This window comes from Rudaeicoccus suwonensis (genome assembly GCF_007829035.1).
GTDB classification, from domain to species: domain Bacteria; phylum Actinomycetota; class Actinomycetes; order Actinomycetales; family Dermatophilaceae; genus Rudaeicoccus; species Rudaeicoccus suwonensis.
Genome location: NZ_VIVQ01000001.1, coordinates 2,118,736 through 2,234,078 on the forward strand (window position 1 = coordinate 2,118,736; position 115,343 = coordinate 2,234,078).

Below are 115,343 nucleotides of genomic sequence, written 5' to 3' on the forward strand. Positions count from 1 at the left end.
GTACCCGTAGATCGCGGTCATGACGTGGTGCAGGCCGAACTCGGAGAACGGGTTGCCGAGCAGTCCGTGGCCGAGGTCGGGGCCGAAGGCCTCGCTGTAGCCCCACAACACCCACACGGTGCCGACCGTGCCCATGCTGATGAAGCTCATCATCATCATGTTGAGCACGGACTTGGTGCGCACCATGCCGCCGTAGAAGAAGGCGAGACCCGGGGTCATGAAGAGGACCAGGGCCGCTGCGGCGATGGTCCAGGCGGTGTTTCCGCTGTCGATGAACGGCACGTCGGCCGTTGCCAGTGAGTGAAGGCTCATGGGCGAATACTGTGGTGCTGCAGCGTTTCCGGTGGATGCGTCGTCGTGTTACGTCCATGTTGCGGCGGCCGCCGAGCGGTTACGAGTTCATTTCCTGGACGGTTTCATCCCATTGTGTGAGACGCGCATACTGGAGGTATGTCGCTCACCCCGTCGCTGCCCACGCCCTTGCGTGCCGTGCACGACAAGGTGCGACACCGGGCCGCGATCGAGTTGCGGCAACGGGTCGCCGGCGACGATGCCCGTCGTCGCGCCGACGGCATCTGGGGCAAGGAGGGCGAGCGCTGGTTCACCCCGCAGGACCCGATCTGGCGGGTGCACCTGGACGCGTCGATGTTCGTCGGCGGCATCCGCGCGCTGCTGTTGCAGTCACTGCACCCGTTGGCGATGGCCGGTGTCGACGAGCACTCCACCTACCGCGACGACCCGTGGGGCCGGCTGCAGCAGACCAGCAACTTCATCTCGACGACGACCTTCGGCACGATCCCGGACGCCGAGCGTCTGCTCGCCCGGATCCGCGGTATCCACCGGCGGGTCAACGGCACCTTCGAAGGCCGGCCCTACCGCGCCGACGACCCAGTGCTGCTGCGCTGGGTGCATCTGGCGGAGGCGGACAGCTTCCTTCGCTGTTTTCAGCAGTATGGCGGTGGGCGACTCACCCCCGCCGAGGCCGACACCTATGTCGCACAGATCGGTTCGGTGTCCAGCCGTCTCGGCTTCGAGGCGGCACCGACCACGGTCGCGGAGTTGGACGAGGCCCTGTCGGCATACCGACCGCAACTGCAGAGCACCCCGGCCGCCCGGGCGGCGCTGCGGTTCATCCTGCTGGACCCGCCGCTGGCCTGGACCGCCCGCCCGGGTTACCTCAGCCTGGTCGCGGGCGCGATCGGAACTCTTCCGGCATACGCGCGCTCGATGCTCGGGATCCGGCTGCCGCCCGGTGGCACGACGACCCTGCGCGCGGTCGGCTCGGTCGGTGCCGGTGGCGTGCGGTGGATGCTGAGCGACCCACAGGTGCAGGACGACCGCCGGGTGAATCAGGCGCTGGAGACGTTCCCGCCGCAGTGACGACCAATCGCGCCGGTCAGTCCAGGACAGCGTTGACGAAGGCGTTGGCGTCGAAGGGCGCGAGGTCGTCGGCACCCTCGCCGAGCCCCACCAGCTTCACCGGCACACCGAGTTCGCGCTGCACCAGCACCACGATGCCGCCCTTGGCTGTCCCGTCGAGCTTGGTGAGGACCACGCCGGTGACGTTGACGGCCTGGGCGAAGATCTCGGCCTGACGCATGCCGTTCTGACCGGTCGTCGCGTCGAGCACCAGGAGGCACTCGTCGATCGGGCTCTGCTTCTCGATGACACGTTTGACCTTGGACAGCTCGTCCATCAGGCCGACCTTGTTGTGCAGACGGCCGGCGGTGTCGACGAGCACGACGTCCGCCTCGCCATCGATACCCTGCTTGACCGCGTCGAAGGCGACGGCCGCCGGATCCGCGCCGTCCTTGTCCGAGCGCACTGTCGGCACCCCCACGCGAGCGCCCCACGTCTCGAGCTGGTCGGCGGCGGCGGCGCGGAAGGTGTCGGCCGCACCGAGCACGACGTTCTTGTGTTCGGCCACCAGCACACGAGCCAGCTTGCCGACGGTGGTCGTCTTGCCGGTGCCGTTGACGCCGACCACCATGACCACGGCGGGCCGGTCACCGATGCGGGAGGCCGCGATGCGGCGGTCCATCGTGGGGTCGACCTGGGCCAGGAGTTCTGCGTGCAGCCAGGATTCCAATTGCTCCGCCGACGGCGATCCGTCGACCTGCACACGACGCTTCAGCCCGTCCACGATCTCGGTGGTCGCTGCGACGCCAAGGTCGGCACCGAGCAGGGTGTCCTCGACTTCTTCCCAGACCGCGTCGTCGAGCTTGTCGCCGGACAGCACCGACAGCAGGCCCCTGCCCATGGCGTTGTTGGAGCCGGCAAGGCGCGAACGCAGCCGCGTCATACGTCCGCGGGCGGATTCGGGCTGCTCGATGTCCGGTGCTTCGGCGACCGCCTCGTCCGCCGGTCGCGCTTCGTCGCTCGTCAGCTCCGATGCCGGGGTCGCCTGGTCGGCAGGTGCGTCGGTGGGCGCGGGTGCCGAGGATTCGGCCACGGGTGCGTCCTGCGCCGGCGACGGCCGGCTGGGCTCGGCACCCTTGCTGGTGTCGATCGTGGCGGTGCTGCCCGCTTGGTAGGTGTTCGCCCCGCGTGTCTTGGCCTCACGCGCCGACGGAGCGGCGACGGGCGGAGCAGCCTTCTTGCGGCCGAGGCCGCCGCGCAGCAGGCCGAGCAGGAGCAATCCGCCCCCGACGACGACGAGAACAATCAGAGTCACGATTTCCCAGAGCACGTCGCTCATCATCGCAAACGTTCAGCCGAGCAGGCGCGTCCGCTCCACGTGCCGCGGACGTAGTGGGCCGGTGGGCCCGGTGTCAGCCGGCGGCGCGGTGCTCCTGCGCAGAGCGGGAGTCGCGGGGCTCCTGCGTCGTGGTCGGCGCTGCTGCCGGCGAGGCGACGCGCGCGCCGGTCGAAGCAGTGGGCTCGGCAGCAGTGGTCGCCGTCTCGGCCTCGTCCTCGCGGCGCTTCTTGGTGACGACCGCGGTGGCTTTCGTGGCGCCCTTGGCGACCTTCTCGGTGCCGGAGGCCACCGTGGACACGACGCGTTCGCCTCGGTCGGTCAGCACCTCACGACCCTCGCGGCGGGCGGGCACTGCGACGAGTCCGACCACAGCGGACGCTAGACCGACACAGATGACCAACGCGAGAATCAACCACAACATGGTGTCAATTGTGGACTGCCGCGGTGCGTTTCCCCAAAGCGAAACCCGGGTGCGCGCTGTGAATCTTTCGAATGTCCTCAGATGTTCACCGGCAGTGCCCGTCTGCGTCTGCCCCGGTGGCAGACTCCAGGTATGACGATGGCCGTTTCGAGCTCAGCCTCCCGTTTCTCCCCCGATCGTCTGGCCCGCATCGACGAGCATCTGCAGCGGTATGTCGACGACGACCGGCTGGCCGGCTGGCATCTGCGAATCACCCATCGTGGCGAGACCGCCTACGACCAGTTGCACGGGATGCGCGACCGCGAGGCGTCTGCGGCGGTCACGCCGGACACGCTCTACCGCATCTACTCCATGACCAAGCCGGTGACATCCGTCGCGACGATGATGCTGTACGAGCAGGCCGCGCTGGCGTTGAACGATCCGGTGTCGAAGTACATCCCGTCGTTCGCCGACCTGCGCGTCTACACCGGCGGCCCGGCCGCCAAGCCGGTGACCCGTCCCGCGACCGAACCGATGCGCATCAAGCACCTGCTGACCCACACCTCCGGGCTGACCTACGGCTTCCACCACGTCCACGTCACCGACGAGATCATGCGTGCGCACAGGCAGGAGTTCGGACCGCCGACCGGCATGGACCTCGCGGCCGCCTGCGACAGTTGGGCGGCCATGCCGCTGCGGTTCGACCCGGGGACCTGCTGGAACTACGGCGTCTCCACCGATGTCCTCGGCCGGGTCGTCGAGGTCGCCTCCGGCGAGTCACTCGACGACTTCTTCGCCGACCACATCCTGCGGCCGCTCGACATGACCGACACCGCCTTCCAGGCGACCGACACCGACCGGCTGGCCGCCTTGTACCTCCGCGCCGGTGAGACCACCTCACGGTTCGATGCCTTCGGAGACGCCGCCGCACACACGCCGGAGTTCCTCTCCGGTGGCGGCGGGCTCGTCTCGTCGATGAGCGACTACACCCGGTTCGCCGAGATGCTGCGTCGCGGCGGCGAGATCGACGGCACACGGCTGCTGTCGGATCGCACGACCCAGTTCATGACCCGCAACCATCTGCCGGGCGATGCCGATCTGGCGACCTTCGGCATCCCGCTGTATGCCGAAACTCCCTTCACCGGAGTCGGTTTCGGCCTGGGCTTCGCCGTGACCCAGGATCCGGCCGCAACCGGAGTGGCCAGCTCCGTGGGCGAGTACGGCTGGGGAGGGCTGGCATCGACATACTTCTGGGTCGACCCGGTCGAGGACCTGACCGTCGTCTTCATGACTCAGCTGATGCCCTCCAGCGCCTACCCGGTGCGCAGTGAGCTGAAACAACTCGTCTACGCGGCCCTGGCCGGATGAGCAACGAGGTCCGACAGCGCGCTGACCAGCTGTGCGACCTCGGCCGGTTCGACGCGGCCCTGCAGGCGCTGGGTCCGGCACTGGCCGTCGCGCCGCAGGACCCCGGCCTGCTGCTCGTCGCCGCGCGGGCACATCTGGGCGCCGAGAGGTTCGCCGCAGCCGAGGACGCCGCTGTCAGTGTGCTGACCCAGGACCCTGCCAACCAGACGGCGCTACTCGTGCACGGCTACGCCTCGCTGGGACGCCAGGACTGGCTGACCGCCGAATCGGTCGCGCGGCACGGGTTGAGCGTCAACGCCACCGACTGGCGCTTCCACGCGCTGTTCTCCCGCAGTGTCGCCACGCGTGACCGGCGCCTCGCGCAGGTCGCCGCCGAGCAGGCCGTAAGCCTGGCACCACTGGAACCTGCCACGCACAGGGCGGCCGCCTTTGCGTATTACCCGCCGTCCGGCCTGCTGCCGATGCGTGACGAGCTCGACGCTGCCGAAGCGGCCCTGCTGCGTGCGCTCGAGCTCGATCCCAGCAGCACCGAGACCCTCAACAACCTGGGTCGCGTCAAGCTCGCCAAGGGCGAACGCGCAGACGCCGCAAACCTGCTCGCGCGAGCCGTCGAATCCGACCCGTTCGACACGATCCCCCGCACCAACATGGACATCGTGCTGCGACGGGAACTCGTGATCACCCATTTCGTGGTCGCCGGGTCATGCCTGCTGGCGGGTGCCATCGGCATCCCGACCAACATCCGGATCGCGCTCGGCGTGGCCGCGGTCATCTCGCTTGCCTGGATCGCCTGGGTCGCGCATCGGCTGCGGCGTTCCGTGCAGCGCAACATCACGGCATACCTGCGCAATTTCGCGCGCGCCGACCGGCTCGGCGCAGCGTGGGCGATCGGGCTCGCGCTGTGCGTCGTGGCGATGGTGGTGGGTGCGGCGATCGGACCGGCCTACATCGCTTTGCACCTGGGCCAGGCGATGCTGATCGTCGGCGTGATCCTCAGCTGGGGAAGCCGCTTCAGCCGGCGCCGGCGAATCTAAGAGATTGCGCGGGTAGGTGCTGGGTGTGGCGCCCACCGTATCCGCCATCGCCCTCCGTACGTCGCCGAATCGGCGACGTACGGGTGCCCGGGCTGGCCCCGGCACAGCGAGTGCATGGTCGAGATGACGATTACTTCCCAGTATCGCGACCGCGACCGGAAGTAATCGTCTTTCCAACCACCCCAGCGTTACTGCCGTGGCGTATGTGGCGGGTGGGAGTCACCGCACCACGCGAGGGTCGTCGTCGTCGCCGGATCGGCGACTTATGTGTGATCAGTGGGGCTAGTGCGTTTCGTGGTGCCGGTGAGGCGGAAAGATCGACCGAGTCGGCGACTTATGTATGTCGCGGCGCCGTGCCGCAACAGCCGTTCTCGCCACATCGGCGACTTATGTGTGACCACTGGGACGAGTGAGACTAGTGGTGCCGGTGAGGCGTCAAGATCGACCGAATCGGCGACTTATGTAGGCCGCCTCGGTCCGCGCCACCCGTTCTCGCCACATCGGCGACTTATGTAGGCCGCCCCGCTCCGCGCCACCCGTTCTCGCCGAATCGGCGACTTATGCCAGCGCGCGGGTCGCCAGATCGGCGACGTAGAGATCGCGCGGGTAGGTCATGGTCGTCGGGCTGGTCGGGTGTCCCAGCGGTGGGTGGTCCAGGCGGTGCGGATGAGGGGTCGGGTGATGATGATCGTGTTGGCCAAGGCGATGAACGCGTTGATGACGCGTTGGCGTCGTTCGGTGCAGATCTGGAGTTTGCCGAAGCCGCGGGTGTGCCAGGAGTTGGTCCGTTCGATGACCCAGCGGGCGCCTGCCTGCAGCGGGAAGCCCCTTGGTACTGATCACGCCGGTGCATCCGAGTTCGGTCAGCAGGTCCCGTGTCTTGGCTGAGTCGTAGCCGGCATCCAGGTGCACGGTGATCGCCTCGGGAAGGCCGACACCCATGCCGTGGTCAAACCGTGCGAGTGTCTCCAGGGTCGGGCGTAGCAACGGCGAATCGTGCCGGTTCGCTGGGGCGATCACGCACCCGACCGGGATCCCGGACCCGTCGGTCATCAACGATCGTTTGGTGCCGAGTTTGCCTCTGTCGACAGGGGATCGGCCGGCGGCTTGGCCACCGCAGGGTGCTTTGACCAGGCACCCGTCCACGGTGACGTTGCTCAGGTCCAGGCCCACGATCTGGTCGTAGGCGTCCAAGCACAACTGCTCCAGTGCCCGGAAAACTCCGGCGGTGATCCATTCATCGCGGCGGGTGCGGATCGTGGTGGCTGAACAGGTGGTGTCAGCGATCTTGGCGTAGGAGACCCCGAACACCAGGACCTGGACCAGGTTGTCGAACACGATCCGGTCGGGGATGCGTGGGGTGTGGCACCGGAGCGGATGAGTGTCGATGATCGGCGGGATCAGCGCGGCGAACTGGTCCCAGATCGGGTCAATGAGCCAGGATGGGACCGCGGGCACGGTGCATCCTGATGATCAGCGTTTTTCTCACAAATCACACTGATAACAGACACCGTGCCCGCCCCACGGCAACGCCACGCCGAGCACCTACCCGCGCGATCTCTAAGCTGTCGACCGTGACCGATCCCCTCATCGAATCCCTGCTGCGAGCTGTGCAGGCCGCGCCGAACGACGTTCCGCTGCGGCTGCACCTGGCCGGGTTGCTCATCGAATCGGGGCGATCCGGCGAGGCAGTCGAGCACTGCGCCGCCGCCCTGCAGGCCGACCCGGGCGATGGTCAGGCGCGGGCGTTGATGGCACGGGCACTCGGAGGTCCGGCTGCTGCCCCACCTGGTGGCGGCGGTGAACCGACGGGTGGTCCGGTCCCTCACCCGAACCCCACCAAGCCCCGGTCGCCCTCTGATGCAAGCGAATTCGACTGGACGCGCGCCGAGGCCGACCTCGGCCCGGATTCACCGCAGCCGATGTTTCTCGACGACGACGAGGGCCCTGCCGTCTCGGCATACGACGTCGAACAGGCGGGCGTGACGCTGCGCGATGTCGGCGGCATGGCGGCGGTCAAGGAGCGTCTCGAGGCGTCCTTCCTCGCGCCGATGCGCAATCCGGAGCTGCGCAAGCTCTACGGCAAGAGCCTGCGCGGCGGACTGCTGCTCTATGGCCCGCCCGGTTGCGGAAAGACCTTCGTGGGGCGTGCGCTGGCCGGCGAGATGGGCGCGTCGTTCATCTCGGTGGGGATCAGCGACATCCTCGACATGTACATCGGTCAGTCCGAACGCAATCTGGCCGAGTTGTTCACCCTGGCCCGCGCCAAGGCGCCGACCGTGCTCTTCCTGGACGAAGTCGACGCGCTCGGGCAGCGTCGCTCGATGACCCGCAACTCCGGCACCCGCAACACCGTCAACCAGCTGCTGACCGAGCTCGACGGGGTGTCCGCGAGCAACGACGGCGTGTATGTCGTGGGCGCCACGAACCAGCCGTGGGATGTCGACCCGGCGCTGCGCAGGCCGGGCCGTTTCGATCGCACGCTGTTCGTCTCACCGCCGGATGAGTCGGCGCGTGCGGCGATCTTCCGCACCCACCTGGCCGGGCGGCCGGTCGAGGGCGTCGATCTGAAATGGTTGGCTGCGCACAGCCGCGGGTTCTCCGGCGCCGACATCGCGCACGCGTGCGAGACCGGCGCGGAGCGCGCGCTGCTGGACGGTGTGCGCACCGGCAACGCACGGCTCATCTCGATGACCGACCTCAAGGCCGCCGTGTCGGAGGTGCAGCCGTCGACCGGACCATGGTTCGAATCCGCCCGGATGGTGGTCGAATTCGCCAATGCCGACGGCGCGTATGACGAGTTGCGCTCCTGGCTCAAGGGCAAGCGTCGCTGAGCGCTGCGGCATACACGATCCGCGCTCTTGTCGGCGTGTTCCGTCCGAATGACCGCGCATCGGCTAGCGTCACACCACATGACGTCTTCGAAGGGACACGACACGCCATGAGCAACTACCCCAACGACCCGAACCAGTCGGGCAACTACGGATCCAGCGACGGATCCGAGGGCAACCAGAATTACGGCCAGCAGGGTGGGTACCCCAACCAGCAGCAGAACTACGGCCAGCAGCAGGGTGGGTACCCCAACCAGCAGCAGAACTACGGCCAGCAGCAGGGTGGGTACCCCAACCAGCAGCAGAACTACGGCCAGCAGCAGGGTGGGTACCCCAACCAACAGCAGAACTACGGCCAGCAGCAGAGTGCGTACCCCAACCAACAGCAGAACTACGGCCAGCAGGGCTACAACCAACCCATGGGAGGGCCGGTAGCAGCACCTGACCATCCACGAGCGACGCTGACGATGGTTCTCGGCATTTTGAGCTTGGTCTGCCTCGGCCTGCTGGCCGGCATCCCGGCCATCGTGCTGGGCTATAACTCGCTGAAGGAGGTCAATGCCTCCAACGGTGCCGTAGGCGGCAAGGGCAAAATCAAAGCAGGCTTGATCTGCGGCATCATCGGCACCGTCTGGAGCGCGTTCTGGCTGATCGTCCGGTTCAGCTGACCGGACCAGCGATCAGTTGTTGTAGAGCCAGGCACCCCAGGGGGTCCAGCGATAGACGGTGAAGACCGCCAGCGCGGCGATGCAGATCACGGCGAACGTCCGTGACTTCGGGAAGATCTCGGCGCTGGCATCGCCGCGCCATCGACGGGCGGTCCACCGGCCGAGCAGACCCGTGCCGAGAATCAGGATCACGACTGCCGCCGCGTTGCTGGTCAGCGCCGCCGACACGTGGCCGTGCGTGACGTCGTTCATCGCGCGCAGGCCGCCGCAGAACGGGCACGGTTTGCCGGTGAGCCACAGAAACGGGCAGTAGCCGTAGGACCCGGAGCGGTGCGGGTCATAGAAGTGCAGCAAGGTCATGGCCGCCGCACCGCCGACCACCAGCCCGAGCGGGCGCTTGGTCAGGTGGTATCGCGATCGCACGTCCAGCGGTGCGCGCAGCAGCGGATCCGTCGTCGTCACGCCATCCAGGGTAGGCGGCGTGACGACGACGGGACCATCAGCTGCCGGTGTGACCCTGCAGCAATCGCGCGAACGGGGTCACCTTCGCGTCGATCGTGACGCCGGAGGTGCGCTCCGGGCGTTCCGGCGTGGCCAGTGCGTCGGTGTTGTCGAGACCCTGGCCGGCGACGTGCGCCAGCTGGCCGGCGAGTTCGTTCGCCGCCCGGCCGATGCGCTCGGTCAGGTGGTGACCCTGCTCGCCGCTGCCGAAGTCGTCGGTCGCGGCGAAGATCCCGGTGCTCATCACGACCGCGCGCAAGTGGGTCAGCAACGGCCGCAGCGCGTGGTCGAGCACCATCGAGTGCCGCGCGGTGCCGGCCGTCGCGGCGATGATCACCGGCATGCCGTTGAGCGCGTCGGGGTCGAGTGCGTCGAAGAACATCTTGAAGACACCGCTGTAGCTCGCGGCGAACACCGGCGTCACGACGATCAGACCTGCCGCGTCGCTCACCAGCTCGCGGGCGCGATCGAGGCGAGCGGTCGGCATACCTGCCGTTGCCATCATGGTCGCGAGATCGACTGCCAGTTCACGCAATTCGATGACCTGTATGTCGATCGCCTCGCCGCGAGCGGTGAGTTCGGCCGCGACAGCACCGGAGATCCGGTCGGCGAGCAGCCGCGTCGTCGACGGCTGGCTCAGCCCTGCGGTGATGACCACCAGGGAGCGGTTCATGCGCGTGCCTCCTGTCCATGGGTTGTGGAGTCGGTGTCGGTCGCGGTGGCGTCGGTCGGCAGGTCGGCGTTGATGACCTGCAGGTGACGCGACTGCGGGCCTTCGGCGAGCAGTGATGTGTGGGTGGGCGGGTCGCTCGGGACGTGCGCGGGCCGACGGGCCTCGAACTCGCGCCGCAGCACCGGCACCACCTCGCGGCCGAGGATCTCCAGTTGCTCCAGCACCATCGGCAGCGGGAGGCCGGCGTGGTCCATGAGGAACAACTGCCGCTGATAGTCGCCGGCGTAGTCGGCCGACGCGAGGGTGCGTTCGATGACCATCTCGGGCGTGCCGACGGTCAGCGGCGTCTGCCGGGTGAACTCCTCCAGCGAGGGGCCGTGTCCGTAGACGGGGGCGTTGTCGAAGTAGGGCCGGAAGATGCGCTTCGCCTCGGCCTCGGTGCCGGCCATGAAGGCCTGACCGCCGAGCCCGACGATCGCCTGGTCGGCCGATCCGTGCCCGTAGTGTTCGAAGCGCTGGCGGTACAACTGCACCATCTGCGCGGTGTGTTCCTTGTTCCAGAAGATGTGATTGTGGAAGAAGCCATCACCGTAGAACGCGGCCTGCTCGGCGATCTCGGTACTGCGGATCGAGCCGTGCCACACGAACGGCGGCACACCGTCGAGCGGCGCCGGGGTCGAGGTGTAGCCGTGCAGCGGGGTGCGGAACTCGCCCTCCCAGTCGACGACCTTCTCGCGCCACAGACGACGCAGCAGGTGGTAGTTCTCGATGGCGAGCGGCACGCCCTTGCGGATGTCCTTGCCGAACCAGGGGTAGACCGGACCGGTGTTGCCACGCCCCATCATCAGGTCGACGCGACCTCCGGACAGGTGCTGCAGCATCGCGAAGTCCTCCGCGATCTTGACCGGGTCGCTCGTGGTGATCAGCGTGGTCGCCGTCGACAGCAGCAGCGAATCCGTCTGCGCCGCAATGTATCCCAGCATGGTCGTGGGCGACGAGGGCACGAAGGGCGGGTTGTGGTGCTCCCCCGTCGCGAAGACGTCGAGACCGACCTCGTCGGCCTTCTTCGCGATCGCGACCATCGCCTGGATGCGCTCCGCCTCGGTGGGCGTACGACCGGTCGTCGGGTCGGCGGTCACGTCGCCGACGCTGAAGATGCCGAACTGCATCTGCCTCACTCCTTCGATTTATTTCAAATTTTAACTACGTTGTCGGGAGTAACAGAGGTATGCCGTGAGCTATTCCCCCGCCGTGACGCGTTCCCCTCCGAAGCGCCACCGGGGCGGGCGCGGGCCGACACGCCGGTGAGCAGGGGCAACGGTGAGCAGGAACAACGGTGAGCAGGGGCAACGGTGAGCAGGGGCGACGGCTCAGCTCATCGATGACAACGCGGCGAGGCTGCCGTCGTCGTCGGTGGCACTGGCGAGGTCTTCGACCCGCGGCTCGGCGTCGGGACCCAGGTCCTTGATCCGCTGCGACACCACTGTCGTGACACCGTCGCCACGCATGCTCACGCCATACAGCGCGTCGGCGACCTCCATGGTGCGCTTCTGGTGGGTGATGACGATGAGCTGGCTCGATCCGCGCAGTTCTTCGAACAACGTGATGAGGCGGCCGAGGTTGGCGTCGTCGAGCGCCGCCTCGACCTCGTCCATGATGTAGAACGGGCTGGGGCGTGCCTTGAAGATCGCCACCAGGAGCGCCACGGCGACCAGCGAACGCTCGCCGCCGGACAGCAACGACAGGCGCTTGATCTTCTTGCCGGGCGGGCGGGCCTCGACCTCGATGCCGGTGGTGAGCATGTTGCCCGGTTCGGTGAGCGTGATACGACCCTCGCCACCGGGGAACAACCGGCTGAAGACGCCCTCGAACTCGCGCGCGGTGTCGTTGAACGCGTCGGTGAACGCCTGCTCGACCCGCTGGTCGACCTCGGCGACGATCGCGAGCAGATCCTCCCTGGACTTGCGCAGATCCTCCAGCTGCTCGGTGAGGAACTTGTGCCGCTCCTCCAGTGCCGCAAACTCTTCGAGCGCAAGGGGATTCACCCGGCCCAGTTGGCTGAGTTTGCGCTCGGCGGAGCGCAGCCGCTTCTCCTGCGCCTCGCGCACGAAGGGCGCCGGCTCGGGCAGATCGTCGGGGTCGTCGTCGGGCCCCGGAACATGCGGGATCAACTGGTGCGGGCCGAACTCCTCGACCAGCACCTCGGGGTCGATGCCGTGTTCTTCGACGGCCTTGGTCTGCAGGGTCTCGATCCGCAGCCGCTGCTGGGCGCGGGCGACCTCATCGCGATGGACCGTGTCGGTCAGCTCGCGCAGTTCGTCGGACACCGCGGTGACGCGGGCGCGTTCTTCCTTGAGCAGCCGGTCGACCTCGGCCTTGACCCTCTCGGCCTCGGCGCGTTGCTCGCCGGCGAAGGCCAGCAGCTCGGCGACGACCGATGACGTATGACGCGCACCCTGTCGCACCGCCTCGGCCACGCGAGCGTCACGCGCCCGTCTCTCTCGACGTGCCCGCGCCCGCTCGCGGGCCTGGATCTCCGAACGTGCTGCAGCTTCAAGCGAATTCGCGCGATCGGCCAACGACTTGGTGCGCTCCTCACGAGTGCGCAGGGTGAGACGCACCTCCGTCTCGGCGGTGCGCGCGGCGGCTGCTTCGGCGGCGAGCCGGTCGCGCTCGTCGGTGGTGGGCTCTTCGTCACCGGGCTGCTCGCGCGCGGCGGTCAACCGCTGTTCGAGTTCGGCCAGCTCATCACGCGTCGCGGTCAGTTTCTCCACCGCCGCCTCGCGGGATCGCTCGATGCGCTCGCTCTCGCCCTTGGCGCCGCGCAACACTTGGCCCAGCTGGCTCAGCTGCTCGGCGACCGCGGACATGTGCGCGTCGGACTCGGTCAGCTTCTCCAGCGCCGCGTCGACGTCGGCCGCGAGCGCGGTCATCGACGCCCGCGCCTGCTCGGCCGCAAACTGCGACTTCTCGCGCTCGGCGGCCACTCGCTGCAGGTGCTCCTGGGTTTCGTCATATGCGGACTGGATCTCCAGCAGACTCGGCGCCGCCGAGGAACCGCCGCGGACGAAGCCGCCTGCGAAGACGTCACCCTCGGCGGTGACTGCAGTGATCGAATCGTGTTGATGGACAAGCGTTTTCGCCTCATCTGCCGAGTCGACCAGCGCGACGTGATCCAGCAGCCGGTCGACAACCGCCCGCAGCTGATCGGGCACGGTCACGACGCTGCGCGCCCAGACGGCTCCGCCGGGCAGGTCGGCAGACTCGGTCGCGGGGCCACCCTGCGGCATACCGAACAACACACCTGCACGCCCGGCGTCGTCGCGTCGCAGCACCTGCAGCGCGTCGGCTGCGGCGTCGAGCGAATCGGCGACGACGGCGTCGGCGGCCCAGCCGAGCGCTGCGGCGATGGCAGCCTCGTGACCGGCCTGCACGGTGAGCAACTGGGACACCGACCCAGCGAGCCCGGCGTCCTGCGTTGCCAACAGGTGCGCGGCGCCGTCCTTGCGGCGCAGGCTCATCGACAGCGCCTCGAGTTTCGCCTGATAGCCGGTGCGTTCGCGCTCGGCGCTGCGCTCGGCGTCGCGGGCCCGCTCGAAGGCCTCCTTGGCGGAGGCGAGCTTGGCCTCGGCCGCCTCGTATGCGGCGTCGAGATCTTCTTCGCCGGCTTCGTCGTCGGCGATGGTGGCTTCGAGCGCTGCGAACTCACGCTCGGCCCGCGCGGAGCGTTCGGCGATTTCGGTGAGACTCGTTGTCAGCCGGTCCAATTCGGACTCGCCGGCCTCGATGCGGCTGCGGCGGGCAGCGACCTGGCCTTCGAGTTTGGCGAGGCCTTCGCGGCGGTCGGCGGCGGCGCGAGCCAGCGTGGTGAGCCGCTGCTGCTCGGCTTGATGCGCCTGTTCGAGATCGGCACGACGGGTCGTCGCCTGCTCGAGGGCGACCTTGGCGGAGGCGACCTCGGCCTGCAGCGCGTCGTGCTCGTCGCGCACCCGCCCGGCCTGCTCCTGCAGCTGTTCAGGGCTGCGGCCGGCGCCGGACTGCTCGGCCGAGTCATCCTCGTTCAGCAGTCGCACCCGCTCGGCCGCCAGGCTCGCCGTGGCCTCGACGCGCTCGCCCAACGAACTGAGCGTGAACCACTGCTCCTGCGCCTTGGTCAGCCGTGGCGCCGCATGAGCGGATTCGGCCTCGAGTGAGTCGAGTCGCTGCTTGGCTGCGGCCAGTTGCTGTTCGACCGACTTCTGCCGCTCCAGCAGCGCGGATTCGTCGGCGACCTCTTGCTCAAGGGTGCTGGTCAGCTGCGCCAGGTCGTCTGCGAGCAGGCGCAGTCGCGCGTCGCGCACATCGGCCTGGATGGTCGCGGCCTTGCGGGCCGTCTCGGCCTGTCGGCCCAGCGGGCCCAGCTGGCGACGGATCTCGGTCGTCAGGTCGGTGACGCGGTTGAGGTTGCCCTCCATCGCATCGAGCTTGCGCAGCGCTCGCTCCTTGCGCTTGCGGTGCTTGAGGACGCCGGCGGCTTCTTCGATGAACCCGCGCCGCTCCTCCGGCGTGGCTCGCAGCACCGCGTCGAGTTGGCCCTGACCGACGATGACGTGCATCTCGCGGCCGATGCCGGAGTCGCTCAGCAGCTCCTGCACGTCCAGCAGTCGGCAGTTGGTGCCGTTGATCGCGTAGTCCGATCCGCCGTTGCGGAACATCGTCCGGCTGATCGTGACCTCGGTGTAGTCGATCGGCAGTGCACCGTCGGAGTTGTCGATCGTCAGTGTGACCTCGGCGCGGCCCAGCGGCGGACGCCCCGGGGTGCCGGCGAAGATGACGTCTTCCATCTTGCCGCCGCGCAGGCTCTTGGCGCCCTGTTCGCCCATCACCCACGCGAGCGCGTCGACGACATTGGATTTGCCGGACCCGTTGGGGCCCACGATGCAGGTGATGCCCGGCTCGAGCTTCATCGAGGTCGCGGAGGCAAAGGACTTGAAGCCCTTGAGGGTCAGGCTCTTGACGTACACGAGCGGATGAACTCCTCGGCGACGGTCGACGGAACCTGGTCACTCTACCGGCGGCGCCCTCTCGACCCGGTCATGACGTATGCCGCAGGCCCGCCGCACGTATGCCGCAGACCCTTCCCCTCCCGAAATTCGACACCATGGCGGTAATAGCCGCCCTGGCGTCAAACATCCGCGAAGGTGTCCCGCGAATATTCGACCTGGTGGCGCCTATAACCGCCCTCACGTCGAACATGCACGGGTTGGCATCGCGGAAATTCGACACCGTGGCGCCTATAGGCGCCCCACCGTCAAATATGCACGGGTGGGCGCCGCCGAAATTCGACGCGGTGACGCCGAGACGGCGCGACAGGTCAGAGAATCAGCTTCATTCCCGCGTGGCTGTGCACGAAACCCAGCGACTCATAGAACCGGATGGCGTCACCTCGCTGGAGGTCGCTGGTCAGCTGCACCAGAGCGGCTCCGCGAAGACGAGCCTCGTCCAGCGCCCAACCGAAGAACGCGCGACCCACTCCGGACCCTCGAAGCGCCGAACTCACCCGGACAGACTCGATCTGCGCCCGCAACGCCCCGCCACGGGACAGTCCCGGGATGAAGCTGAGCTGCATGGTGCCGACAACGGCATCCGACTCGTCCAGCAGCACCGCCAGCAGGTGCGCCGGATCTGCGTCGATCGCCGCGAAGGCTTCGGCATACGCGCCCAAGGCCGTCACTTCACGATCGCGACCCAACGGATCGTCGGTGAGGAGTGCGACGATCTGCGGCAACTGCTCCCTCGTCGCGCGCTCGACGCGAAGGCCGGGCACATCGACGAGGCTGCTGTGCAGACCGGCGTGCGTCATACGTTCGCGCGGTCGGTCAGCACGATCGGCGCGCCGTCGGTGATGGCGATGGTGTGTTCGGAGTGAGCGCCGCGTGAGCCGTCGGCGGAGCGGAGCGTCCAGCCGTCCTTGTCGGTGTAGATCTCGTCGGTGGTCTCCAGCAGCCACGGCTCGATGGCGATGACTAGGCCCGGCCGCAGCTTGAGCCCGCGGCCGGCGCGCCCGTCGTTGGGCACGTGCGGATCACCGTGCATGGTCCGGCCGACGCCGTGGCCACCGAACTGCGTGTTCACCGAATAGCCCGCGTCGTGCGAGATCTGCGCGATCGCGGCGGAGATGTCGCCGAGCTTGTTGTCGGCCACGGCCAATTCGATGGCGGCCGCGAGCGCTTCCTCGGTGGTGCGGATGAGCCGCAGATCCTCTTCGCGGGCATCGCCCACGACGACCGACAGCGCCGAATCCGACACCCAGCCGTTCAGACTCGCCGCGAAATCCACCGACAGCAGATCACCGTTGCGCAGCTTGTAGTTGTGCGGAAGCCCGTGCAGCACCGCGTCATTCACGCTGGTGCACAGCACCTTGCCGAACGGGCTCGCCCCGAAACTGGGGTGGTAGTCGATGTAGCACGACTCGGCGCCCGCCTCGCGAATCATCTTGTGCGCCAACGCATCCAGGTCGAGCAGGTTGACGCCGACGTCGGCGGCGTCGCGCAACGCGGTGAGCACGGAGGCCACCAACCGGCCGGCAGGACGCATCGCCTCGATTTCGGCGGGAGTCTTGAGTTCGATCACTCCCCCACCGTATGACGCATTGCCCATCGCGTCAGAATCACTTCGAACGAGAGCCAGCGCAATCGATCAGAGGTCACCGATGTCAGCACAGTCCGAACTCATCGAGTCGCTGTCGCGCCAACTGGAGGACGACGAGCGCTTCCGTGGCTTCTGGTTGACCGGGTCCTTCGGCACGGGTCAGGACGACGAGTGGAGCGATGTCGACACCCTGGCCATCGTGACGCCCGAGTCGTATGACGCGGTCATCGCCGGCTTCCCGGAATTCGCCGACGAACTCGTTCATCCGGTGTTGTGCCGACGCCTTGGTCAGGCACCGATCTTCAATCTCGTGCTGCCCGGCTGGCTACGCTGGGACATCGCGTTCTCGACACCGGATCGCACGCCTTCACTCGAACTCGGAAGCGTCCGAACGCTTTTCGACAAGGACCGCGTTCCCCTGACCGCGCCTGTGCCACGCAAGATCGACAACCAGCGCACGTATGACGTAACCGTCGAGTTCTTACGCATTCTCGGCCTGCTGCCGGTCGTGGTTGGCAGAGACGACGCCGTGACTGCGATCTCCGGGGCGGGCCTGCTGCGACAACACCTGATCACTTTGTTACGCCTTCGCCACGAACCCGGCGCACCCTCGGGCGCATTACATCTGACACGAGTCCTTCCCGAATCAGACATCGACGCCCTGCTTCGCCTGCCCACCGCATCGACCATGGCGGAGGCGATCGCTGCGCACGCCGCCATCGCCGACCGGTTCCGCATCGCCGCGCGCGAGATGCTGGGCTCGTCATACCCGGCGGACCTCGACCGAGCCTGCCTACAGCACCTGCGCGACAGCCTCGGCACGCGGTGGCCCTAACCTGGATGGTGGTGGAACAACCGCGTCGACCGGCCGGTTGCATCCGAAGGCCGTCCGCGCGCAGCGCACGACGTCACCACGCGAGACCGAAGCAGCACACCAGCAGGGCAAGGGAGCCAGCAGCCGTGACCATCGCACCCGAGGGACGCAAGATGCTGCGCGTTGAGGCGCGCAACGCCGAGACCCCGATCGAGCGCAAGCCCAGCTGGATCCGCACCACCGCGAAGATGGGCCCGGCATACACCAGCTTGCACTCGCTGGTGAAGGGCGAAGGCCTGCACACCGTCTGCCAGGAAGCCGGCTGCCCCAACATCTTCGAGTGCTGGGAGGACCGCGAGGCGACCTTCCTCATCGGTGGCGAGCAGTGCACACGTCGGTGCGACTTCTGCCAGATCGACACCGGTCGCCCCAGCGACCTCGACCGTGACGAGCCGCGCCGCGTCGCCGAATCCGTGCAGCAGATGCAGTTGCGTTACTCCACGATCACCGGCGTCGCCCGCGACGACCTGCCCGACGGCGGCGCGTGGCTGTATGCCGAGACCGTCCGCCAGATCCACGAACTCAACCCCGGCACCGGTGTCGAGAACCTCATCCCCGACTTCAACGGCAAGCCCGACCTGCTGGCCGAGGTCTTCGAGTCACGACCGGAGGTACTCGCACACAACGTCGAAACGGTGCCGCGCATCTTCAAGCGGATCCGACCGGCGTTCCGCTACGAGCGCTCGCTGGACGTCATCACCCAGGCGCGCGACTTCGGCCTGATCACCAAGTCCAACCTGATCCTGGGCATGGGCGAGGAGGAGCACGAGATCGAGCAGGCGCTGCGCGATCTGCACGAGGCCGGCACCGACCTGATCACCGTCACGCAGTATCTGCGCCCCTCGCCGCGGCACCACCCCGTCGACCGGTGGGTGAAGCCGCAGGAGTTCGTGCACTGGTCCGATGTCGCCGAGGAGCTCGGTTTCAAGGGCGTGATGAGCGGGCCGCTGGTGCGTTCGTCATACCGGGCGGGCCGGTTGTACGCCCAGGCGATGGAGCGGTCCGGCCGCGAACTGCCCGCGAACCTGCAGCATCTGGCGGCCGCGGCGCAGTCCCCCGCACGCCAGGAGGCCGCCGCGCTCGTCGAGCGTGCGGGCGCCGACGCGGTCTGATCCGGCCACCCGCTCGGGCACTGCTCTCCCGGGAGCGGTGACCCTCGCGCGACCCGTATCCTGATAGCTATGTCATCCGCGCAGGAACCCGCCAAGAAGTCGCGCTTTTCGCGCAAGCCGAAGGACCCGAACAAGCCGGGTCGGATCTCGCAGTTCACCACGCTCTACAAGGCGTCGGTCAAGCAGAACCCCAAGATCCCGGTGTGGATGGCGGTCGGTTTCGTCGGCACCTTCGTCGTGCTGCTGTTCGTGCTGGACTTGATATTCAACAACGTCGTCTATTCCGGCATCCTGGCGTTCATGGCCGCCGTGCTGGTCACCATGATCATCTTCGGCCGTATGGCGGAGCGCGCCGCGTATGGCGCCCTCGAGGGTCAGGCCGGCAGCACCAGCGCCGCCCTGCAGGCGCTGCGCAAGGGCTGGTTCTACGAGCAGGAGCCGGTCGCCGCGGACGCCGGTCGGGCCCGCAAGGTGCAGGAACTCTCCAACGCCGCCATGGTCTTCCGTGCCGTCGGCAAGCCCGGTGTCGTGCTCATCGGTGAAGGCCCGAGCGGCGGCGCCCGCAAACTGCTGGAGGCCGAGCGCAAGCGCGTCGCGCGCGTCGCCGGCCCGGAGGTGCCGATCCACGTGCTGCGCGTCGGAGGTGGCGGCGAGGACTCCGTCAAGGTCGGCGATCTGACCAAGACGATGAACAAGTTCGACAAGAAGCTCACCGACAGCGAGGTCGCGGCTGTCACCAAGCGACTGCGCGCGCTCGGGGCGACCAAGCCGCCGGTGCCCAAGGGCATCGACCCCCGCAACGCCCCCCGCATGGACCGCAAAGCCATGCGCGGGCGCTGAGCCGGCCAACGTCATACAGAACGAAAAACGCGGCGGCCGTTCACCTTTTGAGGGTGGGCGGCCGCCGCTTTTCGTATGTCGGTATGTCTCCCCGTCGACGTATGGCGGTGCTGCGTCCGCGCACGTATGGCGGTGCTGGTCAGCGGAAGCGCTGCAGGACCGTGCCGGCGACGCGGTCGTGCAGGCCGCGACCGTCGCGATCCCAGATGACCGCCGGGATGACCAGGCACAACAGGACACTGCGGATGAGCGCAGAGACCGGGCCGTTGAGGCGGTCCTGCAATCGGCGCACCTGCAGCCCGCAGATGCGGTGCCCGACGGTGGATCCGATGGTGCCGACCAGCAGGACGTTCTCGACGAAGAAGACCGCCAGCGGCACGAATCCGTTGGCGCCGTGGCCGCCGAAGCGGTATCCGAACAGGCCGGCTGCGATCAGCGAGCACAGCAGCCAGTCGATGAGCAGCGCGAGCACACGCGGCCACAGACGTCCGAGGGAGCCGCGCCCGGTGGGCGGCATACCGAGCATTTCTCCCGGATATCCGCCGCCCGATGCGGGATTCGTCTCACTGTCGCGTTGCGTCACGAGCCACGAGCGTAGTTCGGCCATGATGGGGCGCGAGGCGCGGCACCGGGGCCGGAGACGGCGTCATACGTTCGCTGACTGAATCTCAGCGGGTCGTAACGTCGGCGAAACGTGACAGTGATCGCAGAGAAACTGCCCGCGCCTAGGCTCGACCACGACGCGAGGCACTGATGCCTGTCGCGTGCACACCGATCGATGGAGGTTTCATGTTCAACACCACTGATGAGGTCTTGAAGTTCATCAAGGACGAAAACATCGAGTTCGTCGACGTGCGCTTCTGTGACCTCCCCGGGGTGATGCAGCACTTCAACGTCCCTGCGGCCGGTCTCGACGCGGAGGCTCTGAAGGAAGGCGCGATGTTCGACGGTTCGTCGATCCGCGGTTTCCAGGCGATCCACGAGTCGGACATGAAGCTCATCGCGGACCCGAAGTCGGCCTACGTCGACCCCTTCCGCAAGCACAAGACGCTGATCCTGAACTTCTCGATCGTCGACCCGTTCACCGGCGAGGCCTATTCGCGCGACCCGCGCAACATCGCCGCCAAGGCTGAGGCCTACCTGAAGTCGACCGGCATCGCCGACACCGCGTTCTTCGGCCCGGAGGCCGAGTTCTACATCTTCGACGACGTACGTTTTGAGACCAAGCAGAACGCCGGCTACTACTACATCGACTCCATCGAGGGCGCCTGGAACACCGGCCGCGAGGAGGAGGGCGGCAACCTGGGTTACAAGCCGCGCTACAAGGGTGGCTACTTCCCCGTGCCGCCGGTGGACCACATGGCCGACCTGCGCGACGACATCGTCGCCAACCTGGAGAAGGTCGGCCTGACCGTCGAGCGCGCGCACCACGAGGTGGGCACCGCCGGTCAGCAGGAGATCAACTACACGTTCTCGACGCTGCTGGGCGCGGGCGACGACGTCATGAAGTTCAAGTACGTCGTCAAGAACACCGCCGTCGAGGCCGGAAAGACCGCGACCTTCATGCCCAAGCCGCTGTTCGGTGACAACGGTTCCGGCATGCACACCCACCAGTCGCTCTGGAAGGACGGCGAGCCGCTGTTCTACGACGAGAAGGGGTATGGCGGTCTGTCGGACCTGGCCCGTTGGTATGTCGGAGGCCTGCTCAAGCACGCGCCGTCGTTGCTGGCGTTCACCAACCCGACCGTCAACTCCTATCACCGTCTGGTGCCGGGCTACGAGGCTCCGGTCAACCTGGTCTACTCCGCCCGCAACCGCTCGGCGTGTATCCGCATCCCGATCGCGGGCACCTCGCCGAAGGCCAAGCGCATCGAGTTCCGCATCCCCGACCCGTCGGCCAACCCCTACCTGTGCTTCGCGGCGCAGCTGATGGCTGGCCTGGACGGAATCAAGAACCGCATCGAGCCCCCGGAGCCGGTGGACAAGGACCTCTACGAGCTGCCCCCGGAGGAGCACGCGAACATCGGCCAGGTGCCGGGCTCGCTGCCGGCCGTGCTCGACGCGCTGGAGGCCGACCACGACTTCCTCACCGAGGGCGACGTCTTCACCGAGGACCTCATCGAGACGTGGATCGACTACAAGCGCACCAATGAAGTCGACCCGCTGCGCTTCCGCCCCCACCCGCACGAGTTTGAGCTCTACTACGACATCTGATCGGGGCTTTTAAGCCTCTGTCAGTAGTGCCGAAGCGGCGCCTGCTGTTGGACCGTCTCACGACGATCCCAACAGCAGGCGCCGTTCTTCGTTGTCGTGCGTACCCGGTGCACCCCTCCGAAATCGCCGCCACGCTGTCCGGGCTGCACACCTTGTGTGCATGACACTCTCCATCCAGTCCCCCGACGAGCTCGTCGCGCTCATCCCTCACTTGCTCGTTTTCCAGCCCGAAGAGTCGATCGTGTTCCTGCCGTCGCGATCCGAGCTCCCTGCTGCGCGTGTCGACATCCCCACTACGGCTCGCGACCGCGAGGACGTCTGGCGCTCCATCAGTGACGAGTCCGGTCGACACGCGCAGCCCGGCTCCACAGTCGCGATCGTGTGCATCACGGCCGACCGGAACCAAGCGAATGCCGTCGGCCTGGACTTCGCCGGACGACTCGCCGACATCGGCATCCAGACGCCGATCCTTCTCTGGGCCGATGACACCCGGTGGGCCGACCTCGACACCGGCGACATGGGGCTCCAGACCGACGCCGCTCGCGAGAGCGTGGCTGCGATGGCCGTGCTGAGCGGGCAGCCCAGCCGGCCGCGAGCCGGGAGTCGCTGGCTCAGTCTCTTGTCGGCGACCGCGAACCCGTGGCGGCACTGCTGCCTGAGACTCGCGAGGCCGCCGCCGAGGAGCACAGGGCCGGTCGAAGGCCGGTGGGCCGTCGCCCGCGTGCAGCGCTTCCAACGCGACGGCGTCAGACTCTCCGACTCCGACGCAGCACGACTGCTGGTCGCGGTCGAGAACGTTCCGGTTCGCGACCGCCTCTGGCTCGACATGAACCAGGCGAACTCCGGTTCCCACGTCGCGCTCTGGGCCGACGTCTTCCACAACGTCGATCTGGAGATTCATGCAGGCTTTAAATGAGTCGCGACTGTCTGCCGCACCGCCGGGACATCGACCGACCCATCGGCTTCGGCAAGCATCTTCGCGAGCCGCTTCGGCCACAGGGCGTGGACACCTCGCGTCGTGAACGCTCCGCCGATCAACGGCCACTCGGCCTCAACGAAGCACAGTGCGCCGGTCACGGGGACGTCGCCGACGAGCCCCCTGACGAGGTCGATCTGCTTGAGGACTCCGTCGACGAGCTTGGTGCAGTCACGTCGACCAACCAGCACCTTCTCGACCCTCGGCCGCAGGATGCCGCCCTCCATGCGCAGCTCGGGCTTGCCCTTGTTTCGCTTGGCGTCAATGACCCAGATGCCGGCAGTCTTGACCGCGATGTGGTCGATGTTGGCCTTCGTGCCGGGGATGCGTCGGTCGTGCAGGACCGCGATCGACTCCGACACCAGCGAGTCAAGCCACGCGCCCAGACGTTCCTCGCCGACCGCGCCAGTCGCCCATGCCTTGGTGCTCTGCTTCTCGTCTGAGAGTGCCACCGCGATTCCGCCGAGCTTGCCCCGCTTCTGGCGCAGCCGTTCCTCGTCCTTGGCCTTGCGACGCTCGTACACACGCCGAGCGGACGATCCCGCCACGCCGGCATCAAGTTCAGAGACGGGCTTGACCGATGCCGACTCGTTCTCGACCGCCACGTCACCTTCGTCGGTGGCGACGTCGGATGGACACTCGACGCAGCGCACAGTCTTGGTTGTTCGCTCGTAGATTGCAGTCTGCCCGAGCAGGCAGGTCACGCCCGCAGAGACGACAGGCCCCGGCGTATCGGGGCTTTATCCGCTTGTCATCAGACCCCGGACGAGAGTCCGGTGTGGTCATCTCGGCCATCACTCAGCGGCCGAGTCTTCAGTAGCACCCTCGGGACTTCCGATAAGCCGGGCTTCCTGAGACAGGGTAAGGACGATGCTGTCGGACAATTCGTCCGCTACCTTCGGTGGCAGGTCGTTGTCGACAATGATGAGTTGGAGCTGTTCGCCGTACTCGTTCGCGATCTCATCGAAGAGCTTGTACATGTCGACGATCCGGTCACCCTCCAAGCCCTCCTTCCCGGAGTTGGCAGACACGCCGTCAAGGATCAGCAGGCCTGGCATATTGAGCCCTCGGTCAATCGCCACGGTGTGGTGGGCAAGCGCGTGGGCAACGTTCACCAGCGTCTTCAGGCCCTGGCTGGAGAGTTCGTCGAAGGTGCGGGTGCTGACCTCTGGGAGGTACGTCGTTCTGTTGATCTTGACGGTCAATAGGTCACCCAACTGGGGCACATGTAGGCGCGTGAGGTAGTCGACTACCCGCTTCTCAAGGGCTTCGATGTTGTCGTCGGCGGCCGCAACGCTCGTGCTGTGGGCTTCGATTTGCGCCTCAAGCTCAAGCTTGCGCTCACGCAGCCCGTCGAGGTATCCGGACTGGTCGGACTGCCGGTCCACCAACATTAGGTAGCGCTTGATCCACTCGACGTTGGCTTCCACTGTTGCTGTTTCTGCGGCAACGCTCTGCAACGCGGCCGCCTGTGCCGAGACGAACTCACTCGTGAGGTGGTTCAACCGATCCGAAAGAGTGGCCAGCGCTCCTGCTGTGTCCTCCTCGCTTAGCCGTAGCTCCTCCAAGGTCTTCGTCCGCTCAGAGATGAGCTGGTCCGTCTCGGCGATCTGAGACGTGACACGGTCCTGCTCCCTGATGAGCGCGTCGCGGTCAGGTGCTGACGTTGGTTCGGGCTGCTCGCAGAGGTAGCAGATGGGACTCTCAGTTCGGTGCTGGTCGACATCCTGCCCACACCGGGGACAGACGACGAAGTCGAAGTCGACCATCCACTCGTCGGCCACGATGGACCGGGTCAATCGCTTCGAGAGGCTCACGAGTTGGCGCTTGAGTTCTCCGAGATCGCGAAGTTGTGCTTGATGCTGCCGGATCTCGGCGCGGACTTTGTCGAGGCCTTCCCGTGAGTCGAGGAGAGCCGTTCGTGTTCGGCCAATCTCATCGCCCGGCTCCACGTTGCCTGCCGCGCCGAGGTTTGCGGCTTGTGATCGAAGCTCGGCCAGCCGGGCCTCTTGGCTCGATAGCTGCGCCTCCAACTCATCAGGCTTGCCGATGGTGGTGCCAGCAAGGAACTGGCGAATGACCTCGGCTTCGCTTTCGGATGCACGAATCTCAAGGTCGATCCTGCGCAGGCTCGCGGCGAGGTTCGCCATCTCCTCGTCGTAGAGGCCATAGGCAATCTCGAAGACCCAGCGGCGCTTGAGATCACGGAATGGATGCCTGTGTCCAAAGACCTGCGTGTCCAGGTCGTCGCCCGTGACGATGCAGTACAGGAGCCAGTCGTTGATAGTTACTGGCGACAGTTCGTTGGTGGGCTCGCGTCGAGCCCGTGGAACGGAAACGATCGGCAGAGCGAGCTGATCCAGGAGGAAGTCGCCGTAGCCGCGCTGACCGCCCGCCGGCAGCCGTGCTGCGATGCTCTCGGCGCCGGCGACGTCTGGAATGGACGCGACCTCGACCGGTGTGTCGTTGGTCGTGACCATCGGCCTGTAGACGTTCCAGAACGTCGCTCCGAGGAGCACCTTCCCTCTGATCGCGCGCACGGCGGTGGTCTCCGGCGGCAAGTTGTTCGGAATGCTGCCCAGAAGAGCGTGAATCAGCCGAATGAGCGTGGTCTTGCCGGTCGTGATGTCTCCACGGACGAGATTGAGGCCAGGCTGGAACGTCACCGCGCGGGCGCCTCCGACGAGGTCGATCTCATTGAGCCGAAGATCGTGAAGCTGTGCCGCTTCGGTTTGCTTGTCGGTCATGTGAGCTCCTCGTGCCACGTTGCATCCGCCACCTCGGGGAGGTCGTAGAGCATCTTCTTGAGTGATTCCCCTGTGAGGTCGAGGTGGCGGCGCAGCAGCATGATCCGTCCGACCATGTCCTCGAAGGCTCCGTCCTCCTTGAAATGGTCGGCTAGCGCCGCCCCAGATTCGGTGGTGCGGTAGCCGAGGGCGTTGGTTCCTTCGGCGGGCACCACCTCGATCAGCCCGCGCCCCACCAGGGAGCCGAGCACTGCGAAGTAGCTCGGGTCCCAAGGGCCGTACCGATATCGCATCATCCGGGACTCCAGCGGGCTGTCCTGTCGGTCGAGCGCTTCACGATCTGCCTCGCGCAGTCCGCGGCTTGCGAGCACAGTTGCGAGATAGCGCGGATACCGCAGCAGGAAGTCGAGCTTAGCAAGCTTGACTCGGCCCTCCAGGGTGCGTGGACCGGTGGTCTTTCGGCTGAACCCGTCGATCAGCAGGAGAACTCTCGCCTCTGCTTCGCGCGAGGCCCGAAAACTCGCTCGCCTCGCGTTCGAGGAGTCAGTGCGCGCGGCACGGTCATCAGCGCTCATGACACCCCCCACGCGAACCGGCATTGGTCAGAGACGCCGCACAGATGTCCGATGACGAGCCGGTGATCGCGGTTGTAGAGGCCGTCAACGTCGAGAGCTGCGGTATTCGCCACACCGCTCATGAGGGTGTGGAAGATCTGTTCGGCGGGCCGCTGGATGGTCAACCCGTTCGACTCCGCCAAGGAAGCAATGGACCCGGCTGCGGCGAGCAGGCGTGTGTCCAGCGCGACCTCGTTCTCTGCCGTCATGGCGCCGGACGCTCGTGCCCCAGTCGCGGCGACATTGGCTTCGGCTCGTGCCAACAAGGCGCTCTTGACGGTTTCCTCGGAGGCGCCCGCCCGAATTAGCTTGAGTTCCAAGACGCTTGCCTCACCGGCCGCAGCGCGCGCGAGAAGGTCCTGATCAGTGTCAGCCGCGAGAGGGGGACACAGAGCACGAAGCTGATGGGCGGAAAGTGTCTGTGCGGCGATCTCGCCCCACACGTCAGGATCCGCTGGCACGCTCCGCGCGGACTGCATCGCGGCTCGGACGCTCTGCGGGGTTGCGCTACTGCTCTGTGCCGCGACAGCGGCCTGGAGCAAGGACTCGTAGAGTCGTTCGACCTGCTGCATCGACTGACCCGGCCAGATCGCGCCGATGAGCCGAATGATGACGGCATCCACTGTCGGGCGGGCGGGTTGTTGGCAGTGGATCGAGAGGCGTTGGAGGAAGTCGGTCAGCTTTGCACCCGCGAGACCGAAGGCGCGGATCTTTTTCTTGATGTCATCCGATGCGGAGCTTGGGTTGGAGAAGAAATCGGATGTCGCCTTCTGTTCCGACGGTGGCCCCTCCAACCAGACCTCGAACCTCGACTGGCTGAGGATTCCGGCCTCTTCCGCGAGCTTGTAGGAAGCGACGAGCTTCTCGATGGCGTGCCCGGACTCGCAGATTCTGGCGGCGCTCCATGAGCCCTTGTCACGGGTCTTGAGTTGCGCGAAGCGATAACCACTGGTCTCGACGATTGCGAGATCCTCGACGTGTTCGCACACCACAGCCAGAACGCCAGATTCGGCGAGTACACCGAGCCAGGACCTGATCGCCAACTTGGCCTGCCAGACGTAGCGCTCGAAGGTGTCGATCCCCGTGGGGTCTGAAGCAAGACCCGTGAACGCGGCGAGGTTCTCCGGAACCTGCGGCCCAGAGGCTTCTTCCACACCACTCGCGGCCTCGTCCGTTGACATCCCCAGGCCCTGGAATCAGCTTTCCTCGAAGCCCGACTGATCGAACTTGAGGGTCTTGGCGTTCTCCGACACGGTGCGGACCTTGCCATCTCCGAAGCCAGCCGTGTTGGTGGCTTCGATCTCGATCCGAATGGTCAGCTCGGTGCCGTCGTCGGCGCGAAGGTTGGCGATGACTTCGTCGGCGATGTTCTTGAAGTCCATCGCGATCTTGTCGGAGTTGAGGGTCTTCACTCCGTAGAAGCGAGTCTTGGGCTTGGGGAAGAAGACGTCGACCTTGGGAGCCTTCGGATCGAAAGGTGTCGTACCGCCGTTCTTCTCGACCAGTTCGGCGAGCTTCTCCTCGGCGGTCGACTTCGGTGCCGACTCTTCCTCGATCTGCTTGGTGGCAACCTCCGGCTTCACCAACAGCAACGTGTCCGTCGTCGCGGGCGGGAGTGACTTCCCATCGGTGGTGGGCACCCATAGCCCGATGTAGCGTCCGGTGGTCTCGTCGTAGCCGGTCGCGAGGGCGAAGGCGTCGGTCTGCCAGATCATTGGCATGTCGATCACGCCCTCGTTGAGCACCTTCCGGTCGCGCAGGCGCGGCATGTACGGGTACTGTGAGTACAAGCCCCAGAGTGCGCCGAGGGAGACGTGGCCGTCCTTCCATATCTGCGGCACCTTGCTGATCGCCAACCGGATGTTTGCAGCGGCCTGACGAGTGGAGAGGTCTCCGTCGTTGCCGAGGCGGCGTGAGACCCGCTCGGCGAGCGACTCAGAATGGCCCTCGACCTTGGTCTCACGGATCAGGAACGGCGATCCCGGGTCGGGCTGGGTCGGCACGAGCGCCCAGGTGAACGTTTGCAACAGGCGCGCAGTCACGGTCTGGTCAGCCTGATCGCGGCGCTGGGCGGCCTGGTTCTTCTGGTTCTGGGTGAGGTCGAGGTCGACTTCGTTGTCCAGGACGTGCTTCCAGCCGAGGTAGTCACGAGTCGCGGCGTTCAGTTCTTCGAGCCGTGCCTCATCGGCCGCGAGATAGACGACGGTGTTGCGGTTCGTCCGATTGGCACTGCCTCGCTGCTCGGTCGCCTTCTGCGCGAACGCCTTGGCCTCCGACTCGGTCTTGCCCTTGTGTGCGACCTTCGGGTGAAGGATCACCAACCGAGCCTCGTCGGTGTCAGGGATGTCGGCGTTGGACTCCGGGCACACATGCACGCCAGCGAAGTCACCCCGCGTCCGTCCTTGGCCCTGGAGACGTCGGACGATCTCGGCCCACACGTCCTCCGGGTGGAGACGCTCCGCCTGGTCCTTGGCTGTGCGGGTGATGTTGGGCTGGAGGTCGTACCAATACTTACCCGACCCCGAGTAGAAGTACGTCGCACGGTCACCGAGCTGCGTCAGCGCGGCGTGGAAGTTACCCGGGACGTCACCGGGGACCGCGGTGCCGAGGAACACCCGCTGGGTGCCGATGCCCTTGTGCGTCGAACCGGGCGCGATCGTCGGGGCCGCACCGAAGAACACTGTGCGAGCGAGACGCTTCGTGAGTGCGCGCTGCCCGAACAGCGGCTTCTCCTTGTCGATTCGACCGGGCTCGGAGTTCGAGCCATCGACGTCGGCGTCGATGATCGTCTTCCATGAGTCCTGCAGGTACTGGGTCAGCTCGGCATTCACGTTGGCGGTTGCGAGCGGGATCGACCCCGGCATGATCAGTGGCGAAGCGTCCTCGCCGGTCCACAGGGCGTGGATCACGGTGCTCATCAGCCGCAGCACACCGCGAGTGCGCTGGAAGCGTTCGAGCGACGACCATTCCTCGTAGAGGGTGTCGAACATCTCCGGGTGGATGGGATAGGTGCGCTTGATGCGGTCTTCGTACGACCCGTCGCGTGCCTCGCGCGGGAAGTCGTCGGTGTACTTGCGGTACATCTCGACGTACGCGCGCGCAGTTGCTCCGATCGACGCCAGCGCGGCGGCGTTAGGCTGCTTGAAGAGCCGCTGCTTCACGATGTGGTACGCCTCGTCCGATGACGCTGGCCGCCACTGATCAGCGACACGGCGAACGACATTCTGGAGTCGCTTGAGTGCTTCCAACCCGTTTGCTCCGCCGACCTCCTCGGCGTTACCGGCGGCGATCTTGTCGCCGCTGTCGCCGCTCTCAGACGCAGGGATCGAGATGGCGAGCAGGACGCCCGAAGTTCCCTTGGCTGCCTCGGTGAGGGACTGCGCGAAGGTGAACTGGTCGTCGAACGTGCCGCCAGCCAAGTCGTCCCGGCCGACGAGCGACCGCGCATACGCCACCCATTCGTCGATGAGGATGACCGCTGGGGCGTACTTGTGGAGCAGGTCGTGGAGGCTCTCCCCAGGGTGGGTGCGATCGGCGTCAGCTTGGGCGACGAGCGCGAACGCCTCCGCGCCACCGAGCTGCCACGCCAGCTCGCCCCAGATGGTGTTGACCTGCGTGCCGTCCGCCTTGGTCACACCCGACGGGCTGAAATGGTTGCCGACGATTGCGACGCGGTTGACCTTGTCGCCCTTGTAGCCGCTGGCTAGGAGCAATTCCTGGGTCTCCTGCGGGAACTGGCCCACAGGAAGCCCGGCCGCAACGTGCCACAGGGAGAGCATTGAGTGGGTCTTGCCGCCACCGAAGTTGGTCTGGAGGTTGATGACCGGTGAGACGTTCTCGTCGCCGGAGAAGCGCCGGACCGCACGACCGATCAGGTCGCTCAACCCTTCTGTGAGGTAAGTGCGCTTGAAGAACTCCACCGGGTCGGCATAGTCGGAGTCCGCCTCGCCCCCGCTGGCGACCTTGTAGAGGTCGGCCGCGAACTCAGACGCGTGAAAGTTGCCGGTCGCGACGTCGTCGTGGGGCTGCAACACCTCGCGCCAGGGCTTGAGCCCGCCAATGGCTTCGGGGTTGTCGACCGCGGCCTTCAAGACCTTCTTGTCGTCGCGGTCGGCGGTCACGCGGCGGAGGTTGAGTCGGACCGCCTTGACTGCCTCGGTCTCGGCGGGTTTGCCAAGCAACGTCAGGATGCGTTCGGCGGTGTCCAGCAGCCGGTACGCGTCGTCGTCGGTGAAGGACCCGTTGTGTGCCCAGGTGTTGCGGGCGTTCCGCAACTCCGAGGCGTACGCCTCGCCAACGCGGCCGAGCGTGTCAGAGAACGGATACCAGCGCGGCTTCACGTTGGCGGTAATCCCGCCCTCGGTCAGCATCCGAAGCTGAACCTGAGGGTCGAGCGGGTCGTAGACCTTCCCCGGGTGGTTGTCCTTCGCGGCGACCAGCGCCACCCAGTTCGCACCAGCAGCGGGGTCGACCTCACCGATGACCGAGGAGATGTAGTCATCGAGCGCGGGGGCAATGATTTCGAACATCTTCCCGACGCGATCACGGTTGCTCAATGCCATGTCAGTCGTCCTCGTCGAAGTCGAAGGCGCTCTGCGTCTGAGATGGCTTCTTCGCGGACCTGGCCACATCGAGGATCTCAGGCCAGCTCGTCACCAAGGTGTTGAAGGAGAGCGCATCCTTCGTCCAGCCATTGCCTTCCGCGACACGGAACAGCAGGTGGGCAAGTTCCTTCACCAAGTCCGGATCCACCGCGCCGTCGGGTCGGCTCAGCGCAGCTTGGAGGAAGTCTCCCGCAGGAGCAATGCCGTCCCGCTCCAACACCTTGATCAAGTGATGCAGCGCTTCCCAGTTGCTCGTGTGGAGGTCCTCAACTGGGTCGTAGTCCCAACTCAGGTCAGCAGGCTTGGTGAGCTGAACCTTCCCGGCACGGCTGACCAAAATTCCGTCGCGATCCATAGCGTCCACCGTCGTGTTGCGAGCGTTAGCAAGGTTGTTCGCATCCCCGAACGCACCCACGTCGTAGCCGTGTTGGCGATACCAGGCAATCGCGAAGCGAGACGGAGCGTCGAAGTCGCCCTCCTGCTCATTGAGCACCTGGTCGAGGATCTCGTTGATCCGCGAAAGTGCCGAACGTACAGTCATCTTCTTGCCGTCAGGCTCCAAGACCGCACTATAGCGACTGAACACGGCCATCCCCGGTCCGATCGCGGCCTGCGGCAGGTCGACGGGCGCGATCTGCCCCTGTTGCAACTTGCGTAGGGCATCGGGAAGCTCTGCCTCAAGGGCAGCGATGAAGCCACGGCGATCGGTCGTCGACGCGTCCTCTGGTCGTGGGCGTAGTGACAGCACAATCGACGATGCCAATGCGTTCTTGTTGTTCCCGATGAGCCTCACACCGGACTCTGTCCGCAAGGGCCAAGTGGACGTGATCTCCCAACCCGATCGAATCATTCCCTCAAGCAGCGTCTCCCACCCTGTTGAGGCCTCGCCGACTTCGTCCGCCTCGCTCTGCTTGAAGGCGTAGTAGACAGCGATTGGGTAGTCATCCGACGCCGAATCCCTAACACGAGCGAATACGTCTCGGAAACCGTTCTCGAAGAACTCGTGGGCGCCACTCTTGCCGTTGTGCCGGTACGGATTCGCCACCAGCTCCTCGGCCTTTGGGACGAGCATCGTCCCAAGGAGATCAGGGTAGATTTCCCTCAACGTTCGGCGTTGCCACACGTAAAAAAAGTCCGAGAGATCCGAGTAGCCGATGTTGTCGTAGTACGGCGGGTCGGTTGAGACCAAAACGCCGGCGTAGGACCGCGTCGACGCATCAGCCTGCTCCACCACTGCCGGCTCGCTAGCCGGGAGGCAGTCGACGACCTTGGCAACCCAATTGAGCTGTCCTAGGTATCCGCCGGTCGACTCGGAGAAGGGCATGGCCTCGGTGTAGTCCCAGGCCATGGGAATGGCCTGTCGCCCGAAAACGTTTCGGAGCTTCTCCCCTGTGTTGTGCCAGCTACAGATCGACGACCAATAGTCGGCACACCGAGACGTCGACAGGCCGAGGTAGGTTGCGACAGCGTTCGCATAATCGGCCGAGCCGCCGTCTTCAGCCACACGAGTCCGGGCTTCACCCACAAGGTCGCTAAACGTGGTGAGCGCAACAAGCTGCCGGTTGGTGAATAGGTCCGCCCAGGTCGTCATCCCGTAGTTCGGAGTCTTGAAATCCCGGGGATTGGTAGGCAATTCTCCCAGCGGAACATCATCCGGGCGCTCCACGTTCGCCGCCTCGATGTGTTCTGGAGTGGCTTCCACGTAGTGCCGCCGCCGCTTGCCCTCGGCCACGACAGCCATCAGGCGCGCCGAGATCCGCTTGGCGCGGCCCTCACTGCGGATGTAATTCAGAGGCACCGCCGTCTGGCATGACACGCAGTGCCCGCCAGTTCGCCCGACGGTGCCATCTTCCGACGCCTTAGGTCCGCCGAGTTTGCCCTGCCGCACCTCGAACTTGACTCGCATCCCCGAGGAGTGGTTCGGGTCGCCGACCACGACCGGAGCAACGTAGGTCTCCTTCCCAGCCTTCTTCGAGAGCCACCAAGAGCGAACCAGCGGCATGTCGATACCGCACGCAGGGTTCGGGCAGGTGACGGTTCGCGCCCAGATCCAGGCAATGGCCGTGGCGGAGGTTCCGTCGGCAAGCTCCACCGCTGGGTAGAGATGACCGATCCGTTTCGCCGCCTCGTGACGGAGCCATTCGCCGTAGCTGCGGACGTCTGCTGCCAAACCCTCCGGTCCACTCCAGGACAACCGAGCACCGGAAAGCCCCGGGTAGACCGGTGGCTGGTTTCGGAAGGCCGACGGGATCTCCGTCAGCGCCTTGTTCAGCAGAACAGCCACGGGGTTCAGGTCCGACGCGCGCGACGGAAGGCCGAGCCGTTGGGCCTCCAGCGGGATGGTGCCGCCGCCGGCAAATGGGTCGAGGACGGGAGGAGGGTTGCCTCCAGTCGATTTCAGGATCTCGGCGTGTGCTTCCGCCAACAGGCCGCTATCGCGGACGTTCTCCCACACAACGAGTCGTTCGATGAGCCCGTGCAGCCGCTCTCGCTCGCCGTGCTGCGCGTCCTCCGTCGGAAACTCCTGTGGACGAGCGCTGGGGTCGTCTACGAGCTGCGCGAAGATAACTGCTCGCGCTGCTGCCAGGGGACGGCGCGCCCACCAAAGATGCAGGGTCGACGGGTGACCGTGCCGGATAGCCTTCTCACGGGCTGACTCCCGGTTGATCGCCTCCAGCGGCAGCGCCACCTCGATCAGCTTGCGCTTCTGAACCACTTCGACCCCTCTGCCCGCTCCTGGGCATGACCATGCGGCGCCGGAGCACCGCGACTTGCATGGTCCAAACCTATCGGCGGCGGCCGACAGAAACGTGGGCGACGTGCAGGTTCGCCCGATATGCACCCCCGCAGTGGCGGGTCTCGGCAGACTGGCAGGGAGCGTCTAACTGCCGTGCCATCGATTGACACCCGCGCGACGAGCCCGACCGACTCATCGCGCTGTGCCTCCTAGCGACGCTTTTTCTTCGTCTGCCTCGCGGCGCGTTCCGCGGCCCGGCGCCGTTGTGTCATCTGTGCTTGAGTGTCCATGTCGCCGAGCGGCCTGAGAGAAGCGACCAGCTCGGCGAGGATCTCGGGGGGTACCTCGGTCTGCCCCGAGTCGTAGGACGCCCCGATGATCGAACCGGTTGGCTCGTCGTACACGAATGATGCGCCGCGCAGATAGCCAAGTTGATGCTTCTTGGCGACCATGTAGGCATGGGCGCGTTGGACGACCTTTTCGCCGTCCATCGCGTCAGGTCGCGTCATCCACACCAGCAGCCAGCCATCCTCCTTAGTAAGCCCCCAAGGGGTGGCAATGCTCCGGGGCTGGCCGTTGGGCGCTGGATGGCTGGTCAGGTCTCCTGGGTAGTCCGCAAGCTGCTGCTGTGCATCTGAGGAGCCTTCGAGAAGCGTGGCGCCGATGCTCAGCCAAGCGAAAATGCCGTTGTCGCGAAGCCAGTCGATGAGCGGAGCCAGCGGGGAGGGAACCATCTGTGGCTTGGGCGCGGTGACCCCAGTCTCGCCGCCAGCGGGAGTGTGCAGCGAGAAGTACCACGCGTCGAGGTCATCGGTGTGGCTTGTGACGAGCCCGGGGACTTGCTCTCTGTGGCGTCGCAAGTCTGCCAGCCGAGGCTTGCCGAGCCACGGCATCTCGCGCGCTACCAGAACGGGGTCAGGTTCGACGTACAAACCCATGCGGAAGAAGAGCAAGAACAGGTCCAGTTCATCAACTGCCATGAACATCTCGGTGGCCTTGGGCTCCGTCCTCCGCCGAACGTACAGCAAGAACTCCGCAGGGCGGTCGACAAGCTGCGCGATGAGGTCGAGGTCGTTAAGCGAGACTGTCCAAGGGATGTCTTCGGGCGAGAGAAGCCCGGCCCCAGCCAATTTGGCTGTCGCCGTGGCGATACCTGGCATGTCGTCAAGACTTGTGACGACAGAATGGATCTCGCGAACGTCTGTCAAGTCGATCCAGGAACCATCGCGAAGACGAAGACCGTGATCCTGGGTGATCCGCTGCTTCATTCGACTGGCTTGTTCTGCTCCCTTTGCGATGGCAGCCGCAAGATTGCGACGTAGAGGGCTCAACTCGCCGGTCCGTGAGCGGTCACTGAGCGGGATGGCCTTGTCCTCGACGATGAACGCAACATCGTGGAGAACAAATAGGTGATCCCCTTCCACGAGCTTCGTATATCCCGAGGGCTCACCAGAGGCCTCCGACTCAGTTGCGGGTACGAAGTACTCGACTCCGTGGTGCTCCGTGACCCCAGGGACGAGTGTCCTGAAAAGGTCCGCCACTCGGTCCTCCAAGAACTTGCCGCGATGGGCTGCGTACGTCTCCCAGTGCGCCGAGTTCTTCAGGGCATCCTCGAAGCCCGACTTCACTGCATCGGCGATCAGAGCCGGGTGAATGGTCATCACGAGGTCGTCGCGAACGAAGAGTGGGTGCGCGCGTACGGGCGAGTTGCCGTCCAGGTAAGTCCGCAGTGCTTCTTCCGCGTCTCCTGATGGGACAGAAGCAGCAAAGAACTCTGCCACCTTCCTTCCCGCTTCTTTCGACAGTCCAGCCTCGGTCGCGACGTCGGCGATGGGGACGGCCGCTTGTGCAGCGGACGGGTTGAAAAGCCCGGTGACTCCCTCAATCGCGACGCGCTTCTCTTCATCCGTGGGGACATGCGTGGTGCTCATGTCGATCGAGTTGAATGCGTCAGCGAGACCTTGACTCCGTGCATTGAACTGGTCCATCTGCATCTGATGGCAGGTGTTGAGGAACGCCAGCGCATCTTCAACGCCGAAGCCGACGAGGGCCTTGATTCCCGAATCGACAGCGGGAGCGCCAAACAGACCCGTGAGTGTCTCCTCTTGCATCTCGGGGTAGGACGTACCTCGCATCCAGCGTCCGTTGTTACGAACGAATGCCGCCACCTGCGCCATGTCGTCGAACTTGTCCGCGGCGAGTAGGTCGCGGACTGTGGCGAGGTTCAGAAGCTCATGGGCAAGAGAAATCAGCCGCTCGCTGATGACCCCGCACAGCTCCTGGTCGACCCGCTTCGGAACGAGGCTGCTATCCAACTCCGCCGATGCACAGAGGAGAGCGACAGCCAATATTTCGGAGACGGCTGGACCGCTCTGTGCCCCCGCAGCCGGAATGACGCCCGCAGGAGCGAAGGGCAAAGTCATCATCCGGATAGCCTCAAGGGCCCCAAGAGGGTCGTAACCAACGAGCCCCTCCACGAACTGCTTCGCTGAATCGTCGATCCGTCCTTCAACCTCTGCCTGAGGGTCGGTTGCCTTGAGGATGTCCGAGAATAGGTCGGCCGTGTCGAAGGTGCAGTTGAGCACGACCTCGACGTGCTGATCCATCTGCCCGACCTGGGGCTTGCTGCGGCGGGACTTCTTCCGTCGGTTCCGCGAGGACTTGGACGCCATCAGAATGGCGCCTTCCCCTTGGCCCACTGCTTGGCCCAGTCGCCCCGGATGCCGGTGGCGTCGAAGTCGCCTAAGTCGGTGGTGGCGAAGGGGTCGTCGAGGTAGCGAACCTCGTCGTGCTGCGCTCCGCGTGGGTCGACCTTGACGAGGGCGAGGCGGTAGCGCGGGACCGCGTTCTTCCCGGTCATCACCTCGTTGTGGGTGATGAAGAAGTCGGTCGCACCTTCGATGCGGGCTTTGACCTCGATGCGATAGGTGTCGCCGGCGGCGTCGGTCGAGAGGATGTCGAAGCCGGGGTTGTTGAAGGCCTGCTCGACCGGCTTGCGCCCGAGCTCTCTTTCACGTGCGAGCACGAGGTCGACGCCGCGGCGCTCGACCTCCTTGGTCTCGTTGGCGTGGATCGGAGCACTCGCGGGGACCTGCTCTTCAAGCATCGCGATGGGGAGCACGAGCGCTGCGGTGACGATGCGCGGCGGCTTGGTGGACATCAACTGCTGGTGGTCGAGCAGTTCCAGCCGCTTCCGGAGCCGCACGTCGAGCTCGACTGCCTTGCGGTTGAGGCTGTCGGAGGACTCCTTCGCCTTGCCGCCGGCCTGCTCCTTCTCCGAGGCGATGGCAGCGTCCAGCAGCAGCCGGTCCCGTTCGCCTTCCAGCCGCTTGGTGACCAAACTGCGCGCCTTGCTCAACTCGGAGAGCCGGCGCGGCTGCACCTCAGCCAAGTACTCGGGGAGCTGGTTCGCGATGATCCAGCTCGTCGCTCGGTCCTCGGCCTCGGCGAGCCAGGGCAGGGCTCGGGCGGCGTCGACGACGGGGCTCGACGGTGCAGCGACGCAGTCGAGGTACGGCGCGGGTCCGGCCGGTCGGACAGTGCCGTAGGAGTCCACGAAGGCGTACCCGAACCTGCGAGCAACGGTGCATCCGGTCGCGTCGGCGACCTCCTCGACGACACCGACAAGCAGATGTGGCTCCTCCAGCGTCGATGACACGAGGGCGGTGCCTCGATTCAGGGCGCCGCCGAACTGCCGCACCGCTTCGTCCATGACGGCGTCGTGGAGAGGATGTCCGGGTGCGAGAAGGTCGGCGCGGGCGAAGTCGCCCGACTGGACCTTGCCCAGCTCGAAGGTGACCCGGTCGTACTTGGTCGCGATGGGTCCCTTCCCGGCGCCGCGTACGTGCTGCGGGACGTTGGGGATCTCGTAGCGTCCGTGTTCGCGCTTGACGATGCGGCCTCCGAGCTTGGCGAAGGCAGCCTTGAATGCGAGCTCGATGTAGTGCGGTTGCAGCCTCCGGGCTCGGGCCTCGTCCATCGCCGCTCTAAGAGCGTGTAGGTCGGCGTCCGCGAGATTCTCTGAGGCGAGTGCTCGCTCGTCGAGCAGGTCCTTGAGTCCGTCCCCAACGCTGGCGTCGATGACCTCGTGCATCTTGGCCTTCACTTCTGGACGCTCGCCGTACTGGATCGCCTCTAGGAGGAGGTTGCGTAGCGGTGTTTCGTTGAAGGCTTCGCCGAGCACGTCGAACACCTTGCCGCCGTACGTCTGGCGCATCTGCTCCAGCTTCTCCAGCAGCCGCGTGAAAACCTCCCCTTCGCGGGTGTTGGCGGCGACGAGATTCCACAGGCGGCAGACGTCCTCCTGGCCGATGCGGTGGATGCGGCCGAAGCGCTGCTCGATGCGGTTGGGGTTCCACGGCAGGTCGTAGTTGACCATCAGATGCGCAGCCTGAAGGTTGAGGCCTTCGCCGGCGGCATCGGTGGCAAGGAGGATCTGCACGTCCCGGTTCTTGGTGAACTCCTCGGTGATCACGCGGCGCTCGCCTCGTCGGACGCCGCCGTGGATCGCCTTGACAGCGTCGAGCTTGCCGAGGAGTGAGCCGATCTTGGCTTGGAGGTAGTCGAGGGTGTCGCGGTGCTCGGTGAAGATGATGAACTTCCGCGGCCATCCGTTGCTGTCGGAGACCAACGCGTTGTCCTGGAGAATCGTAGACAGCTCGGTCCACTTGCGGTCCGTGCCTGCCTCCCGGACTCGCTTGGCCGTCTCGATGAGGTCGGCCAACTCGATGAGCTCGGCGTTGAGTTCTTCGACGGTCTGCGCGGCCGTGGCCGCGTCCATCACGTCTTCTTCGAGTTGCTCCAGCTCCTCGGCGTTGTACTCGTCCTCATCGAAGTCGCCCAGGTCGACGTTGGGGTCGGTCTCGCGGTAGGTCCCGTTGAGGATCTCCTGCTTCTTGCGCTCCAGCCGCTCGCTGCGTCGAACGAGGCTCTTGTAGATGGCCTCCGGAGAGGATGCGAGACGTCGTTGCAGGACGGTGAGAGCGAAGCCGACTGTGTTCTTCCGCTTGCCCCCGAGCTTCTCGGCGCGGTTCATGCCCTCGCGGACGTAGTGCGTCACGTCCTCGTAGAGGTCCTGTTCCAACGCGGTCAACTCGTAGGGCACCGTCTCGGCGATGCGTTCAGGGAAGAGCTTCTTGCCCTCGAAGGTCAGCAGGTCCTCCTTGACCATGCGGCGCATGATCCCCGAGACGTCCACGGACTTCTTCTGCTTGCCTTCAAAGCGGTCGCGGTCGAGCAGGGTGAGGAAGAGCTGGAAGTCTTCTTCCTTCCCAGAGTGCGGCGTCGCGGTCATCAGCAGGAGGTGGCGGGTGATCTCGCCGAGCAGCTCACCGAGCAGGAAGCGCTTGGTCTTCTCCAACTTGCCGCCGAAGTAGTGCGCTCCCATGCGGTGGGCCTCGTCGACGATGATCAGGTCCCACTCGGTCTCCTTGAGCTCGGCCTGGAGCTGCTCGTTGCGGGAGAGCTGATCCATGCGGGCGATCAGCAGCGGGTTGGTCTCGAAGACATTGAGGTTGATGTTCGCGTCGATCAACTGGTTCGTCAGCAGGTCGAACCGGAGACCGAACTTGAAGAAAAGCTCGTCCTGCCACTGCTCCACCAGACCGCCGGGCGCGATGATGAGGCACTGCTTCACGTCGTCACGAAGCAGCAGCTCCTTGATGTAGAGGCCGGCCATGATCGTCTTGCCTGCACCCGGGTCGTCAGCCAGCAGAAAGCGCAACGGCGTCCGCGGGAGCAACTCGCCGTAGACCGCGCGGATCTGATGTGGCAGCGGCTGCACGTCGCTGGTGGCGACCGCGAGCATCGGGTCGAAGAGCCCAGCGAGCGTGATCCGCTGCGCCTCCGCGACCAGCTTGAAGTCACTGGCAGGAGCGTCGAAGGCGCGGCTCCCGGTCTTAGCGACCGACAGGTTGCCCTCGTCCTTGCGGAACACGACCTGCTGCCCCAGGCCGCCGGTCGAGGTCTTGTACGTCAACTCCAGCGCGGCTGAGCCGTGCCACTGCGTTGCGATGACGGTGACGACCTCCGCTGGGATGAGGCCATCGATCCTCAAACCCGGCTTGAGCTCTTCGAGCTGCACTTCTGACCTCCTGGATGACAGTCGGCCCACGCTACTGGAGCGGTCCGACAATCCGATTCGAGGCATTTGCGTCGGTGGCCACGATTAATCTTCGCAGCAACCCCAGAGACGAACGAGGCAATGGATCGAGAACAACGTCAGGAACTACGCGCGACCGCTGACGAGGTCGCGCGTAGGGCCGACCGTGCGCAGGCCATCGTCGCCCACCGCAATCGGGTCGAGAAGGCCGCTGGGGAGGCCGTCGAATCCCTGCGCGACCGCACCGCCGCAGTGCAGGTGAGCGGGAGTGTTGCTTGGCGAGCGATCCCGCTCCGAGGTGACGACAGCCGAGCCTTGGTGGCGATCGCCAAGCGGTCACACCTCCCGACCGTCTCCACGGTTGACGAGTCGCGGTTGGAGGAACTGACCTCCTCGGTGCCGGTCGCTGTCCATGACGTGAAGTCGGTGGTTGGCGCACGGCGCTTCTTCAGCGGTAGCAAGAAGAAGTCCACCGGCGCCTCCGCATCCGACTTCCTTTCGACGTACCGCACGGAAGAGCTTGGCGCGGGCTTGCCGGAGTTCCTCGACAGACTCTCGCGCGACGACGGGGGCCAGCCTGATCAGTTGCCGGTCGAGGATGCGCTGACCGACTGGGTCGGACTGCGCCCGCACATCGGCGACCTGGGCGACGATCCCGAGATCAGACCCGTCTCGGTCATCGGCCGGCTCGCAGACTCCATCGCCTCCATCGACGCCGCGTTGCATCGTGAACAGCGGTTCCGGGACGAGGCCAAGACTGCCGGTGCGGCGGTGCGCAAGAGTGAAGTCCGCAAGCTGATGCGCGAGATGCCCGTCGAGCGCCTCAAGGACGCCACCCGCGACCGACTCCGCATCGGCCCACTGACCGACGTGGGGATCAAGAACATCCAAGCGGTGCTCGATCGCGGCACCCAGCTAGAACATCTTCCAGGCATCGGGGCGACCACTGCGGCGCGGATACGCGGAGCGGCGCAGACCCTGTGGCAGACGACGTACGAAGGGATGCCGGTCCGCATCGACATCAAGGCGCGGACGTCGGAGGGAGCTGAGTTGCTTCGCCGCCTCGGTGCGTGGGAGGCGATGCGGAAGACGAAGGGGGCGACCACCGACCTGGCTCTGAAGGACGCACTCGCTCAGTTGGCGAAAGTGATCGACAAGAAGGTCACCCATCTCGTCGTGGTGGCCGCCGGGTGGACCGTCGCCCAGTTCGAGGACGCTGTGCTGGCCGTGAACAAACGAGCCGCGCAGATCGCGGGGAACGCCACGGGATCGGCAGCGAAAGACTCGTGGGAGGACTTCCTCGCTCGACCGGCCGACTACTTCGCGATGCTCTCCGAACTCGGCTTCGTCACCGAGAACGAGGAGAAGAGCCACGGAGACCTGCCCGACGACATCGTCGAGGCTGTCCGTAGCCTCGAACTCAACACCCAGCACCTGACCGCATCGCTGCGCGGCTACCAGAGTTTCGCCCGCTTTGCTCTCACGCAGCGGAAGGTGGTGATTGGCGACGAGATGGGGCTCGGCAAGACCGTCGAGGCGATCGCGGTCTTGTCGCATCTTCGAGCCCAACGACGGCATCATTCGCTCGTCATCTGCCCAGCGGCGGTGGTCACGAACTGGGTGCGCGAGATCCAGTCGAAGTCCAGCCTCCGGCCGCACAGAGTCCATGGACCGGGGCGCGAAGCCGCGCTCCGAAACTGGGTCCGCAACGGCGGCGTCGCCGTGACAACGTACGAGGGAATCCACTTTCTCGGGATGAACCTCCCCGCGCACGGCGACTTGGACGATGTCGGCTGCGTCGTCGTCGATGAGGCGCACTACATCAAGAACCCGGCAGCGCTGCGCTCCCAGCGCGTCGCCCAGTTCGTCGGTCAGTCCGACTACTCGATCCTCTTGACCGGCACGCCGCTGGAGAACCGCATCGACGAGTTCCGCAACCTCGTCGGCTACCTACGCCCAGACCTCGTGATCGACGCCAACGAACTGGCTCCCCGCAGATTCCGACGGCAAGTGGCTCCCGCCTACCTGCGCCGCAACCAAGAAGACGTCCTCACCGAGCTCCCCGAGCTGGTGGAGGTGAACGAGTGGCTGCCCATGTCCAGTAAGGACGAGCAGGCTTACCGGGACGCCGTCTACGGGGAAAACTTCATGGCGATGCGCCAAGCCGCGATGGCCAGCGGGAATGACTCCGAGAAGATGCGCAGACTCATCGAGATCGTCGCCGAGGCAGAGGACAACGGCCGACGAGTCATCGTGTTCTCCCACTTCCGCAACGTCCTCGACCAGGTCGCCGGCACCCTGCCCGGCAAGGTCTTCGGACCGCTCACCGGATCTGTGCCGGCCGCCGCCCGTCAGACGATGGTCGACCAGTTCTCCGCCGCCGGGCACGGCGCTGTGCAGGTCTCGCAGATCATCGCCGGTGGCATCGGGCTCAACATCCAGGCCGCGTCCGTCGTGGTGATCTGCGAGCCGCAGCTCAAACCCACGACCGAATGGCAGGCGATCGCCCGCGCACGACGCATGGGACAGCTTGAGACCGTCCAGGTTCATCGCCTGCTATCCGAGGACGGCGTTGACCAGCGGATCACCGAAATCCTTGCTCGCAAGAAGGAGATCTTTGATGACTTCGCCCGCGTCAGCGACACCGCCGAAAGCGCACCCGAAGCCTTCGACATCTCCGAAGCCGAATTGGCACGCGAAGTCGTCGCAGCTGAACGAGAACGCCTCTTCAATCAGGCCAACGCCGAGCCCGGCGAGGAAGCAGCCGACTGAAGCCCACCAAGAGTCCGGGAGCGATAGCGTTCCGTGGCATCAGCGTGGGGCTGGGGACGACCGTCCGGAAGAGTGGCATGGCAGAGGAAACAGTTCGCACGAGCCGAAAGTTCTCCTGGGATGAAGTAGACCCCAGGCTGGTCCGGAAGCTCCTGGCCACGGCATACAGCGCAGACGGACAGTTCGAGGATGCCCGCCATGCGCGGCGGCTGTCCGATGCCGAGACTAGGCAGCAGGCACGGGCCACCTTCGGGCGGCCACCGAAGAAGCGGTTTAGGGACGATCCGGGCCTGCTCGACGTGCTGCGTGACGCCTGGCTTCCCGCTGCAAGCCCCGACCTCATTTCTGACCTGGTGTATCAGCTGGATCGCTACAGCCACATCACTTCAAAGAAGGCGGGTCTCCAGCGAATTCGGGACTCCAATCGCACCTCACGCCTGAAGCATCTTGTATGGAGGAGCTTCATCGACGCTCACAAGGCAGAGATGAGCGTTAAGCAGCGAACCCGAAGCACGACGGAAGCAGTACGTCACGAAGGGATCTTCCTAAGGGGGTTTGAACAGAAGCGGCGCACACCCTATCCACACCAAAGCGAGGCATGGGGTGCACTCGACACGTTGCGGCGCTCGCACAGGGAGCGACGTGTCGGCTCAATCGAAATCCCCACGGGCGGCGGCAAGACCGCCACTGCGGTGACATGGCTGATCGACGAACTCGCAAAGCGCCCGAAGCTGCGGGTCCTTTGGATAGCCGACCAGCACGAGCTCGTCGAACAGGCTGCGCGGGCGTTCGAACACACCGCGCGTACTCAGTCAGGAGCTTTCGCCAAAAAGCTTCGTATCGTCCATGGGGCGGCGGCGGGGTCCTCGATGCTGAATGATCCCGCTCTTGATGTTGTTTGCGCTACGCGCCAGTCCCTGTTGGGGAAGACTTTCGATCGGACAGCCAAGGCACATCTCAGCAGCTTTCTATCTCGCCCAGTTGTTGTGGTGATCGACGAGGCTCATCATGCCGTGTCCCCGACCTACCAGCGGCTGATCGACTTCATGTGGTCAGTCGCAGCCGACATGATCCTCATCGGCTTGACCGCGACGCCGTGGCCGGCGGGGCAACTTAGAACCTTTCAGGAGACGTTTGGCAGCATGCCCCTCGTGAAACGCACCACCACTGAATTGATCGCCACCGGCGATCTGGCTCGGCCCGTCGTACATACCGTCCCCACCAACGCTCGCGTCGACCTTTCCGATGAAGCCAAGCGGCTCCTCGGCAATACGCGCGAGTTGCCGCCTGAGGTCGCGCGACAACTAGACCAGGCGGGTCGCAACACTCTCGCCGTTGAGTCGTGGCTCAAACATTCCGCGATGTGGGGAAAGACGCTCGTCTTCGCATGCGATACCCGCCACGCGGATGCGCTCGGAAGGGAATTCGAATCGCGCGGCGTTCGTACTGACGTGGTCCACAGCGCGGCTGACACAAATCTTGCCGTCGTGCTCGACAGCTTCCGTGCGGCCACAGACGAACGAGTACTGGTCAGTGTCGGGATGCTTCTCGAAGGTGTTGACATCCCGAACGCGCGCACCGCCTTCCTGTGCCGTCCGACCGCCAGCAGGATCGTCATGCGGCAGATGATCGGTCGTGTTCTTCGCGGCGTACGCGCTGGTGGTGACCCCGAGGCACATATCGTCGATTTTGTCGACCAGTGGGGCGAGTTCGTCGGCATCCTGCGCCCTGTCGACTTGCCCGACGTGGCCGTAAGCCCTACGTCCGCTGGCGAAGGCACCGCGGAGCACAAGCTGCCGCCAATCATGTCGTCAGATGGCGCGAGCGAAATTGGGTCTGACTTACTGCACGCGATCGAGCGGTCGATGAACGAAGCAGTGAAGCGTGGAGGGCTCTCGGCGACATTGAGCGGTTCACGTTTGATCGGCTTCTACGATCTCGATCACCGCAGGATCCCCGTCTTCGAGCACTGTTTGGAGACATGGCGAGATGTGTCGACGTGGGCGCTTGGGCCACGGTCAGGCCGAGCACGAAGTGCCGTGAGCCTGTTCGACGACGTCCCGCCTCCATCGCCCTTAGACGAAGAGATCGACGGGTTCATCGAGCAATGTCGGTCCATCGGCACGGCGCCCCCGTTGGTGCACCTTGATGCAAGTCTGGATGTCCGCGCCGCTGCCCGGCGATTGATCAACGCGGGCGCGACCAGTGAACACGATCGGGTCGAGATGCTGCGCAGAGAGTACGAGACGACCCTTGCAAGACCGTTCTTCCCAAGCCTCCAAATGTTCATCGAGGCCGTCGACCAGGAGAAGCTCGATCTTCTTGACGTGATCCCATCCGGCGCCAACCCTGAGTCAGTAAGAACGGTGAACCTTCCTTCACCGGCCCGGCGAAGGGTAAACCACAATCCGCACCGGGAAGGTGTCCTAGAAGGACTGCTAAGCGAGGTCGTGACCGAAGGTCGACGGCTACTCGCGGGCGAGTCCGAGTACGACGGCTGGTTGGACGACGAATGGCTTCCTTGCATCAGGTGGAGCAGACGCCCGCTAAAGAAGATGTGGGCTTTCCACCAAGTGCAGCTACCGTCGTGCGGCAACAAGTTGCCGTTCATCGCCGTCAACAGCGCGCTTCAGGTTTCCACGAAGTACGTGCCGGACGAACTCCTCCGCTATCTGATCTGGCACGAGTTGTGCCATCACCTCATGCCCAGGCAAGGACACAATGCGGAGTTCCGACGCCTGGAAGCGTTGTGGACCGACCACGCTCAACTGGATTACGAGTTGGACACGCTCGGCGAGCGCTTCGAACTGCCAGGAATGCGAGATAGTTCATGAACGGCCACACACTTCAGCGACCGAGAGCATTGCCCGCAATTCCTTTGAGTCAACGGATGTCCGTGTCGCGTTTTAACGCTGAGCATCGTTCGCGACTTGACCTTGACGCAGGGTCAGCCCTGCATGGTCGTTCCATGACCCCAACAACAGCAATCGAGATCCGAGGGCTGACCAAGTCCTACGGAGACCAGCACGTCCTTGATGGCGTCGACCTGACTGTCCCGGCTGGCACCATCTACGCCATCCTCGGCTCTAACGGTGCGGGCAAGACAACAACCATCCGCATCCTGGCCACCCTGCTTCAGGCCGACAGCGGCACAGCACGCGTCGCCGGCCACGACATCAAAGACGACCCCATGAGACTGCGCGAATCCATCAGTCTCACAGGGCAATTCGCCGCCGTCGACAAGATCCTCACCGGTCGCGAAAACCTCACCCGCGTCGCCGACCTCCGGCACCTGCCCGATGCCGACGAACTTGCGCAGCAGATGCTGACACGCTTGGATCCAGTCGACGTCGGGTGAGGAACAGGGACCACGGCGCTGATCCCTCGCCATGAGCGATCCATCGGACACCGCAGGCCTCAATCGATCCGCCGGTACTACGGGGATTCGTCTCCATCATCGTCTTCAACAGGCAAGCCGAGGAAGTCATCAAGAACGAGTCCGAGTACGTCGTCACGGACCGCGTCCTCAATGTCGACAGAGGGTGCCGAAGACACCCACGTCGCAGGATCGAGGGCGTACTTGTCGGTCAGGAACCGGAGTCGATAGACGTCACGAGCACTCGCGAACGCACTGTTGGCCATCTGCGCCGACATACCGCCGTTGAGTGCGATGCCAAGCACAGGAACCGCCTGACCCAGACGACGTTTGGTCAATCGAAAACCGAGAGCCTTGAAGACCTGGTCAATCAGTTGCACCATCAGATTTCGGTTGAGCTGGGCCCACGTAGCTCGGCGCATGATTTGCTGTGCGAGACGAGACAGCGACGCAAGAGCGGCGATCTTGGCAGCAGGTGTCGTAGCCGTCCCGACCGAAATCACCCCAAGGGCGAAGACTTCCTCGTCGGGCTCACAGACGTCGTAGCCGTAGTGCGCAGCGATCAACCCGACAATTCGGCCCATGATCGCGATAGACGTTGCTGTGTCGACGGCGATCGCACCGACTGTAACGGCCAAAGTCCGCCCGGTGGTGACCGCCGAAGCGACCTCAGCCCCAGTGACAACTACGGCGCTGACACTTCCTTCGGCGAGAGCGCCGAACGTGTAGAGCGTCCGCAACCGTGGGAGTGCCTTATCCACTGCGGACAGGTCCAGCTCGCGGGCCTCAGCGAGAGTGCTCACGCCCAGCTTGCCCTGCACCTTCGCAAGGTTCACGCTGTTCATAGCAGGCTGCAGCGTCACTGCCGTCAGCCCCTCCAGCGAACGCCGCACTTGGCCTTCGAGGGAAGCGTGACCAGGCGTCATGCCCCACAGCGAGGAAGCGGTCGCCGCAACGGGCTTAGTGACCTTGCGGATCGCGCTGCGACCGCGCATCTCTCGATCTTCGTTGATGTCGGCAACGCTCGAAAATGATGCTGTTTCGACGGTTGAAAACGAGGCCACTGGGTTGTCGTGTTTCTAGTCTGCCGGGTTCTGGTTTTTGATGCTGGGAAGGGTGTCGATGCCGCGGTTGCGGAGCCGGTAGCTGGCTCCTTTGAGGGTCAGGACGTCGGCGTGGTGCACGACGCGGTCGATCATCGCGGCGGCTACGACTTGATCGCCGAAGACGGTGCCCCAGCCGCTGAAGGGCAGGTTCGAGGTGAGGATCAGTGAGGCGTGTTCGTATCGGCTGGACACGAGTTGGAAGAACAGGTTCGCGGCGTCTTGTTCGAAGGGTAGGTACCCGACTTCGTCGACGATGATCAGCCCGTACCGGCGCAGCCTGGCCAGCTCCTGAGGCAGCTTGCCGGCGCGGTGGGCGTCGGTCAGGCGGGTGACCCAGTCGGTCGCGGTCGCGAACAGCACCCGGTGCCCGCGGTGTGCGGCGGCGATGCCCAGGCCGGTTGCCAGGTGGGTTTTCCCGGTGCCGGGCGGTCCGAGCAACACCACGTTGCGGGCCTCGGTCAAGAACCCGCCGGAGGCCAACGCGGCGATTTGCTGCCGTACAGCTGGTTGGGCGTCCCAGTCGAACTCCTCCAAGGTCTTCTTCGCAGCGAACCCGGCGGCGCGGATCCGCAATTGGGCACCGGAGGCGTTACGGGCGGCGACTTCACGGTCCAGGACCGCGGCGAGGTACTCCTCGTGCGTCCACCCCGCGTCACGGGCGTGATCAGCCAACCGGGCGGCGGCCTCGGTGACCCGGGGCGCCTTCAGCGCCGATGCCAGATACGTGACCTGTTTGAGAGCCTCGGTGGTCGCGGTGGCTTGCTTCTTCGTGGTGCTCATCAGGCGACCTCCCCGCCCGTCACGGCGGTGAGATCTTCGGTGAGGCCGAACGCGTGGTCGTACTCGGCCAGGTCCCGCACCAGAGACTCCTGCCCGGGCGGTTCAGGTGCCGGTCGGGGCTGTTGGTATTGCTGGCGCAGTATCTTCGCGGTGGCCACGTGAGCGGCGTCGGTGATCGTCATGCCCCGCGCCCATACCCGGTCATGGGCGGCAACCAGCCGCCCATTGCGACAGATCCGTACCTTGCACAGGTCGGCGTGTACGTCGACCAGCCGGCCGATCACCGATGGGTCGACCGAATAGTCGTTGCTGTCGATGCGCACGTAGTAGTCCCGCCCGAGGCGGACCCTGTTGGTCCAGCCCACCGTAGGTGGCACTGGTGGCAACGCCAGCATCGCGGCCTTGTCCGCGGCGAGCAGGTCGGCCGGTTTGGCCTTTATCGTGCGCACGACCCGCGCGTTCGCGATCGTGAGCCAGTCGGACAGTTGGTTGTTGAAATCCGCCGGTGAGTTGAACTCGCGTCCGGGCAGGAACGAGGTTTCGAAGTACCCGTTCCGGCGTTCCACGACTCCCTTGGATTCAGGGTCATACGGTTTGAGTCGTTGCAGCGTGGTCGCCAGCGTGCCGGCGAACGCGGCGACGCCCTCGGCGTGGCGTTTCCCGCGACCGATGCCGGACTCGTTGTCCCAGATCAGCCGCCGCGGCACCGCACCCAGTTGTGACAGCAGGTCCCACATGCCCAGCAGCAGATCCTGCGTGTGCCTCGTGGGGATCATCCTCGCGAGCACGAACCGTGAATACGCACACGTCATCACCAGCACCGGTAACAAGGGCGTGGTCCCGTCTTCCAACGGAACATCGGCCGGTGGGAACCACAGATCACACTGCGCCACGTCCCCAGCCAGCCACGTCAGCCGGTCGGCCGGATCCACCGGCGCATGCTCGGGTCGTAACCGGCGCACGTTATCCCGGAACCAGGAGATCGACCCAGTCCACCCAACTCGCTCGGCGATCACAGTCGCCGGCATGTCCGGGGTCTTTGCCAGCAGTTGCGTCACCGCAGGCTCGAACGGTGTGAACGACGTCGACCCCGCGGGCCTTTCGTACTTCGGAGGCCGATCGGACGTCAACGCACGCGCCACCGTCGACCGACCCACACCCAGATCCCGTGCGACCTGACGCTGCGGAACACCGTCCGCGACCAGCCGCCGGATCAAAGCCCAATCCTCCACTGAGATCACTCATCCAATCTGTCTGAGTGGCCTCGTTTTCGACCGTCGCTATAGCCTCATTTTCGAGCGTCGTCGACAGTTGAGCCGCCTGATCGCCTTGTCCCATGCGCTTCGCTCATAATCGGACATCTTCGAGGGCGGTGGTGCGGTGGTCATTGAAGTAGCTCCGAGAGTCCGATGACGTTGCGATCAGCGCTCGCCGCTTGGCGTGCACCATGATTGTAAAATCCCACGGGTTTCCGGAAACTTCATTTATTGATGCGATGACGCCCTCCGAAGAGACGCCGGACGCCTCGTGTCGGAGCGGCCAGTCGTCCTTCGCGCCCACCGGAAGCTTCGCCTCCTTAACGCGGCCTCCGAACTGAACAGCCTGCGGGTGCCACCCGGCAACCGTCTGGAGAAGTTGGTGGGCGATCGCGCCGGTCAGCACTCCATCCGCATCAACGATCAATACCGGATCTGCTTCATCTGGACAGATACGGGACCGATGGACGTCGAGATCACCGACTATCACTAACGCAGGAAAGGAAGACGACCATGGCCATCACCACGAAAGTGCGCGACCCCATTACCCCCGGCGAAATACTGTTGACCGAGTTCCTGAAACCCCTAGGCATCACGCAGTACCGCCTTGCCCAGGCCACCGGTCTGCCCCAGACCCGGATCAGCGAAATCGTGCGAGGCAAGCGCTCGATCACCACCGACACCGCCCTGCGCCTGTCGAAAGCACTCGGGGTCGACGACAGGTTCTGGATCAACATCCAGACCGACTACGACATTGAGATTGAGCGCGACCTGCACGCCGACGACCTGGCCAAGGTCACCACACTCGTCGCCGGCTGACATCGGCAGCCAGCGGCCCACCGGGCGAAGGATCGGTCAAGTCCCTGGTAGTGGTGTAGCGGGGTGCGTTCTCCTTGTTGAGGTTTTAGGTGGTGAGTTGGGGTAGGTGATCAGCTCCGATCTGGGGTTCGGTGCCGGGCGTGGGGGTGATGCGGCATCGGGTGAGGATGTCGAGGCCGAGGTAGCGGCGTCCTTCTGCCCATTCGTCGGTTTGCTCGGCCAGGACGGCTCCGACCAGGCGCACGATCGCGGCCCGGTTGGGGAAGATGCCGACGGAGTCGGTACGGCGGCGGATCTCCCGGTTCAGGCGTTCGGTGGGGTTGTTGGACCAGATCTGGGTCCACACGTCTTTGGGGAACGTGGTGAACGCCAGGATGTCCGCTCGGGCGGTGTCGAGGTGGGCGTGCACGTCGGGCAGTTTCTCCTGGACGTAGTCCAGGAGCCGGTCGAACTGGGCATGCACGCTGGCCGTGTCGGGTTGGTCATACACCGAGTGCAGCATCGCTTTGACTGCTGGCCACATGCTTTTCGGTGTCACGCTCATGAGGTTCGCGGCGTAGTGCGTGCGGCAGCGTTGCCAGGACGCGCCGGGTAGGTTCGCGCCGATCGCTTCCACCAGGCCGTGGTGGGCGTCGGAGGTGACCAGTCGGACACCGCTCAGGCCGCGGGCGACCAGGTCGGCGAAGAACTCCTTCCACGCCGGCCCGGTCTCTGAGGTGGCTACTCGTAGGCCGAGGACTTCGCGGTGGCCGTCCCCGTTGACACCAGTCGCTAACAAGGCGACGGCGTTGATGACGCGCCCGCCTTCACGCACTTTCATCGTGAGCGCGTCAGCGGTGACGAACGTGAACGGACCCGCATCACTCAAGGGCCGGTGCCGGAAGTCCTCGACGATGCCATCGAGATCGGCTGCCATCCGAGACACCTGCGATTTCGACAGTGAGTCGATGCCCAATGTCTTCACCAACTTGTCCATCCGGCGGGTAGACACCCCGGCCAGGTAGCAGTCCGCGACCACGGTGATCAACGCGGACTCGGTGCGTTTGCGTCGTTCCAGCAGCCACTGGGGAAAGTAGGTCCCGGTGCGTAGCTTCGGGATCGCGACGTCGATTGTGCCGACCCTGGTGTCCAAGGGCCGGTGACGGTACCCGTTGCGTTGCGCGGACCGCTCGGGTGAGGGACGACCGTACTCGGCGCCCACGACCGCGTCAGCGTCCGCGGACAACAACGCGTTAATCACCGTTTGCAACAGACTGCGCATCAGATCCGGACTGGCTTCGGACAAGGCCTCGCTCAGCAAGCTGGCAGGGTCGACAATATGTGGTGCGGTCATCGTGATGACTCCATTCGAGAGTGCAGTGAGACGTTCACTCGAAGGATCACGCGGTGGCCGCACCCACGTCCACTACCAGGACGATCACGGCGACCGCGCTACACCACTATGCGGGACTCAACTGAAGGATCTCACTGCACGGCGGGCCGGGCGCGCGGCTCCGCTCGATGAGATCCGTCGCACAGTGCCGTCGAGCGGCAGATCTACTCTTTGATCCCGAAGATACTCCCTTTCTTGGAATGTATCTATCAATCAGATACATTCCAAGTATGAAATCGAAAGATGCCCTCCGCGTGCTTGCTGAGGTCACCGCTTACCAGTGGGGCATGGTAACCTCGGCTCAAGCTGGCATTCACGGCATCACACGCCTCGAGCTCTCACGACTCGCCGCCGACGGCCAGCTGGAACGCCTCGCTCACGGGGTCTACAAGGACGCTGGCGTTCCCGCCGGCCAGCACGACGACCTGAAAGCAGCGTGGCTGAGCACCGATCCGAAGACGATGGGCGAGGCACGCATCAAGGACCTCGCCAACGGTGTCGTCGTGGCAGGAGAGTCTGCCGCCGGCCTGCACGGCATCGGTGACCTCCGCGCCCTGCGACACGAGTTCGTCTCCCCCGCGCGCCGGCAGAGTCAGCGCAGCGCCATCCGCTACCGCCAGCGCAAGCTTGCTTCCCGCGACGTCATGCTCGTCGATGGGCTGCCGGTCATGATGATGGAGCGCACGATTGCCGATCTCGTCGAAGAGGTGGGCGACCTCAGCCTCATCGCCGACACACTCCGCGACGCCTCTCGCAAGCGGGACCTCGACCTCGCGCGGCTCCGGTCACTCCTTGCTCCCTTCGCCCAGCGCTACGGACTCAAGAAGGGCGATGGAGCCAGCCTGCTGGATCGGCTGATGGAGATCGCAGGCATCGACTCAAAGGCGGTCGCGCGTCGAGTCGCTGCAGACGCGTCGCTCGGCCCTCGTGTCACTGCGAGCTACTTCGATGGCCTCAGTCAGGAGGACCTCGATCGGCTCTTCATGACTCCCGAGATGCAACAGACCATGCGCTCGATCCAGGAGTCGGTTGCCGCAACAATCCGAAGTTCCATGGAACCTTGGCTCGCCGACATGAACTCAACTCTTGCCGACTTCAATGCAACCGTGGAGCGCGTCAACGCCGACCTGATGAAGAACGCGGGCGTCGACGAACTCGCGCGCCGAATCTCAGCGCAGCTCGTCAACAGCGACGTCATGGAGAAGATCAGCCGGGGATGGGCCAATGCCCTCAGCGACAGCATCGCGCTCAAGCCGGAGACGCTTGCCGCAATTCGTGAGGCCCAGAAGGCGGTCAGGCATGACTGAGCCCGCGCCATACTCCACTCCGCGCGGAGTCGAAAACGCGATCAAGGACGCCGCGAGGAGGGCAGCTGCTGCGGCTGATCCGTCACTCGACATCACCAACCGGATGCAGTTGGAGTACTTCAACCGCTTCCTGAGCCGTGTGTTCTCCGAGGCCGAGGACTCCGAGTGGGTGCTGAAGGGCGGCACGGGCATGCTCGCCCGAGTGCCCTCGACCCGCGCCACCCGGGACATCGACCTGTACCGCCACGGCTTCACTCTCTCCCAAGCCCTCGACGACCTGATCCGGCTGGCAGAGATCGACCTTGGCGACCACTTCCGGTTCCAGTACGTCAGTCATACCCAGTCGATCGTTAACGAGACCCAGCCGTACACCGAGGGCTACGAGGTCAGGTTCGAGATTTTCATCGGGCTCAGCACCAGAGGCTCGCTGCGGGTGGACCTCGCAGTCGGCACCTGGGTCACCGGAGAGATCACCACGACCGACCCGGCGAACGCGCTGGAGCTGCCGCGCCTCGTCAGCTACCAGTACCGCCTGTACCCCGTCGTCGACCAGATCGCCGACAAGGTATGCGCGACCATGACCGAGTACAACGAACGCACGTCGAGCCGCGAGAAGGACCTCGTCGACCTTGTCGTGTTCGCGACCACGCAGGACATCGACGGCACTGCACTGCGAGTCGCCACGGTCACTGAATCACGCCGCCGCCAGATGGAGCCGTTCGACAGCTTCGCGGTGCCCTCCGCGTGGGGAGCCGGCTACAAGACGCTGAGCAAGCCTGTCCCCTACTGCACCGATTACCGCACCGTGGGCCTCGCCGCCGAACTGGCGAAGCGCCTTATCGATCCGGCGCTCTCCGGCGAGGCTGACGGCAAGACGTGGTCGCACGAGACGCTGTCCTGGGCCTGATGAGAACTGAACTGGCCGACATGGGATCGCGAGGCTTGGCCAGCCCGCGACGTGCAACCGTCGACGTGATCAGGAACGCGACGTCATAGCGCGCGGATGTCCGGGCCTGGTTGCGCGGTGCGTGTCGGTCTATCCAGTTAGCGTGTGTCACGAGCAAACGAGGAGCAGCAATGGCGAAGTACTCGGTGACGCAGTCCGCTGTCACACAGTTATTGGCAGACGTGAAGAGCGACCGGATCGCGATCCCGGAGCTCCAGCGTCCTTTCGTGTGGGACAGCGTCAAGGTCCGCGACCTGATGGACTCGCTCTACAAGGGCTACCCGGTGGGCTACTTGATCACCTGGCAGTCGGTCGGCGCCAAGCTCAAGGGCGGCCAGGTCGCCGCTCATCAGCAGATCCTTATCGACGGCCAACAGCGCGTCACCGCGCTCCGGGCGGCGATCGCCGGGCTCAACGTGATCAATAAGCGGTACAAGTCCGTCCGGATCACGATCGCCTTCAACCCGATCACCGAGGAGTTCGCGACGCTGACCCCGGTGATCCGGAAGAACCCACAGTGGATTGCCGACATCAGCGAGTACTTCAACTCCGAGTCGCCACTGTCCTTCGCGCGCGAGTACCTCGAACGTAACCCCGACGTCGACGCCAAAATCTTTGAGACCAACCTCGCACACCTGGGCCGGGTCCAGAACGCGCAGATCGGAATCATCGGCCTCGCCGACGACCTCGACGTCGAGATCGTCTCCGAGATCTTCATCCGGATCAACTCAAAGGGCGTTTCCGCTGAGTAGTGCCGACTTCGCGATGAGCAAGATCGCGACGTACGGCGACCGCGGCCGCAACCTGCGCAAGCTCATCGACTACTTCTGCCACCTGGCCGTGGCCCCGCACGCGTACGCCACCATCCAGGAGAACGACCATGAGTTCGCCGAAACGCCGTACCTCAAGGCGATCCGGTGGCTCAAGGACGAGGCCGAGGATCTCTACGACCCGGAGTACAGCGACATCATCCGCGTCGCTGGCATCGTCGGATTCAGCCGCGGCAAGGCGTCCAGCATCGTCAGCGAGCTCTCAGGCCGCGACCCGGCGACGCGCAAGGTCAACGAGGAACGCATCCCCGTCGCCTACGACAAACTCGAGCGGGCGCTGCTCCAGATCGTCAGCAACTACCACTTCGACAACTTCCTCATGCTCATCAAGTCCGCCGGCTTCATCACCCCAGGCATGGTGAACTCGAAGAACGCACTGAACTTCGCGTACGCCCTTTACCTTCGCCTCCGGGAGGACAAGGACATGGCCGAGGGCGAACGAAAGCGCATCGTGAAGCGCTGGTTCGTGATGTCGATGCTCACCAGCCGGCACTCCGGCAGCTTCGAGTCAACGTGGGAGCAGGACATCCGCCGGATCGACGAGCAGGGCGCGGCGAACTACCTTAAACAGATCGAGGAGTCCGAGCTCTCCGACGCCTTCTGGGCGGGCGTGCTCCCAGCCGCACTAGAGACGACCAGCACAGTAAGCCCGTTCTTCCAGACCTTCCTCGCCGCGCAGGTCACCACGAACGCGCGAGGCTTCCTGTCGAAGGGCATCACGGTCGCCGCCATGCTCCAGCAGTCCGGCGACATCCACCACATCGTGCCCAAGGACTACCTGCAGAAGAACGGCTATCCCGACCGAGGGGACTACAACCAGGTCGCGAACTTCGCGCTGACCGAGACATCGATCAACATCAGTATCAGCAACAAGCCCCCGATGCAGTACATGGCCGACACGGCCTCACAGATCGAGTCGGGCGTCCTGACCCTGGGTGAGATCACCGACGCGACTGACCTGACCGACAACTTCGCGGAGAACGCCGTCCCGGCGAACCTTGGCGAAGTGACGGCAGGGACCTACAAGGAGTTCCTTGTCCAGCGTCGAAAGCTCATGGCCACCACCATCCGCGACTATTACCAGGCACTGTGATCGAGAAACGCCCATGGCTCATCTTCCCGGCGGCAGAAAGTGAGGGATTGCCTTTCAGAAGTGCACGGACGCCGTTCAGGCTGAGCATCCTTCATGGCTTGACCTTGACGCAGGGTCAGCCCTGCATGGTCGTGCCATGACCACACCAGCAGCGATCGAGATCCGTGGGCTGACCAAATCCTACGGAGACCAGCACGTCCTTGATAGCGTCGACCTCACTGTCCCGGCCGACACCATCTACGCCCTTCTCGGCTCCAACGGGGCTGGGAAGACAACAACCATCCGCATCCTGGCCACCCTGCTTCAGGCCGACGGCGGCACGGCACGCGTCGCCGGCCACGACGTCAATGTCGAGCCCATGAGAGTACGCGAATCCATCAGTCTCACAGGGCAATTCGCCGCCGTCGACGAGATCCTCACCGGCCGCGAAAACCTCATCCTCGTCGCAGACCTCCGGCACCTGCGCGACGCCGACGAACGTGCGCAGCAGATGCTGACGCGCTTCGAGCTGGTCGACGCCGGTGACAAGAGGGTCGCGACATACTCCGGGGGGATGAAGCGGCGCCTGGACATCGCAATGAGCCTCATCGGTGACCCCGCCGTGCTGTTCCTCGACGAACCGACGACTGGTCTCGACCCGCAAGCGCGCAAGGAGGTCTGGCGTACGGTCAAACAACTCGCCGCACAGGGCACGACCGTTCTGCTCACGACGCAATACCTCGATGAGGCAGAGCAACTCGCCGATCGCATCGCCATACTGCACGGCGGTCGGATCATCGCCGACGACACCCTTGCCGGCCTCAAAACCGTCCTGCCACCGGCCAAGCTCGAGTATGTCGAGAAGCAGCCCTCGCTCGAAGACATCTTCCTGACTATCACCGCCATGTCGTCCACCCAGGAGGCTTAGCGATGAGCACCGTGATCCACGACTCGGCCACGCTGACGAAGCGATCGCTGCGACACATCCGACGCAGCCCCGACACCATCGTCACCACGGCGATCACGCCCATCGCGATGATGCTGTTGTTCGTATACGTCCTCGGTGGCGCCATCCGCACCGGCGATCACAATGGGACCGGCGCGTATGCGACCTACGTGCTGCCGGGCATCCTGCTGATGACGATCGCCTCGGGCGTGGCCTACACGGCATACCGAATGTTCATGGACGTCTCCACCGGCATCATCGAACGCTTTCAGTCGATGCCGATCGCACGATCGGCGTTCCTGTGGAGCCATGTCGTCACCTCCGTCGTGGCCAACGTCGTGTCGCTCGTGCTCGTTGTCTTGGTCGCGTTGGTGATAGGATTTCGTTCTGGCGCAGGGATTTTCGCATGGATCGGTGTCGCAGGCATTGTCCTGCTGTTCACTCTGAGTCTCACCTGGCTGGCTCTCGTCCCCGGCCTGACGGCGACGAGCGCCGACGGTGTGAGTGGGTTCTCCTATCCGCTGATCTTCCTGCCGTTCGTCTCGTCGGCGTTCGTGCCGACAGCGACGATGCCCGGCCCGGTGCGCTGGTTCGCCGAACATCAGCCGGTGACGCCGGTGGTCAACACGATCCGCGGCCTGTGGGCACAGACGAGCGTCGGCAACGACTGGTGGATCGCCCTGCTGTGGTGCCTCGGTCTGCTCGTCGTCTCGTATGTCGCGGTCATGCGCGCCTATCGCCGTCGCGTGAGCTGAGTCGCCGATGAATGATGGAGGCATGCTCACGATCGGGCAGCTCGCGGCGTATGCCGGCGTCACGGTGCGCGCAGTGCGCCACTACCACGCCAAGGGCCTGCTGCCCGAGCCCGAACGAGACTCTTCGGGTTATCGCAGGTATGACGCTGCTGCCGCCGTCGCACTCATCAGGATTCGCACCCTGGCCGAGGCGGGAGTGCCGTTGTCGCGGGTGCGTGAGCTGTTGAATGCCGACGAGCACGACTTCAAGGTCGCCATCAATGCTGTCGACGCGCGACTACGGGCTGAGATCAGCGAACGCCAGATGCACCGCCGCCGGATCGCCGAACTGGCAGCCGGGGACAGCCTCGCGCTCCCACCGGAAGCCGTGAGCTATCTGTCGACGCTGCGTTCGATCGGGGTGCCGGAGTTGATGGTCGATGCCGAACGCGACGCGTGGATTCTTGTCGCCGCGCAGCTGCCCGATCACATGGCGTTCTACATGCAGATGAAGCAGCAACAGATCGGCGATCCGCACGTCCAACAGCTGTATCTGGATCTTGCGCAGATCATCGACTGGCCGGCGGACGACCCTGGTGTGTCCGCCCTGGTGGATCGACTCATCGCAGCGTTCGAAGCGTTCCCGGACCAGGATTGGGATGGCGACCCGATGCCGGACGATCTAGCCGCTCTGTTGGATGCGGTCTTCCTCGATTCGGTCCCCGTGGCCGCCCGGGTGCTGGCAATGCTCGAGCAGCGCGGCTGGACCGGGTGGACCAAGATCAAGCGGACGGGTCCGATGCGCGCCGCTTCCGTTGCGGACCACGACCAACCGTCGATCTCCGCGCACCGCCGCCACACCTAAGGCCGTGTACACTTAGAGCACTTAGGAGTTTCGGAGCTGCCAGGAGACGACATGAGCACTGCACTGACCGAGGACGTCCGGGTCCTGCGTTCGGGCCTGGCCAGTGACCAGTCCGAGATCGAGGTGACCCTGCGACTCCCCCGCGAGAGCGCCAAGAAGGTGCTGGCCCTGCTAGACGCCGAACAGACCACCGGCGCAGTCGTTGTCCCAGCCAAGCAGGAGTTCACCACCACCGAGACCGCAAAGATTCTCGGGATGTCTCGCCCGACGCTGATGCGGATGATCGAGCGTCGCGGCATCGAGTTCCGCATGGTTGGTAAGCATCACCGCATCCCGGCGACGTCGATCCAGAAGCTGCGCGAGTTCATCGACGAGGACCACATGGCCGTGGTCGCCGAGTTGGCGAACAAGTACGGGAATGTCGATTGACGATCTCGGTCACGCTCGCTGACGCGAACATCCTGATCTCTCGGACCCTCCGCGACTACTTCGTGTACGCCGCGAAGCTGGGCGCGCTCGAGATCCACTGGAGCGTCGCAATCCTCGATGAAACCACCCGCAACCTCATCAAGCGCTTCGACTTCACCACCGAGGACGCCGAGATCTTGGTCGAGAGGCTGGAGGCCTTCCTTCCGTCAGCCTTAGTCGAAATCGAGAAACGTGACTGGGCGCGGGTCGACAAGGTCGAGATGGACGACAAGGACCGTCACGTCCTCGCCGCCGCACTCTCCGCCAGCGCTGACCTGCTGCTGACGCAGAACGTCCGCCACTTCCCACGCGGTTGGATGGCAAAGCGCGGCATCGAGCTGATCGATGCGGGCACGCTCCTGACTCGCCTCGCAGCTGACTGTCCCGACATCCTTCGTGAGGCGCACCGGCTGGGCGTGAGTTGACGCCCGCAGACCTCCGAGCAGGTGTTGGCAATCGTGGAGCGCGACACCGGCAAGGACGCCGCGGCGGCGGTCCGAGCCGTTGTGGAGGCGGAGGATCAAAATGAGTCGGCTGACTGAATCGCTTCTTGCCCTCACCTGCATCACGGCATCGATGGCGGTGCGGACGGACATCGCCATACAGCACGGTGAATGGCTCCTCGCCGACGACACCCTCGCTGGCCCCAAAGCCGTCCGGCCGTTCATCACGTCCGCAAACACGCTTCATCGTTGACGGCAACTTTTGTTGCTTGAAACTGGCACAAACGTTGTCGCGACAGATCTGACGCTTCAATCGCGTGGCTTGATAGCCGAACAGCAGGGGGCGCGCTGTCCCTACTGCCCGAGGCGTCCGCTGCGAGTCTGTCGTGCCCAGGCACAGGGAGCGCGCCGCGGACGCGCAGACCAGCAGGCTCACTACGGATCGATACGCTGCAGCGGTGACCACTCCCCTGCGCCAGGCCATTGCGGCGCCGTGCTTCGACGCGACTGCGAGCGAACTCGTCGACCTGGCAGTGCAGGCCGAAAACCGAGGGTTCGACGGCTTTTTCATCTGGGACCACCTGCAGTTCTCCAACGACATCGACGGCCCGGCCGTGCACGACCCGTGGGCCTTGCTCGCCGTCATCGCCGACCGCACCGAGCGCATCCGGATCGGCCCGATGGTCACCCCGGTCTCGCGCCGGCGACCGTGGGTGCTCGCGCGACAGAGCGTCACGATCGACCACCTCAGCAACGGACGCCTCACCCTCGGCGTCGGCCTCGGCTCACCCGCGCAAGGTGACTTCGCCCGCTTCGGCGACGCCGCCGACAACAAAGAGCGCGCAGCGCTGCTCGACGAAGGCCTCGCCGTCTGGGCGGGCCTGTGCAGCGGTGAGGAGTTCAGCTACACCGGCACGCACTACCGCATCAAGCCCACGCGGTTCAGCCCCCGCCCGATCCAGCCGCACATCCCCGTGTGGGTCGGCGGCGTCCTGCCCGCGCAGCGGCCACTGCGCCGCGCCGCCGCCTGGGACGGCGTCGTGCCGATCACCTACCGCGACGGCCGCCTCACCCGACCGACCGCGCCAGAGATGGCCGCCGCCCTTCACACCATCGAGAGTGCGCGCGACGACATGACCGGTTACGACAGCGTCGTCTGGTCACCGCTTCACGGGACCGAGCCACAGGACAGCGACATACTTGATGAGTATGTCGCAGCCGGTGTCACCTGGTGGATCGAAACCGCTGTGCCACAACCGAATTGGCAGGCGGACCTGCGCACTCGCATCGCCAACGGCCCCGTCTGACGCAGCCGCAACAGAGCCGTCGCGCACCCTCGGCGGGGAAATGGGTGGCGCCTGCCCCAGCATCCCGGTACGCACAACAGGCGTACACTTCACCATGAGCGCGACACCCGATGCCGGCCGCAAGCATGCCCGCCTTGCGATGCGCCTTACGCCAGATCAAGACGCGCTGATCCGTGATGCCGCGGCCGCAACCGGCCAATCACTCACCGAGTTCGTCATGACCGCTGCGGTAGGCCGTGCGGAGGACACATTGGCCGACCGGCGCGTGTTCCGACTGAGCGACGTCGCGTGGGCCGACTTCGCCACGATCCTTGATCGACCTGCCAAACCGATCCCCGAACTTGCCGCCCTATTGAGCGAATCCGCCTCCTGGGAAAAGTGAAACCGCAACAGCCAAGGCCCATCGATGCAACAGACGCCCCGTCTGGCTTCGACTCTGGAGAAGAGTCGCTCGATCGCTACCTGGTCACCAGGGCACTGACCAACCATCTGGCAGACCTTGCACGCTGCTATGTCTGCATCGATGCAGACACCGACAAGATCATCGGTTACTACACGTTGTCGGCCGTCGCCGTCGAACACGCACACCTGCCCGGCAGAGTTCGGCGAAACGCGCCGAACCCCGTCCCCGCAGTGCTGATGGGGCGGCTCGCGGTCGACACCGAAGCACAAGCATCTGGCCTCGGTCGGTCTCTCGTGCGGGACGCGATCCTGTCCACTCTTGCCGCAGCCGACCGTATCGGCGTGCGCATCCTGCTGGTCCATGCCCTGCCCCATCAGGCGGCGACCTTCTACGAGGCACTCGGGTTCAAGCAATCACCCACCGACCCGCTACACCTCTACCTGCTCCTGGCCGATGCGCGAAAGTCCCTCAGTGGCTGACCACGTCTGTGAACTGCGAGTTGCTCGAGTCGACGACACGGGCGGACATCGACACCGCGGCGCCTGACGGCGTCATACGTCTCGGTCGCCGGTGCCACGATGGGTCACATGCCCGAGCTCCCCACGCTGCGACCCGTCCACCTGGCTCCGCTGATGACGATCTCCGCCGAGATCGGCGCCATGGTCGAGGTGTCCGGCACCCGCCGGTACATCCCGATCACCGGCGGCGCGTTCACCACCCGCGACGGGCTGCGCGGGGTGGTGCTGCCCGGTGGCGCGGACTGGCAGGTCGTGCGACCGGACGGCGCCCTGGAGATCGAAGCCCACTACGCGCTGCGCACCGACGCAGGTGACGGCATCGAGGTGCACTCCTCCGGCCTCCGCAACATCACGCCCGAACTCGCCGCACGCGTCGCGGTCGGCGACGACGTCGACCCGGGCCTGTACTACTTCCGCACCGCGATACGTATGACGACCGCCGCCCCGGCGCTCGGCCACCTCGACAAGATGCTCGCGATCGCCACAGCCAGGCGCGACCGTTCGGCGGTCTTGCTCGACGTGCACGAAGTGCTCTGAGCCGGAGACCGGTTGCGACATGGAGATCGCGCGGGTAGGTGGTCGGCGTGGCGACCGCGTGAAGCGGGCACCGCGAGGCGTGGCCGAGATGACGATTACTTCCCGGTATCGCCGCTGAGACCGGAAGTAATCGTCATACAAACCACCCCACCGTTCCTCACGTGACGCATGGGACGGGTGCGCCTCACCACAGCACGCAGCGGTCCTCGCCAAGGCCACACACGTGGACGAAGTCGCCGCATCGGCGACATATGGACACGCCGGTGCTGCTGGCACAGGCGGGTCCGCCCATAGATCACCGAATCCGAGGCTTAGAGATCGCGCGGGTAGGTGGTCGGCGTGGCGATCGCCTACCCGCGCGCGAAATTCGCGCAACATCTGCAGGGGACGTCACCCTCCGATCTGGAACAGCAACTCGGTGTCGGTCCAGGCGATCTGCTGGAGCAGGCGCCGCGTATCTGAGGCTGCTGACAACGCAGGATCCGCAGCACATTACGGCCGTCCATGGCCGCGGCTCTGGCATGATCGACGCATGCTGTCGGATGAGCAGGATGACGCGCTCCGGCAGGCTGCGATGGACTGGCTGCGAATTCGCACCAATGACGGGCTCGACGCTCTGACATCAGAGGAGATCCTCGAGTTCCAATTTCAGGGTGAGCCGCGTCGTCTCGCCGCAACGCAACAAGGCATCTGGAAACCGCACGACCTTCCGGCCGCACTTGCGATCCGCACCACGTATCGCGCCGAAGGACAAGAACGGCCGTATGACGACAACCTCGGAGTGGACGGGCTCTTCCGTTACAAGTGGCGTGGTGACGATCCGCTGCATTCGGACAACCGAGCGCTGCGAGCGGCGAAAGACCTTGGGAAGCCGCTGATCTGGTGGTGGGGCGTCGGCAAGGCGGTCTACAAACCCATCTTCCCGATCTACCTGATTGATGAAGAGATCACGCAGCAACAATTCGTCGTCGCCACGGATGGCCTGCAAGAGTTGCCGGAAACCGGTTCCGCAGTCGAAGAAGTCCTCCGTCGCTACATCCAGCGAGAGACGCTGCAACGACTGCATCAACCGGTGTTCCGATCGATGGTGATGCGAGCGTACGGAACACGTTGCAGCGTCTGTGAACTCGGCCACTCCGTGCTCCTAGATGCAGCACATATCGTCGAAGACCGCCACGAGTTGGGAGTCGCCGCTATCCGAAACGGATTGGCGTTGTGCAAGATTCACCACAGTGCGTATGACGCGGGCATCCTCGGCGTGACGCCGGATCTGACGATCAAGATTCGCAGCGACATCTTGCAAGAGGTCGATGGGCCGTTGCTGGAACACGGCCTCAAGGCACTCAACAACACGCCTTTGCGTGTGGTTCCCAAGGTTCGTAAGGAACGCCCTGACCCCGAACTTCTCGAAATCCACTACCAGAAATTCATCGCCAGCTGAGCGGACCGGCACGTCATTCGGCCCACAGCCGCTCGTTGCCGATTTGTAGACTCCGCTGGTGAGCAGCTTCGAGACTGGCGTCGCGCACACGACCGACGGTGCCGAGATCTATTGGGAATCCCACGGATCCGGGCCGGTGCTGCTGCTGGTCGCGGGCCAAGCGTGCAGTGGCCGCTGCTGGGAGTCTTTGGTGCCCCAGTTGTCGGATCAGCACCGGGTGCTGTTGTTCGACCATCGCGGGGTCGGGCGCAGCACGTCCGGAGATCTCAGTGGGACGACGACCCGCTCGTTCGCAACTGACGTCGTCACGCTGCTGGATCACGTTGGTGCTCAGTCGGTTTCGGTCTTCGGGCACTCGATGGGTGGTCGCATCTCGCAGTGGCTGGCAGTCGACCATCCTGAACGAGTGGAACGCCTGGTGCTGGCCAGCACGACCGGCGGCGATCGTCGCGGGGTGCAGCGCGATCCGGCGATCAGTGCCCAGCTCGCGTACGGCGACATGGCGGCGATGGCGCGCCTCAGCTTGACCGACGCGTTCCGCGAACAGCACCCCGATGTCGTTGATGCCTTCGTCAACAACACCCTCACTCCTGCCGCCCGACGGGCGCACTTCGAAGCGAGCCGGGACCATGACGCATGGGACGCGGTCCACCGAATCACCGCGCCCACGCTCGTCATACACGGCCAGAATGATCAGCTGACGCCGCCTGGCAACGCACAGCTACTCGCCGAGCGCATCCCGCAGGTGAGCCTGATCATCGAGCCTGGGCAACGACACTGCGCGCACCTGGAGTCAGATCGTCTGCAACATGAGGTCATCGAATTCCTCAGTGTGTGAACGACATTCGCTGTGCAGCCACGGAGACCATGACCGGGCTGTTGGCACAGTAGCGCAGTCCTCGCTGATAGAAGAGTCACCCGTTCTTAGACGCCAGGAAGTGGTCAAAGTCGAACGCTTCCAATGGACCCGACGCTTCGCCGGCGATGATCGCAGCGCGTAGCGACGCCATCTGCGTCTCTCGGTCCTGGAGCAGGCGCAAGCTGGCACACACGACGTCGCTGGCCGAGCGGTAGCGCCCTGACTCAACCGCACGTGCCATGAAGTCAACGAGGTGATCATCCAGCCCGATGGATATGTTCTGATCCATACGCAGATGGTGCCAGCTGTTGGCGGGTGAGGCCATCCGAAACGACGGCTGCCAGTGGGTTGGGTCCCACTCGTCGCTGACCGCTCAGCTGCCGTTCCTGCCGAGCCGAGTCGAGTCGCCTCCTGAATAACGACAGTCAGCTGATGTCGCCTCCGCTGGCTAAAGATGCCAATCGATCTCCTGCAGCGCGTGCTCGAATGCCCCGTTCGGTCTCGCCGACGGCAGCACCTTCAGGACATTGGCTCGAGCCGACTCCAGGTCGGCGCCGCGGAGCATCGCATACGCCATCGCCACCGTGGGCGTGCGTGACTCGGCGCGCACGCAGTGCAGGAAGACCGTCTTGCCCTCGTCCCGCAGCGCCGCAACCGTCCGCGCGGCATCCTCGATGACGAACGTGAGATTCGGATTCGCACCCGCCGTCGGGTCGTCGATCAGCCGAAAGACGAAGCTTTCCAACGCATTCGGCACTTGTGAGCGACCGACGAGGCACAGGCTGACCACTGCATCAACGTCGGACGGCAGCGCCGCCAGCGCACCGACACCGCCGAGCCACAGGCCCGCGTCGGCCGGGTGCTGCACGAGCGTGCCAGCGCCCTCCCACGTCGAGTAGTCGAGCTGCTCGGCCATCGGCCAGCCCAGGTGGCCCGCGCGGCCTCCGTTCGACGCGAGATGCGCCAGTTCCACGAGCCGCTCGCCGCGAACCCCCGGATATCCGTGCAGGATTCGCCGGTATGCCGCAGGCACCGCGGACGCGCCCCACCGCGCGCCCAGCAGCCCTCCGGCAATGGCCGCGACGGTGTCGGTGTCGTGGCCGATCGCGATCGCCGTCGCAAGTGCATCGTTGAGGTGGGCGCACGCAGGTCCGTCCGACGGGATCGCTGTGTGCACAATCGCCGACCACGCCGCCTGGAAGGCGCCCATCACGTGACCGTTCTGCACGAACGTCCCAGGCTCACACGCCTCGGCCTGCTCGATCAGGCCTGACCAGTAGGCCTGCGCGTCGTGGTCGAGCCACGGCAGACCGACACGTATGTCGAGTTCGGCGTGCACGATCGCGTGCCGAATCGCCATCGACCACAACACACATGCCTGCCCGGCCAGCGGGTCGTGATGGGTCAGCGAGCTGACCGCCATAGCCGCCTGCGCGAGCGCGTCGCGGTCATCGAGGTAGGCCAGGGCCACGGGTGCGGTGCGCATGAGCGAGCCATTGCCCGCGCTGCGCCCTGTCAACTCGTGCAGGCGTCGCGCCACCTCGGTCATGGATGCCGCCGTCGACCCGCTTGCCGCGAGCACCCGCGCCGTTTGCATGCCGATGTCCGGCGGACGGCTGTCCGACCACGCCTTGAAACCGGCAGCAACAAGGTCGAGACCCTCCCCGCCGCGCACATCGAGACCGTCGGCGAGAGGCGCGAGCACGGCATACGTCATGGACGTGTCGTCGGTCCACTCCCCCGGCGCGAATCCGCCGAGGCCGCCGCCGATCATCTGCGGACCGGCGGGGCCGAGGGTGGCCGAACCGAACTCATAGCCTGCGCCGAGGGCGTCGCCATTGGCTGCGCCAAGGATGGCGCCGCATGCCCGATCCTGCTGTGCCGCAGTCAGTTGCATCAGGTGAAAGCCTTTCCCATACCGCGCAGCACCAGATCGGCCTGCGCGACGTCGAAGTTCTTGAGATAGCTGTCGAAGAAGTCGTCGAAGACAACCGCAGCGAAGATTCGAGCCGGCAAGATCGCGTACTGCCACACTCCCTCGGGACGCAACCCGAGCTGACAGTCGCCGTAGCGGGGACCGTCGATCGCGAGGTGGAGTCCGGCCGCCTGTGTGTCGGGCACCTGGGCCACGACTCGTGCCATCAGTCCGATGCGCAGCGGGTTCTCGAGCACGCGCACCCACAGCCCGTGGCCGCGGTGGTCGAGCTCGAAGTCACCGTCGTCGTCGATCTGCACCTCGTCGCAGTACCGCGCGTGAAGACAGTTGCTCACGATCTCGTAGAGCTCGTCGCGGTCACGCGGAGTCACCGCCACCAGTTCCGGCTCCTGCTCCACCATGTCGTCCTCCCGCGGTGCCTCGTGCGTGTCGGCCAACTCGGACGCCACGTCGTCCCAGTTGAGTTCGTCGGTCATCGCCACCTCCTCTTTAGCATGCATCGTTCTCTTATTTGTCATTTAACACGCTTCTTTCGCTATAGTCAACGGATGCCGAAACTGGAGGCCTTTCCACGACCCGCCGTTGCTGTCGACCTCGCCCTGCTGACCGTCGACGACCCGGTGTCGACTCCGGCGCTGCGGGTGTTCATTCGTGATCTGAACGGCGAACATCATTTGTTACCAGGAGGTTTCATCCGCGAGCGCAGCACCATCGCGCAGACCGTGGACTGGATCTTGGAGCAGAAGGTCGGGCTGTCACTCCCCCGTGGTGTCACGCCCCGGCTGCTGCGGGTGTTCGACGCACCCGACCGCGACGACCGCACCTGGGCAATGTCGATCGCGCATTCGATCTGCCTGCCGACCGGTATGACGCAGCGCGTCGCCGGCGACTGGGTGGCTCCACAGGAGGTCGGCAAGCTCCGGTTCGACCACAACAACATCGTCGATGCAGCGGTCGCCGAGTTGCGCGAACGCTATGAGTTCAGAGGGCGTTCGGAGGATCTGATCAGCCCCGACCCGGACGGATTCTTCGGGTCGGAGGCGTTCACCCTGCACCAGTTGCGCAGGGTGCACGAGGCGGTCGTAGGGATGCCGATGCACAAGGACAACTTCGCCAAACGTATGACGCCGCTGCTGGATCCGGTGTTGCACCGGGACGGCACGCCGGTGCTTGCTCAGAACCTGCGCGGCCGGCCGGCTGCGCTCTACCGTCGCCGCGCCTGACTTGGTGGGCCGCGTGCGTGCGCCTCGTGGACGGAGCGCGGTGCGCCGGACGACGTCATACAGCTCGATCGTCGATGTCGTTCGTGACTGCTAGCTTCCGGCCATGACAGATTCCTCGCCCTCCCACCCCGCGCCAGGGGTTATCGCCGACGCCAAGATCCGCTCGACCGGCGCGTGCATCCTGCTGATGATCGTGACGCTCGGGTTCTACAGCTGGTACTGGTGGTTCAAGGTGCACTCCGACCTGCAGCGCCAGCGCGACCGTGGGCTCGGCGGCGGAATCGCGCTCGTGCTGGCGATCTTCATCTCCATCGTCCTGGTTTTCCTCACCCCGTCCGAAGTGGGCGACGCCTGCAAAGACCGCGGGATCCAACAGCGAGTCAGCGCGGTCACCGGCCTGTGGGTGCTGTTGCCGCTGGTCGGCATGATCGTGTGGTTCGTGAAGGTGAACGGTGCTGTCAACCGCTACTGGGAATCGCTCGGCGTGCGCGCCTGACCAAAAGCACTGGACATGGCGGCCCTTGGACAGCCTCTTGTAGGTGCGTGGATGTCCGCGCTCTGTGGCGATTTGGGCGCAGAGCCGCGCTTCATGACGAACACGCCACGGCGCCGTACCGAAACTGTCCCTGCCCGTCGATAGAGTCCAACCTGTAATCGCGGCCCGACGGGCTTCCGCCGCAGGACATGCCCCCAATCCGCACGATCATTTCGTGCTGCCTGGGGACACCTGCCTTGACGCTATACCGCACTTCCGTTGATGGATTCTCTGCAATCGAGCACCGCTTCGTCGAGCTTCTTTCCGACAGCATGAGATCGGCTACGGGTCGGAGACCCAGCGCGTCCGAAGCACGCTCATGGGCCAACAGCATTCCCGCCCTTCGAGCCGACCTCATCTCAGCAGGCCTGGGCAGTGTGGAGATGCTGTTCGAGCACCAGCTGCCACTCACGAGCAAGCGTGCGGATGTCATCCTCGTGGGAGAAGATCCGCGCAGCGGCGATCCGTCATACGTGATCGTGGAACTGAAGCAGTGGAGCGAAGCGAGCGTCTTCGAGGACGACATCACTCTGGTCTCGGTTCCGGCGTACGGCAGGCCGGTCACGCATCCGGTGCTTCAGGTCCGTGATTACTGCGACTACCTCGTTGACTTCACCACCGTGCTCGAAGATCGCGCCGACGCGGTTTCCGGAGCGGCCTATCTTCACAATGCCTCGGCAACCGGCGTGTCTCAACTGTTCGGCCTTCCTGGCGACCAGCGCGGTCGCCTTTTCACCGGCGACAGGAGAGGTGAATTCGTCGACTTTCTGCGGAGCCACTTGGCCGAGAACCGTTCAGGCGCTGGATATGCCGACGAGTTGCTCAGCAGCCGCATCGCGCCGTCCCGCCAACTGTTGTCGGTGGCCGCGGAGGAGGTGCAGCGGCGTGAGATGTTCGTGTTGTTGGACGAGCAGCGTGACGCCTACAACTATGTGCTCCACGAGGTCGATCGGGCCCGACGGGCCGATTCCAAGTCTGCGGTAATCATCACCGGTGGCCCGGGCACGGGCAAGAGCGTGATCGCGCTGTCGCTGCTGGGAGAACTGTCCCGCCAGGGACGAGCAGTGCTGCACGCCACAGGCTCGCGCTCGTTCACTGAGACACTGCGAAAGGTCGCGGGCAAGCGTTCAACGAAGGTCAAGGCGATGTTCAAGTATTTCAACTCGTTCATGGCCGCTGAAGCCAACGACCTCGACGTGCTGATCCTCGACGAGGCGCATCGCGTGCGCGAAACATCGGTGAACCGCTGGACTAAGACGGAACTGCGAACAAAGCGATCACAATTGGACGAATTGTTCTCCGCCGCAAGGGTTCCCGTGTTTCTACTCGACGAGCACCAGGTTGTTCGTCCGGGCGAGCTGGGCACTGTGACAGACATCGAGTTGTATGCCGCTGAACACGAAATCCCGGTGACCAGAATCAGTCTTGATGATCAGTTCCGGTGCGGTGGTTCGGAGGCCTACGTCGACTGGGTACAGCGCCTCCTCGGACTACGTCCGGGCGGCCCGGTTGCGTGGGAGGGCGATCCGAACTTCACAGTCGACGTCGTCGAGTCACCGTTCGACCTTGACGACGTCATGCGACGACAGAATGCAGAGGGGTACACGGCTCGAATCACCGCCGGCTACTGCTGGCCATGGAGTGACCCACGCAAGGACGGGACTCTGGTCAACGACGTGAGTATCGCGGATTGGTCGAAACCCTGGAATCTCAAAGGACCTAGAGCAGTCGGCGGTGCGCCGACCGCTCCGTTCTGGGCAAGCGATCCGGCTGGATTCGGTCAGGTCGGCTGCGTCTACACCGCGCAAGGATTTGAGTACGACTACGCCGGGGTGATCATCGGCCGCGATCTCGTCTGGCGCACCGATCGATGGATCGCGCAGCGGCTAGAGAACCGTGATCCTGACTTTCGCAACCTGAAAACCGTCGCAAACGATCGCTTCGACCAACTAGTGCGTAACGTCTACAAAGTACTGCTCACCCGTGGAATGCAGGGCGTCACGATCTATTCCACTGACAGCGAAACCCGTCGCTTTCTCGACTCACTCATGCCCTCCCAACCCGGTCAGTGAGTTCGCCACGATGCAGTGACACCGCATCCGGGCCGAATCGGCAGGTGACGTTCAGCCAGCTGCGGGGCGTCCGCGTGATAGTGGCTGTATGACGATCACCCCTGGACACGGCGACGATCAACTCCGCGACGAACTCGTGCAGGGCGGGTGGCGAGCCCTCCCCCGCGAGCGCATCGGCGACGAGCCGATGCCACCGACTGCGGCATACGAAGCGATCCGCGCCGACCTTGAGCTCGACGGCAGCGCCCGGCTCAACCTGGCGACCTTCGTGACGACCAGCATGGAGCCGCAGGCCAAGGCCCTGATGGCCGAGTGCATGGACAAGAACATGATCGACAAGGACGAATACCCGCAGACCGCTGACATCGAGCAGCGCTGCGTCAACATCCTGGCCGACCTCTGGCATGCCGAAACCCCAGCAACTCCAACGGGTTGCTCCACCGTCGGCTCCAGCGAAGCGTGCATGCTCGGCGGCCTGGCGCTCAAGCACCGGTGGCGTGCCCGCGTCGGTGACGACCTCACCCGCCGCCCCAATCTGGTGCTCGGTGCGAACGCCCAGATCTGCTGGGACAAGTTCTGCCGCTACTTCGAGGTCGAGCCGCGCCTGGTGCCGCTCGAGGGCGACCGGCTGCACCTCGACGCCGACAGCGCCCTGAAGTATGTCGACGAGAACACCATCGGTGTCGTGGCGATCCTCGGCTCGACGATGGACGGCAGCTACGAGCCGGTCGCCGAAATCGCTTCTGCCCTCGACAAACTCGCAGCGAACGGCGGCCCCGACATACCGATCCACGTCGATGCGGCATCCGGTGGATTCATCGCGCCCTTCATCGACCCTGGCCTGCAGTGGGACTTCCGCATCCCCCGCGTCGCGTCGATCAATGCCTCGGGCCACAAGTTCGGTCTGGTGTATCCCGGTGTCGGCTGGGCAATCTGGCGCAATCAGGACGCCCTGCCGCAGGACCTGGTCTTCAACGTCAACTACCTCGGCGGCAACATGCCGACCTTCGCGCTGAACTTCTCGCGCCCCGGGATGGAGGTCGTCGGTCAGTACTTCATGTTCACCCGGCTCGGCCGAGAAGGCTTCCGAGTCGTGCAACAGGCCGCGCGTGACGTCGCTGGCCTGATCGCCGAAAACATCGACCAGATGCCGCAATTCGAGTTGCTCAGCCGTGGAGACGAGACGCCGGTCGTCACCTTCACCACGACCGATGCCGCGCAGGGTTGGGATGTCTTTGCCGTCTCCCGCGGTCTGCGGGAACGCGGGTGGCAGGTGCCGGCCTACACGATGCCCAAGAACCGCGAGGATCTCGCCGTGCTCCGGATCGTATGCCGCAACGGCCTCACCTCCGACCTGGCCGACTGGCTGTTGCGCGATCTGCACGACACCGTCGCCACCCTCGCCAGGGAGGCGCACACCGATCACGAACTCAGTGGTAAGGAGGCCTTTCACCACTGAGCGAGCCGTTGCGACGGGCAGGGTTCACAGCTGGTTGAACTCGCCCAGCGCTGCGGTGCAGAACCCGCCACCGACATACGTCGCGGCCGGTCCGGACGCATCCGGCGCGTCGGCGAGCTGCCCGGCATACGTCTCGGCGTCGTCGTGCGAGACGTAGCCGAGCCGGCGCGCCTCGGCCAGTGAGTAGACACGGCGCGTGTTGTCCGAAACACCCCAGACCACACGGTAATCCGGCTCCTGCGTCGCGAGCGCCGACTCGAACAGCCGAGCAGCGTCGTCCGGTGACAACCACGTCGCCAGGCCGCGTTTACCGATCGGCAACGGGTCCGGGAAGCACGAGCCGATCCGGATCACGGTGACGTCCATACCGAAACGGGAGTGGTACAGACTGCCGAGCGCCTCCATCGCCGCTTTGCTGACGCCGTAATAAGTGTCGGGACGCGCCGTCGAATCCGCGGGCAGCCCATCGGGCCCTTCCGCTGCTTCCGAGAGCCGGCGGAAGCCGACGGCATGATTCGACGACGCCAGGATCACCCGGCGGACTCCCGCCTGCCGAGCGGCATCGAGCACGGTGTGGGTGCCGTCGATGTTGACCTGCAGGATGTTCGCCCAGGAGTTCTCTCGACTGATGCCACCGAGATGTATGACGCTGTCGATTCCCTCGCACGCCGTCGCCATGAGTGCGGCGTCGTTGACCGAGCCGGTCAGCACGTCTTCGTCTGGTCGGCCGTGATCACCCGGGTCGGCCACGTCGAGCAAACGCAGCAGCCGGCCCGGCCTGCGAAGCCGTTCGCGCATCATGGTGCCGACGATTCCGGCAGCTCCGGTGATGAGAATGCGTTCCTGCGGCATACCTGACCTCACGTCTTCGTCCTGGGTGACCATCAGCGAATCCCGTTGATCCGCAACGTCCTTCCGAGCTCCTCGGTGACACGCACCACCAGTTGTGCAACATCCTTGGCCTGGGCATCGGTCACGCGGTCGATCGGCATCGAGCAACTGATCGCATCCGACGCAGGGATGCGATACGGGATCACCGCCGCGACGCAGCGCACGCCGAGGGTGCCCTCCTGGTTCTCGCTGGCGTACCCCTGCCGGCGGATCACCGCACACGACTCGAGCAGCGTGGCGCGGTCGGACACCGTGAACTCGGTGAGCGATTGAAGCTGCTGCGGCAGCAACTGCTCGATCTCTTCATCGACCAGTTCGGCGAGCAACGCCTTCCCCAGGGCCGTCGCATAGACCGGCAGAGTGCGACCTACTCGCGACACCAGCATCGTGGAGTTGCGCGACTCGCGCGTCTCGAGATAGACGACCTGGTCGCCGAACCGCCGCGCCAGATGCGCGGTGAAGCCGCATTCGGACCGGATCTGCTCCAGCGCCGCGGTTGCATACGGCACCGCCGGATCATGATCGAGGTAGGCCGTGCCACTGGTCAGAGCGTGCACCCCCAGCCGGAACCCGCGACCGCGCGCGTCCTCCTCCACCCAGCCGGCCTCCGCCAGCGTGCGCAACAGCCCGTGCAGGCTCGACCGCGGCACGCCCAACCGCGACTGCACCTGGCCCAACGTGAGCCAATCCCCATGCGCTGCAAGCAGTTCGATGACTTCGACAGCACGACGAGCGGATTTCACCCCGGACTCCTCGCCACGCGCGGTGGCCTTCTTGGGCACACGCTGTCCTTCAGCCACAGCACCGACTCCTCGCCTTTTGCGACGCTCGACCGTGACGGCATCCGCCGAAAAAGCCGGTCCAGCACCTTGCATGTTCCTGAACTCGAAGTCTAACATCGACTAACGTTCACATACGTGAACCTGATTCAAAGATTGCCACTGGGAGACACCATGAGCTTGCAGCCGCAGCACACGGCCTGCACCACGACCGATCCGACCCTCACCGGCCTGCTCGCCTTCCCGCTGACCGCTTTCGACTCCGCGCTCGAGCTCGATCTCGACGGGTGCGCCGACAACATCGACCGGCAGATCGCCGCAGGTGCCAGTGCCGTCTTCGTCGCCTGCGGCACCGGCGAGATGAGCTCGCTGTCCTCACACGAGCAACTCAGCATCTGGAAGATCGCCACGGAGGTCGCCAAGCACCGCGTGCCGGTGTGGGTGGGTGTCGGCGGCGGCGCCGCGACAGCGCGCGAGGGCATGGAAGCGGCCCATGCCGCAGGGGCCGACGGCGCCCTGCTGCTGCCGCCATACCTGGTGACCGGCCCGCAGACCGGGCTCATCGACTACGTGCGTTACGTGACCACCGGATCAACCGTGCCGGTCGTCGTCTATCACCGGTCGACCGCCGTCTTCACGCCGCAAGGGGCCACCGCGCTGTTGGATCTGCCCGCGGTCATCGGGCTCAAGGACGGTTACGGATCGATCGACCTCATGTCCCGCATCGTCACCGGGATTCGCACATCCGGTCATGAGCGCGCCGCGGACTTCCTGTTCTTCAACGGGCTCCCGACCGCGGAGGTCTCGGCCGCGGCATACAGCGTGATCGACGTCGCGCGTTACTCCTCCGCAGTGCATTGTTTCGCACCCGAGATCGCGCACGCCTTCCACGACGCGCTCGCCGACGGCGACACCGACACCACACGCAGCTTGTTGGCATCCTTCTATCTGCCGCTGGTCCAATTGCGAGATGAGTCAGCAGGATTCGCGGTCTCGCTGGTGAAGGCCGGTGCTGCCCTGCGTGGACACCGCGTCGGCAATGTGCGCCCGCCGCTGGTGATGCCGAACGCGGAGCAACTGCATCGGCTCGAAGCCATCCTCGACGCCGGCCTGACCGCCGTGGGCGCCACCCGATGAAGATCCTCGGCAGCACGCTGACGCCGATCGCCTTCGCCGATCCGCCCCTGCTGAACGTGATGGGCGTCCATGAGCCGTATGCGCTGCGCAGTGTGCTGCAGGTGCAGTGTGAGGACGGCATCGTCGGGCTCGGCGAGTCGTATGGCGATGCTCCCTTCCTTGAGCAGGTCGCACGCGCACTGCCCGCGCTCATCGGACTGGACGCCTTCGACCTGCCCGCCATCCGCGCCGCCGTGTCTCGTGCGCTCGGCCGTGCCGTGGTGACCGATGCCCATGGCCTCATCGGCGGATTTTCCGCGGACAAGACTCTCGCCAGTGTGTATTCGATGATCGAAGTCGCCGCCCTGGATGCTCAGGGCAAGGCGTTGCACACCCCGGTGGTCGAGCTGCTCGGCGGCAGGGCACGCGACCGCGTCGACTTCTCGGCCTACCTTTTCTACAAGTACGCCGCCCACGCGGACGGTCGCACTGACCCGTGGGGCGCGGCGCTGGATGCCGACGGACTCGTCGAACAGGCGCGCCGGATGATCGACGTCTACGGTTTCGGATCCATCAAGGTCAAGGGGGGCGTCTTCGCACCCGAGGTCGAGTGCGAGGGCATCGAGGCACTCGCAGCGGCCTTCCCGGGAAGACCACTGCGGCTGGACCCGAACGCTGGTTGGACACCCGCTACGTCGATCAACGTGGCGAGCCGACTCGAGGGGGTCCTGGAATATCTCGAAGACCCTACCCCCGGCCAGGACGGTATGGCGCAGGTCGCGGCGCACGCCCCGATGCCGTTGGCGACGAACATGTGCGTCGTCAGCTTTGCCGACATCCCGCAAGCGGTGCGCCAGAACTCGGTGCAGGTGATCTTGTCCGACCATCACTTCTGGGGCGGACTGCGCGACACCCTGGCGCTCGGAACCCTCACCGAAACCTTCGGACTCGGCCTGTCGATGCACTCCAACAGCCACCTGGGCATCAGCCTCGCCGCGATGGTGCACGTCGCCGCCGCGACCCGTCAGCTGACGTACGCCTGCGACACGCACTGGCCGTGGAAGGACACTGACATCGTCGAGCCCGGCGTGCTCGAGTTTCGTAACGGCTCCGTCGCCGTGCCGACCGCTCCGGGCCTCGGCGTGAGCTTGGATCTCGACGCGCTGGCACGCGCTCATGAGACGTACCAAAGCTGCGGGCAGACCAGGCGTGACGACGTCACCTACATGCGGCGGTTCGTGCCCGATTTCACCCCGAACACCGCCCGGTGGTGATCATGCGCACCATCGGCTATGCCTATCCGTGGGACGTCCTGACACCTGGATTTATCGAGCGCACAACGGATCTCGGCGTTGATTCCGTCGCTGTCGCACTGAACTACCACAGCGCGCGGTGCGCGACGCCATGGTCCACGACGACATCTGCGATTCATGCGCGCACCTCCGCGCTCTACCGCAACGTGGGTGCACACCAGTGGTCTGATCTGCAACCGGGCGACGCATCGTGGATGCCTCAGGATGATCCCGGCGCTGCCGCGATCGCGGTGCTCGCCGCTGCGGGCGTCGACACCCTCGCCTGGATCGTGCTCAGCCACAATTCGCTGGTCGGAGAAGCCAATCCGGACATCGTCGTGCGCAACTGCTTTGGCGAAAGTTACCCGTGGGCGCTGTGCCCGAACAACGGGCGCGTCCAGCAGTTCTGCGGCGAACTCACCGCCGCGTCGACCGCCGGGCTTCCCTTGGCCGGCGTCGTGCTCGAGTCATGGGGCCAGATGAGCGCAGTGCACCAATGCACGCACGAGAAGACCGACGGAGTCTGGTCACCCGAGGCAGTCCGGCTGTTGTCGGTCTGCTGCTGCGACGCCTGCGCACGCGGCTGGCAGGTGCCGGCCGATCACGTCCGGCTCACCCTGGCCGAGGCGGCGCGTGCAGCTATCGCCGGCGAGCCGCGCCCGCTTCCCCAGGATCTGGACGACCTGTTGCTGTCGACCCGTCACGCCGGCGCCGACCGGCTGCGCCGCACGGCAATCAACGCTCTACCGTCGAGCACGAGCGTCACGCTCCACGCCGGCGCTGATCCCTGGGCGACGGGCGCTCTCTGCGGACTCACCGAAAGCGCAACGACTGACGCGGCCGCCCTCGTCCTGCCGTACTGGCAACCCAGTGAGGCGGCACTCTCCGCAATCGCCACCACCCGGCGACAGGTGCCGAGCACGGTTGCTGTCGGCGCCTACGTCACGCTCGCCGGCCCCATGGAACGGCCCGAAATCGCCTCGGATGTCGATCAATTGGCCACTGCAGGAGTAGATGAGCTGCACCTGTACCACCTTGGGCTCGTGGGACCGGGCCGCTGGGACCAGATGCGCCTGGCGGTCGATGCAGCAAGGGCGCCTCGCCACGACAGCCCCCACCCGCCGAGCGCACACGACAGCTCACCGGCCGATGCGATCGGCATACCGAACGACTCGACTCGATCGAAGGAGAACGCATGAATGCCGACGTCCCAGGACCGACCGACGACGCCACGGTCGACGACCTGATCGCGGCCGCCGCGGCGGCGTTCACCCGCACGGTGCAGAGCACCCCGGCGGAGCGCGGCGAGTGGTTGGCGGCCGCAGCGGATGCCCTTGACACGCACTCCGAAGAACTGGTTGCCATCGCGCATCGCGAGACGCACCTGCCGGCAGCCACCCGGCTGACCGGAGAACTCGCGCGCACGAGCTTCCAGTTGCGGCTGTTCGGTCAGGTGCTGCGTGACGGTGCCTTCCTCGGCGCGACGATTGACCACGCCGACCCGGAATGGCCGATGGGCGCCCGTCCCGACCTTCGTCGCATGCTGGTTCCCATCGGACCGGTGCTCGTCTTCGCGGCCAGCAACTTCCCCTTCGCATTCAGTGTCGCCGGTGGTGACAGCGCGGCGGCCCTCGCGGCTGGTTGCCCGGTCGTGGTCAAGGCTCATCCGGGCCACCCCGAGCTGTCGGCCAGGGTGGGTCAGATCGTCAGCAGCGCACTCGTCGAATCCGGTGCACCCACAGGTATTTTCGCGGTCATCCACGGTCAGGATGCCGGCGTGCACGCACTGCGGCACCCGCAGATCCAGGCGGCCGCGTTCACCGGTTCGGTGGCCGGTGGCCGTGCGCTCTTCGACATCGCCGCGGCTCGACCGCGACCCATACCGTTCTACGGCGAACTCGGGAGCATCAACCCGGTCGTCGTGACGAGGGCCGCGCTGACCGAACGTGGTCAACAGATCATCGACGGGTTCGTCAGCTCGTTCACCCTCGGATGCGGGCAGTTCTGCACCAAACCGGGTCTGGTGTTCGTGCCCGACGATGCCGACATCGATGCGGAGCTGGCCGCGGCCGTGGCCGCCACGGCGCCGGCCCCGATGCTCAATGAGTCGATTCATCAGGGCTTTTCGGCACGTATGGCGCAGCTGTCCGCCGGCGACGGTGTTCGAATCGCGCAGGCGCCTGGCGGCGGCCAGGACGCACCGGCGGCCAGTGTGTTCCGACTCACCGCACAGCAGTTCATCGACGAGCACGACAACTACGGCGCCGAGGCGTTCGGTCCCGCGTCGGTCGTGGTCGGCTACCGGGATGTCGATGAGCTGACCCGCATGCTCGACCTGGTCGAGCCCAGCCTCACCGCGAGCATCCAGGCGCAGGAGTCCGACGCAGCGGACCTGCGCCCGGTCATCGACCGGTTGGTGTCGCTGGCCGGGCGAGTGTTGTGGAACCAGTGGCCGACCGGCGTCACCGTCTCGTGGGCGCAGCAGCACGGCGGCAGTTACCCCGCGACCACGGCACCGACGACGACATCGGTCGGCACCGCAGCGATCGAGCGCTTCTTGCGCCCGGTCGCCTGGCAGGGCTTCCCCGACGCGCTGCTGCCTGCTGCTGTGCGGGAGTCGAACCCGTGGTCGCTGCCGCGACGCGTCGACGGACAGCGCTGATCGATATACAGCACCACCCGCACGACCCAGCATCCACACCATTCACAGAAGGCAAGGCACATGACTGCAACGACGCATCCAGCGCCAGCTCCCGCGGGCCGCCCGGTCAGCCGCACCACGCTGTACCTGTTCGGTGCACTCGGCGGGATCCTGTTCGGGTACGACCTCGGGATCATCTCCGGAGTGCTGCCGTTCATCGGCAAACAGTGGCACCTGGACAGCTGGGACAAGGGCGTGGTCACCGCCAGCGTCTCGGTGGGCGCCGTTGTGGGTGCGGCGATCTCGGCCAAGGTGAACCTCCGGTTCGGACGCCGGCACACCATCCAGGCTGCAGCGCTGATCGTGCTGGTGATGACGATCTTCACCAGCACCGCGCCCAGCTTTCACGTGCTGACCCTGGCGCGCTTCGCCGTCGGCATCGGCATCGGTCTGTCGTCGTCGACGGTTCCGACCTACATGTCCGAACTCGCTCCCGCACGCTTGCGCGGCGGCCTGGGCGCGCTCAACCAGATCTTCATCGTGCTCGGCATCCTCATCGCCTTCATCACCAGCTACTGCCTGGGCGAGATCGGCGGCGACTACGGTCACTGGCGGTGGATGATGGCCGGCGCCGCGGTGCCGGCGCTCGTGTTGCTCATCGGCCTGCAGCGCCTACCCGAGACACCACGCTGGTTGCTGACCCGTGGGCGAGACGACGAGGCCGCAGCAGTTCTGTTGCAGGCGCACGGTTGTCAGGAATCAGCCGACGCCGAATTGGCAACACTACGAGCGGTGATCGCCGACACAGCCGCCACCACCCGCGGCCGACTGCGCGATCTGTGGCGTCCGATGGTGCGTCCGATGCTGATCGTGGCCATACTCCTCGCGGCCGGCCAGCAGTTGTCCGGTGTCAACGCGATCAACGCCTACTTCCCGACCATGCTCATCTCGCTGGGCTTCGCCACCCAGGCGGCCTTGCTGTCCGGTGTACTGCTGGGCCTGAGCAAGTTCATCTTCACGGCGTGGGTGGTCTTCGTCGTCGACAAGTGGGGCCGCAAGCCGCTGCTGCTGATCGGCAGCATCCTGATGGCCGTCACGCTTGCCGGCGCGGGCTTCGTGTCGACCACGGTGCATGAGACCGACGCTCGAGGTCTGCTGATGTTGGTGCTCATCATCATGTATCTCGTGGGCTACGAGCTCGGCTGGGGTGCGGTTGTCTGGGTCATGTGCTCGGAGGTCTTCCCCCTGCGCGACCGAGCATCGGGTATGGCGGTCGCCAGTGTCGTCCTGTGGTCGTTCACCGGGATCGTGACGGCGGTCTTCCCGCTGATCTCGGCAAAGAGCGGACTGGGACTGGGCGGTGCGATGTATCTGTTCGCCGGTGTCAACGTGGTGCTCTTCCTGTTGGTCCGGTGGCTGGTGCCGGAGACCAAGGGCCGCTCTCTGGAGGAGATCGAGATCGACCTGCGCCACGGCAAGGATGTCGTCACCGAACACGCCCAGCAGGTCACGCCTGCTGCCTGATTGCGCAGTGCCCACCTGAATTCGTCTGGAAGAGAGAGCAATTCCCATGTCCGACGCCATCGTCAAGGTCGACATCGCATCAGCACGACTGCCGCTGAAGGAGCCCATCAGCGACGCCAAGGTGCTCACCGGTCGGCAACGCCCGATGACCGAGGTCGCCTTCCTGTTCACGACCATCACCACACGGGACGGTCACGAAGGCCTGGGTATCAGCTACTCCAAACGAGCAGGTGGGCCTGCGCAGTTCGCGCATGCCGTCGAGGTCGCACCGCGGCTAATCGGTCAGGATCCGAGCGACATCGGCAAGATCTGGACGTCTCTGGTCTGGGCCGGGGCGTCGGTGGGCCGAAGTGGCGCCGCAACGCAGGCCATTGCCGCCTTCGACATCGCGCTGTGGGATCTGAAGGCTCGTCGCGCCGGACTGCCGCTGGCGAAGCTGATCGGCGCCGAGCGCGACGCGGTTGCGACATACAACACCTCCGGCGGCTTCTTGCACACGCCGATCGAGCAGATCCGAGACAACGCCGACCGCTCCCTGGCCGCAGGTATAGGCGGGATCAAAATCAAAGTGGGACAACCGGATTGGCGCGAGGACCTGCGCCGCGTCGAGCTCATCCGCGAACACCTGGGTGACACACCGCTGATGGTCGACGCCAACCAGCAGTGGGACCGCGCCCAGGCGAACCGGATGTGCCGAGCGCTGGACGGCATGAACCTCGTCTGGATCGAGGAGCCACTCGACGCGTATGACGCTGTCGGCCACGCCGAGCTGGCGCAGCGCTTCGACACGCCCATCGCCAGCGGCGAGATGCTCGCCAGCATCGGCGAGCACCTGGCCCTCATCGAGCACCGGTCCGTGGACTTCATCCAGCCGGATGCACCCCGCGTCGGCGGTATCACGCAATTCCTGAAATTGCTCACGATCGCCGAACAGCGCCATCTTTCGCTCGCCCCGCACTTCGCCATGGAGATCCACGTGCATCTGGCGGCGACCTATCCGCACACCACCTGGGTCGAGCACTTCGACTGGCTCGAGCCGCTATTCAACGAACGCCTCGAGACACGCGACGGCTGCCTCGTCGTGCCGGATCGCCCTGGACTCGGTCTGAGCCTGAGTGATCAGGCACGAGCCTGGACGGTGGCCACCACCACCGTCACCGGCTGATCTCCGCGCCACCTGATGCCGAGATTCAACCTCGGCTTTCATGGCGTTTCTATGGACATGCTGTGCGTGGGGGTGTTGCATGGAATGACATCACCCACAGCGACACTCGTTGCAGCCAGCCAATGACTGATGCGGGATGTCGACCCTCAACAACCAAGCGCGAGTCTGCGACGGACGCCGAATTGTCATACGCCCGAACACCTTCGGCGGTCTGACCCGAACGGTCGACTCTGCCGTGGCTCACGCAGAATGTGAGCAGCCCAATGACGAACAGACACATGCTGCGCCCCCTGACCGCTGCCGCCACGGCCGGCAGCCTCGCTGTCGCGTTGACCGTCGCAGGCAGCGCGTATGCCGCATCCGACCGCATTTCGGCACCACCCGCTTGCACACCTGGCACCACCGTCACCACCGGAAAAGGCGCCGTGTGCGGCCTGACGACCGACGGCGTGACGACCTACGGCAGCGTGCCGTATGCCGCAGCACCCGTCGGCAAACTGCGGTGGCAGTCGCCCCAGCCTCACGCAGCCTGGAAGGGCGTGCTTCAAGCGACGACACCCGCACCTGAGTGCAGCAATGCTTTCGCGCAGACCGGCACGAGCGAGAACTGCCTCAACCTCGAGATCGAGACTCCTGCCGGCACCCGCCCCGGAGAGAAACTGCCGGTGATGTTCGAGTTCCACGGCGGCGGGTTCCTGGGTGAAGCACGCACCGACGACGGCTCCAACCTGGTGCGCACCGGCAAGGTCGTCTACGTCTACGTCAACTACCGGCTCGGCGTGCTCGGTTTCCTGGCCGACAAAGCGCTCGGCGCGCACTCGGGTGACTACGGCCTGCAGGACCAGCAGGCCGGCCTGCGCTGGGTGCAGCAGAACATCTCACGGTTCGGCGGAAACCCCTCCGATGTCACCGTTTTCGGCGAATCAGCCGGTGGCGCCAGCACCTGCGCCCAGGTCGCGTCCCCCACCGCGAAAGGGCTCTTCAAGAACGCCATCAGCATCAGCGGCTTCTACAACTACCAGAACAACATCGTGTGGTCGAAGGCCGACTGCAAGTCGTCGTACTTCACCGAAGCCCAGGCTCAGGCCGTCGGCGCGACGTTCGCCAAGAAGGTCGGCTGCGGCAAGGCGATCGACGTGCTCGCCTGCCTGCGCAAGATCCCCGCAGCGACCCTCATCAAGGAACAGGGCCAAGTCGGTGACCCCACCGGCGGCGGCACGATCGGCCCCATCATCAACGGCACGACGCTGACCATGTCACCGGTCACCGCGCTGACGACCGGCCATGCCAATCACGTCACGCTCATCACCGACGTCGGTCGTGACGAATTCAACGGAGGCGTCTACAGCAACTCACTCACCCCTGATGTCGTCGTCGCCGACAACACCACGCAGTTCTATCAACTCGTGAACGAGGAGTTCGGCAGACTGGCACCGACAGTCGAAAAACTCTATCCGCTGTCGAGATTCGCATCACCGTTCACGGACTACCGCACGATCATGGCAGACTCCGCATCGGTCTGCCCGATGCTGCAGGTCGACGCGGCAGCCTCGCGGCACATGACGATCTATGCCGACATCGACGCCGACGCGGACAACCCCGCTGGCGAGAACCTCACCCTGCCGCTCGGAGCGCAGCACAGCGGCACCAACGGCCTGGTGCACTTCGACACCTCGAAGCTGGACGCGAATCAGGCGGCCCTGCAACTGCAACTGCTTTTGGAGTGGACACACTTCGCCGCCACAGGCAACCCAGTTGCCGCGAACACGCCGGCATGGCCGTCATATCTGCCAGGTCAGCAGCAGGTGATGATGCTGCAGCCGGCCGACACCAGCATGACCGAACCCGCGAGTTTTGTTGCCGCACAGCACAACTGCGGCTTCTGGGACACAGTGACGCACTACTGAGCGGGCCGGTCGATCAGACGACCGCGCGCTGCCAGACGCCCTGCTCGTGCACGAACAGCAGGATGCACGCCGACACCGGCAACCCCGTTGCCGTCTGCACCATCTGTCGATACGCCAGCAGCTGTGGCCGGTAGTACGCAGTGCGAGTATCCAGTGCCGCCTCGGGGATCTGATCGGTCTTGTAGTCGACGATCACCAGGGAGCCGTCATCGTCCTGGTACAGCAGGTCGATGACGCCCTCCAGGATCTGCCCGTCATCCGGTATGCCGACGAACATCTCGCGCCAGTGCCGACGGTCAGCGGCGCACTGAACCACGTTGTGTGACAGGGCGTTCCGGGCAAGGGTCGCCACCAGCTGCTCGTATGGCGTGACGCCCTCGGCGATGCACTGCGCCGCGACGACTGCAGGCAGGTCAGCACCGTCACCGCGCAGCTCGACCGCCTGCAACGAGCCGTGCACGGCTCGACCGATGGCCGCACCGTCGCGGCCCTTGGCCCACGCAGGCGAGTCGAGTGCACGAGCACCCTTCGCCGCTCCGGGCGGTGACACCTCCTCGGCGGCGCGTGCACCGGCAGCGTCAGAGCCGACCGCCGGCGCCTCGGCATCCGTGACCTCCGCATCATCGGACGTCTGAGGATCGGCGGCGACTGCAGGTGCGCCGGCACCCAGCAGCGCCTGCGGGTCCGTGCCTTCGAGCCCGGACGCGCTGCGGGACCACGAGGTTCGCGTGCGGTCGGTCGCCTGCTGCCACTGGCGCTGCCAGTCGTCGAAGTCCGGTGGTGGCGTCACCGCCCGTTGCTGCGTCGAGGAGGCCCCGGCGTCGGTCGGCTCCGGGCTGAGCACGTCAGCGCCCGCACCGATCGCGCCGCTGGCAACCAGCAGGTCGGCATTGCTCCGAGCGTTTCTCGACGACCGGTGCAACGAGACAACGAGATGGTCACGCGCACGGGTCGCGGCGACATACATCAATCGGGCACGCTCAAGGTCACCCATCTGCTCGTCGATCGGCGCGTAGTCGTCGAAATCTGCTGTAGCGAGGTCCTTTTGGACGCGCAGCTCATAGTCGTCGTGGCGCCAGAGCAACTGCACCCCGGTGCTGTTGCGCGGCTGGGACGACAAACCGGACAGGATCACCACCGGGAACTCCAGGCCCTTGGCGGCGTGCACCGTCATGATGCGGACGGCGTCGACGTCGAGCTCCGGCAACAAGGACTCCGACGCTTGGGCGGAACTTTTGGCCTGGCCGGCGGCCCAGGCGAGATACGCGCGTAGCCCGCCGTGTTCGACCTCCGCCCAGGCACGCGCCTGATCGATGACATACCGCAGCCGCCGCCACGTGTCGCGTGCCCGAGGGCCGTCTCCGGCGAGCTCCATGACTCGTCGATCGGTGACGATCGTGTCCAGCAGCTCGCTCGGAGCGAGCCACGGTGCCCGGAAATGCAGCCGCCGCAGGTAGTTCACGCTGCTGCCCACCGGATGATCGACCAGGTCGTCCGGCACCCGAGCGCGCAGGTTGAAGCTGCCGCCGTCACGCTTCCAGGTCCACAGGTCGTCGTCACCGCACCCGAAAAGTGGCGACCGCAGGGCCGTCACCAGTGACAGTTCGTCCGACGGATCGGCAATGACACGCGCCGCAGCAAAAACAGCGCGCACCTCAGGCGCGGCATACACCAGCGAACTCGCATCGGACCGATAGTCGATGCCGGCGCGATCGAGTGCGGTCTCCAGAAAGGGCAACGACGTGCGCGCCGGAATCAGGATCGTGATGTCTCGCTTGCGCACCGGCCGCCATTCGCCACAGGTGCCCTGGGTGGTCCACCCGTCGCGCAGCGCCGTCTGAATGACTCCGGCGACCTCGTCGGCCTCGATCTGACGAACCTGGGCGATGCGCATGGGCTTGGAATCCTGCTCATGCGGATGCTCGCCGAGGATCCCCACCGATGGTCCTGCCGTGGCGGCAGACCGGACAGGATCAAGCGCCTCGTATGCCGGTTGCGCATCATGCTGCTGCTGGATGTGTTTGCCGAAGACCACGTTCACCCAATCGACGATCGGTGTGGTGGTGCGGAAATTCGTTGTGAGCGCGACGCTTTCGCCGATGACCTCACGCGCGCCGAGATAGGTGCGGATGTCGGCGCGGCGGAACCGGTAGATCGACTGCTTCGGGTCACCGACGACGAACAGCGAGCCGGGTGGCACCTCGACCTGACGCCAGTCATCCTGAGTTGCCGTAGCCCCGCCTGCGATGCGGGTCGCGATCTCGATCTGGATCGGGTCGGTGTCCTGGAACTCGTCGAGCAGCAGTCGCTGGTAGCGGTGCTGCAGGCTCGCCCGCACTTCGGCGTTGTCCCGCAACAGGTTGCGCGTCAACACCAGCAGGTCGTGAAACTCCAGGGTGCCATTGGCCCGCCGCTCCTCCGCAGCCGCCAGCACCTCCTGCGAAAACCAGCGGGCCAGGGTCCGCAGCACAGCCGCCTTCAACGGGGCGAGTGCGTCTTGCGCTGCCGCGTGCAGCCCCGGGATGTCGACACGCAACGCCTTGAGGTCGCCGCTCTTCCAGTTCTCCTGGCGTCCGCTCTTGCCGACCTTGAGCGCGGGCACTGCGGACAACCACCGAATCTCGGTGATGAGATCCGCTGTGGTGGGACGAGATTGCAGCCACTGCTCGATCTGCAGCATCGGCGCGAGCAGGGTGTCGTCGTCGGCGGTGCAGTGCCTGCGTTGGTCGAGCACGTCCTGCGCCGCGCGCCGGATCGCCGTGGAATCGGGCGTGCTCAGGCGAAGCGCAGGGTGGCTCAGCACGTGCGAGTCGATGAGATCCCAGTCGTTGCCGAGCTGGGTCGCCAGCTGCTGCAACTGGCTCTCGGTGACGCCGAGTTCGATTGCGGCCAGCAGGGTTTCGCCCATTGCATCGTCGTCGAGCAGGCGACGCCACATCGTGCGCCAGCGCGCCTCTGCAGCGACCGACGAGCCCACGGCGTCGCGCACCTCCAGCAGCGGCGGGATGCCGGCTTCGATCGAGTGCTGCACGAGGATTCGCTGGGCAAACGCGTGCAACGTGCCGATCGCGGCAAGATCGAGACCGTCGAGCGCTGCATCGACCAACTCGTGATCGTGGTCGGCACGCGCCTTCTCGAAGGACTCCCGGAGCCGCTCGCGCAACTCGGCTCCCGCGCGTTCGGTGAAGGTCACCGCCGCGATGTGCTGAATGTCGATGCCGTCTCGCAACACCAGGGTCCGAATGCGCCCCACCAGTGCAGAGGTCTTCCCCGAGCCGGCACCGGCATCGACGAACAAGGTCTCGTCGGTGCACTCACAAATCCGGCGGCGCGCGTCCGCATCGGTCAATTCATGGACTTCAGAGTCGAATTCGCCGCTCACTTCTCCTCCTCGGCCGGGTCGCCTGTCGTCGCAAGAGCATCGGGCTCGATCAGTGTCACGAGATCTCGCAACGGCCTGGTGCCGCGGAGCTGCTGCCACCGCGAGCGCGGCTCGGCATAACCGAGTCCGTCGGGATTGCAATAGGGACACTGGATCCAGGAAAAGTCGTCGGTGGCGGGTGGCCGCAACGGGAACACGCCGTCGCGGATCGACGACGACACGGTGCCCACAGCCTCGCGGAAGGTCGTGTCGACCTCGGCCGTCAACTCAAGCGGCACCCGTCTCCTGCCGTCGCCATCACCAACGAACCAATACGCGGCCTCGACGGGGGTGTGTGCGTCGCCGTACAACGCGCGCACGGCATGGGCGTAGGCCGGCAGCTGCAGCTTCGTGCCACCGATGACCGGATCTTCGGGGCAGATCTGCATGAATCTGCCGGGTTTCCCGGTCTTGATGTCGGTGACGACCAAGGTGCCGTCGGCCGCTCGGTCGACCTTGTCTGCGGCGCCGGTCAGCTGGACCGTGCCACCCGGCACGTCGAGCACGACATCGACCCCGCCGCGGCCGAAGCCGGCTTCACTGCTCACCACCGCCAGACCACGAGAGGCGCGGTCGCTGTCATCGACGTCGAGCATCGTCTGAAGGACACCCTTGATCTCGACCAACGACTGCTCCCACAGCCGTGTGTGTCCGGCGCGACCCGTCGTGACGAACTCCGCCGCGAATTCGTCGGCGATCTGCAGCAGCCGCACGTGCGCCTGCTGATCCCATGGCTCGCCGTATCCAGGCAACTGCCCGGACTGTTGGCGTTCGGTGATGAGAACGTCGAAACAGTGGTGCACGAAGGTGCCGATGTCGGCCTTGCTCACCTGCACGATGGACTCGGGATCCTCGATCGGCGACACCCGCAGCACGCGGTTGACCAGATGCTGGAAGGGACACGCGACATACTTCTCGAGCATCGTCGGCGAGGTGTATTCACCCTCCGACAACGGCGAGAGTCGTGCCGCGTCGACACCGATCATCCCGTCGAAGCGGCCACCCTCCCGGTCGCCGCGCCCGGCGTTCATCGCTCGTGCCGCCGTCAGCGCCTCGTCGGCGAACCGCCAGCCGACCAGGCCGGCCCGCAACCGCCATTCCTGCTCGGTCGCCAGGTGCGTCGCCGTCGACAGACCCGAGGTGTATGACGCAACCTCCGTCAACCCGCTCACATCCGCGAATCCCGTTGCGGTCAGCGTCATCTCGCCGGTCAGTGATCGTATCGACGGCAGCAGCCATCGGCTCGGAATGCGCTGTGTCTGCTGTCGCAGATCTCCTCGTGCAAATGTCACCGCCACCTCACCAGCCAAGGCGAACGCCGCCAGCAGGCAGCGGTGCTTCTCGGCGATGCGCTCCCGCAGCGTCACCAGCGCCTCGCCAAAGGTCTCGCGCACTGCCTCCGCCAGCAGCGGGTCGTCGCTCAGCCGCCCGGGGTAGACGTCCTCCGAGAGGCCGCACACGACGACGACATCAAGATCGAGGCCGGCGCCGGACTCGACCGGACCGACGTAGACACCCTCACCGAAGCGGCCGACTCGCATCGTCGCCGACTCCAACTGTGCGATCAGCACCTCCTCGATGATGACGAGGCTGACGGGGATCGCCGACTCGTCGAGCACGGTGAGCCCCTCGATCGCGCCCAGCACACTGACCCGGGCGTACTGCTCCTCCGGTGGCAGTCGAGCAGCCTGCGTGTCCGGCAGCAGGTCCGACACCAGTGTCCGCAGGCTGTCGGCCGCCTCCTGCCACGTAGCGGATCCCCCGATCCCGGTGAGCCGGTCGCGGATCCACCAGACGGTGTCACGCATCGTGGTCGCCTCGGCGATGCGGCGCGCCAGATAGCCGTGCGGATCCTCCCGCGCCGCGAGCGTCGCGATCGTGGCATCGACCCGGTCGCGCCAGTCGGCCCCGTCGACGATGCCGCAGTTGCGCGACAAGCGCTCCCACGACGCCGCGGGGATCGCCGAGCCGTCGACGGCTCTGGCGGGCACCTCCGACAGCGTTTGCAGCACATCGGCGCGCGGATAGCCGCTGCGCTGAATCCGCAACAGTCCCAGCACAAAACGAGCGAAGGCGCGCTCGGTCACAGGTCGTGCTCCCGGGCCGTTGAAGGTGACGCCGGCCGCAGTCAACTGCTCCTGCACGATGCGCGCGTAGGGGCGACGGTTGCCGTAGAGCACCGCTACGCGATGCGCGGGATGCGTGCCCAGTGCCGCCACCACCTCACGCACCACGGCGCGCACCTCATCGTCGGCGTCGCTGGCATGTATGACGCGGTCGGCCGTCGCCGGATCACTTTCGGCCGCAGGCACGGTCACCGACGCCTCACCGGAGCCGACCTCACCCGCAGCGCTGCCCGTCACGGCAGCAGCCACCCGCAACGGGCCGGCGTCCGCCCGCGCATCGCCCGTCACACCGCACACGACATGTATGTCGGATGCGGCCGCGAGCGCCGTCAGCACCTCGAGCTCGACCGGTCGCATCGCCACGGGCAGATACACGACCGTCGGTGACAGCCCGGCGGGCGTGCGGCACACCAGCGCTGCAGCCCGCAACAGGTCGGCCTCGTCATACCAGTGTTTCGACAGACGGACCCACACGTCGTCGTGGATCCGCAGCACCTCGCGCACAAGGGTGCCCGGCTCCGCCCGAAGGCTCGCGAGCGTCGCGTCGTCGACCAGGCGTAGCTCGCGCGACACGCGCTCCAGCGCGGCCGACGTGGCGGGATGGTCTGCCACCACACCGAATTCACCAGGGTGCTCGCTGAGTGACTCCCGGATACAGGCGGCGACCAACGCTGCAGTCGCGGGCCGACGACTCTGCGCGGCGAAGACCGGCGCGGCGAATCGTTCGGCCAATCCGGCCAGGGTGAGGCAGTCGACGGCGGCGATGCCGGGCGAGCCGTCGGTCAGGCCGCGCGCGAGAGTTCGACGAACGGTCAGCCCGGTGAGGTGGTCCGGCACGATGACGGTGACCGGTGCCAGCGGATCACCGGCTTTGACCTCGCGGACGACATCTCGCAGGACCGCGAGCGTCGCAGCGCCATACCTGGTGATGTGCAGTTGCGCCTGGCCCATCGGACTCCCCCGTGATCGTCGTTGCGGGTGAGCCTAGACGGCAGCACCGACACCGACGTGTCGCACGGCCCGACGCTCAGCCGTCGATCCAGGCGAGCACTTTCTGGGCTTGCGCCTGCGTCCATGCGCTCGGGTCCGGCGAGGTGAGGTTCTTGCGGCCGTCGGCATCCATGAAGTCGTACATCGCCTTGGGCACCTGACCCTTCGTGGCGTACGGCGTGCCCTCGAGCAGGAATCGCTCACGCTGCTGCGGGTCGATGAAGAAGACCTCGTCGGAATGCTGCACGTCATACGTCAGTGGCTGCCCGGTGCGCCAGTTGCGCGGTGGCGTGCCCGGGTCGTCGGCGACCTTCTGGCGCCAGACGCCCAGGAAGTTCCAGATGGCGTTCACCGACGCCTGACTACCGGTCCACACCTGCCAGTTGGCCGGCGGCGGCGCGTACAGCGCGCGGTAGGCAGCGATCTGCGGCACTGTGTCGCGCACAGGGTCGACGGTGAGCGAGACGAAAACCTCATTCTTCGACCGGCCGGCGGCCACCTCGGCGCGGTCGGTGCTGACGAGGGTGGCCGTGTCGATCGGGCAGGTCTCCTGGCACAACGTCATGATGTCCTGCAGCACGACCGTCTTGCCCTTGAGCGCCGCCAGGCTGGTGTGCTGACCGGTCGAGGTCGTGAACTGCAGATCCAGGATGTTCGCCGGCATGGCCGAATCCATTGGGGTACCAACGCCTTGCAGGTCCTTGGGTGTCGCGATGGCCGACGGTGTCGAGAGCGACGCCGCCGACGTGCCGGACCCGCTGCCTGAGCCGCATCCCGCAAGGGCGGCCGACACGACGACCACCGACGACAGCACCCAACTACGCTTCAACCGACCACGATTCACCAGATGACTGTGCCATTTAGATCTGGCCACAGTCTGAACGCCACCAGCCCGCCATCCGATCGACCGCGCAGGAGGTCCAGTGACCATCCTCATCGATCCGCCCTTCTGGCCCGCCCACGGCAGGATCTGGTCACACCTGGTCAGCGACGAGTCGTATGCCGAGTTGCACGCCTTTGCAGCGCGGGTCGCGTTGCCGGACCGCTTGTTCGACATCGATCACTACGACGTGCCGGACGACAGGTATGCCGCAGCCCTCGCCGCCGGAGCGACTCCCGTCGGCGGTGGCGAACTCATCCGACGCCTGATCGCCAGTGGGTTACGGGTGCCGGCCCGGGAACGCCACTGACCCACGCGGTCGGCGGCACCCGCGAGATGCATCGCCCCGACGCTACGCACCAGTAGGATCGGCCGAAAGCGCTGCCATCTCCTCGACAAGGACGCCGCCATGCCCGCAGATCTCGAAGTCTCCATCGACATCAACGCCACCCCGGCGCAGGTCTGGGCCGTGGTCTCCGATCTGACCGCCATGCCGCGTTGGAGCCCGCAGACCAAGAAGGTCTTCCTGCGCGGCGGCCCACTGCGCGTCGGCAGCAAGATGCTCAACGTCAACAAGCTGGGCTGGCGCGTCTGGCCGACACAGAGCGTGGTGACCGCCTACGAGCCGGATCACCTGGTGGCCTTCAAGGTCCTGGAGAACCATGCCGTGTGGAGCTTCGAGTTGACACCGCTGGATGACGGCGTGCGCACGAAGGTCACCCAACGACGCGACGTCTCGACCGGCACGACGGTCGTGTCCCGTCAGCTGATCGACAAGGCCATGGGCGGTGAGGAGCGTTTCGAGAAGGGCCTCACCACCGGAATGCGCCAGACGTTGCAGCGCATCCGCGACGAGGTCATGTCGTGACCGTCTGCACCCGACGACCATGACCTCGTGCCTGTTCTGTGACATCGCCACCGGCGCACTGCCCGCCACGGTCGTCGCCGAAACCACCGCAACCGTGGCCTTTCTCGACACCCGACCGGTGTTCAAGGGACACGTGCTCGTGGTCCCCAGGCAGCACGTGGAGACCCTGCCCGACCTGCCCGTCGAGAGCCTTCAGCCGTTCTTCGCCGAGGTCCAACGGGTCGCCGCAACCCTGCCGGCGGCTCTCGGGTCACAAGGCACCTTCGTCGCCATGAACAACATCGTCTCCCAGAGCGTGGCCCACCTGCACTGCCACGTCGTGCCGCGCACCAAGGGCGACGGACTGCGCGGATTCTTCTGGCCGCGGGTGCGATACGCCGCGGGAGAGCAGGCCGAGATCGGCGCGCTGATCCACTCTGCCCTCGCCTGATCGATCCTTCCTGTCTCCACAGTCGACGTTCAGAAAACTTCCAGTGGCCGTGCCTACGGTCGAACGTGGCGAGCATCTCCTCGCAACGGCGCCCACGAGCGAGCGCCGCTCGGTCGACCAAGGAAAGGTCACCATGGAAGGCATTCTGCGGCCCGGCAGTGTCGTTGTCGGCGTCGACACCTCATCAGCCGCGATGACCGCGCTGGACTGGGCGGCCCAGTACGCCCAAGCGGTGCGCGCACCGATCCACCTCGTGCACGGCTTCAGCCACGACCGCCCCGACCTCGGGTTCGGCATGGGCGCCGACGCCGAAGCCCTCCTCGCTGCCGGCGATCGCGTGCTCGGCCGAGCAGTCAATCGAATTCAGCTGCGCGACAAGATGATTCAAGTCACGACCTCGCACTGTGACGGATATCCGTCGGCGGCTCTCGTGCGTGCCAGCGCCGACGCTCGTATCGTCGTCGTCGGTTCGCAGGGCGACAGCCTGCTGCATCTGTCCTCCCTCGGCGAGACCGCGCACCAGATCGCCATTCACTCGACGTCGCCGGTCGCCGTGATCCGCAAGGACTCCGGTCTGGAGTCAGCGTTCAACCGTGTGACGGTGGGCGTCGACCGTTCCGACGACTCACTGGCCGCGCTCGAATGGGCCTTCGACGAGGCCGAACGCACCGAGAGCGAGGTGCTGGCCGTGCACGGGTGGCAGCCGAACGACGCGAAGGACCCTTCGCTGGGTCACGCGGACTGGGCGTCATACACGGAGATGTGCCGCAACCACATCGAGAGCGCGATCGCGACGCAGCAGGCCCGCCACCCGGGGGTCAAGGTCATCACCGAGATCTTCCAGGGCAATCCGACGCGCGCCCTGCTGACCGAATCGCACTCCAGCGACACCGTCGTCGTCGGCGCCCGTGGCACCGGCGGGTTCCCCGGACTGCACATGGGCCGTGTCGCAGGCGACGTCCTGCGACACGCTGCCTCACCGGTCGTCGTCGTCCGCTGAGACACGGAGTCCCTCCAAGGGCCAGGGGGACAACAGAAGGAGCCGTTCCCGTCGCATGACGGGCACGGCTCCTTCTGTTGTCGCCGACGGTATCTTTCGCGAATACGCTTATGCAACAGTGCCATTCAGTAGTTGTGTCGCGCCCAACTGGTCGAGCATGAAGGCGTACTCGAACGCGGTGTCATGCCAGGCGTCATACCGCCCGCTGCGGCCGCCGTGCCCGGCGACGATCTCGGTCTTCTGCAGAATCGGGCGATCCGAGTGGTCGCTGGTCACCGTTTCGCGCAGCCGCTGCACCCACTTGGTCGGCTCGACGAAGAAGACGCGGGTGTCGTTGACGCTGGTGGTGGCCAGGATCGCGGGATAGTCGACCGCCTGGATGTTCTCGTACGGTGTGTACGACTTCATGTAGTCGTACACCTCCCGGCTCTCGATCGGGTTGCCCCACTCCTCCCACTCCCCTGCGGTCAGCGGCAACGTGGGGTCCAGGATCGTGGTCAGTGCATCCACGAAGGGCACGCCCGCGTGCACCACACGGAACAGCTCCGGCGCAAGGTTGACGACGGCGCCCATCAGCAGCCCCCCGGCCGAACGTCCTTCTGCCGCAAGGCGATCCGGTGCCACCCAACCGAGGTCGATCAGCGCGCGGGCGCAGTCGACGAAGTCGGTGAAGGTGTTGCGCTTGGCCAGCAACTTGCCCTCGTCGTACCACCCGCGGCCCAACTCGCCGCCACCTCGGATGTGGGCGATCGCGAAGACCACGCCACGATCCAGCAACGACAACCGTGCCGCGCTGAAGCTGGCGTCGATCGGGATCTCGTACGAGCCGTAGCCGTAGAGGTACCCCGGGTTGGTGCCGTCAGGCTGTATGCCGCGCGCACGCACCATCGAGACCGGCACCGACCGGCCATCGGTTGCCGTGACCCACAGGCGCTCCTCGACATACTGCTGCGGGTCGAAACCGGGCACATGGCGGCGCTTTAGCAGGACCGCTCCGTCGGAGGCGACATCGAGGTCGTAGGTGTCGCCGGCGACCAGGAAGGACGTCACGAGCAACTGGAGGGTGCGACTGTCGTACATCGGTGTCGAGCCGACCCGCACCGCGCGCAGACCACCTTCGACCGGCACCGGTCGCGGCGAACCGTAACCGTCACCGTCCTTGGCGATGATCCGGACGGCGGGCAGACCGCCGCTGCGCATCGTGACAGCGAGGAAGCTCTCGAAGGCGTCGACGCCGAGGATTCGCTCACCCTCACCGGCGGACATCAGCGGCTGCCAGTGCTCCTGCCGTGGCGTCGCCATCGGCGCCCACGAGATGTCGAAGTCGACGCGAGAAGCATTGTGCGTAATGAGGATTCGGTCACCGTCGACTTCGACGCTGTAATCGAGACCGGCCTGCCGCTGCTGCACCAGCACAGGGTCCCCGGTCGGTTGCTGCAGGTCCAACAGACGCACCTCGCCGGTCGTCGACGAACCGGCGTGCAGGATCAGCCACCGCTCGTCGCGCGAGACGTCGAACCCGAGGCCGAAGACCTCGTCGTCCTCCTGCAGCACCAGCACGTCCTGGTCTGCCGAGGAGCCGACGTGGTGACGCCATACCTGAAACTGCCGCCAGGCGTCATCGACACGCGTGTAGAACACCCACTGCCCGTCGCATGACCAGGCAACGCCGTATCCCGCTCCACCGACGGCCTCGTCGAGCACGTCGCCGGTGGCCACATCGCGCACCTGCAGCGCGTAGCGCTCGTCACCGGCGAAGTCGACCAGCACCGCGATGCGCGCACCGGTCGGATCGACCTCCAGGGCGCCGAGTTCGAAGAACTCCTGGCCCTGGGCCTCACGGTTGCCGTCGATGAGCACCTGCTCCCCCACAAGCGGCGCTCCCGCGTCGATCTGCGGCGCGACTGCGCCTGCGTCATACGGAACGCGACAGTGCAGGGGGTACTGCGCGCCCTCCTGCGTGCGGGTGAAATACCACCAGTCGTGCAGTCGCACCGGCACCGAGACGTCGGTCTCCTGGGTGTGGGCCTTGATCTCTGCGAACACCTGGTCCGCCAACGGCGACAGGTGTGAGGTGCGCGCCATCGTGTAGGCGTTCTCGGCCTCCAGATGCGCGACGACCTCGGGATTTTCCTTGTCCCTCAGCCATTCGTAGTCGTCGACGACCGTGTCGCCGTGGAAGGTGCGGCTGTGCTGGATTCGCTGGGCAACGGGCGGTTCGACATGGCTCACGATGCCAGCGTATGTCGCGTCGCCACACGCCCGGCCACCCGGCCCGCGGTCAGTTGCCGACCAGGCACGCCGGACCCAGCAGAGCCTTCAGATCACCGAACAGCGCCGGCGATGCCGTCACGCGCAGGGCATCGTCGAGGCGGACGGTGACCGACCGGCCGGGTTGGGTGAGCTTCAGGTGCACCTCGGTGGCGCCAGGGTGCTCGCCCAACACGCTCTTGAGCTTCTGGGCCATCCCGTTGTTGGCACGCACCAAGGGCAGCGTCAACATCACCGGTCCGCGCACGTCGCCCTTCAACTCGGGGAGAGTGAGTTCGGAGGCGGACAACTGCTTTCCGTCGTCGCGGTCCATCACCCGGCCCTTGATCACACACACGACGTCAGGGTTGAGCATCGTCGACACGGGCATGTAGGACTTCGCGAAGAACATCACGTCGACCGAACCCTCGAGATCCTCGACCGTGGCAATGGCCCACAGTTCACCGCGCTTGTTCCGCTTGATCTGCACGCCGGTGATGAGGCCGGCGATGGTGACCATCGCGCCTTCCTCCGGGGCGTCGTCACTGTGCAGCTTGGCGATGGAGGTGTCGGCATACTGCGCCAGAAGGCGCTCGATGCCGAACAACGGGTGGTCGCTGACATAGAGGCCGAGCATGTCGCGCTCGAACGCCAGCTTGGTCTGCTTGTCCCACTCGATCTGCGGAATCGGCGGCAGGGCTGCGAGTTCGATCCCCGCGTCTCCCCCGAAGCCGGCGAACAGGCTCTCCTGGCCCTGCTCGCTCTTCTTGGCCTCGTCGGCGAGTGAGTCGACATACGTCTCGTGGACCGCAACCAAACCCTGCCGGGTGTGTTGCAGATCGTCGAATGCCCCTGCCTTGATGAGGGATTCGACGGTCCGCTTGTTGCAGACGCCGGACCCGCCCTTGCGCAGGAAGTCCTCGAAGGAGGCGAAGCCGCCCTTGTCCTCTCGGGCCCGCACGATCGCGTCGACGACGTTGGAACCGACATTGCGCACCGCACCCAGACCGAACCGGATGTCCTCGCCGACGGCCGTGAAGTCGGCGACCGACTCGTTCACAGCCGGTGGCAGCACCCTGATGCCGAGCTTGCGGGTGTCGGCCAGATAGGTCGCCATCTTGGTCTTGTCGTCGCCGACCGAGGTGAGCAGCGCGGCGGCATACTCCGCCGGGTAGTTCGCCTTGAGGTAGGCGGTCCAGTAGCTGACCAGCCCGTATCCGGCGGTGTGCGACTTGTTGAATGCGTAACCGGAGAACGGCAGCATGACGTCCCACAGGGCTTGGGTCGCCTCGGCGGAGTAGCCGTTCTTGGTCATGCCCGCGGAGAAGTTGTCGAACTCCTTGGCCAGGATCTCGGGCTTCTTCTTGCCCATGGCGCGTCGCAGCAGGTCGGCGCCGCCCATGGTGTAGCCCGCGAGCTCACGGGCGATCGCCATGATCTGCTCCTGGTAGACCAGCAGGTGGTAGGTCGTACCCAGGATCGGCTCGAGAGCCTGCTCCAGCTCGGGGTGGATAGGGCTGATCGGCTGCCGGTTGTTCTTGCGCTCGGCGTAGTTGATGTGAGCGTTGGCTGCCATCGGGCCGGGCCGGTAGAGCGCCAGGACCGCGGCGATGTCCTCGAATCGGGTCGGTGCCATCAGCCGCAGCAGACCGCGCATGGCGTTGCCGTCGAGCTGGAAGACCCCGAGCGTGTCGCCGCGGGCCAGCAACTCGAAGGTCTTGACGTCGTCCAGCGGGATCGACTCGGTGGTGATCTGCTCCCCGCGGTTGGTGGCGACGTTCTTGACCGCCTGATCGATGATGCCCAGGTTCCGCAGACCCAGGAAGTCCATCTTGATCAGGCCCATCTCCTCGCAGTGCGGGTAGGAGAAGCCGGTGATGATGGTGCCGTCCTTGTCCCGGCGGTGCATCGGGATGAGGTCCAGCAACGGCGCGGACGACAGGATCACGGCAGCCGCGTGCACGCCGGTGCCGCGGATCTTGCCCTCCAGACCCTTGGCGGTGTCCATGACCTTCTTGACCTCCGGCTGCGATTCATACATCGCGCGGATGTCGACGCCCTCGTTGTACCGAGCGTGTTCGGGGTTCCACAACTCGGCCAGCGGAACGCCCTTGCCCTGCACATCGGGCGGCATCGCCTTGGAGATCTGATCGCCGAGACTGAACGGGAAACCCAGGATCCGGTTGGCGTCCTTCACCGCCGCCTTGGCCTTGATGGTGCTGAAGGTGTTGACCTGAGCGGTGTATTCGGCGCCGTACTTCTCGGTGACGTAACGCACCATCTTGTCGCGCTGGCGGTCGTCGAAGTCGAGGTCGACATCCGGCGGGTTGATGCGCTCAGGGTTGAGGAAGCGCTCGAACAGCAGCTGGTGCTCCAGCGGGTCGAGCTCGGTGATGCGGGTCAGGTAGGCGACCATCGAGCCGGTCGCCGAGCCACGACCCGGCCCGACCGGGATCCCGTTGTCGCGGGCGTACTTGCAGATGTCGGCGACGACCAGGAAGTAGGAGCTGAAGCCCATCGGCTCGATGACGGCCATCTCGGTCTCGATGCGCTCGAGCACCTCGGGAGCCGGGTCGTCGCCGTAGCGCTCCTGCAGGCCGACCTTGATCGCCTCGCGCAGGTATGACGCCTGGGTCTGCCCCTCGGGTACGTCCGGGAACTGCGGCATCCGGTCGACGTAGGTGAAGACCTCGTCGTAGTCGCCGATCATCTCGGCCACCTTGAGCGTGTTGTCGCACGCGTCGGGAAGCTCGCGGAACAGCTCGCGCATCTCGGCGGCGGACTTCAGGTAGTAACCGGTGCCGTTGAACTTGAACCGGCCCGGGTCGTCCTTGTTCTTGCCCACGCCGATGCACAGCAGGTCGTCGTGGCTGTCGGCTTCGTCCTCGGTGATGTAGTGACTGTCGTTGGTCGCCAGCAACGGCAGGTTGAGCTTCTTCGCAATGTCGAGAAGGCCTGTGCGCACTGACCTTTCGATGTCGAGGCCGTGGTCCATCAGCTCAAGGAAGAAGTTCTCCTTGCCGAAGATGTCCTGGTACGCCGCTGCCGCTTCGATCGCCTCGTCGAACTGCCCGAGCCTCAGCCGGGTCTGCACCTCACCGGAGGGGCAGCCGGTGGTGGCGATGATGCCGGTGCCGTGCTGGGACAGCAGCTCGCGGTCCATCCGCGGCTTCATGTAGTAGCCCTCGAAGCTGGCCAGCGAGCTCAGCCGGAACAGGTTGCGCAGACCGTGCGCGTCCTTGGCCCACATCGTCATGTGGGTGTAGCGGCCACCGCCGGAGACGTCCTTGCCGCCCTCACCGTCGACGTTCGCCTCGCGCTTGCCACCGGGAGCCCAGAACTCCTGCTGTCGCGAGTGACGGGTGCTGGGCGCGACATACGCCTCGATGCCGATGATCGGCTTGACCGGCGAGCCCTTGGACGCCATGTAGAAGTCGTAGGCGCCGAACATGTTGCCGTGGTCGCTCATCGCGATCGCCGGCATCTCGAGCCGCTCGACCTCGGTGAACATGGGTTTGACCTTGGCCGCTCCGTCCAGCATGGAGTACTCGGTGTGCACGTGCAGGTGCACGAAACTGGAGGCTGGCTTGTCTGACATCGCCGCTGAGTTTAGATCGCCGCACCGACAACGCGACGTGCCGCGCGCAGGTGTGACAGATGAGACGATGTGCTACAGACCGCCCGCATCATCGGTATGCCGCAGACTCAGCTTCGGACGACGTCGAGCGCGTGCTGCAGGTCCACCGGATAGGGACTTTCGAAGGTCACCCAGTCGCCGGAGCCGGGGTGTTCGAAGCCGAGTTCGACCGCGTGCAACCACTGCCGCTGCAGGCCCAGGCGCCGCGCGATGGTGGGGTCTGCGCCATACAGCGGGTCGCCGACACAGGGGTGATGCAGCGCGGAAAAATGCACACGGATCTGGTGCGTGCGACCGGTCTCGAGATGAATCGTCAGCAGCGACATCGATCGGAACGCCTCAAGCAGTTCGTAGTGCGTCACGCTCGGTCGGCCGGACTGCATCACCGCGAACTTGTAGTCGTGCCCCGGATGCCGCCCGATCGGCGCGTCGATCGTGCCGACCACCGGATCCGGAAGCCCTTGCACCAGTGCGTGATACGTCTTGTCGACGGTTCGGTCGCGGAACGCCTGTTTGAGCACGGTGTAGGCACGTTCGGACTTCGCCACCACCATCAGACCACTCGTGCCGACGTCGAGCCGTTGCACAATGCCCTGCCGCTCCGGAGCACCGGAGGTGGAGATACGAAAGCCTGCCGCCGCCAGACCGCTGACGACGTCCGGGCCGTCCCAGCCGACGCTGGGATGAGCGGCAACGCCGGCGGGTTTGTCGACCACGACGATCTCGCTGTCGTCGTGCACGATCCGTAGCCCCTCGACGTGCTGCGGCCGCACCTCGGCGACGCGCGGGCCGACCCGCTCGGGCATCCGCACCTCGAGCCACTGCCCGGCCGACACGCGGTCGGACTTGCCACTGGCCTGTCCGTCGATCGTCACCGCGCCATCGGCCGCGAGCTGCGCCGCCTGGGTGCGGGAGAAACCGAGCAGCCGGGCGAGTGCTGCATCGACGCGCTCACCCTCAAGCCCGTCAGGTATGTCGAAACCGCGGGTGTCGGTCACGCCGGACCGTCCGCTGCGGTATGACGATCCGCTGCCGCGGCATTCGCCGCACCGCCGGCAGCATCCGTATCCGCTGCATCAGCAGCCTCGGCATCGAGGTGGGTGCCGTCGGAGTCGTGCGCGTCGACCTCGTGCGCGTCGATGTGGTGAGCGTCGCCATCCTCGTCGTCGACGACGTCGTGACTGCGGGTTCCGTCGACGCCGATGCCGAGCAGTGCGAGCAGTGCGATGAGGCAAGCGGCGGACGTGACGCAGATGTCGGCGACGTTGAAGATCGGCCAGTGCGGCAACTCCAGGAAGTCGACGACATGACCGCTACCGCCGCCTGGGGTGCGGAAGAAGCGATCCGTGAGATTGCCCAGCGCGCCACCGATGAGCAACCCCAGCGCGCAGGCCCACGGTTTGCTGCGCAGTCGCCTCGCGAAATAGACCGTCGCGCAGATGACCGCCACCGCGATCAACGACAGCAGCCAGGTGGCATTGGTCGCGATGGAGAAAGCCGCGCCCGGATTGCGGATCAACCGCAGTTGCAGCAGTGTCCCGACGACCTCGCGAGGCTTGTCGGGCGTGAGCGTCGAGGATGCCCATGCCTTGGTCAGCTGGTCCGTCACATAGCCGACGGTCGCCACTCCGACGAGCAGGGCTATCAGCTTCGGTGCCGGTCGGTGTGACTGAGGTGCCGTCGGCTCCTCGTGTTGGTCTGGTGTGGCGTTCAGCGGCGTTCCTGTCGTTGTTTGCAGTCCATGCACATGGTCGCGCGCGGGAATGCCTGAAGGCGAAGCTTTCCGATCGCGTTGCCGCAGCTCTCACACACGCCATACGTGCCGTCGTCGATGCGCTGCAGCGCATGCACCGACTGCTCGAGCAGATCGCGAGAGTTCTGTGCCAGGGAGTACTCGTGCTCGCGCTCAAAGGTCTTCGCTCCGGCGTCGGCCTGGTCGTCGCCGGCGCCGTCGCCGCTGTCCTTGATGAGCCCGGCGATGTCGTCCTCGAAACCGTGCAGCTCGGCACGCAGTCGAGCAATGTCACCATCGAGCTCGGCCCGCACACCCTTCAACTCGGCTGCAGACCAGGGAGATTCGTCGTCGCGCACCTTGAGGGCGGGCGTCTTGCCCGGCTGCCGGGCAGCAGGCGCGGTCTTGGTCACTGTGGTCGAACCCTTTCGGTTGGTCGTGGGGGCAGCAGTTGCGGCCGGGGCAGTCTTGACAGGTGCTGCCTTTTTCGCCGGTGCAGTCTTCTTGACCGCAGCCGTCTTCGCCCGTGCCGTTGGTGCAGCAGCGGTCTTCTGCGGCGAGGCAGTCGCGGGGGCAACGGCTTTCTTTGCCGAAGCCGCCTTGTGTGCGGGAGTCTTTTTCGCGGGAGTCTTTTTCGCAGAAGCCTTCTTCGCAGAAGCCTTCTTCGCAGGAGCCTTCTTCGCGGGCGCGGATGTCGCGGCCGCTGCCTTCGTGGCGGCGGTGGCCCTGGGCTCGACGATCGCCTTTGCCGCGGTCTTCTTTGCTGCGGTCTTCTTTGCTGCGGTCTTTTTGGCCGGAATGGCCTTCTGCGTGGCCTTCTTGACCGGTGCGGCTCTTTTCACCGTTGCAGTTGCAGGTGCTTTTTTGGTCGGCGATGTCGTCGCAGCCGTTTTCTTCGCCGCAGCCGATTTCTTTGTGGGCGTCGACTTCGTCGCTGCCGACTTCTTCGCTGCCGACTTCTTCGCTGCCGACTTCTTAGCAGCTGCCTTCGTCACCGCGGCCTTCTTCGCCGACGCCGTGGTCGCAGTGGCGGGCTTGGTAACGGTCGCCCCCTTGACGACAGCCTTCACAGCGCTCCCAGGCGCAGTCGTGGCCTTGGACACTGCCCCCGTGGCTTTTCGAAGTGCAGACGTCACCCGAGACCGACGGCCGGAGTCGCCACCGGCGTCCGTCTGCTTGTTCACAGCCATCGATTCCCTTCCGGTTCGGGCGTGCGAACGAGGTCACACATCCGAGAAGTTGGTTGCCCACCCGAGTCGACGGGCTGGCCGCAGAATAAGGGATTCTCGCGGCTGAGCGGGGCTAAACGAGCGAGGCAACCGGCCAAACGCCGCGTGCGGTGCCCACCATAACTGATGGGCACCGCACGCAGACCGGGGTACTGCGGTCAGTCCTTGTGCGAACCGCCGTCGACGGCCGTGTGGTCCAGTTGGGTCAGGTGACCCTCGATGTAGCCACGCAGCTTCGTGCGGTAGTCGCCTTCGAACGCGCGCAGCTGGTCGATGTCCGAGGTGACGCGGTCGCGCTCAGAATTGAGCTCGGCAAGGATGGAGTTCTTGCGCTCCTCAGCCTCACGGACCATCTGCTGGGACCGTTCGGTGCCGGTGCGCACCAACTCCTCGTGCTTGTGCTCGCCTTCGGTGATGAGCTCGTCATGGCGCTGCTGAGCCGAAGACACCAGTTCGTCGCTCTTTGTCTGCGCCGAACGGATCATCTCGTCGCGCTGCGAGTTGGTCTCACTGATGACGGTGTCGTGGTGCTGCTGTGCCTCGGTGATGAGGCGGTCACGCGTGGTCTCGCCCTCGCGGACGTGCTCGTCGTGCAGACGCTGCGCCAGCGCGATGACGCCCGCAGCGCTTTCCTGCGACGGAGCAGCACTCGCGACGGCCGCGGCCGGAGCAGCAGATGCCTGCTCGACGGGCGCGCTCGGCGCCGCCGCCTTGTCGGCGTTCTGACGCTGAGCCTCTGCCAGTTCTTCGCGGACTCGCTGGAGCTCCTGCTGGGCGTCGGCCAGCGCCTTCTGCGCCTTGTCCTGTTCGGCCTTGGCCGAAGCCAGCTCCTGTTTGGTCGTCGACAGCTCAGACTGAGCCGACTTCAACTCGGCCGTGGCGTCGGCCAGGCGGCGCTGGGATTCGGCGAGCTCGGCGCGGGCGGCCTCGACTGCCTTGGGGTTCGGCATGGCTGTGGTCTCGTCCGTGTCGGACGCACCCTTGCCGAGGCTGACGGGGGTCAGCGCCGGGACGCTTGAGGCGGATCCGGCGGCAGGAACGTTGGCTGCGGGGCTGGTCACATCGGCGTCGCCACGACCGGCGACACCCTTGGAACGGCGGCAGTCATCGAGCTTACCGGTGAGATCTTCGTTCTCAGCGTTCAGCCGACGCAGCTCCACGACGATCTCGTCGAGGAAGTCGTCCACCTGGATTTCGTCGTAGCCACTACGACCGAAACCCTTGGGTTTGGTGAACTCCTTCTTGACTACGTCTTCAGGCGTCAACGCCATGTGTGCACCTCAAGTAGAGAGTAGGAGTAGCAGCGACCCCCGCAGCGGGGCGAGGCACACTGCCGACACTCGGATGAGTGCCGTGGTTCACCTTAGGATACCGAGCAACAAGAAGACACCCAGCATCAGCACCAGAAAGGCCAGGTCGATCTGCACCTGGCCCAGACGCAGCGGGGGCAGGATCCGGCGCAGTAGGCGAAGGGGTGGGTCAGTGATGGTGTAGGCGCCTTCGGCGACCACCAGCACCACACCGCGAGGGCGCCACTGGCGCGCGAAGACCTGCACCCAGTCGAACACGAGTCGCGCCAGCAGCGCGATCAGGAACAGGTAGAGAAGCAGCGCGACGACGCCGAGGACTACCGACATACAGACCAGTCTGCGCTATCCGGATCGATGGACCGACCACCGCCCCGGGCGGCGACGCCGGTCAGCTCTGGTTGAACAGACCGCGGCCACCGCTGGTGCGGGCTGCATCGGGTCCGGTGGTGCTGACCTCCACACCGGAAGGCGACAGCAGGAAGACCTTGCTGGTCACCCGCTCGATCGTGCCGTGCAGGCCGAAGACCAGACCGGCAGCGAAGTCGACGAGACGCTTCGCGTCGTTGTCGTCCATGTCGGTGAGGTTCATGATGACCGGGACACCGTCGCGGAAGCTCTCGCCGATGTCCTTGGCCTCGTTGTAGGTGCGCGGATGAATGGTGTTGATACGGCTCATGGCCCCGGCCTCTTGGTCGAACGACACCTGCGAAGCAGGGGTCTTGTGGAGTTGGGTGACAGGCGCCGGCTCGCGGTGGTTGTCCTCGACCGGATAGCCGCTGTCAGTGGCAGTGTCGAAACGCTCGTCACCCCACTCGTCGGAGTATTCATCATCGCGGTAGTGCGAGTCGGCCTCGGCCAGTCCGAGGTATTCCATTGTCGCGCGCAGCTTGCCACTAGCCATTGAACAAACTCCTAGATCGCGGCCCCCGAAGGGCCAGCACGGTGTGCGGTGGTCGGTCGCGAATGACGCTACCGGGCAGCAGGGCGAGAACCCAGGATTGCGCTACCGACACGCAGGTGTGTCGCACCGGCGTGAATCGCAGCCTCCAGATCGCCGCTCATTCCCGCCGAGATCCACCCCGCTTCGGGGTGCTGCGCACGTATGTCGTGGGCCAGCGTGGCGAGGCGCTCGAAGTGCGCGGCCGGGTCCTCACCCAGGGGTGCAACGGCCATGACACCGCGCAGTCTCAGGTGGGACAGCTCGGCGATGGCGTCGGCGAGTTGCGGGGCCGCATCGACGCTGACGCCGCCGCGGCCCTGCGCACCGGAAAGGTCGACCTGCATCAAGACCTCCAGCCGGCGGTCATGCTCGCCTGCGGCGCGGTCGAGTGCACCGGCAATCTTGCTGCGGTCGACCGACTGCACCACGTCGGCATACGTCGGGACGTGGCGAGCCTTGTTGGACTGCAGTTGACCGATGAAATGCACGGTCAGGCGCCGGCGGACCTGCTCAGGCAGGTCGGCCATCTTGGCCGCGGCCTCCTGGTCGCGATTCTCGCCGATATCGGTCACCCCGAGATCGGCCAACCGGCATACGTCAGCTGCCGGGAAGTACTTGGTGACCACGATCAGGTGCACGCTGCTGCGGTCACGGCCCGCGTCACGACACGCGACGGCGATGCGCTCCTGCACCCGGGCAAGTGCAGAGCGGAGCGCCTCGACACGGGACGGGTCGGTCTCGTCGGTCACGGCGCGGCGCTCTCGATCAGCACGACCCCGGCGAACCGGCCGGTCGCATGGTCGTCGCGATAGGAGAACAGCCGCTCACTCTCGCGGGTGCAGCCCGGCACCCAGGTGACCGGCACGTCGCGAGCGGACAACTGCTGCACCACACCTGCAGCCACGTCGATCGCCGGTGTGCCCGTCCAGCTCACCGTGCGGCTGGCGGGGCTGACCGATGCCGCGGCGTCCTGCATCTCCCGCGGCACCTCGTAGCAGCGACCGCACACCGAAGGGCCAACAACGGCAACGGGACTCGCGGCGCCGAGAGCGCTCATCGCATCGAGAGCGTTGTCGACGATGCGCCCCGTCATACCCGGCCGGCCGGCGTGCACCGCCCCGATGACGCCGGCGTGCGGGTCGGCGAGCAGCACCGGGGTGCAATCCGCGACGAGCACACAGAGCGCCACGCCGGAGCGGTCGGTGACCATGCCGTCGGCGTCGGGCGAGCTCAGATCGGCCGGAAGCACGGCGACTTCAGTGCTGTGGGTCTGGTGCATGAGCACGAATGACGCAGGGTCGACTCCGACAGCGCGGGCGACCCGGGAGCGGTTCTCGCGGACTCGCTCAGGGTCGTCGCCGACGTGACCGCCGAGGTTGAGGGAGGCCAACGGGCCCTGGCTCACTCCACCGGCGGAATCGGTGAAGCCGAAGGTGATCGCCGGCTTGCCGGCGACCTCGAGACGGTCCTGCCACCACCACATCGCGGCTCAGCGGGTGGCGTCGGACAGCCGCAACGGCCTGCTCACTTCAGGAAGTCGGGGACGTCCAGGTCTTCGCTGTCGTCGAAGGTGACCTCGCGCGGCGGGCGGCTGCTCGGTGCCTGCTGCACCTGACCCGGTGCGGTGGCCGGAGCCGGAGCAGCCTCCGGCCGCTGCTGCGGTGCCTGCGCCTCGACCGCCGGTGCGCTCTGGACGGGGGCCTGAGCCTGCGGTGCGTCCTGACGTGGGGTTGCGGGCTGGGCGGCGGGAGCCTTCGGGCCACCCTGGATCTGCCCGAGCGCGCGGTCGTCGGTGCGCTTGGTGGGTGATCCTCCGTCGAAGCCGGCCGCGATGACGGTGACGCGGACCTCGTCCCCGAGGGCGTCGTCGATGACGGCACCGAAGATGATGTTGGCCTCGGGGTGCGCTGCCTCCTGCACAAGACGGGCTGCCTCGTTGATCTCGAACAGACCCAGGTCGCTGCCACCCTGCACCGACAGCAGCACGCCCTGCGCACCGTCGATGCTGGCTTCCAGCAGCGGAGACGAGATCGCGAACTCGGCCGCCTGGACGGCGCGGTCCTCGCCACGGGCCGAACCGATGCCCATGAGCGCCGAGCCGGCACCCTGCATGACCGACTTCACGTCGGCGAAGTCGAGGTTGATCAGACCCGGCGTGGTGATCAGGTCGGTGATGCCCTGGACACCGGACAGCAGCACCTGGTCGGCACTGTGGAAGGCATCGAGCATCGAGACGTTGCGGTCGCTGATCGACAGCAGCCGGTCGTTCGGAATGACGATGAGGGTGTCGACCTCGTCGCGCAGGGCGTTGATGCCCAGGTCGGCCTGGTTGGCGCGGCGGCGACCTTCGAAGGTGAACGGCCGGGTGACCACACCGATGGTCAGCGCGCCCAGGCTCTTGGCGATCTTGGCGACGACCGGAGCGCCACCGGTGCCGGTGCCGCCACCCTCGCCGGCGGTCACGAACACCATGTCGGCGCCCTTGAGGACCTCCTCGATGTCCTCGGCGTGGTCTTCGGCGGCCTTCTTGCCGACCTCGGGGTCGGCGCCTGCGCCGAGGCCACGGGTCAGCTCGCGTCCGACCTCAAGCTTCACGTCAGCGTCACACATCAACAGCGCCTGCGCGTCGGTGTTGATGGCGATGAACTCCACGCCCTTGAGGCCGACCTCGATCATCCGGTTGATGGCGTTGACGCCACCGCCGCCGATGCCGACGACCTTGATGACAGCGAGGTAATTCTGCGGAGTTGCCACGAGGTTGGAGCCTTTCCGGGGCTAGACGAAGCGTGTCATGACGACGCGGGCCGGACTTGGAGTCGTGGTGCCCATTGCGCCATCACGTCGATGATCGTTGCTCACCGGCAGTTGCCCTAACCGACACACCGTGCCGACCGACGCTATCCACCCGAGAGCGTTATCCACGGCATCCTACGGTGGTCGAGGCACTCCTAGCGACTATCAACGTCTCATTGAAGGTGAACCCGTTGACGGGTGTGGCGACAGCCGTTTTCGACGACGGGTGCTCCTGCACCGGACGGCCGCAGTCGGTAGCTGCCCGACATACGGCTCGGATACGTAGACTCGACGGCATCCTTGGCACGGCGGCTGGCACGACCCGTGTGAGCCACGGGTGAGATGACACGTCGGAGCGGAGACGGATAAGCGTGCAGTGGTTCGCAGCAGCGTGCACCTGGCTGGTCGGCACCGTGCTCATCGCGAGCGGCACTCTGAAGATCGGGACAGCCACGGCCTTCCGGATGTCGCTCACGCGGTTCGGGCTGCCGCAGTTCATCCACCGTGACGAACGCTTCGCGCGGGCCTTCCCTTTTGTCGAGATCGGGCTCGGACTCGGGACCGTGCTGGTGCCCGCGCCGTGGCACCAGATCTTCACCGTCGCCTCGCTTGCGCTGTATGTCGGGTTCCTGGTCCTGGTCGTCCGCGTGGTGCGACGCAAGCAGGCCGTCTCGTGCAACTGCTTCGGCGGCATCGGCGACGACTCGGTCGATCGGCGGACGATCGCGCGGAACAGTGCGCTGGTGCTGCTCGCGGTGATCGCGGTCGTGTTGCACGACTCCCCCGCCAGCGTGCTCGGCGACCGCTCTGCCTGGCTGTATGCCGTTCCGGCCGTCGTCTCATGTGCCCTCGCCGTCGGCCTCGTGATCTACCGGGGATTGCGCGACCGCCGACGCAAGGCACGACAAGTGAGGTCGCTGACGGTGACCGATGCCGATGGTTCGCCGATGCTGATCAGCGAGTTCCAGGATCCGCCGACATATCTGGTGTTCTTCTCCGCCTTCTGCGGATCGTGCTCGGCGTTGGTAGAGGAGTTTCGTTGGTGGCCGCACGTGACCAACGGCGGTTTCGACGTGCAGCCGGTGTTCATGGGGCCACCGACCGACTACCTCGAGCACCCGGCGTTCGCCGAGGTTGCGCCATACGCGTGGTTCGACGTCGACAGGTCCGTCTCGCTAGCGATGGCTGTCTCGGCCACACCGGGCGCGGTGCTGGTGGATGCGGAGCACCCGCTGGGGAAGAAGATGAGCCTTGGTGCGTACCAGGTGCGTGAACTGGTCGTGGACCAGACCAAGGTCGATGTCGCAGTCGCGGAAAGCGGCAGTGACGCGCTCACGACAGACGCGGCCGGGGCCGACGCACGTGCGAGTGACGCTCGCGACGGTGATGTGACCGACGGGGATGCGACCGACAAGGATGCACAGGGCACCGCGTCTGCGATGGCTGCGACTGACGATGCCTCGCCGGAGCAGGTCGTTCGAAGCACCACCTGATGCACCAGCCTTGATGCACATCGCCGAATCGGCGACTTAGAGATTGCGCGGGTAGGTGCTCGGTGTGGCGCCCACCGTATCCGCCATCGCCCTCCGTCAGTCGCCGAATCGGCGACGTACGGGTGCCCGGGCTGCCCCGGCACAGCGAGTGCATGGTCGAGATGACGATTACTTCCCAGTATCGCGACCGCGACCGGAAGTAATCGTCTTTCTAACCACGCCAGCGTTGCTAGCGTGTCGTATGTGGCGGGTGGCAGTCACCGCACCACGCGAGGGTCCTCATCGCCGCCGAATCGGCGAGTTATCGAGTTATCGAAGGTCGGGCCGCGTCGCCAGCGCATCCAGAATCTGCGGGCCGAGCGTCGTCACGTCGCCGGCGCCCACCGTCAGGACGAGGTCACCGGGTCGCACCCGTTCGGCGACCGCCCGGAGGGCATCGGCGTGGGTCGGCGCGTAGACAGCTTCGGCGCCGTCGATCCGATCGGTCACGAGTTCGCCGGTGACACCTGCGACCGGCGCTTCGCGCGCGGCGTAGACATCGAGCACGATCGCTACATCAGCAAGGGACAGCGCTTCGGCCAGTCCGGCAGCGGCGTGCTGGGTGCGCGAGTACAGGTGCGGCTGGAAGACGACGATGAGGCGACCACCGTCACGCAAGGCGAGACCGGTGCGCACCACCGCTTCGACCTTGCCGGGGTTGTGCGCGTAATCGTCGACCACGCGAACTCCGGCCGCGGACCCGCAAGGTTCGAATCGCCTTGCTGTTCCTTGGAATTCGGCAAGTCCGCCCACGACCGATGCCGGGTCGACCCCGAGGCCGGCACTGAGCGCAAGCACCACCCCCGCGGCATTGAGCAGGTTGTGCGAGCCCGGCACGCGCAGGCGCAGGGCAAGCCGTTGCCCCTGGTACAGCAGAGTGCCGTGCCAGTCGAAGGCACCACCGCCGTCGTCGACCAGACGCAGGTCGGCGTCGACGCTCCGCCCGTAGGTCAGCACCCGCGTGCCCGCAGCTCGCATCCGCTCGCCGAGCCCCGCCGAGCCGTCATCGTCGGCGCAGACGACCAGCAGGCCACCGGGGCGGACGGTGGCGGCAAAATCGGCATACGCCTCGTGCAGCCTCTCGGAACTGCCGTAGAAGTCGAGATGGTCGTCTCGCACATTGGTCACGATCGCGACGTGCGGGTGGTAGACCAAAAACGAACCGTCGCTCTCATCAGCCTCGACGACGAACGAATCCCCTTCACCGACACCGGCATTCGCCCCAAGGCCGACGATCGGTGCTCCGATCGCGTATGACGGGTCCGCCCCGGCCGCGCGCAAGGCGACCGTCGCCATGGCGCTGGTCGTCGTCTTGCCGTTGGCACCGGCGACCGCCAGCGCACCACGACCGGCCATCAGCATCCCAAGAGCCTGCGCCCGGTGCAGCACCGGCAACCCGCGCTCCTGCAGGCGCAGCAATTCCGGATTGTCGGGCGCGATGGCCGAGGAGATGACCACCCAGGCGTCCGCCGGGACCAGGTCCGCTGTAGCGGCGCTCTGACCGATCGTGACGGTCGCGCCGGCGGCACGAAGGTCGTCCAGCGTTGCGCTGTCGGCGCGGTCGGAGCCGGACACCTCGATGCCGCGCGCCAGCAGCAGCCGGGCGACACCGGACATGCCGGAGCCGCCGATGGCGATCAGGTGCGCCCGGCGGACATCGGTGAGAGGCGGCAGTTCCGCGGTGAAATCGAAGCGGGGATTCACCCCGTCAGGGCAGCTCGCGTCGGTCACGATCGCGCCGCCGCCGACACGGCCTCGTGGATCATCGCGACGAGCTTCTCGTCCGCTTCGCCATGACCTTGCGCTCGTGCAGCCGCACCCATGAGTGCCAGGCGATCGGCGTTCTTGGCCAGTGGAATCACTTGCTGCACAACGTAATCGGCGGTGAAATCGGCATTGTCGACGACGATCGCGCCACCTGCATCGACAACGTCGGCACAGTTGAGTCGTTGTTCGCCGTTGCCGATCGGCAGCGGCACGAAGACAGCGGGCAGTCCGATGGAGGCCGTCTCGCAGACCATGTTCGCGCCGGCGCGCGTGACCACGAGATCGGCTGCGGCGTAACACAATTCCATCCGGTCGGCATACGGCAACACGACGTATGCCGCATCTCCCCCGTCAGGCTTCGCGGCCGTCGCACCGGCGTCCGGATCGAACTCCTTGCCGCGACCGGTCACGTGCAGCACCTGCACACCGGCGCTGCGCAACGCCGCGACCGCGCCGGCGAAGGCCTCGTTGATGCGCGCGGCGCCCAGCGAACCGCCGGTCACGAGAATCGTCGGCATCGCGTCGGTCAGACCGAACTCGCGCAAGGCCTCCGGACGCAATGCCGCGCGGTCGAGACCGGTGATCTCGTGGCGCAGCGGCATACCGAGCAGACGGGCGCCGGGCAGCTTCGTCGCAGAGAACGTCGTGGCGATGAAGGATGTGAAACGTGCGCCCAGGCGCGTCGCGAGACCGGGACGGGCGTTGCCCTCGTGCACCACGATCGGCACGCCCGCACGACGGGCCGCCAGGAACGCCGGCGGGCAGACATAGCCGCCGAACCCGACCACGACATCGGCTTCCGCGTTGCGCACCACGTCGGTGGCCTGCCGCACCGCGCGACGAAAGGTCAGAGGGAAGCGCAGCGCCGCGAGGTCGGGGCGACGCGGAAAGGCTGCCTTCGGGATGACCTTGAGGTCGTACCCGCGTTCGGGGACGATCGTCTCCTCAAGGCCGCCAACCGACCCGACCACGGTGATGCGGACGTCGGGATTTTCGCGGCGCAAGGCATCGGCGGTGGCCAGCAGAGGTGAGATGTGGCCGGCCGTTCCACCACCGGCGAGGACGACCGAGGTCAGGGCCGCGGCATCCGATGATCGCGCAGGAACGACACCGTCGCCGGATCGAGCACTGCTGTCGGTCCCACCGTGCTCAGCTGCGGTGTCGCTCACCGACGCCCCACCGGCAGGACGGCCAGTGTCCGCTTGACCGCGTTCGGCCGGGCTGCAAGAGCTTCCTTGCACGCCGGCTCGTTGCGGGCGAACGAGATCAGGATGCCGAGGCCGAGAAGTGAGGTCACCAGCGCCGATCCGCCGGAGGACACCAGCGGCAGCGGAACGCCGATGATCGGCAAGAGGCCGGTCACCGAACCGATGTTGATGATGGCCTGAGCGAGGATCCAGGTGATGATGCCGGCGGTCGCGATGCGCACGAAGAAGTCTTTGCTCGTCACGATCAACCGGTAGCCCGCATAGCCGAGAGCGACATACAGCGCGACGACGGTCAGGGTGCCCGGTAGACCGAGTTCCTCGCCGATGATGGCGAAGATGAAGTCGTTGTGTGCCTCGGGCAGCCAGGACCACTTCTCGCGACTGGCCCCCAATCCGACGCCCCACCAACCACCGTCCGCCATGGCGTAGAGACCGTGGACCTTCTGCCAGCAACCCGTCGACTGTGCGTTGGAGCAGGTGCCGAGCCAGGACGACAGTCGCCCGGACCGGTTGGAGTTTGTCGCGACGAAGGCGGCCGCACCGGCAGCAGCCAGCGCGGCGAAGCCTGCGAAGACGCGCATGCGCACACCGGCCACGAACAAGATGGCGCCCAGGATCGCGGCCAAGACCATCGTCGTGCCCAGGTCGTGCCCGGCGAGCACCAGGCCGAGCAGGACGATCGCCACGGGAAAGATCAGCGGGATGATCACGTGCCGGGATCGGCCGATGAGCTTGCGTTTGCGGGTCAGGATGAGCGCTCCGATCAGCACGAGCGCGACTTTGCCGGCCTCGGACGGCTGCATGGTGAACGAGCCGAAACCGATCCAGTTGCGGTTGCCCTGCACCGTGCGACCGAGCGGGGAGAAGACCAGCATCTCCAGCAGGACGGCACCGATGAACGCCGGCAACGCCAGGACCTTCCAGACACGCACCGGCATCCGGCTGGCGCACGCGGCGACGATGACGCCGAGCACCGCGAAGATCGCCTGGTTGTTGAACACCGTGTATGGCGATCCGCTGGCTTGGTACGACGTCACACTCGAGGCGGACAGCACCATGACCAGCCCGAAGGCCACCAGTAGCGAGGTGGCGCCCAGCAGCAGGTAATACGGAGCGACGGGCGACTCGAGTCGTTCGAGCAGGATGCGCGGTGACAACGGATTGCCGGCCGACTCCTGCATCGAGGCATCTGTGACACGCGGACTCCGCGGTGCTCCGGCAGCGCCGGAGGTCGCGCGGGTGGTGGTTGCGCTCACTGCGCGCCGCCGGCCAAGTCGCGCACCGCCGCGGCGAAGGCGTCACCGCGTGCTCCGTAGTTGTCGAACATGTCCATCGATGCGGCCGCCGGTGCCAGCAGCACCACATCACCTGCTCGTGCGTGCTCGCTCGCTGCGCGGACTGCCTGGGCCATGGCCCCAGTTTCGGTGCTCGAGATGTCCACGACCGGGACATCGGGCGCGTGTCGCTGCAACGCCTCGCGCAAAAGGCCACGATCACGGCCGATGAGCACGACCGCGCGCAACCGGGATGCCGCATCTCGCACCAGGTCGTCGACGTCGGCGCCCTTGAGCAGGCCTCCGGCGATCCACACCACCGAGTCGAGCCCGGCGATCGACGCCGCAGCCGCACCGGTGTTGGTGGCCTTGGAGTCGTCGACGTAGCGCACGCCGTCGATGGTGGCGACGGTCGAAACGCGGTGCGGCTGCGGTTGGTAGTCGCGCAGGCCGTCACGCACGGCGACCGGACCCACGCCATACGCACGTGACAGCGCACCCGCGGCCAGGGCGTTCGCCACATAGTGCGGAGCCGGCGGGGTGCCGTCCGGGCCGACGAGGTCGCTGAGGTTGGCGAGTTCGGCGGCATTGCGCTGCCTGTCCGGCACGAACGCGCGGTCGGCCAGGACGTCCTCGACCAGGCCCACCATCGAGGGAGCGGGGGTCAGCATGGTGAAGCCGACCGCCCGACATCCGTCGACGACTTCGGCGTCCTCGAGCAGGTGTTCGGTCGTGTGGTCCTGGACGTTGTAGATCGCCGCCACCTGCGTGCGGTCGAAGATGCGACCCTTGACGCGGCGGTACTCCTCGAAGGACCCGTGCCAGTCGAGGTGGTCCGGCGCGACGTTGAGCAGGCACGAGGCGTATGGCGAGATGCTGCGTGACCAGTGCAATTGGAAGGTCGACAGCTCGACCGCGAGAACGTCATACGGCTCGGGGTGCAGCACGGCCTCAAGGATCGGCAGCCCGACGTTTCCGGCGGCAGTGGCGCGCAGGCCGGCCGCGCGCAGGATCGACTCCAGCATGGTGACAACGGTCGTCTTGCCGTTGGTGCCGGTCACGGTCAGCCAGGGCGCAGCGCCCTCCTTGGCGCGCATCCGCCACGCGAGTTCGACCTCGCCCCAGACCGGGATCTGCGCCGCAGCCGCTGCCTGTAGGAAGGGGTTGACCGGCGGCACACCCGGCGAAGTGACCACCAGATGGGTGCCCGGCGGCGGGGCGTCCGGCACGTCGTCCCCGAAGATCACTGTTGCGTCGAGCACCTGCAGGATCTGCGCACGCTCGAGCATGAGGGGGGTGCTGTCACGGCTGACCACCGTCACGGCCGCGCCGCGTTCGAGCAGCGCGTCGGCCGCCGCGAAACCGCTGAGACCCAGACCGACGACGACGACCTGCAGACCGGACCAGTCGGCGTCACGGTGCGTCAGCCGGCGCAACCCGCCCTGCGGCTCGTATGCCGGATCGACCGGCCACAACTCCCCGTCGGCGGACGGCTGACCCTGCGAGGGGTCGGTCGTCATACGCCGACCACCCACTCCGCGTAGAAGAGGCCGAGTCCGAGCGCGACGCACAGTCCGGCGATGATCCAGAACCGGATGGTGACGGTGATCTGCTCCCACCCGAGCATCTCGAAGTGGTGGTGGATCGGGGTAATGCGGAACAGCCGCTTGCCGACGCCACCGTTGCTGCGTTTGGTGGCCTTGAAATAACTGACCTGCAGGATCACCGAGACGGTTTCCATCACGAACAGGCCGCCGAGGATCACCACGAGCAACTCGGTGCGGGTCATGATCGCCAAACCGGCGAGCGCACCACCAAGGCCCAGGGAGCCGGTGTCGCCCATGAAGATCTTGGCCGGAGAGGCGTTCCACCACAGGAACCCGAAGCAGGACCCCATCACGCACGCCGCGACGAGCGCCAGATCGAGCGGGTCGCGCACGTTGTAACACTTGCTGGAGAAGTTGAACTGGCAGTTCTGATTGAACTGCCACACGCTGATCAGGACGTAGGCACCGAAGACCATCACCGAGGCGCCGGCCGCCAGGCCGTCGAGGCCGTCGGTGAGGTTCACACCGTTGCTGGTGCCGGCGATCATCAGGTTGGCCCAGACCACGAACAGGATGAGTCCGATGACGGTGCCGTGGAATGCGAGGTTCATCCAGGTGTCACGCACGAACGAGATGCGATAGCTGGCCGGAGTGATCCCGCCACGGGAGAACTTCGTGGCCAGAACCGCGAAGATCACCGCCACCAGCGTCTGCCCCGCCAACTTCTGCCAGGAATTCAGGCCGAGCGAGCGCTCGTGCGAGATCTTCGTCCAGTCGTCGAGAAATCCGACGAACCCGATCCCGACCATCAGGAAGAGAACGAGCACCCCCGAAACCGTAGGGGCGTCCCAGGTGAACAGGTGCGCCAGCGCGTAGCCCAGCACGGTGCCCGAAATGATGACGATGCCGCCCATCTGGGGCGTGCCGCGCTTGGTGTGGTGGGTGGTCGGGCCGTCGTCGCGGACGAACTGGCCCCAGCCCTTGCGCTTGGCCAGCGTGATGAAGGAACGGGTGCCGAGAAGCCCGATGATGAGCGCGATCGTCGACCCGATCAGGACTGCCCTCACTGGGTGATCTCCCCACCTTGCTCGACTGTGATCCGGTCGCCAAGGTAACGCAATCCCGAGTCTCGGCTCGACTTCAGCAGCACCACGTCCCCGGACACCAGCAGGTCGGAGAGGAGGTTGTGCGCCTGCTCGACGTCGGCGACCTGGTGCACGCGCACTCCGCCCAGCGCCGCCGCAGCGGCGATCGGAGCCGCGCCCGTGCCAACGGCAACCACGTCGGTGACGCCAAGGGACGCCGCAGTCTCGCCGACGCCACGGTGCGCGGCCTCGGACTCGTCGCCGAGTTCCAGCATCTCCCCCAGCACCGCGACGGTGCGGCGCTCGCCGGCCATCTGGGCCAGTGCATGCAGCGCTGCCTTCATCGAGTCCGGATTCGCGTTGTAGGCGTCGTTGACCAGCGTGACACCGGTCGGCAACTGGTGGACTTCCATCCGCCACCGGCTGACCGGTCTGGCGGACTCCAGCGCACGCGCGATGGCGGCTCCGCCGAGGCCGAGTTCATGTGCAGCCACCGCGACGGCCAGCGCGTTGCCGACCTGGTGAGCGCCATACAGCTGAAGGCTGACCGGCAACGGCCCCTCGTCGGCGAGACCGACGATGGTGAACCGTGCCCGGCCGGAGTCGTCGAGCACGACGTCGTCGCACCGCACGTCGGCGTCCGGAGCCTGACCGACACGTATGACGCGTGCGGTCGTCTGCCGTGCCATCGCCGACACGCGCGCGTCGTCCGCGTTGAGGATGGCCAGACCGCTCTCGGGCAACGCTTGCACGAGTTCGGATTTGGTGCGTGCGATCGCCTCGACCGAACCGAACTCGCCCAGGTGCGCGCTGCCGACATTGAGCACGATGCCGATCGTCGGCGGGGCGATGCGGGTGAGATAGGCGATGTGGCCGACACCCGATGCGCCCATCTCGGCGACCAGGAAGTCGGTACTCGGTGTCACCCGGCACACGGTCAGCGGCACACCGACCTCGGAGTTGAGCGAGCCTACGGGCGCCACCGTCTCGCCCACTGTCGCAAGCA

Annotated in this window: 97 protein-coding genes (2 of these 97 only partly in view); 49 read left to right on the plus strand and 48 right to left on the minus strand. The window is 65.7% G+C overall.

Annotated features, from left to right (window positions below; genetic code table 11):
* Nucleotides 1-312 carry the start of an ammonium transporter gene (locus BKA23_RS09750; RefSeq protein ID WP_145227558.1) on the minus strand. Its footprint begins 1,122 nt before the window's first position, so 312 of the gene's 1,434 nt are visible here — the first part of the coding sequence; it begins with the start codon at nt 310-312; the stop codon falls past the left edge of the window.
* 138 nt (nt 313-450) lie between these two features.
* On the opposite strand from BKA23_RS09750, the gene BKA23_RS09755 reads away from it, so the two are divergent.
* Nucleotides 451-1,380 carry an oxygenase MpaB family protein gene (locus tag BKA23_RS09755; protein WP_170226448.1) on the plus strand — a complete coding sequence of 310 codons (930 nt, stop codon included), beginning with the start codon at nt 451-453 and terminating at the stop codon, nt 1,378-1,380.
* Nucleotides 1,381-1,396: 16 nt separating this feature from the next.
* Here the strand turns inward: BKA23_RS09755 and ftsY are convergent, their stop codons facing one another.
* Together ftsY and BKA23_RS09765 are read right to left on the minus strand one after the other, a co-directional pair.
* On the minus strand, nt 1,397-2,698 hold the full coding sequence (ftsY, locus tag BKA23_RS09760; protein WP_145227559.1) for a signal recognition particle-docking protein FtsY: 1,302 nt from the start codon (nt 2,696-2,698) through the stop codon (nt 1,397-1,399).
* Nucleotides 2,699-2,771: 73 nt separating this feature from the next.
* The gene (locus tag BKA23_RS09765; protein WP_145227560.1) at nt 2,772-3,119 is read right to left on the minus strand and encodes a hypothetical protein; all 348 of its coding nucleotides are present in this window, start codon (nt 3,117-3,119) and stop codon (nt 2,772-2,774) included.
* Nucleotides 3,120-3,251: 132 nt separating this feature from the next.
* Between BKA23_RS09765 and BKA23_RS09770 the strand changes: the two genes are divergently transcribed.
* Nucleotides 3,252-4,466, plus strand: coding sequence for a serine hydrolase domain-containing protein (locus BKA23_RS09770; protein WP_145227561.1), 1,215 nt, complete (start codon nt 3,252-3,254; stop codon nt 4,464-4,466).
* Entirely contained in the window at nt 4,463-5,500 is a 1,038-nt protein-coding gene (locus BKA23_RS09775) for a tetratricopeptide repeat protein (protein WP_145227562.1), read from the plus strand. Before BKA23_RS09770 ends, BKA23_RS09775 begins: the two co-directional genes overlap by 4 nt.
* A 558-nt stretch (nt 5,501-6,058) precedes the next feature.
* On the opposite strand, the gene BKA23_RS09780 is transcribed toward BKA23_RS09775, so the two are convergent.
* Nucleotides 6,059-6,958, minus strand: a complete 900-nt coding sequence (locus BKA23_RS09780; protein ID WP_342783601.1) for an IS5 family transposase — start codon at nt 6,956-6,958, stop codon at nt 6,059-6,061.
* 116 nt (nt 6,959-7,074) lie between these two features.
* Here BKA23_RS09780 and BKA23_RS09785 point away from each other — a divergent pair, with 116 nt between their 5' ends.
* Both BKA23_RS09785 and BKA23_RS09790 read left to right on the plus strand, forming a co-directional pair.
* Nucleotides 7,075-8,334, plus strand: coding sequence for an AAA family ATPase (locus tag BKA23_RS09785; protein ID WP_246104554.1), 1,260 nt, complete (start codon nt 7,075-7,077; stop codon nt 8,332-8,334).
* 107 nt (nt 8,335-8,441) lie between these two features.
* Nucleotides 8,442-8,999: a DUF4190 domain-containing protein gene (locus BKA23_RS09790; RefSeq protein ID WP_145227564.1), complete on the plus strand. Its 558-nt coding sequence runs from the start codon at nt 8,442-8,444 to the stop codon at nt 8,997-8,999.
* 12 nt (nt 9,000-9,011) lie between these two features.
* Here BKA23_RS09790 and BKA23_RS09795 read toward each other — a convergent pair whose 3' ends face one another.
* The 6 genes from BKA23_RS09795 to map all read right to left on the minus strand — a co-directional run bounded on the left by BKA23_RS09795 (nt 9,012) and on the right by map (nt 16,785).
* On the minus strand, nt 9,012-9,461 hold the full coding sequence (locus tag BKA23_RS09795; RefSeq protein ID WP_145227565.1) for a DUF2752 domain-containing protein: 450 nt from the start codon (nt 9,459-9,461) through the stop codon (nt 9,012-9,014).
* A gap of 37 nt (nt 9,462-9,498) precedes the next feature.
* On the minus strand, nt 9,499-10,173 hold the full coding sequence (locus tag BKA23_RS09800; protein WP_145227566.1) for an FMN reductase: 675 nt from the start codon (nt 10,171-10,173) through the stop codon (nt 9,499-9,501).
* Nucleotides 10,170-11,342 (minus strand): LLM class flavin-dependent oxidoreductase, encoded by a 1,173-nt coding sequence (locus tag BKA23_RS09805; RefSeq protein WP_145227567.1) that lies wholly within the window; start codon nt 11,340-11,342, stop codon nt 10,170-10,172. Before BKA23_RS09805 ends, BKA23_RS09800 begins: the two co-directional genes overlap by 4 nt.
* A 201-nt stretch (nt 11,343-11,543) precedes the next feature.
* Nucleotides 11,544-15,176, minus strand: a complete 3,633-nt coding sequence (smc, locus tag BKA23_RS09810) for a chromosome segregation protein SMC (protein WP_145227568.1) — start codon at nt 15,174-15,176, stop codon at nt 11,544-11,546.
* A gap of 350 nt (nt 15,177-15,526) precedes the next feature.
* Nucleotides 15,527-16,015: a GNAT family N-acetyltransferase gene (locus BKA23_RS09815; RefSeq protein WP_145227569.1), complete on the minus strand. Its 489-nt coding sequence runs from the start codon at nt 16,013-16,015 to the stop codon at nt 15,527-15,529.
* Nucleotides 16,012-16,785 (minus strand): type I methionyl aminopeptidase, encoded by a 774-nt coding sequence (gene map, locus BKA23_RS09820; protein ID WP_145228430.1) that lies wholly within the window; start codon nt 16,783-16,785, stop codon nt 16,012-16,014. The genes BKA23_RS09815 and map overlap by 4 nt, the downstream gene beginning before the upstream one ends.
* A 79-nt stretch (nt 16,786-16,864) precedes the next feature.
* Here map and BKA23_RS09825 point away from each other — a divergent pair, with 79 nt between their 5' ends.
* The 3 genes from BKA23_RS09825 (at nt 16,865) to BKA23_RS09835 (ending at nt 19,629) form a co-directional block, all read left to right on the plus strand.
* The gene (locus BKA23_RS09825; protein WP_145227570.1) at nt 16,865-17,638 is read left to right on the plus strand and encodes a hypothetical protein; all 774 of its coding nucleotides are present in this window, start codon (nt 16,865-16,867) and stop codon (nt 17,636-17,638) included.
* 125 nt (nt 17,639-17,763) lie between these two features.
* On the plus strand, nt 17,764-18,789 hold the full coding sequence (gene lipA / locus BKA23_RS09830) for a lipoyl synthase (protein ID WP_145227571.1): 1,026 nt from the start codon (nt 17,764-17,766) through the stop codon (nt 18,787-18,789).
* Nucleotides 18,790-18,858: 69 nt separating this feature from the next.
* Nucleotides 18,859-19,629, plus strand: coding sequence for a DUF4191 domain-containing protein (locus BKA23_RS09835; protein WP_145227572.1), 771 nt, complete (start codon nt 18,859-18,861; stop codon nt 19,627-19,629).
* Nucleotides 19,630-19,768: 139 nt separating this feature from the next.
* Here BKA23_RS09835 and BKA23_RS09840 read toward each other — a convergent pair whose 3' ends face one another.
* Nucleotides 19,769-20,212, minus strand: coding sequence for an RDD family protein (locus BKA23_RS09840; protein WP_246104555.1), 444 nt, complete (start codon nt 20,210-20,212; stop codon nt 19,769-19,771).
* Nucleotides 20,213-20,418: 206 nt separating this feature from the next.
* Between BKA23_RS09840 and glnA the strand changes: the two genes are divergently transcribed.
* Nucleotides 20,419-21,843, plus strand: a complete 1,425-nt coding sequence (gene glnA, locus BKA23_RS09845) for a type I glutamate--ammonia ligase (protein ID WP_145227574.1) — start codon at nt 20,419-20,421, stop codon at nt 21,841-21,843.
* Nucleotides 21,844-22,003: 160 nt separating this feature from the next.
* Entirely contained in the window at nt 22,004-22,759 is a 756-nt protein-coding gene (locus BKA23_RS09850; RefSeq protein ID WP_145227575.1) for a DUF4192 family protein, read from the plus strand.
* Here the strand turns inward: BKA23_RS09850 and BKA23_RS09855 are convergent.
* The 8 genes from BKA23_RS09855 to BKA23_RS09890 form a co-directional block, all read right to left on the minus strand.
* Nucleotides 22,741-23,424, minus strand: coding sequence for a nuclease-related domain-containing protein (locus BKA23_RS09855; RefSeq protein WP_246104556.1), 684 nt, complete (start codon nt 23,422-23,424; stop codon nt 22,741-22,743). The genes BKA23_RS09850 and BKA23_RS09855 overlap by 19 nt on opposite strands.
* Nucleotides 23,425-23,613: 189 nt before the next feature.
* Nucleotides 23,614-25,566 (minus strand): hypothetical protein, encoded by a 1,953-nt coding sequence (locus BKA23_RS09860; RefSeq protein WP_145227576.1) that lies wholly within the window; start codon nt 25,564-25,566, stop codon nt 23,614-23,616.
* Nucleotides 25,563-26,141, minus strand: coding sequence for a hypothetical protein (locus BKA23_RS09865; RefSeq protein ID WP_145227577.1), 579 nt, complete (start codon nt 26,139-26,141; stop codon nt 25,563-25,565). The genes BKA23_RS09860 and BKA23_RS09865 overlap by 4 nt, the downstream gene beginning before the upstream one ends.
* Nucleotides 26,138-27,361 carry a dsDNA nuclease domain-containing protein gene (locus BKA23_RS09870; protein ID WP_145227578.1) on the minus strand — a complete coding sequence of 408 codons (1,224 nt, stop codon included), beginning with the start codon at nt 27,359-27,361 and terminating at the stop codon, nt 26,138-26,140. Before BKA23_RS09870 ends, BKA23_RS09865 begins: the two co-directional genes overlap by 4 nt.
* Nucleotides 27,362-27,376: 15 nt before the next feature.
* Nucleotides 27,377-30,742, minus strand: coding sequence for a DUF499 domain-containing protein (locus tag BKA23_RS09875; protein WP_145227579.1), 3,366 nt, complete (start codon nt 30,740-30,742; stop codon nt 27,377-27,379).
* Between the two features lies 1 nt (nt 30,743).
* Entirely contained in the window at nt 30,744-33,500 is a 2,757-nt protein-coding gene (locus tag BKA23_RS09880; protein WP_145227580.1) for a DUF1156 domain-containing protein, read from the minus strand.
* A gap of 230 nt (nt 33,501-33,730) precedes the next feature.
* Nucleotides 33,731-36,127, minus strand: a complete 2,397-nt coding sequence (locus BKA23_RS17810; protein WP_211841639.1) for a hypothetical protein — start codon at nt 36,125-36,127, stop codon at nt 33,731-33,733.
* Between the two features lie 65 nt (nt 36,128-36,192).
* On the minus strand, nt 36,193-39,603 hold the full coding sequence (locus BKA23_RS09890) for a helicase-related protein (RefSeq protein WP_145227581.1): 3,411 nt from the start codon (nt 39,601-39,603) through the stop codon (nt 36,193-36,195).
* Between the two features lie 120 nt (nt 39,604-39,723).
* On the opposite strand from BKA23_RS09890, the gene BKA23_RS09895 reads away from it, so the two are divergent.
* The 3 genes from BKA23_RS09895 (at nt 39,724) to BKA23_RS09905 (ending at nt 45,751) form a co-directional block, all read left to right on the plus strand.
* Nucleotides 39,724-42,393, plus strand: coding sequence for a DEAD/DEAH box helicase (locus BKA23_RS09895; RefSeq protein ID WP_145227582.1), 2,670 nt, complete (start codon nt 39,724-39,726; stop codon nt 42,391-42,393).
* Between the two features lie 77 nt (nt 42,394-42,470).
* On the plus strand, nt 42,471-45,227 hold the full coding sequence (locus BKA23_RS09900; protein ID WP_145227583.1) for a DEAD/DEAH box helicase: 2,757 nt from the start codon (nt 42,471-42,473) through the stop codon (nt 45,225-45,227).
* Between the two features lie 134 nt (nt 45,228-45,361).
* Entirely contained in the window at nt 45,362-45,751 is a 390-nt protein-coding gene (locus tag BKA23_RS09905) for an ATP-binding cassette domain-containing protein (RefSeq protein ID WP_145227584.1), read from the plus strand.
* A 77-nt stretch (nt 45,752-45,828) separates the two neighbouring features.
* Here the strand turns inward: BKA23_RS09905 and BKA23_RS09910 are convergent, their stop codons facing one another.
* The 3 genes from BKA23_RS09910 to istA all read right to left on the minus strand — a co-directional run bounded on the left by BKA23_RS09910 (nt 45,829) and on the right by istA (nt 48,896).
* Nucleotides 45,829-46,764 (minus strand): EcsC family protein, encoded by a 936-nt coding sequence (locus BKA23_RS09910; protein ID WP_145227585.1) that lies wholly within the window; start codon nt 46,762-46,764, stop codon nt 45,829-45,831.
* Between the two features lie 84 nt (nt 46,765-46,848).
* Nucleotides 46,849-47,655: an IS21-like element helper ATPase IstB gene (gene istB / locus BKA23_RS09915; RefSeq protein ID WP_145227586.1), complete on the minus strand. Its 807-nt coding sequence runs from the start codon at nt 47,653-47,655 to the stop codon at nt 46,849-46,851.
* Nucleotides 47,655-48,896, minus strand: coding sequence for an IS21 family transposase (gene istA, locus BKA23_RS09920; RefSeq protein WP_145227587.1), 1,242 nt, complete (start codon nt 48,894-48,896; stop codon nt 47,655-47,657). Before istA ends, istB begins: the two co-directional genes overlap by 1 nt.
* Nucleotides 48,897-49,263: 367 nt before the next feature.
* Here istA and BKA23_RS18130 point away from each other — a divergent pair, with 367 nt between their 5' ends.
* On the plus strand, nt 49,264-49,404 hold the full coding sequence (locus tag BKA23_RS18130) for a type II toxin-antitoxin system RelE/ParE family toxin (protein ID WP_281287545.1): 141 nt from the start codon (nt 49,264-49,266) through the stop codon (nt 49,402-49,404).
* Between the two features lie 20 nt (nt 49,405-49,424).
* Nucleotides 49,425-49,730 carry a HigA family addiction module antitoxin gene (locus BKA23_RS09930; protein ID WP_145227589.1) on the plus strand — a complete coding sequence of 102 codons (306 nt, stop codon included), beginning with the start codon at nt 49,425-49,427 and terminating at the stop codon, nt 49,728-49,730.
* 85 nt (nt 49,731-49,815) lie between these two features.
* Here the strand turns inward: BKA23_RS09930 and BKA23_RS09935 are convergent, their stop codons facing one another.
* The gene (locus BKA23_RS09935) at nt 49,816-51,063 is read right to left on the minus strand and encodes an IS256 family transposase (RefSeq protein WP_145227590.1); all 1,248 of its coding nucleotides are present in this window, start codon (nt 51,061-51,063) and stop codon (nt 49,816-49,818) included.
* 269 nt (nt 51,064-51,332) lie between these two features.
* Here BKA23_RS09935 and BKA23_RS09940 point away from each other — a divergent pair, with 269 nt between their 5' ends.
* The 17 genes from BKA23_RS09940 to BKA23_RS10005 all read left to right on the plus strand — a co-directional run bounded on the left by BKA23_RS09940 (nt 51,333) and on the right by BKA23_RS10005 (nt 63,757).
* Nucleotides 51,333-52,409 carry a type IV toxin-antitoxin system AbiEi family antitoxin domain-containing protein gene (locus tag BKA23_RS09940; protein WP_170226449.1) on the plus strand — a complete coding sequence of 359 codons (1,077 nt, stop codon included), beginning with the start codon at nt 51,333-51,335 and terminating at the stop codon, nt 52,407-52,409.
* Nucleotides 52,402-53,316, plus strand: a complete 915-nt coding sequence (locus BKA23_RS09945; protein WP_170226450.1) for a nucleotidyl transferase AbiEii/AbiGii toxin family protein — start codon at nt 52,402-52,404, stop codon at nt 53,314-53,316. The genes BKA23_RS09940 and BKA23_RS09945 overlap by 8 nt, the downstream gene beginning before the upstream one ends.
* Before the next feature lie 170 nt (nt 53,317-53,486).
* The gene (locus BKA23_RS17815) at nt 53,487-54,107 is read left to right on the plus strand and encodes a DUF262 domain-containing protein (RefSeq protein ID WP_211841640.1); all 621 of its coding nucleotides are present in this window, start codon (nt 53,487-53,489) and stop codon (nt 54,105-54,107) included.
* Nucleotides 54,108-54,120: 13 nt separating this feature from the next.
* On the plus strand, nt 54,121-55,278 hold the full coding sequence (locus BKA23_RS17820; RefSeq protein WP_211841641.1) for a hypothetical protein: 1,158 nt from the start codon (nt 54,121-54,123) through the stop codon (nt 55,276-55,278).
* 136 nt (nt 55,279-55,414) lie between these two features.
* Entirely contained in the window at nt 55,415-56,185 is a 771-nt protein-coding gene (locus BKA23_RS09955; RefSeq protein ID WP_145227594.1) for an ABC transporter ATP-binding protein, read from the plus strand.
* Between the two features lie 2 nt (nt 56,186-56,187).
* Nucleotides 56,188-56,958 (plus strand): ABC transporter permease, encoded by a 771-nt coding sequence (locus BKA23_RS09960; protein WP_145227596.1) that lies wholly within the window; start codon nt 56,188-56,190, stop codon nt 56,956-56,958.
* Nucleotides 56,959-56,980: 22 nt separating this feature from the next.
* Nucleotides 56,981-57,802 carry a MerR family transcriptional regulator gene (locus tag BKA23_RS09965; protein WP_145227598.1) on the plus strand — a complete coding sequence of 274 codons (822 nt, stop codon included), beginning with the start codon at nt 56,981-56,983 and terminating at the stop codon, nt 57,800-57,802.
* 51 nt (nt 57,803-57,853) lie between these two features.
* The gene (locus tag BKA23_RS09970) at nt 57,854-58,231 is read left to right on the plus strand and encodes a helix-turn-helix domain-containing protein (RefSeq protein WP_145227600.1); all 378 of its coding nucleotides are present in this window, start codon (nt 57,854-57,856) and stop codon (nt 58,229-58,231) included.
* Nucleotides 58,228-58,695: a PIN domain-containing protein gene (locus BKA23_RS09975; RefSeq protein WP_145227602.1), complete on the plus strand. Its 468-nt coding sequence runs from the start codon at nt 58,228-58,230 to the stop codon at nt 58,693-58,695. The genes BKA23_RS09970 and BKA23_RS09975 overlap by 4 nt, the downstream gene beginning before the upstream one ends.
* Nucleotides 58,696-58,795: 100 nt before the next feature.
* On the plus strand, nt 58,796-58,966 hold the full coding sequence (locus BKA23_RS17645; RefSeq protein ID WP_170226451.1) for a hypothetical protein: 171 nt from the start codon (nt 58,796-58,798) through the stop codon (nt 58,964-58,966).
* Nucleotides 58,967-59,171: 205 nt separating this feature from the next.
* Nucleotides 59,172-60,020 carry an LLM class flavin-dependent oxidoreductase gene (locus BKA23_RS09980; RefSeq protein ID WP_170226452.1) on the plus strand — a complete coding sequence of 283 codons (849 nt, stop codon included), beginning with the start codon at nt 59,172-59,174 and terminating at the stop codon, nt 60,018-60,020.
* A 94-nt stretch (nt 60,021-60,114) separates the two neighbouring features.
* A complete protein-coding gene (locus BKA23_RS09985) occupies nt 60,115-60,402 on the plus strand; it encodes a type II toxin-antitoxin system TacA family antitoxin (protein WP_145227606.1) in 288 nt (95 codons plus the stop codon).
* A complete protein-coding gene (locus tag BKA23_RS09990; RefSeq protein ID WP_145227608.1) occupies nt 60,399-60,902 on the plus strand; it encodes a GNAT family N-acetyltransferase in 504 nt (167 codons plus the stop codon). Before BKA23_RS09985 ends, BKA23_RS09990 begins: the two co-directional genes overlap by 4 nt.
* Before the next feature lie 108 nt (nt 60,903-61,010).
* Nucleotides 61,011-61,478: a DUF3237 domain-containing protein gene (locus BKA23_RS09995; RefSeq protein WP_145227611.1), complete on the plus strand. Its 468-nt coding sequence runs from the start codon at nt 61,011-61,013 to the stop codon at nt 61,476-61,478.
* Nucleotides 61,479-61,817: 339 nt separating this feature from the next.
* Nucleotides 61,818-61,940: a hypothetical protein gene (locus tag BKA23_RS18135; protein WP_281287546.1), complete on the plus strand. Its 123-nt coding sequence runs from the start codon at nt 61,818-61,820 to the stop codon at nt 61,938-61,940.
* Nucleotides 61,941-62,052: 112 nt separating this feature from the next.
* Nucleotides 62,053-62,919 carry an HNH endonuclease gene (locus BKA23_RS10000; RefSeq protein WP_246104557.1) on the plus strand — a complete coding sequence of 289 codons (867 nt, stop codon included), beginning with the start codon at nt 62,053-62,055 and terminating at the stop codon, nt 62,917-62,919.
* 58 nt (nt 62,920-62,977) lie between these two features.
* Nucleotides 62,978-63,757, plus strand: coding sequence for an alpha/beta fold hydrolase (locus BKA23_RS10005; protein WP_170226453.1), 780 nt, complete (start codon nt 62,978-62,980; stop codon nt 63,755-63,757).
* Nucleotides 63,758-63,833: 76 nt separating this feature from the next.
* On the opposite strand, the gene BKA23_RS10010 is transcribed toward BKA23_RS10005, so the two are convergent.
* From BKA23_RS10010 to BKA23_RS10020, 3 genes are all read right to left on the minus strand, one after another.
* Entirely contained in the window at nt 63,834-64,067 is a 234-nt protein-coding gene (locus BKA23_RS10010) for a type II toxin-antitoxin system ParD family antitoxin (protein WP_145227615.1), read from the minus strand.
* A 159-nt stretch (nt 64,068-64,226) separates the two neighbouring features.
* Nucleotides 64,227-65,675, minus strand: a complete 1,449-nt coding sequence (locus BKA23_RS10015) for an ADP-ribosylglycohydrolase family protein (protein ID WP_145227617.1) — start codon at nt 65,673-65,675, stop codon at nt 64,227-64,229.
* Nucleotides 65,675-66,190, minus strand: coding sequence for a T3SS (YopN, CesT) and YbjN peptide-binding chaperone 1 (locus BKA23_RS10020; RefSeq protein ID WP_145227619.1), 516 nt, complete (start codon nt 66,188-66,190; stop codon nt 65,675-65,677). Before BKA23_RS10020 ends, BKA23_RS10015 begins: the two co-directional genes overlap by 1 nt.
* Nucleotides 66,191-66,262: 72 nt before the next feature.
* Here BKA23_RS10020 and BKA23_RS10025 point away from each other — a divergent pair, with 72 nt between their 5' ends.
* From BKA23_RS10025 to gad, 4 genes are all read left to right on the plus strand, one after another.
* Nucleotides 66,263-66,937 (plus strand): NrtR DNA-binding winged helix domain-containing protein, encoded by a 675-nt coding sequence (locus BKA23_RS10025; protein ID WP_145227621.1) that lies wholly within the window; start codon nt 66,263-66,265, stop codon nt 66,935-66,937.
* 103 nt (nt 66,938-67,040) lie between these two features.
* On the plus strand, nt 67,041-67,433 hold the full coding sequence (locus BKA23_RS10030; RefSeq protein ID WP_211841642.1) for a DUF4234 domain-containing protein: 393 nt from the start codon (nt 67,041-67,043) through the stop codon (nt 67,431-67,433).
* Between the two features lie 422 nt (nt 67,434-67,855).
* Entirely contained in the window at nt 67,856-69,544 is a 1,689-nt protein-coding gene (locus tag BKA23_RS10035) for a DUF2075 domain-containing protein (RefSeq protein WP_246104610.1), read from the plus strand.
* Nucleotides 69,545-69,632: 88 nt separating this feature from the next.
* Nucleotides 69,633-71,003, plus strand: coding sequence for a glutamate decarboxylase (gene gad / locus BKA23_RS10040; RefSeq protein WP_145227625.1), 1,371 nt, complete (start codon nt 69,633-69,635; stop codon nt 71,001-71,003).
* A 24-nt stretch (nt 71,004-71,027) separates the two neighbouring features.
* Here gad and BKA23_RS10045 read toward each other — a convergent pair whose 3' ends face one another.
* Complete coding sequence (locus BKA23_RS10045; RefSeq protein ID WP_246104558.1) at nt 71,028-71,888, minus strand: NAD-dependent epimerase/dehydratase family protein; 861 nt, start codon at nt 71,886-71,888, stop codon at nt 71,028-71,030.
* Complete coding sequence (locus BKA23_RS10050) at nt 71,888-72,694, minus strand: IclR family transcriptional regulator (protein WP_246104559.1); 807 nt, start codon at nt 72,692-72,694, stop codon at nt 71,888-71,890. Before BKA23_RS10050 ends, BKA23_RS10045 begins: the two co-directional genes overlap by 1 nt.
* Before the next feature lie 153 nt (nt 72,695-72,847).
* On the opposite strand from BKA23_RS10050, the gene BKA23_RS10055 reads away from it, so the two are divergent.
* From BKA23_RS10055 to BKA23_RS10085, 7 genes are all read left to right on the plus strand, one after another.
* Nucleotides 72,848-73,810: a 5-dehydro-4-deoxyglucarate dehydratase gene (locus BKA23_RS10055; protein WP_145227627.1), complete on the plus strand. Its 963-nt coding sequence runs from the start codon at nt 72,848-72,850 to the stop codon at nt 73,808-73,810.
* Nucleotides 73,807-75,063: an enolase C-terminal domain-like protein gene (locus tag BKA23_RS10060; RefSeq protein ID WP_145227629.1), complete on the plus strand. Its 1,257-nt coding sequence runs from the start codon at nt 73,807-73,809 to the stop codon at nt 75,061-75,063. Before BKA23_RS10055 ends, BKA23_RS10060 begins: the two co-directional genes overlap by 4 nt.
* A 2-nt stretch (nt 75,064-75,065) precedes the next feature.
* Nucleotides 75,066-76,280 carry a hypothetical protein gene (locus BKA23_RS10065; RefSeq protein WP_211841644.1) on the plus strand — a complete coding sequence of 405 codons (1,215 nt, stop codon included), beginning with the start codon at nt 75,066-75,068 and terminating at the stop codon, nt 76,278-76,280.
* Entirely contained in the window at nt 76,277-77,743 is a 1,467-nt protein-coding gene (locus tag BKA23_RS10070) for an aldehyde dehydrogenase (NADP(+)) (RefSeq protein ID WP_145227631.1), read from the plus strand. The genes BKA23_RS10065 and BKA23_RS10070 overlap by 4 nt, the downstream gene beginning before the upstream one ends.
* Nucleotides 77,744-77,803: 60 nt before the next feature.
* Complete coding sequence (locus tag BKA23_RS10075) at nt 77,804-79,246, plus strand: sugar porter family MFS transporter (protein ID WP_211841645.1); 1,443 nt, start codon at nt 77,804-77,806, stop codon at nt 79,244-79,246.
* A gap of 40 nt (nt 79,247-79,286) precedes the next feature.
* Nucleotides 79,287-80,411 carry an L-talarate/galactarate dehydratase gene (locus BKA23_RS10080; protein ID WP_425473772.1) on the plus strand — a complete coding sequence of 375 codons (1,125 nt, stop codon included), beginning with the start codon at nt 79,287-79,289 and terminating at the stop codon, nt 80,409-80,411.
* A gap of 263 nt (nt 80,412-80,674) precedes the next feature.
* Nucleotides 80,675-82,318 (plus strand): carboxylesterase/lipase family protein, encoded by a 1,644-nt coding sequence (locus tag BKA23_RS10085; protein WP_145227635.1) that lies wholly within the window; start codon nt 80,675-80,677, stop codon nt 82,316-82,318.
* Between the two features lie 13 nt (nt 82,319-82,331).
* On the opposite strand, the gene BKA23_RS10090 is transcribed toward BKA23_RS10085, so the two are convergent.
* The 3 genes from BKA23_RS10090 to BKA23_RS10100 all read right to left on the minus strand — a co-directional run bounded on the left by BKA23_RS10090 (nt 82,332) and on the right by BKA23_RS10100 (nt 89,699).
* Complete coding sequence (locus tag BKA23_RS10090) at nt 82,332-85,700, minus strand: UvrD-helicase domain-containing protein (RefSeq protein ID WP_145227637.1); 3,369 nt, start codon at nt 85,698-85,700, stop codon at nt 82,332-82,334.
* Nucleotides 85,697-88,816, minus strand: a complete 3,120-nt coding sequence (locus BKA23_RS10095; protein WP_145227639.1) for a PD-(D/E)XK nuclease family protein — start codon at nt 88,814-88,816, stop codon at nt 85,697-85,699. The genes BKA23_RS10090 and BKA23_RS10095 overlap by 4 nt, the downstream gene beginning before the upstream one ends.
* A gap of 76 nt (nt 88,817-88,892) precedes the next feature.
* Nucleotides 88,893-89,699, minus strand: coding sequence for an SCO family protein (locus tag BKA23_RS10100; protein WP_170226454.1), 807 nt, complete (start codon nt 89,697-89,699; stop codon nt 88,893-88,895).
* A 79-nt stretch (nt 89,700-89,778) separates the two neighbouring features.
* On the opposite strand from BKA23_RS10100, the gene BKA23_RS10105 reads away from it, so the two are divergent.
* From BKA23_RS10105 to BKA23_RS10120, 4 genes are all read left to right on the plus strand, one after another.
* The gene (locus BKA23_RS10105; RefSeq protein WP_145227643.1) at nt 89,779-90,045 is read left to right on the plus strand and encodes a DUF4031 domain-containing protein; all 267 of its coding nucleotides are present in this window, start codon (nt 89,779-89,781) and stop codon (nt 90,043-90,045) included.
* Between the two features lie 99 nt (nt 90,046-90,144).
* The gene (locus BKA23_RS10110) at nt 90,145-90,603 is read left to right on the plus strand and encodes an SRPBCC family protein (RefSeq protein ID WP_145227645.1); all 459 of its coding nucleotides are present in this window, start codon (nt 90,145-90,147) and stop codon (nt 90,601-90,603) included.
* 19 nt (nt 90,604-90,622) lie between these two features.
* A complete protein-coding gene (locus tag BKA23_RS10115) occupies nt 90,623-91,033 on the plus strand; it encodes an HIT family protein (RefSeq protein WP_145227647.1) in 411 nt (136 codons plus the stop codon).
* A gap of 133 nt (nt 91,034-91,166) precedes the next feature.
* The gene (locus BKA23_RS10120; protein WP_145227648.1) at nt 91,167-92,033 is read left to right on the plus strand and encodes a universal stress protein; all 867 of its coding nucleotides are present in this window, start codon (nt 91,167-91,169) and stop codon (nt 92,031-92,033) included.
* A 108-nt stretch (nt 92,034-92,141) separates the two neighbouring features.
* Here BKA23_RS10120 and BKA23_RS10125 read toward each other — a convergent pair whose 3' ends face one another.
* The 5 genes from BKA23_RS10125 to BKA23_RS17990 form a co-directional block, all read right to left on the minus strand.
* Nucleotides 92,142-94,265: a S9 family peptidase gene (locus BKA23_RS10125; protein ID WP_246104560.1), complete on the minus strand. Its 2,124-nt coding sequence runs from the start codon at nt 94,263-94,265 to the stop codon at nt 92,142-92,144.
* A gap of 49 nt (nt 94,266-94,314) precedes the next feature.
* Nucleotides 94,315-97,881, minus strand: coding sequence for a DNA polymerase III subunit alpha (dnaE, locus tag BKA23_RS10130; RefSeq protein WP_145227652.1), 3,567 nt, complete (start codon nt 97,879-97,881; stop codon nt 94,315-94,317).
* A 107-nt stretch (nt 97,882-97,988) separates the two neighbouring features.
* Nucleotides 97,989-98,918 carry an RluA family pseudouridine synthase gene (locus BKA23_RS10135; protein ID WP_145227654.1) on the minus strand — a complete coding sequence of 310 codons (930 nt, stop codon included), beginning with the start codon at nt 98,916-98,918 and terminating at the stop codon, nt 97,989-97,991.
* Complete coding sequence (gene lspA / locus BKA23_RS10140; protein ID WP_342783603.1) at nt 98,915-99,667, minus strand: signal peptidase II; 753 nt, start codon at nt 99,665-99,667, stop codon at nt 98,915-98,917. The genes BKA23_RS10135 and lspA overlap by 4 nt, the downstream gene beginning before the upstream one ends.
* On the minus strand, nt 99,631-100,065 hold the full coding sequence (locus BKA23_RS17990; RefSeq protein ID WP_246104562.1) for a TraR/DksA family transcriptional regulator: 435 nt from the start codon (nt 100,063-100,065) through the stop codon (nt 99,631-99,633). The genes lspA and BKA23_RS17990 overlap by 37 nt, the downstream gene beginning before the upstream one ends.
* A 91-nt stretch (nt 100,066-100,156) precedes the next feature.
* Here BKA23_RS17990 and BKA23_RS17995 point away from each other — a divergent pair, with 91 nt between their 5' ends.
* Nucleotides 100,157-100,948, plus strand: coding sequence for a hypothetical protein (locus tag BKA23_RS17995; RefSeq protein WP_246104563.1), 792 nt, complete (start codon nt 100,157-100,159; stop codon nt 100,946-100,948).
* A gap of 91 nt (nt 100,949-101,039) precedes the next feature.
* Here the strand turns inward: BKA23_RS17995 and BKA23_RS10150 are convergent, their stop codons facing one another.
* From BKA23_RS10150 to ftsZ, 6 genes are all read right to left on the minus strand, one after another.
* Entirely contained in the window at nt 101,040-102,152 is a 1,113-nt protein-coding gene (locus BKA23_RS10150) for a DivIVA domain-containing protein (protein ID WP_145227660.1), read from the minus strand.
* Nucleotides 102,153-102,239: 87 nt separating this feature from the next.
* On the minus strand, nt 102,240-102,518 hold the full coding sequence (locus BKA23_RS10155) for a YggT family protein (protein WP_145227662.1): 279 nt from the start codon (nt 102,516-102,518) through the stop codon (nt 102,240-102,242).
* Nucleotides 102,519-102,579: 61 nt separating this feature from the next.
* On the minus strand, nt 102,580-103,092 hold the full coding sequence (locus BKA23_RS10160; RefSeq protein WP_145227664.1) for a cell division protein SepF: 513 nt from the start codon (nt 103,090-103,092) through the stop codon (nt 102,580-102,582).
* A gap of 68 nt (nt 103,093-103,160) precedes the next feature.
* Nucleotides 103,161-103,880, minus strand: a complete 720-nt coding sequence (locus BKA23_RS10165; protein ID WP_145227666.1) for a YggS family pyridoxal phosphate-dependent enzyme — start codon at nt 103,878-103,880, stop codon at nt 103,161-103,163.
* Complete coding sequence (gene pgeF / locus BKA23_RS10170; RefSeq protein WP_145227668.1) at nt 103,877-104,614, minus strand: peptidoglycan editing factor PgeF; 738 nt, start codon at nt 104,612-104,614, stop codon at nt 103,877-103,879. The genes BKA23_RS10165 and pgeF overlap by 4 nt, the downstream gene beginning before the upstream one ends.
* A gap of 41 nt (nt 104,615-104,655) precedes the next feature.
* On the minus strand, nt 104,656-105,885 hold the full coding sequence (gene ftsZ, locus BKA23_RS10175; protein ID WP_145227670.1) for a cell division protein FtsZ: 1,230 nt from the start codon (nt 105,883-105,885) through the stop codon (nt 104,656-104,658).
* Nucleotides 105,886-106,295: 410 nt separating this feature from the next.
* On the opposite strand from ftsZ, the gene BKA23_RS10180 reads away from it, so the two are divergent.
* Nucleotides 106,296-107,417, plus strand: a complete 1,122-nt coding sequence (locus BKA23_RS10180; RefSeq protein WP_170226455.1) for a TlpA family protein disulfide reductase — start codon at nt 106,296-106,298, stop codon at nt 107,415-107,417.
* Between the two features lie 309 nt (nt 107,418-107,726).
* On the opposite strand, the gene murC is transcribed toward BKA23_RS10180, so the two are convergent.
* The 6 genes from murC to BKA23_RS10210 form a co-directional block, all read right to left on the minus strand.
* Nucleotides 107,727-109,160, minus strand: a complete 1,434-nt coding sequence (murC, locus tag BKA23_RS10185) for a UDP-N-acetylmuramate--L-alanine ligase (RefSeq protein WP_145227674.1) — start codon at nt 109,158-109,160, stop codon at nt 107,727-107,729.
* A 23-nt stretch (nt 109,161-109,183) separates the two neighbouring features.
* Entirely contained in the window at nt 109,184-110,299 is a 1,116-nt protein-coding gene (murG, locus tag BKA23_RS10190) for an undecaprenyldiphospho-muramoylpentapeptide beta-N-acetylglucosaminyltransferase (protein ID WP_145228442.1), read from the minus strand.
* Nucleotides 110,300-110,388: 89 nt separating this feature from the next.
* A complete protein-coding gene (gene ftsW, locus BKA23_RS10195) occupies nt 110,389-111,687 on the minus strand; it encodes a putative lipid II flippase FtsW (RefSeq protein WP_246104564.1) in 1,299 nt (432 codons plus the stop codon).
* A complete protein-coding gene (gene murD, locus BKA23_RS10200; RefSeq protein WP_145227676.1) occupies nt 111,684-113,225 on the minus strand; it encodes a UDP-N-acetylmuramoyl-L-alanine--D-glutamate ligase in 1,542 nt (513 codons plus the stop codon). Before murD ends, ftsW begins: the two co-directional genes overlap by 4 nt.
* Nucleotides 113,222-114,319, minus strand: coding sequence for a phospho-N-acetylmuramoyl-pentapeptide-transferase (gene mraY, locus BKA23_RS10205; protein WP_145227678.1), 1,098 nt, complete (start codon nt 114,317-114,319; stop codon nt 113,222-113,224). Before mraY ends, murD begins: the two co-directional genes overlap by 4 nt.
* Nucleotides 114,316-115,343, minus strand: partial view of a UDP-N-acetylmuramoyl-tripeptide--D-alanyl-D-alanine ligase gene (locus BKA23_RS10210; RefSeq protein WP_145227680.1) — the 3' portion only. It continues 364 nt past the right edge of the window; the window shows 1,028 of its 1,392 coding nt (coding positions 365-1,392); its start codon lies beyond the right edge, outside the window; the stop codon is at nt 114,316-114,318. The genes mraY and BKA23_RS10210 overlap by 4 nt, the downstream gene beginning before the upstream one ends.

Coding starts and splice junctions, on each gene's coding strand:
- BKA23_RS09960 (WP_145227596.1), top strand. CDS start 56,188: ATGAGCACCGTGATCCACGACTCGGCCACGCTGACGAAGCGATCGCTG.
- BKA23_RS10060 (WP_145227629.1), top strand. CDS start 73,807: ATGAAGATCCTCGGCAGCACGCTGACGCCGATCGCCTTCGCCGATCCG.
- BKA23_RS09805 (WP_145227567.1), bottom strand. CDS start 11,342: ATGCAGTTCGGCATCTTCAGCGTCGGCGACGTGACCGCCGACCCGACG.
- BKA23_RS10010 (WP_145227615.1), bottom strand. CDS start 64,067: ATGGATCAGAACATATCCATCGGGCTGGATGATCACCTCGTTGACTTC.
- BKA23_RS09910 (WP_145227585.1), bottom strand. CDS start 46,764: ATGCGCGGTCGCAGCGCGATCCGCAAGGTCACTAAGCCCGTTGCGGCG.
- BKA23_RS09755 (WP_170226448.1), top strand. CDS start 451: ATGTCGCTCACCCCGTCGCTGCCCACGCCCTTGCGTGCCGTGCACGAC.
- BKA23_RS10120 (WP_145227648.1), top strand. CDS start 91,167: ATGGAAGGCATTCTGCGGCCCGGCAGTGTCGTTGTCGGCGTCGACACC.
- BKA23_RS17810 (WP_211841639.1), bottom strand. CDS start 36,127: ATGGATCAGCACGTCGAGGTCGTGCTCAACTGCACCTTCGACACGGCC.
- pgeF (WP_145227668.1), bottom strand. CDS start 104,614: ATGTGGTGGTGGCAGGACCGTCTCGAGGTCGCCGGCAAGCCGGCGATC.
- BKA23_RS17815 (WP_211841640.1), top strand. CDS start 53,487: ATGGCGAAGTACTCGGTGACGCAGTCCGCTGTCACACAGTTATTGGCA.
- murD (WP_145227676.1), bottom strand. CDS start 113,225: ATGACGACCGACCCCTCGCAGGGTCAGCCGTCCGCCGACGGGGAGTTG.
- BKA23_RS09955 (WP_145227594.1), top strand. CDS start 55,415: ATGACCACACCAGCAGCGATCGAGATCCGTGGGCTGACCAAATCCTAC.
- BKA23_RS09825 (WP_145227570.1), top strand. CDS start 16,865: ATGTCAGCACAGTCCGAACTCATCGAGTCGCTGTCGCGCCAACTGGAG.
- BKA23_RS09905 (WP_145227584.1), top strand. CDS start 45,362: ATGACCCCAACAACAGCAATCGAGATCCGAGGGCTGACCAAGTCCTAC.
- ftsY (WP_145227559.1), bottom strand. CDS start 2,698: ATGAGCGACGTGCTCTGGGAAATCGTGACTCTGATTGTTCTCGTCGTC.
- BKA23_RS10110 (WP_145227645.1), top strand. CDS start 90,145: ATGCCCGCAGATCTCGAAGTCTCCATCGACATCAACGCCACCCCGGCG.
- BKA23_RS10025 (WP_145227621.1), top strand. CDS start 66,263: ATGCCGAAACTGGAGGCCTTTCCACGACCCGCCGTTGCTGTCGACCTC.
- BKA23_RS09765 (WP_145227560.1), bottom strand. CDS start 3,119: ATGTTGTGGTTGATTCTCGCGTTGGTCATCTGTGTCGGTCTAGCGTCC.
- BKA23_RS10065 (WP_211841644.1), top strand. CDS start 75,066: ATGCGCACCATCGGCTATGCCTATCCGTGGGACGTCCTGACACCTGGA.
- BKA23_RS10095 (WP_145227639.1), bottom strand. CDS start 88,816: ATGGGCCAGGCGCAACTGCACATCACCAGGTATGGCGCTGCGACGCTC.
- BKA23_RS09895 (WP_145227582.1), top strand. CDS start 39,724: ATGGATCGAGAACAACGTCAGGAACTACGCGCGACCGCTGACGAGGTC.
- BKA23_RS09860 (WP_145227576.1), bottom strand. CDS start 25,566: ATGACCGACAAGCAAACCGAAGCGGCACAGCTTCACGATCTTCGGCTC.
- BKA23_RS09770 (WP_145227561.1), top strand. CDS start 3,252: ATGACGATGGCCGTTTCGAGCTCAGCCTCCCGTTTCTCCCCCGATCGT.
- BKA23_RS10155 (WP_145227662.1), bottom strand. CDS start 102,518: ATGTCGGTAGTCCTCGGCGTCGTCGCGCTGCTTCTCTACCTGTTCCTG.
- BKA23_RS10020 (WP_145227619.1), bottom strand. CDS start 66,190: ATGACCGACGAACTCAACTGGGACGACGTGGCGTCCGAGTTGGCCGAC.
- BKA23_RS17645 (WP_170226451.1), top strand. CDS start 58,796: ATGAGTCGGCTGACTGAATCGCTTCTTGCCCTCACCTGCATCACGGCA.
- BKA23_RS09865 (WP_145227577.1), bottom strand. CDS start 26,141: ATGAGCGCTGATGACCGTGCCGCGCGCACTGACTCCTCGAACGCGAGG.
- BKA23_RS17820 (WP_211841641.1), top strand. CDS start 54,121: ATGAGCAAGATCGCGACGTACGGCGACCGCGGCCGCAACCTGCGCAAG.
- BKA23_RS09790 (WP_145227564.1), top strand. CDS start 8,442: ATGAGCAACTACCCCAACGACCCGAACCAGTCGGGCAACTACGGATCC.
- BKA23_RS09995 (WP_145227611.1), top strand. CDS start 61,011: ATGCCCGAGCTCCCCACGCTGCGACCCGTCCACCTGGCTCCGCTGATG.
- gad (WP_145227625.1), top strand. CDS start 69,633: ATGACGATCACCCCTGGACACGGCGACGATCAACTCCGCGACGAACTC.
- BKA23_RS09940 (WP_170226449.1), top strand. CDS start 51,333: ATGAAATCGAAAGATGCCCTCCGCGTGCTTGCTGAGGTCACCGCTTAC.
- BKA23_RS10085 (WP_145227635.1), top strand. CDS start 80,675: ATGACGAACAGACACATGCTGCGCCCCCTGACCGCTGCCGCCACGGCC.
- BKA23_RS09800 (WP_145227566.1), bottom strand. CDS start 10,173: ATGAACCGCTCCCTGGTGGTCATCACCGCAGGGCTGAGCCAGCCGTCG.
- BKA23_RS10075 (WP_211841645.1), top strand. CDS start 77,804: ATGACTGCAACGACGCATCCAGCGCCAGCTCCCGCGGGCCGCCCGGTC.
- BKA23_RS09900 (WP_145227583.1), top strand. CDS start 42,471: ATGGCAGAGGAAACAGTTCGCACGAGCCGAAAGTTCTCCTGGGATGAA.
- BKA23_RS10115 (WP_145227647.1), top strand. CDS start 90,623: ATGACCTCGTGCCTGTTCTGTGACATCGCCACCGGCGCACTGCCCGCC.
- BKA23_RS09935 (WP_145227590.1), bottom strand. CDS start 51,063: ATGACCGCACCACATATTGTCGACCCTGCCAGCTTGCTGAGCGAGGCC.
- BKA23_RS10015 (WP_145227617.1), bottom strand. CDS start 65,675: ATGCAACTGACTGCGGCACAGCAGGATCGGGCATGCGGCGCCATCCTT.
- BKA23_RS10000 (WP_246104557.1), top strand. CDS start 62,053: ATGGACTGGCTGCGAATTCGCACCAATGACGGGCTCGACGCTCTGACA.
- BKA23_RS09970 (WP_145227600.1), top strand. CDS start 57,854: ATGAGCACTGCACTGACCGAGGACGTCCGGGTCCTGCGTTCGGGCCTG.
- BKA23_RS09870 (WP_145227578.1), bottom strand. CDS start 27,361: ATGTCAACGGACGAGGCCGCGAGTGGTGTGGAAGAAGCCTCTGGGCCG.
- dnaE (WP_145227652.1), bottom strand. CDS start 97,881: ATGTCAGACAAGCCAGCCTCCAGTTTCGTGCACCTGCACGTGCACACC.
- BKA23_RS09835 (WP_145227572.1), top strand. CDS start 18,859: ATGTCATCCGCGCAGGAACCCGCCAAGAAGTCGCGCTTTTCGCGCAAG.
- BKA23_RS09930 (WP_145227589.1), top strand. CDS start 49,425: ATGGCCATCACCACGAAAGTGCGCGACCCCATTACCCCCGGCGAAATA.
- BKA23_RS09965 (WP_145227598.1), top strand. CDS start 56,981: ATGCTCACGATCGGGCAGCTCGCGGCGTATGCCGGCGTCACGGTGCGC.
- BKA23_RS09850 (WP_145227575.1), top strand. CDS start 22,004: ATGACACTCTCCATCCAGTCCCCCGACGAGCTCGTCGCGCTCATCCCT.
- BKA23_RS10045 (WP_246104558.1), bottom strand. CDS start 71,888: ATGGTCACCCAGGACGAAGACGTGAGGTCAGGTATGCCGCAGGAACGC.
- BKA23_RS10150 (WP_145227660.1), bottom strand. CDS start 102,152: ATGGCGTTGACGCCTGAAGACGTAGTCAAGAAGGAGTTCACCAAACCC.
- BKA23_RS09775 (WP_145227562.1), top strand. CDS start 4,463: ATGAGCAACGAGGTCCGACAGCGCGCTGACCAGCTGTGCGACCTCGGC.
- istB (WP_145227586.1), bottom strand. CDS start 47,655: ATGAGCACCACGAAGAAGCAAGCCACCGCGACCACCGAGGCTCTCAAA.
- BKA23_RS09815 (WP_145227569.1), bottom strand. CDS start 16,015: ATGACGCACGCCGGTCTGCACAGCAGCCTCGTCGATGTGCCCGGCCTT.
- BKA23_RS10030 (WP_211841642.1), top strand. CDS start 67,041: ATGACAGATTCCTCGCCCTCCCACCCCGCGCCAGGGGTTATCGCCGAC.
- BKA23_RS10160 (WP_145227664.1), bottom strand. CDS start 103,092: ATGGCTAGTGGCAAGCTGCGCGCGACAATGGAATACCTCGGACTGGCC.
- BKA23_RS09945 (WP_170226450.1), top strand. CDS start 52,402: ATGACTGAGCCCGCGCCATACTCCACTCCGCGCGGAGTCGAAAACGCG.
- BKA23_RS10055 (WP_145227627.1), top strand. CDS start 72,848: ATGAGCTTGCAGCCGCAGCACACGGCCTGCACCACGACCGATCCGACC.
- BKA23_RS10070 (WP_145227631.1), top strand. CDS start 76,277: ATGAATGCCGACGTCCCAGGACCGACCGACGACGCCACGGTCGACGAC.
- glnA (WP_145227574.1), top strand. CDS start 20,419: ATGTTCAACACCACTGATGAGGTCTTGAAGTTCATCAAGGACGAAAAC.
- BKA23_RS10035 (WP_246104610.1), top strand. CDS start 67,856: ATGCTGTTCGAGCACCAGCTGCCACTCACGAGCAAGCGTGCGGATGTC.
- BKA23_RS09875 (WP_145227579.1), bottom strand. CDS start 30,742: ATGGCATTGAGCAACCGTGATCGCGTCGGGAAGATGTTCGAAATCATT.
- BKA23_RS09985 (WP_145227606.1), top strand. CDS start 60,115: ATGAGCGCGACACCCGATGCCGGCCGCAAGCATGCCCGCCTTGCGATG.